This window comes from Pseudonocardia humida, from assembly GCF_023898865.1.
Lineage (GTDB): Bacteria > Actinomycetota > Actinomycetes > Mycobacteriales > Pseudonocardiaceae > Pseudonocardia > Pseudonocardia humida.
Genome location: NZ_JAGSOV010000033.1, coordinates 1 through 98,349, shown reverse-complemented (window position 1 = coordinate 98,349; position 98,349 = coordinate 1). Strand labels below are relative to the sequence as shown.

The 98,349-nt window shown below is 76.5% G+C and carries 82 protein-coding genes and 3 pseudogenes; 45 read left to right on the top strand and 40 right to left on the bottom strand.

Going from position 1 to position 98,349, the window contains the following annotated elements; all coding sequences use genetic code 11:
- Both KDL28_RS14530 and KDL28_RS14525 read right to left on the bottom strand, forming a co-directional pair.
- On the bottom strand, window positions 1-350 hold a 350-nt coding region (locus KDL28_RS14530), incomplete at its 3' end, for an NADH-quinone oxidoreductase subunit H (RefSeq protein ID WP_252438779.1).
- Window positions 347-946 carry a TetR/AcrR family transcriptional regulator gene (locus tag KDL28_RS14525; RefSeq protein WP_252438777.1) on the bottom strand — a complete coding sequence of 200 codons (600 nt, stop codon included), beginning with the start codon at window positions 944-946 and terminating at the stop codon, window positions 347-349. The genes KDL28_RS14525 and KDL28_RS14530, both read right to left, overlap by 4 nt.
- An 81-nt stretch (window positions 947-1,027) precedes the next feature.
- On the opposite strand from KDL28_RS14525, the gene KDL28_RS14520 reads away from it, so the two are divergent.
- Complete coding sequence (locus KDL28_RS14520; RefSeq protein WP_252438775.1) at window positions 1,028-2,053, top strand: TIGR03617 family F420-dependent LLM class oxidoreductase; 1,026 nt, start codon at window positions 1,028-1,030, stop codon at window positions 2,051-2,053.
- Window positions 2,054-2,080: 27 nt separating this feature from the next.
- On the opposite strand, the gene KDL28_RS14515 is transcribed toward KDL28_RS14520, so the two are convergent.
- The 3 genes from KDL28_RS14515 to KDL28_RS14505 all read right to left on the bottom strand — a co-directional run bounded on the left by KDL28_RS14515 (window position 2,081) and on the right by KDL28_RS14505 (window position 4,395).
- A complete protein-coding gene (locus tag KDL28_RS14515) occupies window positions 2,081-2,881 on the bottom strand; it encodes an enoyl-CoA hydratase/isomerase family protein (protein WP_252438773.1) in 801 nt (266 codons plus the stop codon).
- 25 nt (window positions 2,882-2,906) lie between these two features.
- Window positions 2,907-3,647, bottom strand: a complete 741-nt coding sequence (locus tag KDL28_RS14510; RefSeq protein WP_308216004.1) for an SDR family NAD(P)-dependent oxidoreductase — start codon at window positions 3,645-3,647, stop codon at window positions 2,907-2,909.
- An 85-nt stretch (window positions 3,648-3,732) separates the two neighbouring features.
- Window positions 3,733-4,395, bottom strand: a complete 663-nt coding sequence (locus KDL28_RS14505; protein ID WP_252438771.1) for an SDR family NAD(P)-dependent oxidoreductase — start codon at window positions 4,393-4,395, stop codon at window positions 3,733-3,735.
- A 191-nt stretch (window positions 4,396-4,586) separates the two neighbouring features.
- Between KDL28_RS14505 and KDL28_RS14500 the strand changes: the two genes are divergently transcribed.
- The gene (locus tag KDL28_RS14500) at window positions 4,587-5,504 is read left to right on the top strand and encodes a toll/interleukin-1 receptor domain-containing protein (protein WP_252438769.1); all 918 of its coding nucleotides are present in this window, start codon (window positions 4,587-4,589) and stop codon (window positions 5,502-5,504) included.
- 670 nt (window positions 5,505-6,174) lie between these two features.
- Here the strand turns inward: KDL28_RS14500 and KDL28_RS14495 are convergent.
- Together KDL28_RS14495 and KDL28_RS14490 are read right to left on the bottom strand one after the other, a co-directional pair.
- On the bottom strand, window positions 6,175-6,453 hold the full coding sequence (locus tag KDL28_RS14495; protein WP_252438767.1) for a hypothetical protein: 279 nt from the start codon (window positions 6,451-6,453) through the stop codon (window positions 6,175-6,177).
- Window positions 6,454-6,657: 204 nt separating this feature from the next.
- Window positions 6,658-7,308 carry a TetR/AcrR family transcriptional regulator gene (locus KDL28_RS14490; protein WP_252438765.1) on the bottom strand — a complete coding sequence of 217 codons (651 nt, stop codon included), beginning with the start codon at window positions 7,306-7,308 and terminating at the stop codon, window positions 6,658-6,660.
- A gap of 56 nt (window positions 7,309-7,364) precedes the next feature.
- Here KDL28_RS14490 and KDL28_RS14485 point away from each other — a divergent pair, with 56 nt between their 5' ends.
- Window positions 7,365-8,075, top strand: a complete 711-nt coding sequence (locus KDL28_RS14485) for an SGNH/GDSL hydrolase family protein (protein WP_252438763.1) — start codon at window positions 7,365-7,367, stop codon at window positions 8,073-8,075.
- Between the two features lie 5 nt (window positions 8,076-8,080).
- Here the strand turns inward: KDL28_RS14485 and KDL28_RS14480 are convergent, their stop codons facing one another.
- From KDL28_RS14480 to KDL28_RS41495, 3 genes are all read right to left on the bottom strand, one after another.
- On the bottom strand, window positions 8,081-9,115 hold the full coding sequence (locus KDL28_RS14480) for a hypothetical protein (protein WP_252438761.1): 1,035 nt from the start codon (window positions 9,113-9,115) through the stop codon (window positions 8,081-8,083).
- A gap of 96 nt (window positions 9,116-9,211) precedes the next feature.
- Entirely contained in the window at window positions 9,212-10,036 is an 825-nt protein-coding gene (locus tag KDL28_RS14475) for an arylamine N-acetyltransferase family protein (protein ID WP_252438783.1), read from the bottom strand.
- A gap of 46 nt (window positions 10,037-10,082) precedes the next feature.
- Entirely contained in the window at window positions 10,083-11,270 is a 1,188-nt protein-coding gene (locus KDL28_RS41495; protein WP_252438759.1) for a cytochrome P450, read from the bottom strand.
- 111 nt (window positions 11,271-11,381) lie between these two features.
- Between KDL28_RS41495 and KDL28_RS14465 the strand changes: the two genes are divergently transcribed.
- The 4 genes from KDL28_RS14465 to KDL28_RS14450 are packed head-to-tail and all read left to right on the top strand — an operon-like array spanning window position 11,382 to window position 15,468.
- Window positions 11,382-12,488, top strand: a complete 1,107-nt coding sequence (locus KDL28_RS14465; RefSeq protein ID WP_252438757.1) for an Rv3169 family protein — start codon at window positions 11,382-11,384, stop codon at window positions 12,486-12,488.
- Window positions 12,485-13,543: a phosphotransferase family protein gene (locus KDL28_RS14460; protein WP_252438755.1), complete on the top strand. Its 1,059-nt coding sequence runs from the start codon at window positions 12,485-12,487 to the stop codon at window positions 13,541-13,543. The genes KDL28_RS14465 and KDL28_RS14460 overlap by 4 nt, the downstream gene beginning before the upstream one ends.
- 43 nt (window positions 13,544-13,586) lie before the next feature.
- Window positions 13,587-14,519 carry a hypothetical protein gene (locus KDL28_RS14455; RefSeq protein WP_252438753.1) on the top strand — a complete coding sequence of 311 codons (933 nt, stop codon included), beginning with the start codon at window positions 13,587-13,589 and terminating at the stop codon, window positions 14,517-14,519.
- 25 nt (window positions 14,520-14,544) lie between these two features.
- Complete coding sequence (locus KDL28_RS14450) at window positions 14,545-15,468, top strand: aminoglycoside phosphotransferase/kinase family protein (RefSeq protein ID WP_252438751.1); 924 nt, start codon at window positions 14,545-14,547, stop codon at window positions 15,466-15,468.
- A gap of 28 nt (window positions 15,469-15,496) precedes the next feature.
- Here KDL28_RS14450 and KDL28_RS14445 read toward each other — a convergent pair whose 3' ends face one another.
- On the bottom strand, window positions 15,497-17,170 hold the full coding sequence (locus KDL28_RS14445) for a thiamine pyrophosphate-binding protein (protein ID WP_252438749.1): 1,674 nt from the start codon (window positions 17,168-17,170) through the stop codon (window positions 15,497-15,499).
- Between the two features lie 182 nt (window positions 17,171-17,352).
- Between KDL28_RS14445 and KDL28_RS14440 the strand changes: the two genes are divergently transcribed.
- Both KDL28_RS14440 and KDL28_RS14435 read left to right on the top strand, forming a co-directional pair.
- The gene (locus tag KDL28_RS14440) at window positions 17,353-18,387 is read left to right on the top strand and encodes a zinc-dependent alcohol dehydrogenase (RefSeq protein WP_252438747.1); all 1,035 of its coding nucleotides are present in this window, start codon (window positions 17,353-17,355) and stop codon (window positions 18,385-18,387) included.
- A gap of 53 nt (window positions 18,388-18,440) precedes the next feature.
- Window positions 18,441-19,220 carry an SDR family oxidoreductase gene (locus tag KDL28_RS14435; RefSeq protein ID WP_252438745.1) on the top strand — a complete coding sequence of 260 codons (780 nt, stop codon included), beginning with the start codon at window positions 18,441-18,443 and terminating at the stop codon, window positions 19,218-19,220.
- Between the two features lie 57 nt (window positions 19,221-19,277).
- Here the strand turns inward: KDL28_RS14435 and KDL28_RS14430 are convergent, their stop codons facing one another.
- Window positions 19,278-19,469, bottom strand: a complete 192-nt coding sequence (locus tag KDL28_RS14430; protein WP_252438743.1) for a hypothetical protein — start codon at window positions 19,467-19,469, stop codon at window positions 19,278-19,280.
- A gap of 140 nt (window positions 19,470-19,609) precedes the next feature.
- Window positions 19,610-22,453 carry an ATP-binding protein gene (locus KDL28_RS14425; RefSeq protein ID WP_252438741.1) on the bottom strand — a complete coding sequence of 948 codons (2,844 nt, stop codon included), beginning with the start codon at window positions 22,451-22,453 and terminating at the stop codon, window positions 19,610-19,612.
- A gap of 53 nt (window positions 22,454-22,506) precedes the next feature.
- Between KDL28_RS14425 and KDL28_RS14420 the strand changes: the two genes are divergently transcribed.
- Window positions 22,507-23,631, top strand: a complete 1,125-nt coding sequence (locus KDL28_RS14420) for a winged helix DNA-binding domain-containing protein (protein ID WP_252438739.1) — start codon at window positions 22,507-22,509, stop codon at window positions 23,629-23,631.
- 4 nt (window positions 23,632-23,635) lie between these two features.
- Here KDL28_RS14420 and KDL28_RS14415 read toward each other — a convergent pair whose 3' ends face one another.
- The gene (locus KDL28_RS14415) at window positions 23,636-24,565 is read right to left on the bottom strand and encodes a VOC family protein (RefSeq protein ID WP_252438737.1); all 930 of its coding nucleotides are present in this window, start codon (window positions 24,563-24,565) and stop codon (window positions 23,636-23,638) included.
- Window positions 24,566-24,632: 67 nt separating this feature from the next.
- Between KDL28_RS14415 and KDL28_RS14410 the strand changes: the two genes are divergently transcribed.
- From KDL28_RS14410 to KDL28_RS14380, 7 genes are all read left to right on the top strand, one after another.
- Entirely contained in the window at window positions 24,633-25,229 is a 597-nt protein-coding gene (locus KDL28_RS14410) for a TetR/AcrR family transcriptional regulator (protein ID WP_252438735.1), read from the top strand.
- A gap of 79 nt (window positions 25,230-25,308) precedes the next feature.
- The gene (locus tag KDL28_RS14405) at window positions 25,309-26,352 is read left to right on the top strand and encodes an alcohol dehydrogenase catalytic domain-containing protein (protein ID WP_252438733.1); all 1,044 of its coding nucleotides are present in this window, start codon (window positions 25,309-25,311) and stop codon (window positions 26,350-26,352) included.
- A 52-nt stretch (window positions 26,353-26,404) separates the two neighbouring features.
- A complete protein-coding gene (locus tag KDL28_RS14400; protein ID WP_252438731.1) occupies window positions 26,405-27,190 on the top strand; it encodes a hypothetical protein in 786 nt (261 codons plus the stop codon).
- A gap of 43 nt (window positions 27,191-27,233) precedes the next feature.
- Entirely contained in the window at window positions 27,234-28,301 is a 1,068-nt protein-coding gene (locus KDL28_RS14395) for an amidoligase family protein (protein ID WP_252438729.1), read from the top strand.
- Window positions 28,298-28,840 (top strand): RNA polymerase sigma factor, encoded by a 543-nt coding sequence (locus KDL28_RS41490; protein WP_252438727.1) that lies wholly within the window; start codon window positions 28,298-28,300, stop codon window positions 28,838-28,840. The genes KDL28_RS14395 and KDL28_RS41490 overlap by 4 nt, the downstream gene beginning before the upstream one ends.
- Window positions 28,837-29,442 carry a hypothetical protein gene (locus KDL28_RS14385; protein WP_252438725.1) on the top strand — a complete coding sequence of 202 codons (606 nt, stop codon included), beginning with the start codon at window positions 28,837-28,839 and terminating at the stop codon, window positions 29,440-29,442. The genes KDL28_RS41490 and KDL28_RS14385 overlap by 4 nt, the downstream gene beginning before the upstream one ends.
- A 46-nt stretch (window positions 29,443-29,488) precedes the next feature.
- Window positions 29,489-30,226 carry a hypothetical protein gene (locus KDL28_RS14380; RefSeq protein ID WP_252438723.1) on the top strand — a complete coding sequence of 246 codons (738 nt, stop codon included), beginning with the start codon at window positions 29,489-29,491 and terminating at the stop codon, window positions 30,224-30,226.
- Here the strand turns inward: KDL28_RS14380 and KDL28_RS14375 are convergent.
- Window positions 30,210-30,860 carry a CGNR zinc finger domain-containing protein gene (locus KDL28_RS14375; protein ID WP_252438721.1) on the bottom strand — a complete coding sequence of 217 codons (651 nt, stop codon included), beginning with the start codon at window positions 30,858-30,860 and terminating at the stop codon, window positions 30,210-30,212. The genes KDL28_RS14380 and KDL28_RS14375 overlap by 17 nt on opposite strands.
- Before the next feature lie 90 nt (window positions 30,861-30,950).
- On the opposite strand from KDL28_RS14375, the gene KDL28_RS14370 reads away from it, so the two are divergent.
- Both KDL28_RS14370 and KDL28_RS14365 read left to right on the top strand, forming a co-directional pair.
- Window positions 30,951-31,613, top strand: coding sequence for an AzlC family ABC transporter permease (locus KDL28_RS14370; protein ID WP_252438719.1), 663 nt, complete (start codon window positions 30,951-30,953; stop codon window positions 31,611-31,613).
- A complete protein-coding gene (locus tag KDL28_RS14365) occupies window positions 31,610-31,912 on the top strand; it encodes an AzlD domain-containing protein (RefSeq protein ID WP_252438717.1) in 303 nt (100 codons plus the stop codon). Before KDL28_RS14370 ends, KDL28_RS14365 begins: the two co-directional genes overlap by 4 nt.
- A gap of 14 nt (window positions 31,913-31,926) precedes the next feature.
- Here the strand turns inward: KDL28_RS14365 and KDL28_RS14360 are convergent, their stop codons facing one another.
- The gene (locus tag KDL28_RS14360) at window positions 31,927-32,346 is read right to left on the bottom strand and encodes a VOC family protein (protein ID WP_252438715.1); all 420 of its coding nucleotides are present in this window, start codon (window positions 32,344-32,346) and stop codon (window positions 31,927-31,929) included.
- 230 nt (window positions 32,347-32,576) lie between these two features.
- Between KDL28_RS14360 and KDL28_RS14355 the strand changes: the two genes are divergently transcribed.
- From KDL28_RS14355 to KDL28_RS14345, 3 genes and pseudogenes are all read left to right on the top strand, one after another.
- Entirely contained in the window at window positions 32,577-32,813 is a 237-nt protein-coding gene (locus KDL28_RS14355) for a TetR-type transcription factor C-terminal domain-containing protein (RefSeq protein WP_252438713.1), read from the top strand.
- Window positions 32,814-33,016: 203 nt separating this feature from the next.
- Window positions 33,017-33,535, top strand: coding sequence for a hypothetical protein (locus KDL28_RS14350; RefSeq protein WP_252438711.1), 519 nt, complete (start codon window positions 33,017-33,019; stop codon window positions 33,533-33,535).
- A 461-nt stretch (window positions 33,536-33,996) separates the two neighbouring features.
- Window positions 33,997-34,470: pseudogene (locus KDL28_RS14345) on the top strand (cytochrome P450); the annotation flags it as partial.
- Window positions 34,471-34,478: 8 nt separating this feature from the next.
- On the opposite strand, the gene KDL28_RS14340 reads toward KDL28_RS14345, so the two are convergent.
- On the bottom strand, window positions 34,479-36,806 hold the full coding sequence (locus tag KDL28_RS14340) for a thiamine pyrophosphate-binding protein (protein ID WP_252438709.1): 2,328 nt from the start codon (window positions 36,804-36,806) through the stop codon (window positions 34,479-34,481).
- A 203-nt stretch (window positions 36,807-37,009) separates the two neighbouring features.
- On the opposite strand from KDL28_RS14340, the gene KDL28_RS14335 reads away from it, so the two are divergent.
- From KDL28_RS14335 to KDL28_RS14315, 5 genes are all read left to right on the top strand, one after another.
- On the top strand, window positions 37,010-38,590 hold the full coding sequence (locus KDL28_RS14335; protein WP_252438707.1) for an LLM class flavin-dependent oxidoreductase: 1,581 nt from the start codon (window positions 37,010-37,012) through the stop codon (window positions 38,588-38,590).
- Between the two features lie 79 nt (window positions 38,591-38,669).
- Window positions 38,670-39,176, top strand: a complete 507-nt coding sequence (locus KDL28_RS14330; RefSeq protein WP_252438705.1) for a nuclear transport factor 2 family protein — start codon at window positions 38,670-38,672, stop codon at window positions 39,174-39,176.
- 64 nt (window positions 39,177-39,240) lie between these two features.
- Complete coding sequence (locus KDL28_RS14325) at window positions 39,241-40,512, top strand: aminotransferase family protein (protein WP_252438703.1); 1,272 nt, start codon at window positions 39,241-39,243, stop codon at window positions 40,510-40,512.
- A gap of 169 nt (window positions 40,513-40,681) precedes the next feature.
- Window positions 40,682-41,713, top strand: a complete 1,032-nt coding sequence (locus tag KDL28_RS14320) for a type IV toxin-antitoxin system AbiEi family antitoxin domain-containing protein (protein WP_252438701.1) — start codon at window positions 40,682-40,684, stop codon at window positions 41,711-41,713.
- 97 nt (window positions 41,714-41,810) lie between these two features.
- Complete coding sequence (locus tag KDL28_RS14315; protein WP_252438699.1) at window positions 41,811-43,418, top strand: ATP-binding protein; 1,608 nt, start codon at window positions 41,811-41,813, stop codon at window positions 43,416-43,418.
- 96 nt (window positions 43,419-43,514) lie between these two features.
- On the opposite strand, the gene KDL28_RS14310 is transcribed toward KDL28_RS14315, so the two are convergent.
- From KDL28_RS14310 to KDL28_RS14295, 4 genes are all read right to left on the bottom strand, one after another.
- Window positions 43,515-47,969, bottom strand: coding sequence for a hypothetical protein (locus KDL28_RS14310; RefSeq protein ID WP_252438697.1), 4,455 nt, complete (start codon window positions 47,967-47,969; stop codon window positions 43,515-43,517).
- On the bottom strand, window positions 47,962-48,780 hold the full coding sequence (locus KDL28_RS14305) for a hypothetical protein (protein ID WP_252438695.1): 819 nt from the start codon (window positions 48,778-48,780) through the stop codon (window positions 47,962-47,964). The genes KDL28_RS14310 and KDL28_RS14305 overlap by 8 nt, the downstream gene beginning before the upstream one ends.
- The gene (locus KDL28_RS14300; protein ID WP_252438693.1) at window positions 48,777-50,273 is read right to left on the bottom strand and encodes an NACHT domain-containing protein; all 1,497 of its coding nucleotides are present in this window, start codon (window positions 50,271-50,273) and stop codon (window positions 48,777-48,779) included. The genes KDL28_RS14305 and KDL28_RS14300 overlap by 4 nt, the downstream gene beginning before the upstream one ends.
- Window positions 50,274-50,348: 75 nt before the next feature.
- Window positions 50,349-52,016 (bottom strand): MFS transporter, encoded by a 1,668-nt coding sequence (locus tag KDL28_RS14295; protein WP_252438691.1) that lies wholly within the window; start codon window positions 52,014-52,016, stop codon window positions 50,349-50,351.
- A gap of 231 nt (window positions 52,017-52,247) precedes the next feature.
- Between KDL28_RS14295 and KDL28_RS14290 the strand changes: the two genes are divergently transcribed.
- Complete coding sequence (locus tag KDL28_RS14290) at window positions 52,248-52,937, top strand: TetR/AcrR family transcriptional regulator (protein WP_252438689.1); 690 nt, start codon at window positions 52,248-52,250, stop codon at window positions 52,935-52,937.
- 4 nt (window positions 52,938-52,941) lie between these two features.
- On the opposite strand, the gene KDL28_RS14285 is transcribed toward KDL28_RS14290, so the two are convergent.
- Window positions 52,942-54,699, bottom strand: coding sequence for a class I adenylate-forming enzyme family protein (locus KDL28_RS14285; protein ID WP_252438687.1), 1,758 nt, complete (start codon window positions 54,697-54,699; stop codon window positions 52,942-52,944).
- A gap of 118 nt (window positions 54,700-54,817) precedes the next feature.
- On the opposite strand from KDL28_RS14285, the gene KDL28_RS14280 reads away from it, so the two are divergent.
- Window positions 54,818-55,663 (top strand): class II aldolase/adducin family protein, encoded by an 846-nt coding sequence (locus KDL28_RS14280; protein WP_252438685.1) that lies wholly within the window; start codon window positions 54,818-54,820, stop codon window positions 55,661-55,663.
- On the opposite strand, the gene KDL28_RS14275 is transcribed toward KDL28_RS14280, so the two are convergent.
- Window positions 55,664-56,284, bottom strand: a complete 621-nt coding sequence (locus KDL28_RS14275) for a helix-turn-helix domain-containing protein (RefSeq protein WP_252438683.1) — start codon at window positions 56,282-56,284, stop codon at window positions 55,664-55,666. It abuts the gene before it with no gap.
- Between the two features lie 126 nt (window positions 56,285-56,410).
- On the opposite strand from KDL28_RS14275, the gene KDL28_RS14270 reads away from it, so the two are divergent.
- A complete protein-coding gene (locus tag KDL28_RS14270) occupies window positions 56,411-57,250 on the top strand; it encodes an HpcH/HpaI aldolase family protein (RefSeq protein WP_252438681.1) in 840 nt (279 codons plus the stop codon).
- A 15-nt stretch (window positions 57,251-57,265) separates the two neighbouring features.
- Here KDL28_RS14270 and KDL28_RS14265 read toward each other — a convergent pair whose 3' ends face one another.
- The 5 genes from KDL28_RS14265 to KDL28_RS14245 form a co-directional block, all read right to left on the bottom strand.
- Complete coding sequence (locus tag KDL28_RS14265) at window positions 57,266-59,683, bottom strand: HlyD family efflux transporter periplasmic adaptor subunit (protein ID WP_252438679.1); 2,418 nt, start codon at window positions 59,681-59,683, stop codon at window positions 57,266-57,268.
- Between the two features lie 46 nt (window positions 59,684-59,729).
- Complete coding sequence (locus tag KDL28_RS14260) at window positions 59,730-60,959, bottom strand: ABC transporter permease (RefSeq protein WP_252438677.1); 1,230 nt, start codon at window positions 60,957-60,959, stop codon at window positions 59,730-59,732.
- On the bottom strand, window positions 60,956-61,726 hold the full coding sequence (locus KDL28_RS14255) for an ABC transporter ATP-binding protein (protein WP_252438675.1): 771 nt from the start codon (window positions 61,724-61,726) through the stop codon (window positions 60,956-60,958). Before KDL28_RS14255 ends, KDL28_RS14260 begins: the two co-directional genes overlap by 4 nt.
- Window positions 61,723-63,039 (bottom strand): efflux RND transporter periplasmic adaptor subunit, encoded by a 1,317-nt coding sequence (locus tag KDL28_RS14250; protein ID WP_252438673.1) that lies wholly within the window; start codon window positions 63,037-63,039, stop codon window positions 61,723-61,725. Before KDL28_RS14250 ends, KDL28_RS14255 begins: the two co-directional genes overlap by 4 nt.
- Window positions 63,040-63,181: 142 nt before the next feature.
- Window positions 63,182-64,270, bottom strand: a complete 1,089-nt coding sequence (locus KDL28_RS14245; protein ID WP_252438671.1) for a glycosyltransferase family 9 protein — start codon at window positions 64,268-64,270, stop codon at window positions 63,182-63,184.
- A gap of 92 nt (window positions 64,271-64,362) precedes the next feature.
- Between KDL28_RS14245 and KDL28_RS14240 the strand changes: the two genes are divergently transcribed.
- From KDL28_RS14240 to KDL28_RS14215, 6 genes are all read left to right on the top strand, one after another.
- Window positions 64,363-65,487, top strand: coding sequence for a glycosyltransferase (locus KDL28_RS14240; RefSeq protein ID WP_252438669.1), 1,125 nt, complete (start codon window positions 64,363-64,365; stop codon window positions 65,485-65,487).
- Window positions 65,480-66,463, top strand: a complete 984-nt coding sequence (locus KDL28_RS14235; RefSeq protein WP_252438668.1) for a glycosyltransferase family 9 protein — start codon at window positions 65,480-65,482, stop codon at window positions 66,461-66,463. The genes KDL28_RS14240 and KDL28_RS14235 overlap by 8 nt, the downstream gene beginning before the upstream one ends.
- A gap of 28 nt (window positions 66,464-66,491) precedes the next feature.
- On the top strand, window positions 66,492-67,292 hold the full coding sequence (locus KDL28_RS14230; protein WP_252438666.1) for a glycosyltransferase family A protein: 801 nt from the start codon (window positions 66,492-66,494) through the stop codon (window positions 67,290-67,292).
- A gap of 17 nt (window positions 67,293-67,309) precedes the next feature.
- Window positions 67,310-67,651, top strand: coding sequence for an MmcQ/YjbR family DNA-binding protein (locus KDL28_RS14225; protein WP_252438664.1), 342 nt, complete (start codon window positions 67,310-67,312; stop codon window positions 67,649-67,651).
- A 23-nt stretch (window positions 67,652-67,674) separates the two neighbouring features.
- A complete protein-coding gene (locus tag KDL28_RS14220) occupies window positions 67,675-68,778 on the top strand; it encodes a class I SAM-dependent methyltransferase (protein WP_252438662.1) in 1,104 nt (367 codons plus the stop codon).
- Window positions 68,779-69,005: 227 nt separating this feature from the next.
- The gene (locus KDL28_RS14215) at window positions 69,006-70,349 is read left to right on the top strand and encodes an HNH endonuclease signature motif containing protein (RefSeq protein WP_252438660.1); all 1,344 of its coding nucleotides are present in this window, start codon (window positions 69,006-69,008) and stop codon (window positions 70,347-70,349) included.
- A gap of 152 nt (window positions 70,350-70,501) precedes the next feature.
- On the opposite strand, the gene KDL28_RS14210 is transcribed toward KDL28_RS14215, so the two are convergent.
- Window positions 70,502-71,683 carry a serine hydrolase domain-containing protein gene (locus KDL28_RS14210; RefSeq protein ID WP_252438658.1) on the bottom strand — a complete coding sequence of 394 codons (1,182 nt, stop codon included), beginning with the start codon at window positions 71,681-71,683 and terminating at the stop codon, window positions 70,502-70,504.
- Between the two features lie 4 nt (window positions 71,684-71,687).
- On the bottom strand, window positions 71,688-73,151 hold the full coding sequence (locus tag KDL28_RS14205; protein ID WP_252438656.1) for an amidase: 1,464 nt from the start codon (window positions 73,149-73,151) through the stop codon (window positions 71,688-71,690).
- Window positions 73,152-73,338: 187 nt separating this feature from the next.
- Between KDL28_RS14205 and KDL28_RS14200 the strand changes: the two genes are divergently transcribed.
- Both KDL28_RS14200 and KDL28_RS14195 read left to right on the top strand, forming a co-directional pair.
- Complete coding sequence (locus tag KDL28_RS14200) at window positions 73,339-75,252, top strand: hypothetical protein (RefSeq protein ID WP_252438654.1); 1,914 nt, start codon at window positions 73,339-73,341, stop codon at window positions 75,250-75,252.
- Window positions 75,249-76,478, top strand: a complete 1,230-nt coding sequence (locus tag KDL28_RS14195) for an acyltransferase family protein (protein ID WP_252438652.1) — start codon at window positions 75,249-75,251, stop codon at window positions 76,476-76,478. The genes KDL28_RS14200 and KDL28_RS14195 overlap by 4 nt, the downstream gene beginning before the upstream one ends.
- Before the next feature lie 866 nt (window positions 76,479-77,344).
- Here KDL28_RS14195 and KDL28_RS42405 read toward each other — a convergent pair.
- The 3 genes and pseudogenes from KDL28_RS42405 to KDL28_RS14180 form a co-directional block, all read right to left on the bottom strand.
- Window positions 77,345-80,497: pseudogene (locus KDL28_RS42405) on the bottom strand (alpha-(1->3)-arabinofuranosyltransferase domain-containing protein); the annotation flags it as partial.
- Between the two features lie 124 nt (window positions 80,498-80,621).
- A complete protein-coding gene (pgfA, locus tag KDL28_RS14185; protein WP_252438650.1) occupies window positions 80,622-81,584 on the bottom strand; it encodes a cell envelope lipid trafficking protein PgfA in 963 nt (320 codons plus the stop codon).
- Between the two features lie 78 nt (window positions 81,585-81,662).
- The gene (locus KDL28_RS14180; protein WP_252438781.1) at window positions 81,663-82,406 is read right to left on the bottom strand and encodes a class I SAM-dependent methyltransferase; all 744 of its coding nucleotides are present in this window, start codon (window positions 82,404-82,406) and stop codon (window positions 81,663-81,665) included.
- Between the two features lie 105 nt (window positions 82,407-82,511).
- Here KDL28_RS14180 and KDL28_RS14175 point away from each other — a divergent pair.
- Window positions 82,512-83,570, top strand: a pseudogene (locus KDL28_RS14175) (glycosyltransferase family 4 protein); the annotation flags it as partial.
- Between the two features lie 224 nt (window positions 83,571-83,794).
- Here the strand turns inward: KDL28_RS14175 and KDL28_RS42455 are convergent.
- Window positions 83,795-85,573 carry an MmpA family trehalose lipid delivery protein gene (locus KDL28_RS42455; RefSeq protein ID WP_504967681.1) on the bottom strand — a complete coding sequence of 593 codons (1,779 nt, stop codon included), beginning with the start codon at window positions 85,571-85,573 and terminating at the stop codon, window positions 83,795-83,797.
- Between the two features lie 101 nt (window positions 85,574-85,674).
- On the opposite strand from KDL28_RS42455, the gene KDL28_RS14170 reads away from it, so the two are divergent.
- The 5 genes from KDL28_RS14170 to KDL28_RS14150 all read left to right on the top strand — a co-directional run bounded on the left by KDL28_RS14170 (window position 85,675) and on the right by KDL28_RS14150 (window position 91,672).
- Window positions 85,675-86,910, top strand: a complete 1,236-nt coding sequence (locus KDL28_RS14170) for a polysaccharide biosynthesis protein (RefSeq protein WP_252438646.1) — start codon at window positions 85,675-85,677, stop codon at window positions 86,908-86,910.
- A gap of 95 nt (window positions 86,911-87,005) precedes the next feature.
- Window positions 87,006-87,680 carry an LppX_LprAFG lipoprotein gene (locus KDL28_RS14165; RefSeq protein WP_252438644.1) on the top strand — a complete coding sequence of 225 codons (675 nt, stop codon included), beginning with the start codon at window positions 87,006-87,008 and terminating at the stop codon, window positions 87,678-87,680.
- 2 nt (window positions 87,681-87,682) lie between these two features.
- Complete coding sequence (locus KDL28_RS14160) at window positions 87,683-89,206, top strand: MFS transporter (RefSeq protein ID WP_252438642.1); 1,524 nt, start codon at window positions 87,683-87,685, stop codon at window positions 89,204-89,206.
- Window positions 89,207-89,256: 50 nt separating this feature from the next.
- Window positions 89,257-90,048 carry a hypothetical protein gene (locus KDL28_RS14155; protein WP_252438640.1) on the top strand — a complete coding sequence of 264 codons (792 nt, stop codon included), beginning with the start codon at window positions 89,257-89,259 and terminating at the stop codon, window positions 90,046-90,048.
- A 193-nt stretch (window positions 90,049-90,241) separates the two neighbouring features.
- Window positions 90,242-91,672 (top strand): FAD-binding oxidoreductase, encoded by a 1,431-nt coding sequence (locus KDL28_RS14150; protein WP_252438638.1) that lies wholly within the window; start codon window positions 90,242-90,244, stop codon window positions 91,670-91,672.
- Window positions 91,673-91,680: 8 nt separating this feature from the next.
- Here KDL28_RS14150 and KDL28_RS14145 read toward each other — a convergent pair whose 3' ends face one another.
- From KDL28_RS14145 to KDL28_RS14120, 6 genes are all read right to left on the bottom strand, one after another.
- Complete coding sequence (locus KDL28_RS14145; protein ID WP_252438636.1) at window positions 91,681-93,651, bottom strand: putative bifunctional diguanylate cyclase/phosphodiesterase; 1,971 nt, start codon at window positions 93,649-93,651, stop codon at window positions 91,681-91,683.
- A 180-nt stretch (window positions 93,652-93,831) separates the two neighbouring features.
- Window positions 93,832-95,079, bottom strand: coding sequence for an MFS transporter (locus tag KDL28_RS14140; RefSeq protein ID WP_252438634.1), 1,248 nt, complete (start codon window positions 95,077-95,079; stop codon window positions 93,832-93,834).
- 22 nt (window positions 95,080-95,101) lie between these two features.
- Complete coding sequence (locus KDL28_RS14135; protein WP_252438632.1) at window positions 95,102-96,400, bottom strand: RNA polymerase sigma factor; 1,299 nt, start codon at window positions 96,398-96,400, stop codon at window positions 95,102-95,104.
- Window positions 96,401-96,405: 5 nt separating this feature from the next.
- Entirely contained in the window at window positions 96,406-96,741 is a 336-nt protein-coding gene (locus KDL28_RS14130) for a YciI family protein (RefSeq protein ID WP_252438630.1), read from the bottom strand.
- Window positions 96,742-96,766: 25 nt separating this feature from the next.
- The gene (locus tag KDL28_RS14125) at window positions 96,767-97,393 is read right to left on the bottom strand and encodes a dihydrofolate reductase family protein (protein WP_252438628.1); all 627 of its coding nucleotides are present in this window, start codon (window positions 97,391-97,393) and stop codon (window positions 96,767-96,769) included.
- Window positions 97,394-97,508: 115 nt separating this feature from the next.
- Window positions 97,509-97,742, bottom strand: coding sequence for a hypothetical protein (locus KDL28_RS14120; RefSeq protein ID WP_252438626.1), 234 nt, complete (start codon window positions 97,740-97,742; stop codon window positions 97,509-97,511).
- 285 nt (window positions 97,743-98,027) lie between these two features.
- On the opposite strand from KDL28_RS14120, the gene KDL28_RS14115 reads away from it, so the two are divergent.
- Window positions 98,028-98,288: a DUF397 domain-containing protein gene (locus KDL28_RS14115; RefSeq protein ID WP_252438624.1), complete on the top strand. Its 261-nt coding sequence runs from the start codon at window positions 98,028-98,030 to the stop codon at window positions 98,286-98,288.
- The last annotated feature ends 61 nt before the right edge of the window (window positions 98,289-98,349 follow it).

Here is a 98,349-nt window from a genome sequence, read left to right as displayed (position 1 = left end):
ACGGTCGGCTCACCGAAGATCGTGACCTCGCCACCGAACGGGATCACCGAGAACGCCACGAACGCCGGGATCGTGGAGATCACCGGGGCGATGAAGTACACCCGCTTGTCGGCCGCGGCCGGCATGACGTCCTCCTTGAACGCCAGCTTCAGCGCGTCGGCCAGCGACTGCAGCCAACCGCCTGGGCCGGTGCGGTCGGGGCCGGGGCGCTGCTGCATCCGCCCGACGACCTTCCGCTCACCGACGATCATGAACATGGTCAGCAGCAGGCCGAGCCCGAACAGCGCCACGACCTTGGCCAGGACCAGCCAGATCGGGTCGTCGGCCAGCAGCTGCCCGGTGGCCGTCACGGCAGGCTCCGGGTCGCGCCCTCGAACAGGGCGACCAGCTCGCGGGTGCAGGCGTCGAGGTCCAGCTCCGGGTCGGTCGACAGCAGCCCGGCCACCCCGTTGAAGGTGTGGCGCAGGCTGGTGTGCAGGATCCGCGGGTCGAACCGGCGGAACTCCCCGCTCGCCCACCCCGCCCGGGCGATCTCGGACAGCATCACGAGCTCCAGCTCGAAGGCGTCCATCCCGTAGTGCAGCCGGCCGTCGGCGCGGCGGTGGTTGTGCCAGATCTCGTGCGCGGCGAGCACGTGCGCGCGGTGCTCGGCGTAGAAGCGCATGTTGCCCTCGATCACCCCGCGCAGCTGCCGCGCCGGGCTCGTCGCGCCCAGCACGAACGGCTCGATGAACCCCCCGGCCACCGAGTAGATCTCCGTGAACACCGCCGTCACCAGGTCGTCGCGGCCGGCGAAGTGGTAGGAGATCATCCGCGTGCTGGACAGCCCGGCGCGCTCGGCGATCCGGGCGAACGTCGCCCCGCCCAGCCCCAGCTCCGCGATCGTCTCGATCGCCGCCGCCACGATCTGCGCCCGGCGCGCCGCGCCGGTGACCGTCCGTCCCACCGGCTCGTTTACTCGCACGAGTAAATCTTACCTCGGTTGAGTAAACCTGTCATCGGCCGCTCGCGCCGTAGGGTCGGCGGGGTGAAGTTCGATCTCATGAAAGGTCCGTCGGCGTGGACGGACACCGCGGCCACCGCGAGGGCCGCCGCCGCAGCCGGGCTGTCCGGGATGCTGTTCACCGAGACCTCGACGACGCCCTGGATGTCGCTGGCCGTCGCGGCAGGCGCCGCGCCGGGGCTGGAGCTGTCCACCGGGATCGCGGTCGCGTTCCCGCGCAGCCCGATGGTCACCGCGGGCACCGCGTGGGAGCTGGCCGACAACACCGGGGGCCGGTTCCGCCTCGGCCTGGGCACCCAGGTCCGCGCGCACGTGCAGCGCCGCTACGGCGTGGAGTTCGACCCGCCCGGCCCCCGGCTGCGCGACTACGTGCTGGCCGTGCGGGCCTGCTTCGCCGCGTTCGCCGGCGGCGAGCTGAACCACGAGGGCGAGTTCTACCGGCTCACCCTGCTGCCGCACGGCTGGCGGCCCCGCCCCCACGAGCACGCCGACATCAAGATCGACGTCTCGGCGGTCGGGCCGTGGATGTGCCGGATGGCGGGCGAGGTCGCCGACGGCGTGCACGTCCACCCGCTGCACTCGGTGGAGTACCTGCACAGCCGACTGCTGCCCGCGGTCGCCGAAGGCGCCGCCCGGGCCGGGCGCCCGCCGGCGGCGGTCGACCTGATCGTGCCGGTCTTCGTCGTCGCGGGCGACACCCCCGAGGAGCGCGCACCGCTGCTGCGCCGCGCGCGCGAGCAGATCGCCTTCTACGGCTCCACCCGCAACTACGCCTTCCAGTTCGACGACCTCGGCTTCACCGGCACCTCCGCCCGGCTCAACCAACTGCTCAAGGCGGGCGACCTGGACGGCATGCGCGACACGATCACCGACGAGATGGTCGAGAAGTTCGCCGTGGTCGGGCGCTGGGACGAGGTCGCCGACATCCTGCGCGCCCGCTACGCCGGCATCGCCGCCCGCCTGGTCACCTACCTGGCCGAGGAGTCGGTCCGGGCCGACCCGAGGGCGATGGGCCGGTGGGGCGAGATCGCGAAGGCGCTGGCCGAATAGCTGGTCGAATAGCTCTGCCGCCGGGGCTCAGCCGATGCCGTCGCGGAAGACCGGGGCCCGCTTCTCCAGCACGGCGGTGCGGCCCTCCACGACGTCGTCGCCGAAGAAGGTCAGCATCTCCGCGTGCAGCGAGGACTCGAAGATCGGGCCGGCCTGCACCAGCCACTGGTTCAGCGAGCGCTTGGTCAGCCGCAGGGCGACCTGCGGGCCGGCGGCCAGCCGCCCGGCCACGCCCAGCGCGGTGTCGAGCAGCTCCGCCCCCGGCACCGCCCGGCTGACCAGGCCGATCCGCTCGGCCTCGCGACCGTCGATGAACTCGGCGGTGAGCAGGTAGTACTTGGCCTTGGCCATCCCGCACAGCAGCGGCCAGATGATCGCCGCGTGGTCGCCGGCGCCGACGCCCAGGCGCAGGTGGCCGTCGGTGAGCCGGGCCTCCTCGGCGATGATGCTGATGTCGGCCATGATCGCGATGGCCAGCCCGGCGCCGACCGCCACCCCGTTGATCGCCGAGATGATCGGCTTCTCGCAGCGGATCATGTTGTAGACGACGTCGCCCGCCTCGCGCAGCAGCTTGGTGATGACCGCGTAGTCCTTGGTCTGCCGCTCGATCATCGCCATGTCGCCGCCCGCGCTGAACGCCCGCCCGGCCCCGGTGACCACCGCGACGCGCGTCTCGGGGTCGGCGTCGACGTCGAGCCACACCCGGGCGAACTCGGCGTGCATCACCTCGTCGGCGGCGTTGAGCTTCTCGGGCCGGTCGAGCGTGATCAGCAGCACGCCCTCGGCCGGCCGCTCGAAGCGCAGGCCCTGGTAGCTGTCGAAGTCCACGTGTCTCCTACCGGTGCGGTCGGGGTCAGCCGTGCATGGTGAGCCCGCCGCTCACCGAGAGCACCTGACCGGTGATGAACGACGCCTCCTCGGAGGCGAAGAACGCGATCGCCGCGGCGACCTCCTCGGGGCGGGCCAGCCGGCGCAGCGGGATGCCCCGCTCCAGCGCGAGGCGGGTGCGTTCGGGCAGCGAGGCGAACAGCGGGGTGTCGGTCGGGCCGGGGCAGACGCAGTTGACCAGGATCGCGTGCCGGGCCATCTCCCTGGCCAGCGACTTGCTGAACGCGATGATCCCGCCCTTCGCCCCGGCGTAGACGGTCTCCCCCGTGCTGCCGACGCGCCCGGCGTCGCTGGCGACGGTCACGACCCGGCCGCCGTCACCGCGCTCGATCATGGCGTCCAGGAACGCCCGGACCACCGCGATCGTGCCCACCAGGTTGAGCCCGACCAGCTTCTCCCACAGCGCGCGGTCGCCGTCCAGGAAGGGCCCGACGCTGTCCCACCCGGCCGCGTTGACGACGATCCGCGGCGCCCCGAGGTCGCGCAGCACGGCGTCGCGAGCCTCGTCGATCGTGCCCTGCTCGGTGACGTCGAGGAAGTAGGGCCGGACCCCGTCGGCTCCGCGGGCGGTCTCGGCGGCCGAGTCGAGGTCGAGGTCGGCGGCGGCGACCACCGCTCCGAGCGCGGCCAGCCGCAGCGCCGTGGCCCTACCGATGCCCGACCCGGCCCCGACGACCACCGCGACCCGACCGGTCAGATCGATCACCGCGCGCCACCCCCAGCCCCGTCGCCGTGGATCTTCCGACCGCCCGACCGTACGGGGACCCGGCGGTGGCGTCGAGCGGGCGGGCTCAGCGGGCCATCGTGAGCCCGCCGCTGACCGAGAGCACCTGGCCGGTGACGAACGAGGCCCGGTCGGAGGCGAAGAACGCGACCGCCGCGGCGATCTCGTCGGGGTGGGCCAGCCGGCGCAGCGGGATCTCGCGCTCCAGCCGCTGGCGCACCCACCGGGGCTGCGCGGCCAGCAACGGGGTGTCGGTAGGGCCGGCGCACACGCAGTTGACCAGGATCCCGTCACCGGCCAGCTCGCCGGCCAGCGAAGTGGTGAGCCCGACCGCGGCGTCCCGGTCGCCGTGACCGGCTCCGACCCCGCGGACCAGCACGATCCGCCCGCCCCGGCCGCGGCGGACCATCCCGTCCAGGAACGCGCGCACGGCCGGTCCCGTCACGGCGTCGGCGGCCCCGGTGACCTCCACGACGATGTGCGGCACCCCGATCTCGATCTCGATCTCGCGCCGGACGACGTCGAACCCGGCGGCGTCGGCGACGTCGGCCTCGTAGTCGCGCACGTCGCCGGGCGGCTCGACCAGCAGCGCGGTGCGGGCCACGGCCAGCGGGTCGCGGTCGACCGCGGCCACGCTCGCCCCGAGCTGGGCGACGGTCAGCGCGATGGCCCGTCCGATCACCGACCCGGCGCCGAGGACAACGGCGGACCGCCCGGTCAGATCGATCATCCCGGCCCCCTCGCAGGTGGATCCCCCGATCCGGACGACCGTACGGCGGGGGTGGCCACTGGGCCATCCGGCTCACCCGGCCGGGGATGGCGGTCCCTCCGCGATGATCGGCGGCCGGGCCGGCGGTCGGGCGGCCGCCGTGGCGTCGGGGTCGCGGTAACGCCCGCCACCCGGCACCCGAACCCGTCGCCGTGGGCACGCCCCCGTCGGTCTTCCTCTGCTACCGCCGCGCCGATGAGCCGTTCGCGGCCGCGCTGCTCGGCGTCACGCTCCAGGAGCTCCTCGGCGCCGGCAACGTCTTCCTCGACACCCTCTCCCTGCGCAGCCGCGTGCGCTTCGAGGCGGAGCTGCTCGGCCGGGCGGGCGAGACCGCCGTGCTGCTGGTGCTGGCCGGGAAGAGCTGGGACCGCGGGGAGAACCGCGCCCGCCTCACCGAGGACGACGACTGGGTGCGCCGCGAGATCCGCACGGCACGGGCGGCCGGGGCCAGGATCGTCGTGGTGCGGGTGGAGCGGGAGGCCGCGCTCGACCCGCCGCCGGACCTGGGGTTCCTCCGCGACTGCGAGGCGGTGCCGCTCGCCCGGCCGCACCTCGCCGAGCACGTCAGGGCGGTCGCCGAGCGCGTCGCCCCGGGCCTACCGGTGACCGTCGCCCTCGACCGGGACACCGTGCAGCGCGCGGCGCTGGCGATGGTGCGCCACGTCCTGCCCGGCCCGCAGCAATCGCTGGAGAACGACCGCACGATCGCCCGGGCCGTGGCCGGGGAGCTCGGACCGGGAGAGTGGCTGCGCTTCGCCGGAGCGGGCCGGTCGCGCACCCGGCGCCCGCGCGGCTCCGGGATCGTCCTGCTGACCGACGGCGAGGTGCGCCTGGTCGAGCTCGGGGAGGCGGCCGGGCCGTTCGACACGGGCATCCGCACGATCGACGTCACGCACTGCCCGCTGCGACCCGGCACGACGGTCGAGCTCACCCCGGCCCGGCTGCTGTGGAGCGCCCGGGCCGACGTGCACGTGCGGACCCCGGGCCACCCGCCGCTGTCGGTGCTCGGGATGTTCCCGGACCCGGCCCGGCTGCTGCGGGCGCTCGCGACACCCGACGGACGGGCGTGATCCGCTCCAGAAACCGATCACCGCGCCTTTCCCGCGGCCCGCGGGAACGCCCGGCGAGCCCGCCACGACGGCTTCCGGGAATCCTCCCGAGCTAAACGTGATCCCGATCACTCGGCCGCCCGGTGGTCGCGCCGCTCCTGGTCCGGACCGGCGGGCTCGCCGGGCGGGCCCGTCGATCACCGCACCCGGCGCTCGACCCCACTACTCCGCTGTTTTCCCGAGAATTGTCCCACCGGGGTGGCGCGCACATTCTCCGAGCAATTCTCGACCTGCCGACTGCAACATCGACGCCCTCGCCGAAATACGCGCTATATCGCGCTGTCATCCGCGGGCGGGGCGTCACGGCCCAGCAGCCGATTCACGGCATCGGCACCGCGAACGCCCAGCAGGGCGCCTCCGGTCCCGGCCAGGACCGCAGCGATCAGCATCATCATGTCGGCCAGCACGTTGCGTCGAGGCCTTTCTGTGATTCCAGGGAGCTTATCTCGTTCCGCAGCGTATACGAGCCCGTTATCGGCGAACAAGACCAGGGCGGCACCCTCGACGACCACTGGGAATGCCTGGGCGACGAGCGGTCCCGCCGATCCCGCTAAGCGCTCGCGGGCTCGCGCATCGCACCGCGACCGCCCGATGACCCCGGGGAGCGGTGCCGCGAGGGCGACGAGCGGCCTCAGCGACCACCCTCGAGCTCGGCCAGGCGGGCGGCGTCGGCGGAGTGCCGCTCGCGCAGCCGGCGCAGGTCGGCGTCGAGCTGGTCGACCAGGGCGGTGTCGCGGTCGGCCTCCGCGCGCAGCGACGCGATCAGCACGCCGAACGACCGGCTGCGGGCCTCCTGGTCGACGACCGCCAGGCGCAACCGGCGGACGGCGTCGGCGGTCGGCCCGGCGGCGGGCTCGTCGGGGTCGGGCCAGGCCGGGTCCCAGGGCTCGCGGCCCGTCGAGACGAGCAACGACACCCCACCCCGACGAACGGGGGCACCGCCGACCCGACGGGCGGCAGGGTCGCGATGACGCGCCCGGCCGGGACGGCGGCGTCCGAGCGGCGATGCGGTGGCCAACCGGACCATGGCCTGCTGGCCCGACAGACCGGCGACGGACGGAACGATGACACGGGAGGGCTCCCCTCTGTCGACGTCCGCGAGCGGCACGCCACGCTACCGGGCGGCTCCGGCCGCGGGCGCGGACAGCAGGGCGTCGAGCACGCGGCGGACCTTGTCGACGACCTGGTCGTCGCCCAGGCGCAGGGCGGTGTTCGCCGCGCACAGCACGGCGTCGATCTGGAAGGCCACCAGCTCGGCGTCCAGGTCGGCGGCGGTCTCCCCCGCGGCGGCCGCCCGGCGCAGCTCGGCGGCGAGCGTGGCCTGCCAGTCGCGGGTGTCGCGGGCGAGCGCGTCGCGGACGGGGCCCGGACGGCTGTCGAACTCCGACAGGTTGGCCACCCGGAAGCAGCCGCCGGGGTAGAGCGGGGACTCGACGTAGGCGATCCAGCGCTCGACCAGCGCGCGCAGCCGGGCCACCCCCGGCGCCGCGGCCCGCGCGGGGCGCAGCACCTCGGCCAGGAAGGTCTCCCTGGCCGCCTCGACCGCCGCGAGCTGCAGGTTCTCCTTGCTGCCGAACAGCGCCTGCACCCCGCTCTTGCTGATCCCGAGGTCGCCGGCCAGCCGGCCGATGCTCAGCGCGGTGAGCCCCTCGACCGAGGCCACGTCGACCGCGTGGCGGGCGATGGCGCGCCGGCTGCGGGCGCCGCGCAGCAGCCGCCCGTCGACCGCCCCGGCGTCCGCCGGAGCCACCCGCTGCTCACTCACGAGGCCATCCTCCCACGCCATTGCCTAAACAATACGTCCGATCGTACAGTTAGTTCATGACCGTCACCACCGCGGCCCTCACCGAGGAGACCGACCCCTTCTGCCTGCCACCCGCCGACGCCGCGCGACTGCTCGCCGCAGCGCCGTGGCGGCGGTTCGCCGTGCTCGGCGACAGCCTCGCCGCCGGCACCGGCGACCCCTCCCCCGGCTACGCATCCCAGCCGTGGGGCGACCGGGTCGCCGACGCCCTGCGCCGCGTCCACCCCGACCTGGCCTACCTCAACACCGGCACCGTCGGCGCCACCAGCAGCCGGATCCTGGCCGAGCAGCAGGAGCGGGTGCGCGCGTTCGCCCCCGACCTCGCCCACGTCGCCTGCGGCGCCAACGACCTGTGGCGCGACGAGCCCGACTTCGGCCGGATCGAGGCGCGGATGCGCCAGGTCTACGCGCTGGCCGCCGAGAGCGGCGCCCTGCTGACCACGTTCACCCTCGGGCGGGCGTTCGCCACCGCCGCCTTCCCCGACCTGCCCGAGCGGGTCCACACGCTCAACGACGTCATCCGCGGCATCGCCGCCGACCACGACGCGGTGCTGGTGGACATGTCCGACCACCCCGTCAACGACCGCGCGACGCTGCTCAGCGCCGACCGGATCCACTTCTCCACCGCGGGCCAGGCCGTGCTGGCCGCCGAGGTGGTGCGCGGCCTGGCCGCCCGGCTGGCCGGCGCCGCGGCGGCGCAGGACCGCGCAGCGCCGCACGCCGGCTGACCGGGTCAGGCTCCGATCTCGATGCCCAACCCGCCCGACCCCGCGTCGGCGTCGATGACGGCGCCGAGGCCGAGCCGGTCGAAGGCGGCCCGGTCGGTCTCGACGCGCAGCAGCGCGGTGCCGTCGCCGGTGTACCCGGTCAGCCGGACCAGGCCCAGCCCGGGATCGACGCCGAACAGCTCGCGCAGCTGCAGCAGGGTGATCTGGGTGAGCACCGACCGGTACAGCACACCGACCTGCTCCGCGGTCCGGGGCACCGCGGCGGGCTCGTCGAGCTCGGCGGAGGCGGTGTAGCCCACGACCGCCGGCACCACCTCGGCGGTGGGCAGCTCCACCCGGACCGCGGCTTCCCGGGCGTCGGGCGAGCAGCCGACCTCGGCCGCCCGCGGGAACCCGACCGGCAGCGGCAGCTCCCGCAGCACGAAGCCGAGCAGGCGCGCCACGCAGCCGGGGTCGCGGGCGAGCACCCCCGCGCGCAGCTCCCGCCAGTCGCGGTTGTGCTTCTCGACCGCCCGGTGGTGCTCGGCCACCGACGCGCGGTGCGCGACCTCGCGCTCGCGGACCCGCCTCCTGCGGTCGATCTCGGCGCGCTCGTGCTCGAAGCGGGCCTGCTCGAAGCGCTGCCGGGCGATCGAGGTGCGCCGCCTGCGCATCCGGTCGGTGCCGGGCACCGTGGTCAGCAGCGCGTCGAGCGCGCCGGACCCGGCGGGCGCGTACGCCTCCCACACCGGCCCCGGCTGCGGCACGGCGTCGGGACCGAGGTCGAGTGCCTCCGGCTCGTCGTGGCGCCGGTAGCGGTCCCAGTCGAAGACCGGGCTGCGGCGCAGGCCGCGCAGCAGCAGCAGGTCCAGCTCGGCCACCTCGCGCTCGACGCGCAGCGTGCGCGCCTGGGCGTCGACCCGGCGCAACGCCGAGCGCAGGTCCGCGACCTCCCGCTCGGTGCGCCTGGCCGCGGCCTCCATGGTCCGGCTGCGCTGCCGCTCCTGGGCGAGCCGGCGCCGCGCCCGGTCGTCGGCGCCGCCGCCCTGCTCCCGCGCCACCGCCACCTCCGCGACCCGACCGCCCCTCGACGGTAGGTCGGCGCCCGGCCCGCGGCCCACACGCCGAACGAGTGACGGCGCTCGCGGTGGGCGCGCTCAGACCGAGACGGCCAGCGGGTGGAACGTGGTGCCGGCGGCGAAGCGGAGGCCGAAGTGCTCGTCGAGGGCCGCCAGCAGCTCCTGCGGCGAGCCGATCGGGCTGCTCTCGGCGCGGCCGTCGCCGTCGCGGACCTTGAGCTCGGTGTCGGTGAGGGTCAGCCTGGTCCCGTCGGCGCCCGCCCTGGCCACCATCAGCCGGTGCCGGAAGTGCGAGCGCGGGTGGGTGCTGGTGAACCAGTTGCCGACCTCCCGGTCGACCAGCGGCATCTCCTCGCCGGTGAACTCGTAGGCGTCGACCCACTGCTCGCCGAAGCGCACCTGGTGGAACCACCGGCCGTCCTCGCGGACGATGCGGCGCGGCTCGTGCGGGGTGGGCTGCTCGGGAGTCTGATCGGCGCCGTCGGGCTCCCAGCGGATGGCCGAGGTCAGCGACACACCGCCGATCCCGACGTCGGTGAGCCAGGTCGCGCCGTCGAGCTCGACCCGCAGGAACAGGTGGGTGCGCGGGGGCACGACGTCGCGCGGGCGGCCGAGGCGGACCCGCGCCGACAGCGGCGCCGCGGCGAACCCGAACGCGGTGAGCACGGCCAGGAACAGGCCGTTCTGCTCGAAGCAGTAGCCGCCGCGGCGCCGGCGGACCAGCTTGTCGACCAGCGCGTCGACGGTCAGCTCGATCGGCTCGCCGAGCAGCACGTCGAGGTTCTCGAACGGCACGGAGCGGGCGTGGGCGGAGGTCAGCGCGTGCAGCACCGGCAGGGTCGGCTCGCGCGGGCCGGTGTAGCCCACGCGGGCGCAGTACTCGTCGAGCTCGGCAGGCGTCATCGATCGCACGGGTCCACGCTAACCCCGCTGCCCGACGGTCTCGCGCTCAGAAGCGCACCGGCATCGACCGCGGCCCGGAGATGAACACCGAGCTCTGCCAGCGCACCGGCCCGGCCGGGGCGAGGTCGGGCAGCCGGATGAGGATCTCGCGCAGCAGCGCGGCGATCTCGATGCGCCCGACGTGCGCGCCGAGGCAGAAGTGCGGCCCGCCGCCGAAGGCGAGGTGGTCGTTGGGGCTGCGGGTGATGTCGAAGCGCTCGGCGTCGGGGAAGTGCGCGGGGTCGCGGTTGGCCGCGCCGTAGTACATGACCACCTTGTCGCCCGCGGCGACGTCGACGCCGCCGATCGTCGTGTCGCGCGTGGCCCGCCTGCGCATGTAGACCACCGGGCTCACCCAGCGCAGCATCTCCTCGATGGCGGCGGGCAGCAGGGCGTCGGGGTCGGCGCGCAGCGCGGCGAGCGCCTCGGGGTGCTCGAACAGCGCCTGGACGCCGCCGGCGACCAGGTTGCGGGTGGTGTCGCCGCCGGCGTCGATGAGCAGCATGAAGTAGAGCGCGAAGTCGACCTCGTCCAGGTCGCGGCCGTCGGCGCAGGCGTGCACGATCCGGCTGGCCAGGTCGTCACCGGGGTGGGCGCGCTTGCGTTCCCAGAGCCGGTGGGCGTAGCCGAACATCCGCATCACCGCCTCCTGCCCGGCCGTCGAGCCCTCCTCCGGCGCGGCGTGCACGGCCTCGGTGAGCTCGTAGAGCGCGACGCCGTCGGCCTGCGGGATGTCGAGCAGCTCGGCGATCACGTACGACGGCATCAGCCCGGCCACGTCGGTGACCAGGTCGCACTCCCGGCGGTCGAGCACGCCGTCGACGATCTCGCGGGCGATCTGCTCGATGCGCGGGCGCAGCAGCCGGGCCGCCCGCGGCCCGAAGTCCCGCGAGATGATCTTGCGCAGGTCGGTGTGCGTCGTCCCGTCGGCCATCAGCATCATCTTGTGCACGCCGTCGGTGGCGACCGTGCCGTCCGGGATCATGATCGTCGGCTCGGAGGAGAACGTGGCGGCGTCGCGCCCGACGGCGCGCACATCGGCGTAGCGGGTGAGCGCCCAGAACCCCGGTCCGTCGGGCTCGTCGTGGCGGTGCACCGGGTCGTGCTCGCGCAGCCACCGGAACTGCTCGTGCGGCTGGCCGTCGGCGAACGAGCGCGGGTCGAGCAGGGCGATGGGGGGCGACGTCGTCGTCACCAGGCGACGGTAGCCGGGACGAGGGGGCGATGCAGGTGTTGGATCCGAGCCCGGCGGCCTCGTAGCGTCGGGGACCGGTGCCGCACCGTCGCGGCGCGGACGGGAGCAGCGGTGATCACGAGCTTCGACGACTACCCGGTGCACCAGACGGCCGAGCCGGTCGCGGTCCCCGCCACCGGCGACCGCAACGCCTACGACCGGTACTTCTTCAACGGCTACGACCCCGACCGCGGCTGGTTCTTCGGCGTCGCGCTCGGCGTCTACCCCAACCGCCAGGTCATCGACGCCTCGTTCAGCGTGCTGCACGACGGCGTCCAGCGCTCGGTGCACGCCTCCGGCCGGGCGCCGACGGACCGCGCGCTCACCCGGGTCGGACCGATCTCGGTCGAGGTCGTCGAGCCGCTGCGGGTGCTGCGGGTCCGCGTCGACGCGCCCGAGCAGGGGCTGTCGGCCGAACTGGTCTTCACCGCCCGCACGCCCGCGGTCGAGGAGCCGCGGTTCACCCGGCACAACGGACCGACCGTGGTCATGGACTACACCCGGCTCACGCAGTGGGGCACCTGGCAGGGCCGGTTCGGCACCGGCGCCGACACCGTCGAGTGCGCCGGCGCCCGCGGCACCCGCGACCGCTCGTGGGGCGTGCGCACCGTCGGCGAGCCGCCCGGCGGGGCGCCGCCGCGGGCCCTGCCGCAGTTCTTCTGGCTGTGGGCGCCGCTGCACTTCGACGACCACTGCACCCACCTGGCCGTCGTCGACGACGCCGCCGGCCGGCACGTCTACGAGAGCGCCTGCCGGGTGCCGCTGCTGCCCGGCGCCGACGAGGCCACCCCGCTCGAGCACGCCCGCACCGCCGACGTCGACATCGACCTGCTGCCGGGGGTGCGCCGTAGCGCGTCGGCGACGCTGCGGCTCGCCTGCTGGGACGGCAAGGAGCGGATCACCCGGCTCACCCCGCTGCTCACCTTCCAGATGCGCGGCATCGGCTACTTCCACCCGCGGTGGGCGCACGGGGTGTGGCACGGCGAGTCCGCCGTCGGCGGCTCGCAGTGGCGGGTGGCCGAGCTCGACCCGGCCGCCCCGGAGAACGTGCACGTCCAGCAGCTGGTGCGGGCCGAGGGCGACGGGCAGGTCGGGATCGGGGTGTTCGAGTCGCTGATGATCGGGCCGCACGCCCCGCTCGGGCTCACCGGGCTCTTCGACGTCCCGACCCGGCCGTGAGCGCCGGGCTGGTCACCGACCCGGCCGAGGTGGATGCGCGCTGGCTCACCGCGGCGCTGTCGGAGGTCTCCGGTGGGGCCGAGGTGACCGGGTTCGGGCGCCAACGCATCGGGACCGGCCTGGTGGGCCAGTGCATCCGGTTCACCCTCGACTGGGACCGCCCCGCGGCGGGCCCGGCGAGCGTCGTCGGCAAGTTCCCCTCGCCGGACCCCCGCAGCCGCGAGCGGGGCCGCACCGGCGGGGAGTACCTGCGCGAGGTGCGCTTCTACCAGCACCTGGCCGGGCGGGCCGGGCTGCGGCTGCCGCGCTGCCACGTGGCCGTGCTGGACGAGCCCACCTGCGACTTCACCCTCCTGCTCGACGACCTCGCGCCCGCCGTGCAGGGCGACCAGCTGGCCGGCTGCACCCCCGAGCAGGCCGACGACGCCCTGGCCCAGGCCGCGCTGCTGCACGCCGCCTACTGGGCCCACCCCGTCCTCGACGAGGAGCCCTGCCTGCAGCGCGCGCCCGGCTACGCGGAGGTGCTCGGGCAGTTCCTGACCGCCGTGTGGCCGGGGTTCCTCGCCGAGTACGGCGACGCGCTGCCGCCGGGCGGGGCCGGGCTGGGCGAGCGGTTCGTGCGCGCCCTGCCGGCATGGGCGGCCCGCGACCGCGCGCCGCGCAGCCTGGTGCACGGCGACTTCCGGGTGGACAACATGATGTTCGGCCCCACCGGGGTGACCGTCGTGGACTGGCAGACCGTCCAGCGGGGCGCCGCGGCCGTCGACGTCGCCTACCTGCTGGGGGCCAGCCTGACCGCCGCCGACCGGCGCGCCCACGAGGACGCGCTGGTGGCCGGCTACCACGCCCGGCTGCGCGCCGCAGGCGTCGTCGACCGGACGGCCGCGCAGCTGCGCGAGGACTACCGGCGCTGCGCGCTGTCCGGCGTGGTCATGACCGTGGGCGCGTCGATGCTGGTCACCACCGACGAGCGGGGGCGGCGGATGTTCGCGACCATGGCCGAGCGGCACTTCACCCACGCCCTCGACGTCGGGGCGGAGGAGTTCCTGGACTGAAAACCCGCTGCGCGCGGCGGCGCACCGGACCAGACTCGACGGCGTGGAGCGGGTGTGGCGGGCACTGGACGACGGCTCGCGCACGGCGCTGACCAGCGGCCTCGCCCCGACCGACCTGCAGACCCTGCTGCTGGACGTGGCCCGTTCCCGGGCCGGGCGGGTCGTCCCGGCGCGGGTCGTGCGGCGCTGGCGGGAGGACCGCTTCGTCCGGCCGTCCGCGCACGACCCGCGGGCCCTGTCCCGGCTCGAGGCCCGGTTGTGGGAGCTGCTGCCGGGGCGGTTCGCCGGCGTCGAGCTCTCGCCCGTCGCCCCGCTGGGCACCTGCTCGGCGGTGGCCACCGTCGACCAGAACCAGGTCGTGAGCACCGTGCGGGGCAGCGAGGTCGTCAGCGACCCCACCAACGCGCTGGCCGTCGAGGCCGCGGTGCGCCGCTCGTCCGGCCCGCGGACCGGCCGCGTCGACCTGGCCTGCGTGCACCGGGTGCTGCGCGCGCAGCGGTTCGACGGGCCGGGCCGGTCGGCGCACTTCCGGCTCTTCGCCCTGGTCTCCAGCGCGCGCGACCGCGGCTCCGGCACCGCGCAGGCCGAGATGCTCGCCGACCACCTGCGCTTCTGGGCCCGGGTGCTCGACGAGTTCGTCCCCCACCTCGGCCCGTGGCTGACCTTCACCGGGTTCGGCCCGTCGGCCCTCGCCGAGCGATTCGCCGACACCGTCCACCCCGCCGTCGCCGGGAGCGCCCGGGTGGTCGAGCTGCGGGCCGACCCGGCGCGCACCCAGGGCGCCGGCTACTACGACGACGCCGCGATCGGCCTGCGGGCCCGCGACGGCGAGGAGATCGATCTCGGCGACGGCGGCACCACCGACTGGACGGCGAAGCTGCTCGGCGACGCCAAGGAGCGCTGCGTGACCTCGTGCGTCTCCACCGAGCGCCTGCTGTCCCTCAGCGAGCCGCGAGATCCGGTCGGACGGCCCTGACCGGCTTCGTGGCACAGTTCTCCAGGTGCCGATGGACGACCTGCCGGACTGGGTGGCGCCCTGGTGCCGGGAGCACCTCGGCGGCGATCCGGTCGACGTGCTGTTCGCGGTGCGGCAGATGTCGGCGGTGTTCGGCCTCCGGTTGGCCGACGGCGCGCAGGTCGTGGTCAAGGCGCGCGCCGATGACGGCCGGGCCGCCTCGTGCGTGGCCGCGCAGGCGCGGCTGGCCGGGCGCGGGTTCCCGTGCGCCCGCCCGCTCACGCCCGCGGTCGGTGTCGGTGCGCTGGCCGTGCACGCCGAGGAGTTCCGGCCCGGCGGCGACGTGCTGCGCGGGGACTCGCCGGACGTGGCGGTGCGCTACGCGGAGGTGTTCGCGGCGCTGATGGCCGGGCTGGCCGACGTGCGCGTGACGCCGCCGCTGCCCAACCCGCGCTGGGCGCGCTGGGACCACGACGGTCCCGGGCTGTGGCCGGGCATCGGGTTCCTCGACGAGCGGGACCAGAGCGCCGTGCCCGCCCACGTGGTCGACACCGCGGGCCGGGCCCGCAGGCGGCTGCTGGCCGCCGACCTGCCGCGCGTGCTGGGCCACGCCGACTTCGAGGCGCAGAACCTGCGCTGGCGCGGGCGGCGGGTGTGGGTGGTGCACGACTGGGACAGCCTGGCCTGGCAGCCGGAGGCGGCGCTCGTGGGCGCGGCCGGCGGGTCGTTCGCCGGCGCCGGGCCGCCGACGCTGGCGCCGATCGAGAGCTCCGAGGCGTTCCTGGCGGCCTACCAGGAACTGCGCCGGCGCGCGTTCACGGCCCAGGAGCGGGAGGTGGCGTGGGCGGCGAGCCTGTGGCCCGCCGCGCACAACGCCCGGTGGGAGGCGCTGCACGGCGACTCCCCCGTGTCCGGCCGCGCGCTGCGGGCGCAGGCCGCCGAGCGCCTGCGCCGGGCGGGCGCCCGGTAGCGGACACCCCGGGCCGGGCGCACCATCCCTAGGCCATCCGCAGCGGGTGCAGCGCGGTCATGTCGACGTCGAGCAGCGTCGGGCCGGGGCGGCGCACCGCGGCGGCGAACTCCTCGCGGAACCGCGCCGCCGAGTCGACGGCCGCGGCCGGGATGCCGACCGCGGCGGCCATCATCGTGAAGTCCGGGGTGGTCAGGTCGACGTCGGTGCGGTGGCCGAACTGCGCGTCCTGGATGCCGCGCAGCACGCCGTAGCCGCGGTCGTTGAACACGCACACCACCACCGGCAGGCCGTGCTGGGCGAGCGTGGCCAGCTCGCCCACGCTGAGCATCAGCCCGCCGTCACCCTGGATCAGCACGGTCGGCTCCCCGCTCGCGACCGCGGCCCCGATGGCCAGCGGCAGGCCGGGGCCGATGCCGGCCCAGGTGGGGTGCATCGAGGTGTGCGGGCGGCGGACCGGGAGCAGCCGGTTGCCCCAGACGTAGGCGGGCACGGTCGCGTCGCGGACGATGTTGCCGCTGACCGGGAGCAGCTCGCCGATCGCCTCCATGATCGCCACGTGGTCGGGGCCCATCCGCTCGCGCAGCCGGGCGTGCACCTCGGCCCGCGCCGCCGCGGCCCGCGCGGCCCAGCCCGGGTCGCGGCCCTCGCCCGCGCCGAGCCGGTCGAGCAGGGCGGCGACGCCGCGGCCCGCGTCGCCGACGAGCGCCACCTCGGGCTCGTAGTTGCGCCCGATCACCGCCGGGTCGACGTCGAGGTGCAGCAGGCGCCTGGGGACGCGGGTGGCCCAGCGGCGGGTGGGGCCGGCCTGGAAGCGGGTGCCCACGGCCAGCACCACGTCGGCGTCGGCGACGAGGTCGGGCACCGGCGGTTGGTCGGTGAGCGCACCGACGCACAGCGGGTGGTCCTCGCCGATCGCGCCGCGCCCGCCACCGGAGGTGAGCACCGGCGCGCCGAGCCGTTCGGCCAGCGCGGTCACCTCCGCGCCGGAGCCGACCGCGCCGGAGCCCGCCCAGATGAGCGGGCGGGTCGCGGCGGCGAGCAGCTCAGCCGCCCGGTCGAGCACGTCGTCGGGCGGGGCGAACCGGCGCGGCGCGCTGGGCGGCGGTTCGACGGTCGCGGTGCGGGCGTACTGCAGGTCGATCGGCACCTCCACCGCCCCCGGCTGCGGTCGACCGGTGAGCACGTCCAGCGCGACGTCGAGCACCGTGCGCTCCACGTCCTGCACGCGGCGCACCGTCTCGGCCCTGCGCACGACCGTGCGCAGCATGGCCAGCTGGCCGTCGGCCTCGTGCAGCGCGCCGCGGCCCCGGCCCAGGTCGCGGGTCTCCACCTGCCCGGTGATCATGAGCACCGGCGAGGACGCGAACGCCGCCTCGGCCAGCCCGGGGACCGCGTTGGCCGCGCCGGGGCCGGTGCTGGTCAGGCAGACGCCCAGGTGCCCGGTGGCGCGGGCGTACCCGTCGGCGGCGTGCGCGGCCGCCTGCTCGTGGCGCACGCCGACCGCGCTGATGTCGCGGTGGGCGCTGAGCGCCGCGAAGACGGGCAGGTTGTGCACGCTCGGGATGCCGAAGACGTGCCGCACCCCCAGCGCCACCAGCGCGTCGACCACGGCCTCCCCGCCGGTGCGGGTGCCGGTGGCCCCCGCGTCCGCCCCGGCCGCCCCCGCCGTCCCGATCCGCTCCACGCCCGCCCGCCCCACGTCGTCCTCCGCCCGTCGCGCCGCTGATCTCCCCCAGCGGACGCCGTCGAGGGCGTCGGAGTCAACCCGCCGGTGTCGCATCCCTCCCCGATCCCGCGACGCGATCGTTCCCGCGGGCCGCTCGCCCCTGCTCCGCGGCGCCTCCAGCGGTTACTGTCGGACGGCGTGGAGGTCCGCACGCCGTGAGCACCCCGAGCCAGTCCCCCGTCGACGACACCGCCGCGAGGCCCGCCCCGCGGCCCCCGGCCACGATGCGGGCCGGGCTGCTGACCGGCCCGACGACCCTGACGATGGTCGACGCGCCCGCCCCGCGTCCCGACGACCTCGCCGACGGCGAGGTCCTGCTGCGCGTGCTGGCCGGCGGCATCTGCGGCAGCGACCTGCCGGCCTTCCGCGGCACCGGACCGGTCACCGGCCACCCCGCCCCGGTGCCCGGCGGCTCGCTGCACGAGGTCGTCGGCGAGGTGCTGGCCTCCCGCGACGCGCGGGTGCGCCCGGGCAGCCGGGTGGTCGGCTGGGCCTCCCGCTTCGACGGGCTCGCCGAGCGGGTGGTCACCCGCGGTCTCGACGTGCACGAGTACGACCCCGCCCTGCCGCCGACCACGGCGGTGATGCTGCAGCCGCTGGCCTGCGTGCTCGACGCGCTCGAACGCGTGCCGCGCGTCGCCGGGGCCAGGGTGGCGGTGATCGGGCAGGGCTCGACCGGGCTGCTGTTCAGCCACGTCATGAAGGCCCGCGGCGCCGCCCACGTGACCGGCGTCGACCTGGTCGACCGCGCCGACCTCGCCGGACGCTACGGCGTCGACGAGCCGGTGCACGCCGGGGCGCTGGACTGGGCCGCCCAGGTGGCGGCCGGCCGCGACCAGCCCACGGTGGTCGTGGAGGCGGTGGGCCACCAGATCTCGACGTTCACCGCGGCCGTGCACGCGGTGGGCATCGGCGGGCAGGTCTACTGCTTCGGGATCCCCGACGACCCGGTCTACCCGTTCCCGCTGGCCGAGTTCCTGCGCAAGTCGGCCACCCTCACCGCGGGCGCCACCAGCGCGCGCCGGGTGGCGCTGGAGATGGCCGACGCCTACCTCGCCGAGCACCCCGCGCTGGCCGAGCACTACGTGACCCACACCTTCGCCTTCGACGAGGCCCAGCGGGCCTACGAGAGGGCCATGGTGCCCGCGCCGGGGCGGGTCAAGGTCGTGATCGACGCGCCCGGCGGTTGAGCCGCCCGACCCGCACCCTCGACACGGCGCCCGCGGCGAACTAGGAAGGGCGGGTGGATCTCGGACTGACCGGCCGCACGGCCGTGGTGTGCGCCTCGACCCGCGGCCTGGGGCGCGCCTGCGCCACCGAGCTGGCCCGGGCCGGCTGCACGGTCGTGGTGAACGGGCGCACCGCGGCGACCGTCGACGAGGTCGCCGCGGAGATCGCGGCCGCGACGGGGGCGCGGACCGTGCCGGTGGCGGCCGACCTGGACACCCCCGAGGGCCAGGACCGCCTGCTGGGGGCGGTCGAGCAGGTCGACATCCTGGTCAACAACAACGGCGGCCCGCCGCTGCGCGACTTCCGCGAGATCGACCACGACGCCCTGATGGCCGGCGTCACGGCCAACATGGCCACGCCGATCCGGCTCGTGCAGGGCGTGGTGGACGGCATGGTCGAGCGCCGCTTCGGCCGGATCGTCAACATCACCTCGGGCTCGGTGAAGAGCCCCATCGCGGGCCTGGACCTGTCCAGCGGCGCCCGGGCCGGGCTGACCGGCTTCCTGGCCGGCGTGGCCCGCTCGGTCGCGCACGCCAACGTCACGATCAACTTCCTGCTGCCGGGCGCCTTCGACACCGACCGGCTGCGCTCGGCCCAGGCCCGCGGGGCCCGCGAGCAGGGCGTGTCGATCGAGGAGGCCGCCGAGCGCGCCCGGGCCCGCATCCCCGCCCGCCGCTTCGGCGAGCCCGCCGAGTTCGGTGCGGCGTGCGCGTTCCTCTGCTCCGCGCAGGCGGGGTTCATCACCGGGCAGAGCCTGCTCATCGACGGCGGCTCCTTCCCCGGGGTCCTCTGACACCGCCCGGCCTGCCACCCCGCCCCGGTGCACCCTCCGCGCACCGGGGCCGGGTGGTCAGGCCGGGCGGACGTCGGGGCGGCCCCACGGCCTGGTCCAGCGCCGCGGGTGCTCGGTGCCCTCAGCGGCACCCGCTGCGGCGCGTCCCCGCAGGGCCGCCCGGGCCAGGCGGTGGGCGTCGGCCTCGGCGCGCAGGGTCCGGGTGCGCTCGGCGGCCAGGTCGGCGGTCACGAAGCTGTGGATCATCATCGTCGGCACGTCCTCGGTGTCGGGTGGGTCCGTCGGGTTCCACCCTCGTCCTCGGGGGGCCGCGCGACATCGGTGCCGACCACGGATCCGGGCACGGATCTTCCTCCGTGCCCGTCTGCGTGGTGGCACGGACGCGCAGGTCAGGGCATGCGGACGCGGAGCTCGGCCAGGGCCGCGGCGCCGCGGTCGCGGTGCGGCCCGCCGGCCAGCACCAGGCTGCGCGCGGACTGCAGCCGGTCGCCAGCGGCGCCCAGCGCCGCCGCGGCGGCGAGCACCCCGGCGGTGTCGCCGTCGAGCAGGGCGGCGGCCCGCTCGACCAGTGCGGTGGCGATGGGGTTCCCGGAGACCGAGGCGCGGGCCGCCGCGACGCGCTCGGCGGCGTCGTGCAGCCCGGCCAGCACGCCCGCCTCCGCCCACATCGCCGCGTACCAGGGCCGCCAGATGGCGTCGTACCAGCGCACCAGATCGCCGGGCGGGAACAGCATCCGGCGCACGGCCTCGTCGGGCCGCCCGCGGTGCAGCAGCAGCAGCGCGTCGAAGCAGGCGCTGGGGTGCCGGTCGTGCTCGGGCCACTGGGCCGAGACCAGCGCGTCGAACACCGCCAGCCACTCGGCGCGCTCGGCCTCCTCGCCGCGCAGGCCGTGCAGGGTGGCCACGGAGTGCGCGGTGCGCCGCAGCGTCGGCACCCGGGGCCGGCCCGCGCGCACCCAGCTCTCCCGGAAGCGCTCGGCCTCCACGAGGGTGCGGTCCCAGTCGCCCTGCAGGAACGACACGATGATCAGCCGGGCCGGCGCCACGTGCCCGGTCTCGCGGAACTGCGGCAGCGCCGCGACGGCGTCGGCGTAGCGGCGGGCCTGCTCCAGCCGACCGGCCGCGATCGCCGACTCGGTGGCCATGACGTGCGCGTCGGCCACCTCGAAGCCCGGATCGGCGTCCACCGGGAGCCCGCGCAGCAGCGCGATGCGCCGCTCGGCGGTGGCCAGCGCGCCCCGGGGGCTGCCCCGGGAGAGCTCGATGGTGATGGCGCGGTCGAGCGCGGCGCTCTCGGCCACCAGGTCGCCCGCCTCGCGGGCCAGCCGCAGCGCCCGCTCGCTGGCCGCGACGCCCTCGGGCGAGATCTCGGACAGCTCGAAGGCCTGCGCCGTGGCGATCCGGGCCAGCGCCGCCGGGTCGGTGCCCGCGAGGCGCCCGGCCCGCTCGATCAGGCGGGCGGCGGTGTCCGGGTCGGGCGGGCGGGCGATGATGCCCGGGCCGCGGTTGACCAGCTCGGCGAGCACCGCCAGCTGGTAGGCGGCCGTGGTGGGCCGGCAGGCCAGCAGCGACGCCTCGGCCGCGGCCGCCAGCAGCCGCAGGGCGTCGTCGCCGGCGAGCCGGGCCGAGGCCACCGCCGCGGCCCGGCCCAGCGCGGCGGCGACCCCCGCGTCGTCCTCGGCGAGCTCGGCCGCGAGCTCGAAGCGCCGCTGCGCCTCGGCCTGCCGGCCCCGGCGCAGGCACAGCGCGCCGAGCAGCACCGCCGTGTCGTGCGCGGCGCCGCGGTGGGCGGGCACGGTCGCGGCCCAGCCCACGGCCGCGCGCAGCTCGTCGGCCAGGTGGTCGAAGCCGACCCGCCGGCCACCCCCGCCGGGCCCGGCGTCCGCGTCGGCCCCGGCCAGCAGCGCCCGGCCCGTCGCGGCGACCCGGTCCAGGTGGCGCAGCCGGGTGTCGTCGGTCTCGCCCGCGTCGTCGAGCAGCTCGGCGCCGTACTGGCGCACGGTCTCCAGCGTGCGGTAGCGGGTGCCGTCCGGTCCCGGGACGGGCACCAGCAGGCTGTGCTCGGCCAGCACCGCCAGCTGCGCGCCGACCTCCCGGGGGCGCACCGGCGCCCAGCCGGCCACGGCCGCGGCGTCGGCCGCGGGGAACGGCCCGGCGAAGACCGACACCCGGCGCAGCACCGCCCGGGCCGACCCGGGCAGCAGCGCGCAGCTCCAGTCGAGCGTGGCGCGCAGCGACCGGTGCCGCTCGTCGGCGCGGCGGGCGCCGGCCAGCAGGTCGAGCCGGTCGGCCAGGCCCGCCTCCAGCCCGTCGAGCCCCAGGGCGGGCAGCCGGGCGGCGGCCAGCTCGATGGCCAGCGGCACCCCGTCCAGGCCGGCGCAGATCCGCCGGACGCGGGCGCGGTCGGCGGCGTCGGGGCGGGATCCCGCGGCCGCGGCGCGCTGCTCGAACAGCGCGACGGCGTCGCCACCGTCGCCGCCACCGTCGGGCACCGCCAGCCCGGCCACCGGGAAGACCCGTTCGAACGGCAGCATCAGCCGGGCCCGGCTGGTGGTCAGCACGACGAGCTCGGGCCCGGCCGCGAGCAGCCGCTCGACCAGCAGCGCGACCGGGTCGAGCAGGTGCTCGCAGTTGTCGAGCACGAGCACGGCGCGCCGGTCGGCGACCCACTCCAGCAGGGTGTCGTCGGCGGTGCGGCCGGGCTGCTCGCCCAGGCCCAGCGCCGCGGCCACCGTGGGCGCGAGCATGGCCGGGTCGGTGACGGGGACCAGGTCGACGTACCAGACGCCGTCGACGACCCGGTCGGACAGGTCGGCGGCCACGGCCAGGGCGAGGCGGGTCTTGCCGACCCCGCCCGGACCGACCGCGGACACCAGCCGCTGCCCGTCGAGCGCGCCGACCAGGAGCCCGGCCAGCTCGGCCCGCTCCGCGGCGCGGCCGACGAACGGCGTCAGCGCCGAGGGCAGCGGTGCGGCGGGCCGGGTGGGCGGGGCGGGCGCGGCCGCGCCGGCCGCGGCCCGCTCGGCCGCGAGCTCGGACAGGGCGCGGCGGTCGGCCACGGCCAGCTTGCGCAGCAGCGCCGAGACGTGGCTCTCCACGGTGCGCACGGAGATGACCAGCCGGGCGGCGATCTCGGCGTTGGTGAGGTGCTCGCCCACCGCCGCCAGCACCTCGGCCTCGCGCTGGGTCACCCCGGTGTCGGCCGTGCCGCTGCGCCCTCCGCCGTACCCCACACCGTGATTCTGCACGTCCGCACCGACACGGCCGCGCGGTAGCGTGCGCGGCCATGACGGTGATCGGCACCCGCGAGCTGAACCGCGCGCTGCTGGCGCGCCAGCTGCTGCTCGACCGCCACGACATGAGTGCCGTCGACGCCGTCCGGCACCTGGTCGGGGTGCAGGCCCAGGAGCCGCTGGAGCCCTACGCCGGGCTGTGGTCGCGGCTGCGCGGGTTCGTCCCCGCCGAGCTGGTGGAGCTGCTGGAGGGCAGGCGCGCGGTGCGCACCCTGCTGATGCGCCGCACGCTGCACCTGGTCACCGCCGAGGACGCCGTCGGGCTGCGGGCGCTGCACCAGCCGATGCTGGAGCAGCGGGTCATGGCCGTGCTGCGCGCCCGGCTGCCCGGGGTCGACCTGGCCGAGCTGCGCGCCGCGGGCACCCCGCTGTTCGCCGAGCGGCCCCGGACCCTGACCGACGTCGCCCGGGCCGTCGCCGGGCGCTGGCCCGGGGTCGCCCCGCGCGACCTGGGCGACGCGCTGAGCTCGGTCGTGCCCCTGGTGCAGGTGCCGCCGCGGGGCGTGTGGGGTGCGAGCGGGCCGGCCGCGAACACGACGATCGAGGCGTGGCTGGGGCGTCCGGTCGCGGCGGCCGGGAACCCCGGCGCCGGTCGCGCCGAGGACCTGGTGCTGCGCTACCTGGCCGCGTTCGGCCCCGCCGCCTCCGCCGACGTGCGGGCATGGTCGGGGCTGACCGGGCTGCCCGCGGCGATCGCGCGGCTGCGCCCCGAGCTGGAGGTCCTGCGCGACGGGCGCGGGCGCGAGCTGCTCGACCTGCCCGGCGCCCCGCGCCCCGACCCCGACGTCCCGGCCCCGCCGCGCTTCCTGCCCGCCTTCGACAACGCGGTGCTCGGCTACGACGACCGCACCCGCGTCATCGACGACCGCCACCGCGGCCTCAGCGTCGGCGGCGCCCGCTTCCTGCTGGTCGACGGCCGGGTCGCGGCCACCTGGACCACTGAGCCCGCGCAGCCCACCCGCGCCGCGGACGACCCGCCCGTCCTGCGGATCAGCGCGCTGGTCCCGATCACCGGCGCCGACCGCGACGCCGTGGTCGAGGAGGGCGCCGGGCTGCTCGCGTTCCTGACCGACGGCCGCACCGACGGCCGCGTCGAGATCGACGGGCCCGCCGGGTAGGCGCCTAGTGGCCCCGGTCGGTGAACACCACCGCGCACCCGCCGGCCTCCGCCGCGGGCACGAGGATCGCGCCGTCCGGCGTGTCGCGCACCCCGAAGCCCGCGCCGACGAGCAACGCCCGGGTGGAGGCGAGGTCGCGCACCCGCACCGCGAACGCGGCGAAGGCCGGCAGCGCCGGGGCGCGCTCGCCGGGGAGCACCGCCCCGAGCGCCGAGTCGCCGACGAGCACGACGCGACCGGCGTCGAGGTCGAGCACGCGGGTCGGCCCGACCTCGCGCACCGGCCGGGCGAGCAGGCGCCGGTAGCGCCCGGCGTGGGCGTCGAGCTCGGCGTCGGGCACGCAGAGGACGGGTCCCAGCAGGTCGAGCGCGCCGTTGGGGTGCTCCGGGCCGGTCTCGTCGAGCTCCTCGGCGAACGCGAGCCTGCCCTCCGGGCTCGCCGCGGCGTCGACCTCCAGCAGGGCCACCGGCACCGGAGCGCCGCCGTCGGGCGAGGGGCGGGTGAGCCGGACGACACCGCCGTGCCCGATCCCGGCGCCGGTCAGCCGCGCGGCCGCGGCGTCGGCGTCGGAGGTCGCCAGCACCAGGATGTGCAGACCGGCGAAGCGGTCCAGGGCGGCGCGCACCCTGGCGGTGGTGGCCGCGATGCTCGCCGCGACCCGCTCCCGGGCCGCCGCCGGCACGTCCAGCGCCACCAGTTGCCCGGCGGGGGCGTCGGCGCCGTCGAGCACGGTGACCAGCTCGACGAAGTTCCGCCGGAACGCCAGGTGGGTGTTGCCCGCGCCGACCGCGCGCGCCGGCCCGCCCGCCGCGGGCAGCACCGGGAAGCTCGGCGGCGGCACCCGGAACCCCATCCGCCGGTACCGGTCGGCGGCGGCCCCGATGTCGGGCACGACGTGCCCGACGTGGTGCACCCGGTCGATCGTGTCGGTCATCGCGCCACCCCAAATCTGATAGTAGACTCCCAAACAGTAGCGTTGTAGCAAAAGGAAGTGAGCTGTCATGACTTCGGGCGGCGGTCTGCGGGAGCGCAAGAAGGCGCGTACCCGGGCGGCGATCCAGCAGCACGCGCTGCGCCTGTTCCGCGAGCGGGGCTACGCCGCCACGACCGTCGAGCAGGTGGCCGAGGCCGCGGAGGTCTCCCCCAGCACCGTGTTCCGCTACTTCGCCGGTAAGGACGACCTCGCCGTCCTCGACGACCACCACTCGCTGGCCGCCGTCATCCCCCGCCTGGTCGCCGAGCAGCCCGCCGAACTGGGGCCGCTGGCGGCGCTGCGGGCCGCCCTGCGCACCGCCTTCGCCGGGCTCGACCCGCACGACCGCGCCGCCCGCACTGCCCGCGACCTGGCCCTGCTGCAGGTCCCCGAGCTGTGGGCGGCCAACGCCGCGATGGTCGGACGCGCACTGGACGCGCTCGGCGAGCTGGTCGCCCGCCGCACCGGCCGCGACCCGGCCGACCCCGCCGTCCGGGCGCTCATCGGCGCGGTGGCCGGGGTGAGCGTGCGGGCGCTGCTCGACGCCGCGAACACCCCCGGTACCGACCCGGTGGAGGCGGTCGACCGGGCGCTCGGCCTGCTGGAGTCCGGCCTGGCCCTGTGAGGGCGCGTCGCAATCTGCGACATCCCGCGGTGTGCGCCGTCCCTAGCGTGGGCCGCCGGACCCAACGGACGGAGGCGGGATGAAGGCGCTGGTGTACCACGGACCCGGCAGCAAGGCCTGGGAGGACGTCCCGGACGCCGCCGTCCAGGAGCCCACCGACGTGGTCGTCCGGGTGGACACGACCACGATCTGCGGCACCGACCTGCACATCCTGCACGGCGACGTGCCCGCCGTGACCGACGGGCGCATCCTGGGCCACGAGGCCGTCGGGACGGTCACCGCCGTCGGCGCGGCCGTCACCGGGTTCGCCGAGGGCGACCGGGTGCTGGTGCCGGCGATCACCCGCTGCGGGCGGTGCGCCTACTGCCAGCGCGGGATGCCCTCGCACTGCGCCACGGTCGGCGGCATCGGCTGGATCTTCGGCCACCTCATCGACGGCACCCAGGCCGAGCTCGTCCGCGTGCCCTACGCCGACACCTCCCTCTACGCGGTGCCCCCGGACGTCACCGACGAGCAGGCCATCTTCCTGGCCGACTCGCTGCCCACCGGCTACGAGGTGGGCGTGCTCGCCGGTGGGGTGCGCCCGGGCCACACCGTGGCCGTCGTGGGCGCCGGCGCGGTCGGGCTGGCGGCCGTGCTGACCACCGGCCTGTGGGGGGCCTCGCGGGTCATCGCCGTGGACACCAACAAGTTCCGGCTGGCCAAGGCGCTCGAGTTCGGCGCCACCGACGCCGTCGAGGCCGGGGAGGGCGCGGTCGGCGACGTGCTGGCGATGACCGACGGGCTCGGGGTGGACGTGGCCATCGAGGCGGTCGGCTACCCGGAGACGCTGCGGACCGCGGCGGCGCTGGTGCGCCCGGGCGGGACCGTGGCCAACGTCGGCGTGCACGGCGTCCCGGTCGAGCTGCCGATGCAGGACCTGTGGATCCGCAACATCACGCTGACCATGGGCCTGGTCGACACGGTCTCGGTGCCGACCCTGCTCACGATGGTCGCGAGCGGGCGCATCCCGGCCGAGCGGATGGGCACCCACCGGTTCACCTTCGCCGAGATGGACCACGCCTACGACGTCTTCGCGAACGCCGCGGCCAACGAGGCGCTCAAGGTGGTCATCACGCCCTGACCCGATGTGACGCACGCCACTCAGGGGTTCGGGGCCCGGTGGGCTTCTCGGGGTGTCGCACCGCACCGCGGTGCCCGCGCTCCCCGAGGAGACCACCATGGACCCCGCTCCGCAGACCGCCCCGGACCCCGAGCCCGCCCGCCGCAGGCGCCGCCGGGCCGCGGCCCTCGGCCTGATCGCGTTGCCGGTGGTCGGTTCGGCGTTCGTGCTGCCGGCCATCGCCAACGCCCAGGCGGGCGTCGCGCCCGCGGCCTTCGTCAGCCCGGGCACGGACCGGCCCGCCGGCACCGACCCCGACCAGGCCGCCGTGCTCGCCTACCTCGACGCCGGCTACACCTACCAGGACTCGCTCGACCTGGCCGCGATCTGGGGCCTCGACCTCGACCCGTTCGGCGTCAAGGTCGAGGCGGGCTCCTTCCTGGAGCGGGGGGTCGCGCTCAAGGCGTCGCCGCTGGCCGACCCGACCCTCGACGACGGCGCCTCCGACGAGCAGCTGGTCGACCTGTTCTTCGCGCTGGGCTACACCGGCGAGGACGCCGCGGTGCTGGCCGAGCAGTGGGAGCTGCCGCTGGGCGAGGCCAAGGTCGCGGCGGGGCGCGAGCTGAAGGTCGTCGGCGTGCTGCCGTTCGTCGACGTGCCGCCCGTGGACGAGTACGTGCCCGCCGCCGGCGACGACGCCGCACTGGCCGCGTTCTTCGACACGGGCCACGACTACGACGACGCCGTCGCCCTCGCCGCGCACTGGGGGCTCGGCGAACCGTTCGAGGCCAAGCTGAAGGCCGGTGGGCTACTGCGGTCGGGTGAGGCGCTGCCGTCCGTGCCCGGTGTCGGAGACTGATCGCGACCGACCGACGGCCGACGGGAACGGGGGGACCGTCCGCGTGCCGAGCGAGCTGCAGTCCCGCGTCGGGTTCGAGATCGAGCTGCTGACCCCGCGCGGGAGCAGCCGCGCCGACCTGGCCGCGGCGATCGCGGCCGGGTCGGGGGGCCGGGTCGAGCGCGCGTTCCACCGCGACAGCGAGCCGTCGGCCGTACCGGGCATGGGCAGCTTCCGCCACCTCACACCGGCCTTCGACGTCGTCGACGCCGAGGGCGCCCCGGTGTGCTCGGTGGTCGACGACGTCACCATCGTGGCCGGTCTGGACGTGCGGGCGGTCCCCGCGCCGGGCTGGTACCGGATGCTCACCGACGACGCCCGGCTGCTGAACCTGCTGGCCGGGGTCTGCGACCCGCAGGCCGAGCAGGGCGAGGTCCTCAAGCCGGTGGCGGCGCTGTTCGGCACCGAGGTGCTGGCGGCCGGGCCGTCGATCTTCCGCGTCGTCGACCGCGACGGCGCCAGCGTGGCGATGGCCGCCCCGCTGCCCGGCGAGCGCGAGCGGCCCGCCGAGATCATCACACCGCCGCTGGAGCGCGACCACGCCGCGGCGCTGGACCGGCTGCTCGGCCCGGCCAGGGCGCTGGGGTGCGCGGTGCCGGTGGAGGCGGCCGTGCACCTGCACCTGGACGCGGCGCCGTTCCGCGCGCCACGGGCCTTCGCCAACGTCGTCGCGCTGTTCGGGCGCTGGCGCCCGGCGCTGTGGCGGCTGCTGGGCACCAACCCGGCGTGCCGGCGGCTGGCCGCGCCGCCGCAGGCGCTGCTCGACCGGGTCGACGCCCTGCGCGGGCTCGGGACGTGGGCGGAGGTGCCCGCGGCGCTGGCGGACGTCGAGCTGACCAAGTACAGCGACGTGAACCTGCTGCACGTGCTGCGCGCGCCGCGGGTCAAGGACACCCTCGAGGTGCGCATCCTGCCCGGCGCCGACGCCGCCGAGGCGATCGTGGAGCGGGCCGCGCTGGTCGAGGGGCTGCTGCGGCTGTGCGTCGAGGAGCCCGACCTCCCGCACCCGCCCACCGGGCGCGTCGAGGAGGACACCGCGACGCTGGAGCGCTGGGGGCGGGGCCGCCGGTGAGCACCGACGTCGACGTGACCGTGGCCGCCCTCGACTTCGCCCGCTGGTACGGGGCGACCGTCGAGGGGCTCACCCACCGCGTCGCCGCCGCGGTCGGCGACCCGATGCTGGGCCGGGAGGCCACCGCGGAGGCCTTCGCGCGCGCCTACGAGCGCTGGCCGCGGATCGCGGCGATGGACTCGCCGGAGGGCTGGGTCTACCGGGTCGCGGTCAACATCGGCCGGCGCAGCTGGCGCCAGCGCGCGCTGGAGAGCCGGGCGCTGGCCCGGATGGTGCCCGAGATGATCGGCGGCGGGGTGGTCGGTGGGGGCGCCGACCACCCCGCCCACCACCCCGACGACGTCTACCGCGCGGTCCGCAAGCTGCCCCGCCGGATGCGCGTGGCGATCCGCCTGCGCTACTGGGACGACCTGACCGAGCAGCAGATCGCCGAGCGGCTGCAGGTGCCGGTCGGCACGGCCTCGTCGCTGCTGACCACGGCCCGCGCGCGACTGCGGCGGGCGCTGGGCGCCGAGCCGACCACCGGAGGTGGACGATGAACGAGCGGAACCGCCCGCTGCCGCTGCACGACGTGTTCGACATCGTCGAGCGCCGCAGGCGGCAGCGGGCCAGGGTGCGCGCGGTCGCCGGGCCGGCCGCGGCGGTGGGGGCGGCGGGCATGGCCGGGGTGATCGTGCTGGCGCTGCAGACCGCGCCCGACCAGGTCGACCCGGCCGCGACGCCGCCCGGCCCGTCCGCGGCGCTGATCAGCTCGACGCCACCGGCCGTGCAGCCCGCGCAGCCCGCCTCGCCCCCGCCCTTCGACCCCGACGACCTGCGCCCGGGCTACCTCTCCGAGGTGGCCTCCGGGGTCAGTGGCCTGGCCGAGGACGCCGACCGCGCCCGCATCGGCGAGCAGGCCACGGCGATCGAGCGGGCCTGGGGGTTGGAGTTCTACCCGGAGGCCAAGGCCGTGGCGATGAAGGCGCTCACCACCGGCACGCCGCTCGTGGTGGACGACCCGAGCGGCGCCGATGCGCTGGTCAACGGGTTCGAGCGGGCCGGCTACACCGAGCAGGACGCGGCCGAGCTCGCCGCGGCGTGGGGCACCGACGAGCGCACTGCGAAGATCGTCGGAGTACTGCTGGCCCAGGCGGACTGAGCGGCCAGGACGTGGCGGCCGCCGGCCGCCGGATCGGGGGACGACGATGGCGGGAACGCGACTGCGCCGGTGGGCGCCGGTGGCCGTGCTCGCGGTGGGCCTGGTCGTGGGGGGTTGCGGCACCGCCGCGCCGCCGCGGCCCGCACCCACCACCGCACCCACCACCGCACCCACCACCGCACCCACCGCGGGCGACCCGGCGTCGACCGGCACCGGGCCGACCCGGCGCGCGACGCCGGGCGAGCCGGGCGGCGAGGTCGCGCCCGACGTCGCGTTGCCGGACGAGGGCGAGCGCAGCCCGTCGGCGGAGACCACCGACTGGGTCACCGAGACCGGCACCCACCGCTCCTGGCTGCTCGACCCGTGCTCGCCGACGGCCTACCCCACCGACGCCCGGCGCACCGGCTTCAAGACCGTCTCCCAGACCGGCCCGGAGTACCAGGGGGCCCGCCAGCTCGCGACCTACCCCAGCGCGCAGGACGCCGCCGAGGTGATGGACGGCTTCCGCCGCGCGCTGGCCGCGTGCCGCACCGGGAGCACCGAGCAGGGCAGCCGGTGGGAGTGGGTCACCCGCGACGAGCCGACGCTCGGCGACGACGGCCTGCTGGCCGCCAGCACCGTCGGCGGCCCCGGGTTCGCCCCGGCCGGCGACCGCGTCGCGGTGACGCGCATCGGTTCGAGCGTCTTCCTGGCCTTCAGCAGCGGGGAGTCCGGCACCGCCGAGATCGACGGCGCCGCCGAGCAGGCGCGCGAGGTCGCGCAGCGCTTCATCGACTCCCGCTGAGCCGACCCGGCGCCGCGCCGGGTACGTCCCCCTCCGGCGGGTGGGTGCGGGCGTAGTGCCGGCGCACGCGGTGCCGGTTGCCGCAGTCGGCCGAGCTGCACCAGCGCCGCGCTCCGCGCCGGCCGGCGTCGTGGAAGACCCAGCCGCAGTCGCCGTCGGCGCACCGGCCCACCCGCGCCCCCGGGAGCCCGAGCAGGTCGTGGACGTCGAGCAGGATCCGGCGGGTGGGCGTGCGGGGGTCGAGGGCGGCGACCTGCCAGCGGTGGCCGTCGGGGCCGGGGCGCAGCGCGGCGTGCGCGATCGCGTCGCGGACGCCGTCCTGCAGCGCCGCCGGCGCGGGGTGCTCCCGCAGCGCGCCACCGGCGTCCACGGCGGCGTCGACGTAGGCCGCGAGCTCCTCGCGCACCCCCACCAGGCTCGACAGCACGCGCCCGCCGTCGGGGCGCAGGCGTGCCGACTCCGCCGCGGTGACCACTCCGACGCGGACGAGCCAGGTCAGCGCGTCGGCACCGGTGGCCAGGTGGTCCTCGCGGCGGGCGGGGTCGCCCCGCCAGGAGACCGTGTTGACCAGGTCGAGGCAGGCTCGACCGCCGACCAGGCGCACCGACCCGGCGCGCGACGGCGGGGTGGGCATCGGTCCTCCTGCGGGGTTGCCGCATCGCGACGACGAGCATACGGTCCCGACCTAATGGGCGAAACTCCGACGAGTCATTAGGGAGGCGGGGTGGCTCGATCCGCGGGGTGGCGGCGCGGCCTGCGGGACTCCGCGCCGCTCGTCCTGCCGACGGTCGCCGTGGGCGTCACCTTCGGGCTGCTCGCCGCGCCGGTGATCGGCGCGACGGCCGCCGTGGTGATGTCGGCGGTGGTCTGGTCGGGCACGGCCCAGTTCGCCGCGGTCGGCGTGCTGGGCGCGGGCGGCGGCGCGGTGCTGGCCGGCGCGTCCGGGCTGCTGGCCAACACCCGGTTCGTGCCGATGGGCTTCGCCATCGCGGCGTCGCTGTCGGGTCCGGCACCGCGGCGCGCCGCGGTGGGCGCGACGGTGGTCGACGCGTCGTTCGCCATCGCGCACCGCGGCGGCGGCCGGTTCGACGCCGCCGCACTGGTCGGCGCGATGCCCCTGCAGTACGTGGCGTGGCTGCTCGGCACGGCCGCGGGGGCCCTGGGCGCCGACGTCCTGGGCGACCCGCAGCGCTGGGGCCTGGACGTGCTCTTCCCCGCCTTCTACCTCAGCCTGCTGATCGGCGAGCTGCGCGAGGACCGCCGGGCGCGGCTGGTGGCGGGCTGCGCCGCCGTCATCGCGCTGGCCCTCGTGCCGTTCACGCCGGCGGGCGTGCCGGTCGTGGCGGCCGCCGCGGCCGCGCTGATCGGGCTGCGGGAGCGCCGGTGATCTGGGTGCTGATCGGCGTGCTGGCGGTCGGCACGCTGGTGGCCAAGGCGATCGGCCCCGTGCTGGCCGGTGGCCGCCCCCTGCCCGCGCGGCTGGCCGGGGTGATCGCCCTGGTGGCCCCGGCGCTGCTGGCCGCGCTGGTCGTCATCGGCGCGTTCAGCACCCAGCGCGGGATCGTCGTCGACGCGCGGGCGCTCGGGCTGGGCGCCGCGCTGGCGGCGCTGCTGCTGCGGGCCCCGCTGGTGGTCGCGCTCGTCGCCGCCGCCGTGGTCACCGCGCTGGCCCGCCTCATCGTCTGAGGACGGGCCCGCGCTCAGGAGGCGAACAGCTGGGACAGGTCGCGGAAGGCCTTGAACTCCAGCGCGTTGCCCGCCGGATCGAGCAGGAACATCGTCCACTGCTCGCCCGGCTCGCCGGCGAACCGCAGGTAGGGCTCGATCACGAAGGTCGTCCCGGCCGCCTTCAGCCGCCCGGCCAGGTCGTGGAAGCGCTCGACGTCCACGACCAGCCCGAAGTGCGGCACCGGGACGCGGTGGCCGTCGACGTCGCTGTGGCCGACCGGGCCCGACCCCGCCGACCGGTGCGTGACCAGCTGGTGGCCGTCGAGGTCCCAGTCGACCCAGTGCTCGGCGGAGCGGCCCTCGGCCAGCCCGAGCACCCCGCCGTAGAACTCACGGGCGCGGGCGATGTCGTCGACCGGGACGGCGAGGTGGAACGGTGGTCTGTCGCTCACCGCCGCCAGCGTACCGCCGCCGAGCCGCGCTTCCCGCGACCTGGCCGCCGCGCTCAGCGGCCCGGGAGCTCCGGGCGGCGCCGCTCGACACCGCGGCCGGCGCCGGATCGGCCGTCGTCACCGCGGGTGGCGCTGCACCTACGATCGAGCGATGACCAGCGGCTCCCCCACGTCCACCGACCGGGACGGGATCTCCGGGGAGGGCGGGGTGGACGGCCTGGCCGAGCCGGGTGGCGAGGAGAGGGCGGGCTCCAAGTCGGCGCGCACCCGGCGGCGACTGCTGGACGCGGGTCGCCGACCTGGCCGCGGCCGGCCAGCTGCGCGAGGACATCGACCCGTCGGCCGCGCGCATGCTCGTGCTCGGGGCGCTGAACTGGGCCGCCGAGTGGTGGGACCCGGACAGGGGGTCGATCGAGGACGTCATCCGCACCGCCCAGTCGATGGTGCTGCACGCCCTGCGACCCTGAGCCCTCCCGATTTGAACCCGGAGTAGATCGCCGTCCATGACGTCCGACGATCCCCCGGCGGCACCGTGGCCTGCGTGGAGACCGCGAAGCTCGTCGTCGACCGGATCATCGCCGACCGCCCGGTGCCGGCGCGGGTCTGATCCGCCCGGCTCCGGGGCGTGACCGGCGTTCCGGTGATCGTCGCGGTGCGCGATGCTGGCGCCATGACGAAACACCGGGGGAACGGCGAGGTCGACCGCGGCGCCGACGGCGCCGACAGCGTCGGCACGACCAGCGGCGTCGCGGTCGCCGGCAGCGTGGGCACCACCAGCGGCGTCGCCGTGGCCGGCAGCGTCGGCACCACAAGCGGCGTCGCCGTGGCCGGCAGCGTCGGCACCACAAGCGGGGTCGCCGTGGCCGGCAGCGTCGGCACCACCGGCAGCGTGGCCGTCGCCGGCAGCGCGGGCACCGCGGCCAGCGTCGCGGTGGCCGGTAGCGCGGGGACCGTCGGCAGCGTCGCCGTGGCCGGCAGCGCCGGGACGGCGGGCAGCGTTGCGGTGGCCGGCAGCCTGCTGACCCTGCTCAGCATCGCGCTCAGCGCCTGCATCGCCTGCCTGGCCTGCGTCGGCTGCCGGCGGTGCGTGGCCTGCATCGGGTGCGTCGACTGCGTCGACTGCGTGGGCTGCGTCGGGTGCGTCGGCCTGCGCGGTGCGGTGGGCCAGCGGGGCGTGCGCGCGGCATGAGGCCTGCCGCCGACCCGCGCCCGCGCCGTCGCCCCGGTGGTCGACCCAGTCGAGCTCGCCGAGCTGCAGGTTCGCCGGCACCATCCACCGGCCGGCCCCGGCGATCTCGGCGGCCGCGCCGAGGCGCTCGAACAGCACCAGCGCCTCGCCGATGTGGTGGCGGGCGCGCTCGCCCTGCTCGGCCTGCAGCGCCGGCTCGCTGATCCGGGCGTGCGCGCCCGCGCCCAACCACAGCACCGGGGACCTGCGGTGGGCCGCGAGCATCGCCTCGGCGGCGGCCAGCGCCCGGTCGGTGCGGCCCTCGCCGTCCCACAGGTAGCAGGCCACGGGCCCAGGGTAGGGCCGGCGCCGCCGCGCCCGGCCGTCGATCCGGCGGCCCGCGCCCGGTGGCCACGGGAGGTAAGCGTGTGCTCAACTCTTCGGGTCCCGCCCCCGCCCGCCGAGCCGAGGGAGATCCCCGTGACGAGACCACCCGCAACGCGATCTCCCACGGCATGGCCGCCTTCCTCGACAACCCCGAGCAGTGGGAGCTCTACCGGGCCGAGCGCCCCGCCACCACGGCCGACGAGGTCGTGCGCTGGGCGACGCCGGTGGTGGCCTTCCAGCGCACCGCGACAGCCGACACCGAGCTCGGCGGCCAGGCGATCCGCAAGGGCGACCGGGTCGGCATGTTCTACAGCTCGGCCAACTTCGACGAGGCGGTCTTCACCGACCCGCACCGCTTCGACATCACCCGCTCCCCCAACCCGCACCTCGGGTTCGGCGGGCACGGGGCGCACTACTGCGTGGGCGCGAACCTCGCCCGGCTGGAGATCGAGCTGATGTTCGAGGCCATCGCCGACCACATGCCGGGCATCGCCGCGGCGGGCGCGCCCGTGCGCCAGCGCTCCGGGCGGCTCAACGGCATCAAGTCGTTCCCGGTCACCTACGGCTGAGCGACTGCTCACCCCACGACGTCGAGCGCGGCGCGCACCACCGAGTCGGCGTCGATGCCGTGGTGGCGGTGCACGGCGTCGAGGTCGCCGGACTGCCCGAACCGGGACACCCCCAGGTGCGCGGCCCGCACGCCGTTGATCCCGGCCAGGAAGGCCAGCGTGTGCGGGTGCCCGTCGAGCAGGGTGACCATCGGCGCGGCGCGGCGGGCCGGGAACGCCGCGTCCAGGATCCAGCCGGGGCCTTCGCCCCGGCCCGCGCGCGCCTGCACCGCGTCGAAGACCAGCCCCGGGCTCGTCACGCACACGACGTCGGCGGGCACGCCCTGCGTGTCCAGGCGCCGGGCCGCGACCAGCGCCTCGGGCACCATCGCGCCCATCGCGGCGATCGTCACCGCCGGCGCGGGCGACGCCGACCGCAGCGGGTAGGCGCCGGCCACGACCTGCCGGCGGCGCCGCTCGCGCGCGGCCGGGTCCGCCGGCACCGCCGCCAGCGTCTGGTCGACCGGGCGCGTGGACAGGCGCAGGTACGCCGACGTGCCGTCGGGGCGACCGAGCCGGGCCAGGCTCGCCAGCAGCGTCCACTCGACGTCCAGCGCGAACGCGGGCTCGTAGGCCACGCAGCCCGGCTGCTCCAGCCCGACCGACGGCGTGGTGACCGACTGGTGGGCCCCGCCCTCCGGGGCCAGCGTCACCCCCGACGGCGTGCCGACCAGGATCGACTGCCCGCCGGCGTAGATCCCGAACGACCACGGCTCCAGCGCCCGCTCCACGAACGGGTCGTAGAGCACCCCGATCGGCAGCAGCGGCTCGCCCCACCGGCTCCAGGTGGCGCCCAGCTCGCCGAGCAGGCCGACCAGGTTGGTCTCGGCGATGCCCAGCTCCAGGTGCTGGCCGTCGGGCTGCTCGCGCCAGTGCAGGATCGTCTCCGGGTCGTCGGCGAACCAGTCCACGCGCTCCCGCGCCGACCAGACGCCCACCTTGTTCACCCAGCCGCCCAGGTTCGTCGACGAGCTGACGTCCGGGGCCAGCGTGACCACCCGGCGGGCGGCCTCCGGCGCCGAGCGGGTCAGGTCGAGCAGGGTCCGGCCGAGCGCGGCCTGGGTGGTCGCGGTACCGCCCGGCGTGCGGCCGAAGTCGGCGGGGACGGCCGGCGCCGCGGGCGCCGGCACCGGTGGACGGCGCAATCGGGCCGCCGTCGCCGCGCAGAGGGCGTCCTCGGACGTGCCGGCCGCGAAGCGGGCCCACGGCCGGTCCACCGACGCGCCGACCGCGGCGGCCAGCTCGGCGAGCTGGGCGTCGGTCAGCAGGGAGGAGTGGTTCTGCGGGTGACCCTCGCTGGCCAGCCCGTAGCCCTTGACCGTGTAGGCCAGGATGACCGTGGGGCGCGTGTCGTCGATGGCGTCCAGGGCCGCGCCGAGGGTCTCCAGGTCGTGCCCGCCGAGGTTGCGCACGGCGGCGTGCAGGGTGGCGTCGTCCAGGTCGGCGACCAGGTCGGCCACCTCCGCGTCGGCGCCGGGCAGCCGCTCGCGCAGCTGCTCCGGCGAGCAGCGCAGCAGCCGCTGGTACTCCGGGTTGGGCATCTCGTCGATGCGCCTGCGCAGCGCGGCGCCGCCGGGGCGGGTGAACAGGTCCTCCAGCAGGCGCCCGTACTTGACGGTGAGCACCTGCCAGCCCGCGGCGGCGAACATGCCCTGCAGCCGGGTGGCACCGAAGTTCGGCACGACCCGGTCGAGGCTCTGCCGGTTCAGGTCGACGATCCACACGATCTCGCCGAGCTCGGCGACCATCGGGTCGAGCACGGCCTCCCAGCAGGCGCCCTCGTCCAGCTCGGCGTCGCCGACCAGCGAGTACTGCCGCCCGGTGCCGACCGCGCCGTCGAACTTCGCGACGTAGCGGCGGGCCAGCGCGCCCCAGATCGGGGCGGTGGCGCCGATGCCGACCGAGCCGGTGGAGTAGTCGACCGGGTCGGGGTCCTTGGCCCGCGACGGGTAGCTCTGCAGGCCGCCGAACTCGCGCAGGGTGCCCAGGTAGCGCTCGTCCAGCTCGCCGAGCAGGAAGTTGATGGCGTGCAGCACCGGCGAGGCGTGCGGCTTGACCGACACCCGGTCCTCGGCGCGCAGGTGCCGGAACCACAGCGCGGTCATGATCGTGGCCATCGAGGCGCTGGAGGCCTGGTGGCCGCCGACCTTGAGCCCGCCGGGGTTGGGCCGCACGCGGTTGGCGTGGTGCACGATCGCGGTCGAGAGCCACAGCACGCGCTGCTCGACCGCCCGCAGCACCTCCGCGCTCGACGCGGGGGTCGCCGGGGTCCCGGTGGGCTCGCGCAGGCCCGTCATGGCCGCTCCTTCCGACGATCGGAGCACCACTGGACCACCGCGGCGGCGTGGGCACAACCGAGCGCCGCCGCGGCGGGCAGGATGCCCACCCGGGTCGCGGTGCGCGCCCTGGCCGAACGGCGGGGCCTCCCGCGCGAGGCGGTGGCGACCCGGCTCGCCGGGCGCGCGACAGCCAGGCCGTCTATCGCAGAGAACATCTAAATATGTACAATCTGAACGACAGCACGTTTTCTGGAGGGACACCCGCGATGCCCGACCTCGGCCACGACCTCGCGTTCGGCACGTTCATCACCCCGGCCGCCGACCGCGCCGAGCAGGCGCTCGCGCTCGCCGAGCTGACCGAGCAGGTCGGGCTCGACCTGGTCAGCGTGCAGGACCACCCGTACCAGCCCGCCCACCTCGACGCGTGGACGCTGCTGTCGGTGATCGCCGCCCGCACGCGCTCGGTGGCGGTGCTGCCCAACGTCGCGAACCTGCCGCTGCGACCGCCCGCCGTGCTGGCCCGCAGCGCCGCCAGCCTCGACATCCTCAGCGGTGGGCGCGTCGAGCTCGGCCTGGGCGCCGGTGCGTTCTGGGACGCCATCGCCGCCCAGGGCGGCCCCCGCCGCACCCCCGGCGAGTCGCTCACCGCGCTGGCCGAGGCGATCGGGGTGATCCGGGCGCTGTGGACGCCCGGGCGCGGGGCGCGCACCGCAGGTGAGCACTACCGCCTCGCGGGGGCCAAGCCCGGCCCGTTCCCCGTCCACGACATCGGCATCTGGCTCGGCGTCTACAAGCCGCGCGGCCTGCGCCTGACCGGGCGCGCCGCCGACGGCTGGCTGCCCAGCTCGCCCTACCTGCCCCCCGAGCAGCTGGCCGCGGCCGGCGCCGTCATCGACGAGGCCGCGCGGGCGGCCGGGCGCGAGCCGTCGGCGGTGCGCAGGCTCTACAACGTCGTGGGCACCTTCGAGGGCACCGGCCGCGAGTTCCTGCAGGGCCCACCCGAGGTGTGGGTGGAGCAGCTGGCCGAGCTGGCGCTGACCGAGGGCGTGTCCGGGTTCATCCTGATGGCCGACTCCCCCGACCTCATCCGCCGCTACGCCGCCGAGGTCGCCCCGGCCGTGCGGGAGCTGGTGGCGGCCGAGCGGGCCGGCGCGGCGGGTCCCGCCGCGCCCCTCCACGTGCCCGAACCGGTCACCGCGCGCGGATCCCTGGCCGGCGTCCCCACCCCCGACGACGGCACCCGGCTCAGCACCGAGCACGTGTGGGACGAGTCGACCCGCCCGACCGGCCCGGCGTCCGACCCCCGCCGCGACTACACCCCGCACGAGGTGGCCGCCGGCCGGCACCTGGTGGACGTGCACGACGGGCTGCGCGCCGAGCTGCGGCAGCTGCGCGACATCGCCGACCAGGTCGCCGCCGGGGCGCTGGACCCCGGGACCGCCCGCTCCCACCTGCAGACCATGACGCTGCGCCAGAACAACTGGACCCTGGGCGTCTACTGCGAGACCTACTGCCGGATCGTCACCACCCACCACACCATCGAGGACCGCACCCTGTTCCCGCACCTGCGCCGGGCCGAGCCCGCGCTGGCCCCGGTCGTCGACCGGCTGGCCGAGGAGCACATCGCGATCCACGGCGTGATCGAGCGGGTCGACCAGGCGCTGGTGGCGCTGGTGACCACGCCCGACGGCATGAAGGACCTGCGCGCCGCGATCGACCTGCTCACCGACACCCTGCTGTCGCACCTGTCCTACGAGGAGCGCGAGCTGGTCGAGCCGCTGGCCCGCCTCGGGTTCGGCTAGCCGGCGGGCGCCCCGACCCGTTGATCCGCCCGTCGGGCCCCTGCGAGCATTGCGGGCGCCGTGAACCGTGGGGGCCCGCATGACCATGCAGATCCGGCAGCTCGTGCACAGCCTCGAGGTGCTGGCGGACTCGTTCGGTCGAGCCGTCTACGCCGGTGGCGACACCGCAGCGGCGCTCGCGTGCGTCACCGACTCGGTCGAGGTGGCGAACCTGCCCCACGGCGTCACCGCGCGCGGCGCGGCCGAGCTGCGCCGCCGACTCGACGAGGACCTCGCCCCGCACCTGCCGCCCGACCTGACCTTCCGCCGCGTGTCGCGCACGGCCGACCAGCGCCGGCTCGTCGACGAGTCGGTGGTGGCCTTCACCCACGACCGGGCCCTGCCCTGGCTGCTGCCGGGCGTGCCCGCGACCGGGCGGCCGGTCGAGGTGCTGGCGATCACCGTCGTGTCCGCCGAGCACCGCAGCCGCCTCGGGCTGACCACGACGCTCATCGACCGCCACCGCACCCTGTGGGACTACGCCGGGCTGCTGGCCCAGCTGCGGCTCGACCCGGCCGACGCGGCGGCGCTGCTGGCCCGGGGCTGAGCCCGGCTTGACCGCTTGCCGCGCCCCGCACAGGATCGGGTGATCCCAGCGTGAGGAGCAGGGCATGGCCACGTCGAGCTTCTGGCACTCGTTCGCCGACATGCAGGCGATCACCCGCGACGGTCCGCTCGTGCTCGAGCGCGGGGAGGGCGTGCACGTCTGGGACACCACCGGGCGCCGCTACGTCGACGCCGCCGCCGGGCTGTGGAACTGCAACGTCGGGCACGGCCGCACCGAGATCGGCGAGGCGGTCGCCCGCCAGGTCGGGCGGCTGGCCTCGTTCTCGACCTTCGGCGACTACTCCAACCCGCCCGCGGAGGAGCTGGCCGAGCGGCTGGCCGCGCTGGCCCCGTTCCCGGCCGCCAGGGCCTTCCTCACCAGTGGCGGGTCCGACTCCGTCGACACCGCGGTCAAGCTGGTCCGGCGCTACTGGTCGGCGTTGGGCCAGCCGGAGCGGCGCACCGTCGTCTCGCGCGAGTCGGCCTACCACGGCATGCACCTGGGCGGCACCGGGCTGGCCGGCATCGAGCCCAACCGGGCCGGCTACGGCGAGCTCGTGCCCGACACCACCCGCGTGCCGTGGGACTCGGCCGAGGCGCTGGCCAAGACCATCGAGAGCCTCGGTGAGCAGCACGTCGCCGCGTTCATCTGCGAGCCGGTGATCGGCGCGGGCGGCATCCTGATCCCCCCGCCGGACTACCTGGCCGAGGTCGCCCGCATCTGCCGGGAGACCGGCGTGCTGCTGGTCCTCGACGAGGTGATCACCGGGTTCGGCCGGGTCGGCGAGTGGTTCGCCGCGCACCGCTTCGGCGTCGAGCCCGACCTCGTGCTCTGCGCGAAGGGCATCACCTCGGGCTACCTGCCGATGGGCGCCGTGCTCGCGGGGGAGCGGGTGTCCGAGCCGTTCTACGACGGCACGGTGGGCCTGTGGCGCCACGGCTACACGTCCTCCGGGCACGTCGCCGGGTCGGCCGCGGCCCTGGCCAACCTCGACATCATCGAGCGGGAGCGGCTCATCCCCCGCGTCCGCGATGCAGAGGTGGTGCTGGCCGAGGCGTTCACCCCGCTGGCGGCCCACCCGCTGGTCGGCGAGGTCCGCACCGGCACCGGGCTGCTCACCGCGGTCCAGCTGTCCACCGACGCCCTCGCCCGCGACCCCGCCCTCCCCGCCGCCGTCGTCGCCGCGCTGCGCGCCGAAGGCGTCCTCACCCGGGCGATCGGCCAGGGCGCCGTCCAGGTCTCCCCGGCGTTCGTGATCACCGACGAGCAGATCCGCGACCTCGCCGCCGCGTTCGCCACCGCCCTCGACACCGCCCTCACCGCCGCGCCCGCCTGACCACGCACACCTCCCGGCGCCGCGCACACCTGCTGGTCACCACGCACATGCTGGGACGTGCGCGCGGTGACCAGGGGGTGTGCGTCGTGGACAAGCCGGTGCGGCGGGTTGTCCACAGCGCCGGCGGAGGGGGTGCTCACCGAAGTCGGCGGGCGGCACCCTCGACGGCATGACGGGCGACGTGGAGTGGCGCGGGCGGCTGCTCGCGAGCGGCTACACCGACGGCGAGCTGCGGCGGATGCGGCGCGACGGGGTGCTGGTCCCGCTGCGGCGGGGCGCTTACGCGGTCGGCACCCCACCCGCCGGCGCCGATGCCCACCACCTCCTCGCGATCAGGGCGGCGTGCGGAGTCCTGTCGCCCGATGCGGTCGTCAGCCACGCGTCGGCCGCGGTGGTGCACGGCCTGCCGGTGTGGGGGGTGCCGTTGGAGCGCGTGCACGTCACCCGGGGCCGGTCCCGCGGCGGTCGCTCCGGTGTCCGGGTGCACGTCCACGCGGCCCCGCTGGCCCCCGAGGACGTCGTCGTGATCGGCGGCCTGCGCGTCACCACGGTCGCCCGCACCCTGCTCGACCTCGCCCGGACGCAGCCCTTCGAGCAGGCCGTGGTCCTGGCCGACGCCGCCCTGGCCCGCCACGCGGTCGACCCGGCCGGCCTCGCCATGGTGCTGCTCCGGGCGGCGAGGTGGCCGGGCCTGCCCGCGGCCCGCCGGGCGCTCGCGTTCGCCGACGGCCGTGCCGAGAGCGTCGGCGAGTCGCGGAGCCGGATCGCGATCGCCCGCTGCGGGCTGCCGCGGCCCGTGCCCCAACTCGCCGTGCACGACGAACACGGTGCGCTGATCGGCCGGGCCGACTTCGGCTGGCCCGGGCTCGCCACCATCGGCGAGTTCGACGGCCGGGCCAAGTACGGACGGCTCCTGCGCCCCGGCCAAGCACCGGCCGACGCCGTACGCCGAGAAGCTCCGCGAAGACCGGCTTCGCGCTCAGGGCCTCGCCGTCGTCCGCTGGTCGTGGCCGGACCTGGACGATTTCACCCCGGTCGCCCGCCGACTCCGGGCAGCCTTCCGTCCCACCTGAGTTCGACCACGCACACCCCCGGCCACCGCGCGCACCTCGTCGCCACCACGCACATGGCGGGAGGTGTGCGCGACGACCACCAGGTGTGCGTGGTGGCGGGGTCGTGGGAGGGGCTAAAGCGGGGGTGAAGCGCGGGGGCCGGTAATGGGGCGGTCCGCGTCCCGCGAGGGACGTCCCGCGAAGGCCGGGGGCCCGATGAGCACCGTTCCACCACCGTCGCACCCCGTGCGGTCCGACGGGCCGACCGTCGACCACACCGACATCGTCCCGACGTCCGCGGAGCGGCCGGCGCGGTCGGTGGGGGCGGCGGTGCTGTTCAACCTCAGCGGGCTCGGGGTGGGGTTCGCCTACCTGGGGCGGTGGGGGGCGGCGGCCGGGGGTCTGGCGATCACCGGGGGGTTGGTCGCGTTCGCGTTCGGCACCGACGCCGCCGACCGGCCGCTGCTGTGGGTCGTGCCGGCCGGGCTGTGGCTGGGGGCGGCGGCGGTCGCCGCCGGGCTGCTGGCCCGGCGGCACCCGCGGCCGGTGGGTGCGCGGGCGCGCGCCGTGCCGGTCGTGGGGGCGGCGCTGCTGGTGGTGGGGCTGGTCGGGGGGTTCGTCGGCTACCGGGTCGCGGGGTCCTCGGTCTACGAGCAGGGGCTGGCCGCGCAGGCCCGGGCCGACTGCGCGACGGCGGTGGAGCGGTTCGACACCGTCGACGGGCCGTTCGAGCTCACGATGAGCGCGGACGTCCCGGCCGCGCGCCTGGGCCGCGCGCAGTGCCTGGCCTACCTCGTCGCGGTCGAGGCCGGGCGCCGCGGCGACCACGCCGCGGCGGTGCGCGGCTACCAGGACTTCCGCCGCGCGCACCCGGGGACGGTGCTGGTCGGGTTCGCCGCGCGGAACCTGGAGGCCACCTACGACGCGTGGGCGCAGCAGCTGCGGGCGGCGGGCGACCAGCCCGGCGCGATCCGCGTCTACCGCGACCTGCTCGTCGAGTTCGACACCCCGCGGGCCCGCGCCGACCTGGCCGCCACCTACCTGGAACAGGCCGAGCAGCTGCGCGCCGCCGCGGCCACCGGCGACGGGAACTCCCGAGCCGGGCTGGCCCGGGCCGCCGTCGACGCGCTGCTCGTGGTGGCCGACGAGTTCGCCGCGACCCCGAGCGCGGCGCGCGTGCCTCAGGCGCTGGCCGACACCTACGCCGCCGCGACGGGGCTGACCGCCCAGGGGCAGTACTGCGCGGGCCTGCCGGTGCTGGACTCGTTCGCGTCCCTGCCGGCGACCGGGCCCACCGCCGACGTCGTGCGCGTCGCCCACGCCGACCGGGCCCCGGCGATGTTCGAGTGCGGCCTGGCCGACTACCGGGGGTCGAGCTACTCCGGGGCGATCGACCGGCTCACCGCCTTCCTGGGCGCCTACCCGGACGACCCGCGGGCCGCGCAGGCCCGCTCGGCGATCATCGCGGCGACGGTGCTGGCCGAGTCGGGCGGGGCACCGCTGCCGCTGCCGGCCCCGCTGACGAACAACGTGACCGGCCCCAACCCGGTGACCGTCTTCAACAACACCCCCTACGAGCAGCACGTCTACCTGGTCGGCCCGACCGCGCACGAGTTCGTGCTGCCGCCCTGCCCGGACTGCACGGAGCAGTACGTCGGACCGCTGATCGACAGCCTCGGCCCGGCCGACCCGTGCGGCGACCCGACCGGGCGCCCCTCGCTGACCCTGATGCTCGGGTCGGGCACCTTCACCTGGTTCTCGCGGACCACCGACGAGTCGACCCCGGTGCGCTCCGACGTGATCGAGTCCGGCTACTCGTACTCGACCTGCGTCTACGTCGAGAGGTACCTCTGATCGCGCAGGACAGCTCGGCCAGCGGCGCCCGCCGCGCGCGGTTCGCCGCCACCTCCTCGCCCAGCAGCCGGGCCAGGGCGGAGAGCGGCGGGCCGGTCACGGGGCGGCGGGCTCCGGGCGCCGGTAGATCCGCGCGGCGGAGATCCGGCCGGTGCCGTCGGGGGCGTCGAGCTCGTCGAGGTGGTGGCGCACGTGCTCGTCGACGGAGAGGTACTTGCGGCCCGCGCGCAGGTCGGCGTCGTTGCGCAGCCGGATGATCAGCGGAAACGCGCCGAGCGCCCCGGCGTCGAACAGCCCGGTCGTGTAGACCAGCTGCACGCCCAGCGCCCGGGCCACGCCGAACTGCAGCTCCAGCAGGTAGCCGGCCGAGGCCCGGCCGATCGGGTTGTCCAGGAACAGCACGCCGGCGTGCCGGCGGCGGCCCTGGCCGCGCTGGTTGGCCCGCAGCGCGGCCATCGTGCAGTACAGCACGATCGCCGCGGTGAGCTGCTGGCCGCCGGAGAACACGTCGCGGATCTCGGAGACCCGCAGCCGCTCGGTGCGCAGCACGGCGTCGGGCTTGAGCATCTCCACCCGCACACCCTTGGGCATCGCCGCGCGCACCCCGCGCAGCAGCAGGCCCATGCCGTCGCGGCGGTCGCGGGCCGGGCCCGCCTTGCCTGCGTGCTCGGCGGCGGTGCGGTCGACGACGTCGCCGAGGCGGGCGGTCAGCTCGGTGTCGTCGATGTCGTCGAAGCGGATGCGCAGGAACTGCTGGCCCGACCAGTCCGACAGGCCCTCCGGCAGCTGGGAGAGCCGCCCGGCCAGCCGCAGGGTGCGCAGCGCCTCGCCGACCATGCCCTGCAGCCGGGTGACGATCCCGGAGCGGTAGCGCCCGATGTTGGCCAGGTCGTCGTCGAGCGAGCGCAGCCGCGGGCGCAGGGCCGACTCCCACTCGGCGGCCATGGCCGGGGTCTCCGAGCGGTCGATCTTGAGGATGTGCCTGCGGACCGGGCTGGTGACGCTGTCGAAGCGCGGGTCCTGGGCCAGGCGCGCGACGGCGTCGGCGGCCTTGCGGGTCGCGGTCTCGGCCTGGGCCCTGGCCTGCGCGGCCGCCCGCACGCCCGCCTGCGCGGCGGCCCAGCGCTGCGATCCGGTGTCGGCGTCGCCGGCGAACGGCTCGGCCGGAGCCGCCCCGGGGTCGCCCGCGGCGTCCTCGCCGAGGGCGCGCACGAGCATCGCGAAGCCCTCGGCGGCCGCCTCGGCGGCGCGGAGCTCGGCCTGGGCCGCCGCGCGGTGGGCCTCGGCCCGCTCGGCGGCGGCCTCGGCGGCGCGCAGGTCGTGGCCGACCCGGTCGAGCAGCTCGCGACCGTGCTCGGCGTCGGTCGGCTCGCCGCCGGGCTGCACCGACCCGCCGTGACCGGGCAGCTCGGCCAGCGCGCGCTCGGCCACGACGACCTCGGTGACGGCGCTCTGCAGCCGGGTGGTCAGCGCGACCAGCGCTCGCTGGGCCTGCGCGGTGGCGGCGTGGCGGGCGGAGTCGTCGGCGCCGTCCGGGGAGCGCAGCAGCGCGTCGGCGCGCTCGCGGACGGCGGCGCCCAGCTCGCCCACGGTCTCGCGGGCCGCCTCGGCGGTGCGCTCGGCGGCCATCAGCGCCGAGCGCAGGTCGGCGTCGATCTCGGCGGCGGCGTAGGCGGCCGCGGCCCGGCGGAACTCGGTGCGCAGCACCTCCAGCGGCTGGTCGGGCGCGGTGTCCCGGTCGCCAGCGGCGCCGTCGACGGGTAGCTCGGCGATCTCGTCGTACCGGCTGCGCGCAGCGGCGGTCTGCCGGTCCTCGGTGCGCTGCGCCTCGCTCGCCCGGCCGCGGGCCAGCTCGGCGGCGGCCCGGGCCCGCGCGGCCCGATCGTCAGCCTCGCCTGCCGCCACCGCGGCGGCGCGCTCCCGCTCGCGCAGGTCGGCCTGCTCGGCGCCGACCCCGCGCAGCGCGGCCAGCCGGGCGGCCCGCTCGCGGGCCGCGGTGGCGGCGGCGTCGAGCCCGGCGCGGGCGGCCTCCAGCCCTTCGGCGCGGTCGTCGATGGCGGTGATCTCGGCGCTCGCGGCGTCCACCGCGGACCGCGCGGCGGCGACGGCCCCGGCCGCGTCCGAGCGGGCCTCCGCCAGATGGTCGAGGGCGCCCGGCGGGTAGCGGGCGACCCACTCACGCAGCCGGGCGGCCAGCTCCCGGTCGGCGCCCAGGCGCTCCTGCAGGCCGGCCAACCGCTCCCCGCGCTCGGCGGTCTCGGCGCTGAGCTGGTCGCGCACGGCGGCCGCGGCGTCCTCGTCGACCATGGCCGGGTTGGGCGGCACGACGAACTCGACGCCGGGCGCGCCGGGGCCGGAGTCCTCGATCGCCCGGGTCGAGCCGACGGCGACCGCCGCGCAGGGCAGCCCGCGCGCGGCGGCCAGCGCCTCCCGGGCCCGGTCGGCGTCGGCCGGGTCGTTCAGCAGCAGGCCGCCGACCAGGTGCGGGAAGCGCAGCAGCGTCGCCTCGCGGGTCTGGGCCGGCATCATCGCCAGGTAGCGCCAGCCCGACCAGGCCCGCACGCCCGCGCCCTCCAGCACGGCCAGCGCCTGCTCGACGTCCGCTGGCGGGGGTAGCAGCCCGCCCTCCCCGAGCGCGCGCAGCGCGCGGGTGTCGCGGTCCTGCTCGGAGAGCAGGGCGGTGCGTTCGCGCTCGCCCTCGGCCAGCGCCGCCGCGACCAGCTCGACCGCGCCGCCGGCGTCGGTGCCGGGTTCGACGGTGTCCACGCCGAGCAGCTCGGCCAACCGGTCCTGGGCGACCAGCGCGCGGCGGCGCTCGTCGGCGCGGGCCCACGCGTCCTCGGCGGCGGCCGCGGCCCCGCTCGCCGCGGCGGCGGCCTCGCGGGCGGCGCCCAGGCGGGCGTCGGCGGCGCGCCGGTCACGGCGCAGGCGCTCCAGCGTCGCGTGCAGCTCAGCCAGCTCGGCGTCGGCGGCCCGGGCGGCGGACTCCGCGCGGTCGGCGGCGTCGGCGGCGTCCTCGTCGGCGCGCAGCAGTCCGGCGCCGACGGCCTCGCCGACCCGCTCGCGGATGCGGTCGAGCCCGACCCGGGCCTGCTCGACGGCGGCCCGGTGGCCGGCGGCCTCGCCGGTGCGGCGCAGCTCCTCGTCGCGGGCGGCCTCGGCCCGCGCGGTCGCCGCCCGCACCGCCTCGGCGGCGTCGCGGGCGGCCCGCTCGGCGGCGGCCGCCCCGGCGCGCAGGCCGGCGGCCAGCGCCGTCGCGGCGTCCTGGCGGGCGCGCAGCGCGGGGCGCGCCTTGTCCTGCTCGGCGTCCACGACGGCGCGCAGGCGGCGGGCCTCGGCCGCGGCGACGCGGTCGCGCAGCACGGGCTCGACCGCCCGCCACGCCTCCAGCAGCTCCTCGGCCCCGTCCTTCTCCCCCTGCAGGGCGTCGCGCGCCGCGGTCGCGTCGCGCAGGCGCAGGGCCGAGACCATGCGGCGCAGCTCGGCGGCGACCTCGCGCAGCCTGCGGACCTCACCGCCCGCGAGCCGGGCGGCCTCCTCGGCGCCGGCCAGCGCCCGCGCGACGGTCTCCAGGCGCGCGGTCTCGACGTCGCGGCGGGCGAGGACCGCCGCGGCCAGCCCGCGAGCCTCGCGGCGCGCGGTCGCCTCGCCCGCCCTGGCCAGCCGCGCCGCCCGCTCGGCCGCGGCCAGCGGGCCCAGCAGGTCCAGCACCCCCGCCACGAACTCGCGCTCGAGCTCCAGGTCGCTGCGCTCGGCGATCCGCTTGGCGTAGCCGGCCACCAGCTCGGCCAGCGTGCCCGGCTCGGCCGGGTCGAGCACGGCGCGCAGCAGGAAGTCGACGAACGCATCGTCGGTGGGGAAGGTGAACGCGTCGGCGGCCTCGCCCTCACCGGCGTTCATCGCCCGCTGGTAGCGGAACAGCTCCGGGTCGAGCCCCACGTCGACGAGGTGGCGGGTCCAGTCGGCGTGCCCGGTCTCCCACACCAGCGCGCGGGTCGGGTCGGCCTGGTCGGCCTCGGCGAGCCGGTCGCGGAACGCGGCCAGGGTGAGCCTGCGACGCTCGCGGGTGAAGGGCAGGTCGTCGAGGCCGAAGCCGTCGCCGGGGGTGAACGAGTACCAGGCGTCGGTGAGCTTGTCCGGGTCGCTGGAGGCGGTGTGCCCGCGCCACTCCGAGACCTTGCCGGTGACCAGCAGCGCCCCGGTGCCGGTGTGCATCCACTCGCAGGCCACGTGCGCGACGTCGTCGCCGAGCACGAACTTCTCCAGCACGGTGGTGCTGGTCGTGCCGACCACCTGGCGCCGACCCGGCAGCACGACCGAGAAGACCAGCTTGAGCAGCACCGACTTGCCGCCGCCGTTCTCCAGGAACAGCACCGACGCCGGCGAGGGCCGCCGCGGCACCCGCTCGACGTCGTCGGCGGCGAAGAAGTCCAGCTGGGCGGGCGCGCCGCGGACCGGGGCGCCGAGCCCGCGCAGGTCGAGGCAGACGTCCTGGTAGCGGGCCCCGGGCGGGCCGACCGAGAACAGCCGGACCCGGGACAGCTCATACACCGCCTGCCTCCAGGGCACCGTCGGCCGTGGGTCGCAGCGTGCCCAGCGCGGACGTCACCGGCAGCACGCCCAGCTCCAGCAGCTCGTCGAACGCGCGGCGGGACGCCAGCTCCCGCACCTGCACCTGGTAGCGGGCCGTCGTGCGGAACGTGGCGGTGCCCGCCTGCCCGTCGGCCCCGACGGGCACCAGGAAGCCCTGGTCGGCCAGGAACCGCAGGGCCTTGCCGACGATGCCGCGGGTCGTGGCGTCGCCTGCCCGGCCGTCCTTGGTGGCCGCGGCAGGCGGGCGGCGCGACCACGCCCGCCACGCCGCCTCCAGCTCGGGGGCCTCGGAGAGCGGGTCGCTGTTCTCCCCGGTGCCCTCCACCCGCTCCTGCAGCGCCCGACAGGCCTCCCGGACGGCGGCGTCGACCTGGTCGACGGAGACCCGCCCGACGTAGCTGTCGTTGCCCAGGTCGTCGGGGCGGGGGAAGGCCAGCGCGGCCACCGCCAAGTGCGCGAGTCCATGCAGCACCTTGTCGGCCTGCCGGTTGGCCAGCGCGGTCCGCCGGGCGTACTCGTCCATCCGGATCTCGAAGATCGACTCCTCGGTGGCCGCGACGACCGCCCCGGACTGCGGGCCGACGGCCAGCACCACCAGCCCCAGCCCGGACGCCACCCGCTGCACGACGTCCTTGAACGCGTCGTCCTCGCCGTAGCGGCGCACCAGCTCGGCGTAGCCGGGGTCGCGCGCGGGCACCAGCTTCGGGCGCATCCCCAGCGCCACCAACCGCGAGGCCGACTCCACGTCCTGGGACCGGATGCCGCTCATGCCGCGTCCTCATCCCGCCCGGTCGGCTCGTCCGGCTCGGCTGGCTCGTCGAGCGCCACGTCGACCATCCCGACCAGCAGGTCGGCCCCGCCGAACTCGGCGTCGCGCAGCACCGCGCCGTCGTCGACGGCCAGGCACACGCGCTCGTCGCCCTGGCTGCGCGCGGTGGCCACCGACGTGCCCAGCGCGTGCAGGGATCGCAGCACGACCAGCTCGGCCAGCCGCGGGTCGAGCGCGCGGGCCCGCTCCAGCGCCGCCGACAGCCGCCGCGGCGGGCCGGGCTCGGCCAGCAGCGCGGAGACCTGGCGCCACTGCTCGTCGCTGTAGCGGTCGGTGTCCAGCGCGACCAGCTCGGGCTCGGACAGCTCCTCGCCGAGCGGGTCGCGGTCGGCGGGCGGTTCGAGCAGCACCTCCACCAGCCCGGTCAGGCTGAGCACGCTGGGCACGCGCAGCCCGGTGCCGGCGCTGAAGAAGGTGCCGGTGGGCCCGGCCGCGGTGGCCGCGTCCAGCTCCAGGCACGGGGTGAGCAGCTGCCCGAACACGTCCACCGCGGCCCGCTGCGGGCGCCCGGCGAACTGCTGGCGGTCCTGCTCGGCGCGGAACGTGGCCCCGGCCTCCTGCAGCCGGGTCTGCAGCTGGGTGTGGCGCTGGATGCAGTCGCCGACGACGTCGACCAGCTCGGCGGCCTGCCTGCGGCGCCCGGGCTCGGTGGCGGTGTCGCGGGCGTCGGCGATGTTGGCCAGGATCGCCGACTCGGCCCGGTAGCGGGACTCGATGTGGCGCAGCGCCTCGTCGATCAGCTCGGGCACGGCCGAGAGCCAGTCGACCGAGCGCACGTCGCGACGGGTGGAGTCGAGCCGCCCGCGCAGCGCCTCGGCGTACTGCACGGTGCGGTAGCGGGCCTGCTCGGCGGCAAGCCGGGCATCGCCGAGGCGGCCGCGGCTGATCAGGTTCTCCAGCTTGACCTCGGCCGCGACCTGGGCCGACTCGACGTCGGTGTCCAGCGCCCCGACCAGCACGTTGATCGCCTCGTCGGAGGCGCGCAGGTAGATCTCGCCGTCCGGGCCGGCCAGCTCGACGAGCAGCTTGAAGTCGAACCGGCGCCGGACGTAGCCGCCGTCGGGGCCGGTGGTGCCGTAGTCGGCCTGGAAGCCGCGGTCGACGCTGCCGACGTTGATCAGGTTCTCGACGACCCAGTGGCCGATGCGCTCGTGCTCGGCGGCGGGCGCGCCGGGCGCCTGCGCGGCGATGAACGGCGCCAGCCTGCGCACCACCCGGCCCTGGTCGGCGCCGGTGTCGAAGTCCATGGCCAGGGTGACCTGGTCGATGGCCTGCAGGGCGATCTCGGCCATCTGGTAGCGGCCGGCGTCGACCCACTCCAGGCGGTGCTTGCGCTGGTCGAGCTCGTGCAGCGGGGCGGTGCACGCGAGCGCCTTCAACCGGCGGGCGACGCCGTCGTCGACGACGACCGACGCCGTCCCGTCCACCACCACAGCCGAGCACTCTACGAACCCCGCCCGACCCCTCCGCGACGGAGGGGCCGGGCGGGCCCGGACGCCGGGGCGTGCTCAGCCCTGTCGCGGCTGCTCGGGACGCCCCGCGCGGAGCGCCTCCAGCTCGGCCCGCACCCTGCGCTCGTGCTCCTCGGCGTCCTGGCGGGCCCGGCGCGGGCTCCACCGCCCGGCCATCAGGAACACGAACGGGATGAAGAGCGCCTCGCAGACGACCGAGACCCACCACCAGGCCTTCCACTCGTCCGCGCTGCGGGCCGCGGCGGCCTGCACCTCGGGCCCGTGCTCGGTCAGGAAGGACAGGTCCGCCGGCGGCACCGCGCCGACGGCCCGCAGCTGCGCGATCGCCTCGGCGGCGCTCACCCCCAGCGCCGCGGAGATCTGCCCGACGGCGTCCGCCGCAGCGGCGCCGTCGCCCGGGTCGGCGGTGATCTCGGCCAGGGTGCCCGGTTCGACGGCACCGATCGTCCGCAGCTCGGCAGCGTACTTCGCGGACAGCTCCCCGACCCCGCCGCCGTACTGCACGAGCGGGGTCATCGAGGTGACCACGAAGGGCAGCAGGAAGATCGACACCGCCACGACGATCCGGACGATCCAGCCCCACACGGCCAGTCCGGTGGCGGTCAGCGCGGGGTTGTGCCTCTCCACCGTCTCGGTGAAGCTCGCCATCCACGGCGCGTAGGCGACGCCCAGGCTGATCGCCAGCAGGCTGAGGATGACCGCGAACTGCGTGTAGGTCGTGCCCGGCCCGGCCTCCAGGAAGACGATCGTCATGACGATCGCCCCGACCGCACCGACGACCATGAACGGCTTGCGCACCCGCAGCCGGTCGGACGCGATCCCGATGAGGACCAGCGCGACGGCGTCGAACGCCCAGAACCAGTTGCCGACCCCGTTGGCGTCGGCCAGCGAGAAGCCGTGGATCGTGGTCAGGTAGATGGTGAGGAAGCCGATGATCGTGTAGTAGACGACCAGGAAGATCGCGACCGCGAAGGCCGACCCGATGACGTCGGCCTTCATCATCTGGCGGAACGGCCGCCGGATCGCCGCCTCCGGATCGACGCCGGCCGCCCGCACCTCCAGCAGCTCGCGGTCCTTGAGGCTGACCATCAGCTGGTCGCGCAGCCGCGGCGACAGCTCGCGCAGCCCGAACAGGGCGATCACGAACACCACCAGCCCGACCACGCCGCAGATGTAGAACTGGGCGCGCCAGTCCGGCAGGACCGCGAGCGTGCTGCTGGACACCGCGGCCACCACCAGGCTGCCGATCACCGGGCCCAGGGTCCAGAAGCCCATCGCCGAGGCCCGGCCCAGCTGCGGGGAGAAGTCGCGCACCAGGGCCGGGGTGGCCACCAGTACGACCCCCTCCACGAACCCCACCAGCGTGGACGCCGCGGCGAACCACCACTTGTCCGGCATGTGCGGCACCACGAACGTCACCAGCACGCCGGTCACGCCCAGCCCGTAGGCGACCAGGTTGGCCCGGCCCCAGCGGTCGGCCAGCCCGGCCAGCAGCGAGGCGAAGGCGCCCAGCGCGTTGGCCACGACCGTCATGTAGACGTAGAAGGGGAAGCTCATGCCGAAGTGCGCGATGATCGCCGGCGAGACCGCGCCCCCCACGTACGCCTGGTAGTAGAGGATGATCGTGGCCACCACGACCAGGGCCAGCTGGATCATCCGGGGCCGGGTGTCGGGGTAGTGGTCGAGGCGCCGGTCCCAGATCATCCTGGTCAGCGCACCGCCCCGGCTCTCGCTGGGGGCGTCAGGAAGAACAGCAGCCATGGTGTCTCCCGCGGGTCGCGCATTCGGTCGTCACCGCGGGGACCCGGGCGGGCGGCCACGGCGGGTCGGCACCACTTGTCTGGATTGACGGGTTCGACGACGATGCGGTGGTCCGACCGGTCCAGATGTACGTGCTCGTACTTCAGGCTTCACGACGGTAGATCGCGAGGTGCCATGCGGCAAGGGGGCTCCCTGTCCTCGCCCCGCGACGAGCGCGGCGGGCGGGCGCTGCCGCGCGGGCGCTCCAGCCTGCCCGCCTCCGACGTCGCCGCCGACCAGCGCAAGCGGCTGCTCGGCGCGGCCGTGGCCACGGTGGCCGAGAAGGGCGTGCACGGGGTGACCGTCGCCGACATCGTCCGCCGGGCCCGGGTGTCGCGCGCGACGTTCTACGCGCACTTCAGCGACAAGGACGCCTGCGTGCTCGCGGCCGGCGCGCACGGCTGGGCGCAGCTGTCCGACGCGGTCACCGCGGGCAGCCGCGCCGTGCCCGAGGACGCCGACCCGGAGCTGCACTGGCGCGCGGCCTGCCGGGCCTTCCTGCGCTTCCTGGCCGACGAGCCCGCCTTCGCCCGGCTGTTCTACGTCGACCTGCCCGCCGTGGGCGGCGAGGGCGTCGCCCGCCACGACGCGGCCACCCACCAGTTCGCCCGGTTCAACCAGGCGTGGCACGAGCGGGCCCGCCGCCGCCACCCGGACTGGCCGCGGGTCCCGTTCGACGCCTACGTCGCGCTGGTCGGCGCGACCACCGAGCTGGTCAGCACGCGCGTGCACCACGACCGCATCGGCGAGCTGCCCGACCTGGAGGACACGCTGACCGCGCTGCACCTGGCGGTGCTGGCCGGGCGGCCGTGGCCGGCGGGCTGAGGGCTCAGCGGGTCCTCAGCTCGGCGGCCACGTCGCCGCGCAGGTCGCGCTTGAGCACCTTGCCGCTGGGCGTGCGCGGCAGCGGCCCGTCGCGGAACACCACGTACGCCGGCACCTTGAACGCGGCCAGCCGCTCGCGCACGTGCGCCTGCAGGTCGGCGGTCGAGGCGACGGCCCCGGGGCGCAGCTGCACCACCGCCACCGCCTCCTCGCCCAGCGACTCGTGCGGCACCCCGACGATCGCCACGTCGCCGACGGCCGGGTGCTCGAACAGCGCGGCCTCGACCTCGGCGCAGTAGATGTTCTCCCCGCCGCGGATCACCACGTCCTTGAGCCGGTCGACCACGTACACCCAGCCGTCGCGCACGGCGCCGAGGTCGCCGGTGTGGAACCAGCCGTCGGTGAAGGCGGCCGCGGTGGCCTCCGGGTCGTTCCAGTAGCCGCGCACGACGTTGGGGCCGCGGAACCACAGCTCGCCCACCGCGCCGTCGGCGACGTCGTCACCGGTGGCCGGGTCGACCACCCGCACGTCGGCGCCGGGCACGCAGCGGCCCACGCTGTCCGGACGGGCGACGTAGTCGGCGCCGCTGTTGGACACCACCGCCGAGGTCGTCTCGGTGAGGCCGTAGCCGTTGGCCGGGGCGACCAGCGAGGCGAACCCGGAGTCGATGTGGCCGATCAGGTCGGGCGGCACGGGCGTGCCGCCCATGCTGAGCCCGGCCAGCGAGGCGATGCGCGACGGGTCGCCGGTGGCCGCTTCGACGAGCTGGCGCACCACGGTCGGCACCCCGGACACCCCGGTCAGCTGCTCGCGGGCGACCAGCTCGATGGCCTGCTCGGCGTCCCACCGGTACTGCGAGGCGTGCTTCGCCCCGGCGGCCAGCGTGTACAGCAGCCCGGTCAGCCCGGCGATGTGGAACAGCGGGAACGTGTTCAGCGCGCCGGGCTGCGGGGCGTCCGGGTCGGGGGTGGGCGGCACGCCGCCGTTGGCGATCGTGGCCGAGACGAACCCGCCGAGCAGGGTGTTCATCAGGTTGGTGCAGTGGTTGCGGTGGCTGCCCACCGCGCCCTTGGGCCGGCCGGTGGTGCCGGAGGTGTAGAGGATCGTGGCGTCGTCGTCCGGGTGGATGTCGACCTCGGGCGCAGTGGCGTCCGGGTCGAGCCCGGCCAGCACGTCGTCCCAGGACCGCACGCCCGGCGCCGGGTCGCCGCCGCGCACCTCGATCATCGGGATGCCCAGCTCCGCGCGCTGCCCGGCCAGCACCGCGATGCGCTCGGCGTCGGCGACCAGCAGCTTCGCCCCGGAGTCGTCGAGCGCGTAGCGCAGCTCGGGCGCGGTCCACCAGGCGTTCAGCGGCACCACGACCAGCCCGGCGACCGCGGCGGCGAACAGGACCGGCGACCACTCGGGGTAGTTGCGCATGCTGACCGCGACCCGCTCGCCCTTGGCCAGGCCGTACTCCTCGCGCAGGCACCGGGCCAGGCCGAGCACCAGGCGCAGGTGCTCGGCGAAGGTCCACCGCCGGTCCTCGTAGACCAGGAAGGTGCGCTGGCCGTACCCGGCGGTGGAGAGCACGACGTCGCGCAGGGTCTGCGGGCCCTCGGCGTACACCCGCATCGGGATGCCCCTGACCTCCTCCTCGGCCAGCGCGAACGGGCCGCCGGGCGCGGTGAGGCGGGCGGTGAGCAGTGCTTTCTCGGTGCTGTCCGCGCTGGTGCGCGCGGTGGCGGGGTCGGCGCTGACCATGTTCCAGCCCTTCATCGGACGGGACGAGCGGTGTCGGCTGAACGATCGTTCAGACGCTAGGAGCGCCGCCGGGCCGCTGTCAACGACCACCGTGGCCCTTGACCCGGCACCGCGGCGGGCGCACCGTCGGGGGATGGCCGCGCCGACGACGTCCCCGTCCACCGCCTCCACCGCCCCTGCCGCCTCCGCCTCCATGTCGGCCTACGTGCCGACCCAGGAGGGACTGTCGCTGCCCGAGCCGCCGGTCTTCGCCACCGTCGAGGAGGAGCGCCGGTACCGCAAGGAGCAGCTGGCCGGGGCGCTGCGGCTGTTCGGCCGCTTCGGCTTCGGCGAGGGCGTGGCCGGGCACATCACCGTGCGCGACCCCGAGCACCCGGACATGTTCTGGGTCAACCCGTTCGGCATGTCCTTCCGCCACATCCGGGTCAGCGACCTGATCCTGGTCGACCACGAGGGCACCGTGCGGCACGGGAACAAGCCGGTCAACCGGGCCGGGTTCGTCATCCACGCGGCCGTGCACGCCGCCCGCCCGGACGTCGTCGCGGCCTGCCACGCGCATTCCACGCACGGCAAGGCGTGGTCGTCGCTGGGCCGGGTGCTCGACCCGATCACCCAGGACGCCTGCGCCCTCTACGAGAACCACGTCGTCGTCACCGAGGGCCGCGGCGCGGTCGTCGTCGACGAGGAGTCGGCCCGGCTGCTCGCCGAGGGCCTGGGCCCGCACAGCATGTGCTTCCACCAGAACCACGGCATCTTCACCGTCGGGCAGACGGTGGCCGAGGCGGCGTGGTGGTTCGTCAGCACCGAGCGCAACTGCCAGGCCCAGCTGCTGGCCGAGGCGGCGGGCACCCCGACGATCATCGACCCGGAGAACGCCCGGTTCACCCGCGACCAGATCGGCGGGGCCTACGCGGGCTGGTTCGCGTTCCAGCCGCTGTGGGACGAGATCGTGCGCAGCGACCCCGACCTGTTCGACTGATCAGCCCGGCCGTCGCGGGTCGTGGGTGGGGCCGGGGCGGCCCTGCTGGACGAACAGCGCCCGCACGTGCTCGTCGCCGAGCCCGCGCCAGCGGTGGGCCAGCGTGCCCGGGTAGTAGAGGGTGTCGCCCGTCCGGACGGTGTGCAGGCCCTCGCCGACGATCTCGACCTCGATCGTGCCCGACAGCACGTGGATGAACTCGTCGCCGTCGTGGGCGTAGGCCGGCCCGAACTCCTGCGGCGCGCCCTCGAACAGCATCGGGTACAGCCCCCGGGTGCCGGCGACCAGCGAGCGCGCCGAGCCGCCCGGGTTGTCCACGGGCATGCCCTCACCGGCCGGGACCAGCCCGACGCGGGTGTCGCCGGGGTCGAGGGTCTGCGACATCAGCGCGGGCTGGCTGGTGCCCAGCGCCTGGGCGATCCGGTGCAGCGAGGACATGCTCGGGCGCACCAGGCCGCGTTCGAGCTGGCTGAGGAACGGGTGCGAGAGCTCGGCCCGCCCGGCCAGCTGCACCAGCGTGAGGCCCATCGCCTTGCGCCTGCGGCGGATCACCGCCCCCAGGCGGCGGCGCAGCTCGGGCTCGCCGTCGGTCGTGCCGCCTGCCGCGCCCGACACCGCCACGCACGCTCCTCCCGGTCGCCGGACCCCACCGTCCCATCCGCGCGCACCCGACGCTCGGGGACGCACCGGCCGGTCGGCCTCGATCACCCGGTGGGTGAGCTCGCCGCGGCGTAATGTCCGGAAGTCGTGACCAGTAGCACCGACGGCGTCATCGCCCGCAGCAAGGCCCACCTCGTCCGGCTGTGGGAGCAGGACCGGGCCGCGTTCGGGGTGTGGAGCTCCACGCGCGACGCGGCGGTCGCCGAGCTGATGGCGGCCAGCCCCTTCGACTACGTCTGCGTCGACCTGCAGCACGGCCACGCCACCTACGCCGACCTGCCGGGGATGCTGCAGGCCATGCGGGCCGCCGACCGGGCCCCACTGGTCAGGGTGCCGTGGAACGACCCGGCGTCGATCATGCGGGCGCTCGACGTCGGCGCCTTCGGGGTGATCGTGCCGATGGTCAACAGCGCCGTCGAGGCGGCGGCCGCCGCCGCGGCCTGCCGGTACCCGCCGGCCGGGGCGCGCAGCTGGGGGCCGATGTGGGCCGGTGTGCGCGACGACGGGGCGCCCGCCCCGGGCGAGCAGGACGCGGCGGTGCTGTGCCTGGTCATGGTGGAGACGCGGGCCGCGGTCGACGCGCTCGCCGAGATCGTCCGCGTGCCCGGCGTCGACGGCGTCTACATCGGACCCAACGACCTGGCGCTCGGCTGCGGGTTCGACCGCGCGACCTACCGCGACTCCCCCGCCGTCGACGACCTCATCGAGGGGATCGTCACGACCTGCCGGGACGCCGGGGTCGTCGTCGGCCTGCACTGCTCGGACGCGGAGATGGGCGCGCACTGGGCGGGGCGCGGGGTGCGGCTGCTCACCGTCGGGCAGGACCTCGCCCTGCTGGGCGGGGCGATCTCCCGGCGGTGGGCCGCGCTCGACCCGGCGACCAGCGCCGGGCGGGACGGCGACCCGTCGTCGCGGCCCGGCTACTGAGCCGGGCCGCGACCGTCAGCCGCCGCCCTGGCTGCGGCTCCCGCTGCGCAGTCCGCCCAGGTTCGACAGGCCCGGGGTGGGCAGCGGGCGCGACGGGTCGGCGATGACCACCTCGTCGCCCGCGGCGAGCCCGGACAGGATCTCGGTCCGCAGCGGGCCCACCGCGCCGACCCGCACCGGCACCGGGTCGACCGCCTCGCCGCGCAGCACGTCGACGGTGCTCGTCGCGCCGTCGGTGTGCACGGCCGAGGTCGGCACGGTCAGCACCCCGGCCACGTCGGCGAGCTCGATCGCCACCGACGCTCCCTGGCCCGCGGGGTAGGGCCCGGGGGCGCCGGGCAGGGCGATCGTGACCTCGTAGGTGACGGCGCTGCCGGTGGAGCCGTCGGGCAGCAGCCCCACGGCGGCCACGCTGCCCTCGATCGCGGCACCGGTGCCGTCCGGGGTGACGGTGGCGGGGTTGCCCACGGCCACCCGGGCGATGTCGCCCTCGTCGACCGAGACCTGCAGCTGGTAACCCCGGGTCGCGGCGACGACCACCACCTGCGGCGACGTCGAGCCGCCCGGCACGGTGTCGCCGACCTGGAGGTCGAGGGCGCCGACCGTGCCGTCGATCGGGCTGACCAGCACGGCCTGCTCGCGGTTCTGCCGGGCCTCGGTGAGCGCGGCGTCGGCGGCGTCGATCGCGGCGCGGTCGGCGTCGAGCTGCTCGGCCGAGGCGGGCCCGCCGCCGGCCAGGGCCTGCGCGGCGGCCGCCGACGGGAGCGACGCCGCCGCGGCGGCCGCGGCCGCCTGGGAGGCGGCTGGGCCCGGGGCGGTACCCGGGACCGCCCCGGCGGGCACCTCGACACCGGCAGGCAATTCGACGCCGGCCGGCAGCTCGGTCCCGGCGGGAAGCTCGACCCCGGCCGGCAGCTCGGTCCCAGCCGACAGTTCGGTCCCGGCGGGAAGCTCGACCCCGGCCGGCAGCTCCACACCCGCCGGAAGCTCGGCCCCGGCGGGCAACTCGACACCGGCAGGCGGTTGGCTGCCCGCCGGGAGCTCGACCCCGGCGGGCAGCGCATCGGGACTCGGCAGAGCGGGGGTGCTCCCCGTCGCGACGGTCAGCAGCGCGCTCAGCGCCTCGTCGAAGGCGGCGTCGCCGTCGGCGATCCGGTCCTGCCGCTCCGCGACGTCGGTCTGCGCGGTGAGGGCCTCCTGCAGGGCCTGGATGCAGTCCTCGGAGGCCGCGCCGGGATCACTGTCGGAGTCGGAGTCGGGGTCGGAGTCGGGGTCGGAGTCGGGGTCGGTGGCGGCCGGGTGCCGGAACGCGACCGGGACCGCGACGTCGGAGTCCTCCTGTCCGGAGTCCTCCCAGCCGTCCGAGCCGTCCGTGCCGTCCGAGCCTTCTGATTCGTCCTCGTGCTCGGATCCCGAAGTGGTCGGCGGGGCGGTGGTCGTGGGCTCGTCCGTCGCGGTGGTCGTGGGCTCGTCCCTCGCGGTCGTCGTGGGCTCGTCCGTCGCGGAGGGCTCGGCGGACGGCGGGGCCGCGGGGCTCGCCCGGTCCTCCGCGGGCTCTCCCCCTGCGGGCTCGTGGGTCGGTGCGGTCTCCGTCGCCGACGGGTCCTCGGTCGGCTCCGCCGCGTCGTGCTCCTGGGTCGACGCGTCGTGCGTCGGCTCGGGGGCCTGCTCCTTCCGGTGCTCGGTCGGCTCGCCCGTCACGGGGACGCAGGCGGCCTTCGCCGCGTCGAGCTTGTCGCGAGCGGTGGCCAGCGCGGAGCCGGCCTCCTCGCGCTGCTCGGCCCGCGCCTGGCGGTACGCGGCGGCGACCTCGACCGCCTCGCGCACCGCGTCCTGGGCCGGGACCGCCGCGGGCGCCGGGGCGACCGCCAGTGGGACGGCCGCCGGTGGGACGGCCGCCGGTGGGACGGCGGGCGGAGCAGCCGGTGGAGCGGCCGCGGCGGGCGGAACGGCCGCGGGGGGAACCGCGGCGGCGGGCGGGATCGCCGCGCCCGCGGGCAGGCTCGGGATCCGCGCGTTGCGCCCCGCAGCCGACCCGCCGGCCGGATCGGCCGACCCGGTGCCGTCCTCGTCGGCGGCCAGCCGGGCCCTGGCCGTGGCCAACTGCGACTGCGCCGCGGCCACCTGGGCGTCGAGCGCGGTGGTGTCCAGGCGGGCCAGGACCGTGCCCGCGGCCACCTGCTGGCCGACGGCGACCTCGACGGAGGCGATCGTGCCGCCGACCGGGAAGGCCAGGTCCGACCGGTCGACCGGCTGGATGGAACCGTTGGCGTCCAGGGTGACGGTCACGTCGCCGGGGCCGGCGGCGGCGGTGCGGTAGCGCGGGGTGGCCGAGCCCGCGGTGGCGGCGAGCGCGGCCAGCACCGCCAGCAGCACCACGACCACCAGCAGGACGATCCAGAAGCGCCGGCTGCGGCGCAGCGCGCTCGTCATGTCCGACTCCCTGCGTTCTCTGGCGCTCTCACGGGCCTGTCTCCACTCACTCGCTGCGCAGCGCGTCGATGGGGGCCAACCGCGCGGCGCGGCTGGCCGGGTAGACCCCGAACAGCAGGCCGATGCCGATCGAGACCGCCAGCGCCATCAGCGTGGCCGACGGTGAGACGACGATCGGCTGGCCGATGGCGTTGGACAGCGCGGCCGACCCGGCGACCCCGACGACCACCCCGGCGATCCCGCCGGCCAGGCCGAGGACCGCGGCCTCGACCAGGAACTGGCGGCGGATGACCTTCGGCGTGGCGCCGAGCGCCTTGCGCAGCCCGATCTCGCGGATCCGCTCGGTCACCGAGACCAGCATGATGTTCATGACGCCGATCCCGCCGACCAGCAGCGAGATCCCGGCGATGCCGCTGAGCACCGCGGTGAGCGCGCCGGTGATCGAGTTGGCGATGTCGAGGATCGACTGCTGGGTGGTGATGGTGAAGTCCGGGGCGGTCGGGTCGGTGATCCGGTGCATGGCCAGCAGCAGCGAGCTGACCTCCTGGTGCGCCGCCGAGAGCGCCTCGGTGCTCTCCGCCTGCACGAAGATCGTCTGCACGGTGCCGCGGGCGGTGCCGCCGAAGATCCGCTCGGCGGCCACACTGATCGGCACGACCGCCTGGTCGTCCTGGTCGCCCAGCGGGGAGCTGCCGCCCGGGTCGAGGATGCCGACCACGGTCATCGGCACCCCGGACACGGTGACGGTGCGCCCGACGGCGTTCTCCTCGCCGAACAGCTCGGCGGCCGTCGTCGAGCCGAGCACGACGACCGCGGCCTTGCCGCTGACGTCGTCCGCGGAGAGGAACCGGCCGTTGGTGACGGTGCGGGCCCGCACCTGCGACCAGTCCTCGGTGGTGCCGACGACGCTGGTCGTCCAGTTGGTGCCGGCGACGGCGAGCGAGCCCGGGCGCTGCACGGTCGGGGCGACGCCCGCCACGTCCGGCGCGACCTGCTCGTCGGTCAGCGCGGTGGCGTCGGCCATGGTGAGGGTGGCCGCGCTGCCCTGCCCGCCGCGCACCCCGTTGGTGGTCGTGCTGCCCGGGGTGACGACGAGCAGGTTGCTACCCAGGGAGTTGATCTGCGCGCCGATGGTGGCCTGGGCGCCCAGGCCCAGGCCCACGGTGAGCATCACCGCGGCGATGCCGATCAGGATGCCGAGCATGGTCAGCGCGGAGCGCAGCCGGTGCGCCCGGACGGCGTCGTAGCCGGTGCGGACGGTCTCCCACCAGTTCACGACGGGACCTTCCCGGCCCGGTGCAGGCCCGCGCGGGGCGCGTTCGACCGGTCGGAGACGACGGTGCCGTCGTGCAGCCGAACGATGCGGTCGGCCGCGGCGGCGACGTCGTCCTCGTGGGTGATCAGCACGATGGTGCGCCCGGCGTCGTGCAGCTCGGCGAGCAGACCCAGCACGTCGGCGGTCGAGGTCGAGTCGAGGTTGCCGGTGGGCTCGTCGGCCAGCAGCAGCGCGGGTTCGGTGACCAGCGCACGGGCCACGGCCACCCGCTGCTGCTGGCCGCCGGACAGCTCGCCGGGGCGGTGGTCGCTGCGATCGGCCAGGCCCACCCGCTCCAGCGCGGCCAGCGCCCGCTCCCGGCGCTCGGTCCGCGACACCCCGGCGTAGCACAGCGGCAGCTCCACGTTGCGCCACGCCGGCATCGAGGCGAGCAGGTTGAACTGCTGGAACACGAAGCCGATCCGCCGGTTGCGGATCTCGGCCAGCTCCTCCTCCGACAGCGACCCGACGTCCGAGCCTGCCAGCCGGTAGGTGCCCGAGCTGGCGACGTCGAGGCAGCCCAGCACGTTCATCAGCGTCGACTTGCCGGAGCCGGACGGTCCCATGATCGCCAGGAACTCGCCGGCGTCGACGCGCAGCGTGGTGGGCTGCAGCGCGGTGACCTGCAGCTCGCCGCTGCGGTAGGTCTTGCTGGTGCCCTCGAGCTGGATGAGCGGCTCCCCGACGGCCGGGGTCGTGCTGATCGGCGCGGTCGGATCGCTGCTCACGAACCGCCCCCGGGCTCGCCGTCCGGAGCGGGGCTCTGCGCGGGCGGCGTGCCCCCGCCGCCGGGGTCGCCGCCCTGCCCGCCCTGGTCGCCGCCCTGACCGCCGCCGGGCCGGTTGCCGAACCCGAAGCCGGACTGCGGGGGCGCCTCGCCGGTCTCGGGCAGCACGACCTGCTCGCCGGAGGCCAGACCGCGCAGGATCTGCGTGCGCCCGCCGGACGTCGCGCCGGGCGTCACCGGGCGGGTGACGTCCTCGTCGCCCTCGCGGACGACGACGGTGGTCTCGCCGCCGCCGCCGCGCACGGCGGCGCTGGGCACCAGCACGGCGTCGGTGATCCGCTCGGTCACGATCTCCACCTGGGCCGTCGAGCCGATGTGCAGGCCGGGCGGGCTGCCGGTGACGCTGATCGTGACGGGGTAGCCGGCCACCCCGGAGCTGGAGGTGGCCACGAGCGCGACGGACTCGACCGTGCCGGGGACGGCCTCGACGGCGCCGTTCGGGGTGATGTTCGCGGCCAGGCCCGGGCGCAGCTCGCCGACCTGGGTGTCGTCCACGGTGGCGTCGACGATGTAGGAGCCGGTGCTGACGACCACCACGTGGGCCGTGCCCGGGGCGGCGGTGGCGGAGGTCGACCCGGAGGACACCGCCGCCCCACCGCTCGCGCTGATGCCCCCGCCCGGACCGCCCGCACCGCCCTGGCCGCCGAGGCCCCCCGACGCGGCGGACGCGGCGGACGCGGCGGCGGACGCGGCCGACGAGCCGCCCCCGCCCGCCGTCACCTGCTCGCCGAGGGTCACGTTGACCGCGGCGACCGTGCCGGCGAAGGGCGCGGTCAGGGTGGCGTTGGCCTCGTTGCGCCGGGCGACGTCGAGCTGGGCCCGCGCGGAGTCGACGGCGGCGCGGTCGGCGGCGATCTGCTCGGCGGAGGCGTCGGCCGAGCGGTCGGCGGCCAGTCGCGCCTCGGCCGAGGCCAGCGCCGAACGCGCCTGCGCGACCTGGCCGGACAGCGCGGCCGAGTCGACGGCGGCCAGCGCCTGCCCGGCGGCGACCTGCTGGCCCACCGCGGCGGTGACCGAGACGACCTCCCCACCGGCCGGGAAGTCGAGGTCGGCGCGCTGGGTCGGCTCGATGGTCCCGGTGACGACCACGGTGCGGTCGAGCTGACCCGTGCGCGCGGTGGCCAGCTGCGGCTCCGCGGCCGCGGTCGACCGGGTGACCAGCCAGATCGTGGCCGCCACCACCAGCACGAGCACGACCAGCACGGCCGTGTAGCGCCGGGGGTGCCGGCGGAACGATCGGACGATGACGGTCATCGGGACAACCTGCCTGTCGGACGTGCGAGTACCGCCACCGGGGTCCTCACCAGGACGGGTGGCGCCCTTGACACGCTAGGGGCAGCCACTGCGGCGCCGTCACCGCATGCTGAGCGATCGCTGAGATCGACCCGGAGCGTGGTCAAGCGCGGGCCGGCACCAGCCGCAGCGCCGCGGCGGCCACCTCGGCCGGCGGGACGTCGAGGCACTCCAGGTGGAACGGGCAGCGGAACTGCCGGCACGGCGTGCACGCCGTCGGGCGGCCCAGCACCGCGGCGGGCACCGAGCGGGGGCGGTACTGCGCGGCCAGCTCGGTGCCGGCGAACAGCACCACCACCGGCGTGCCGACGGCGTCGGCGAGGTGGGTGCCGCCGCTGTTGTTGGCCACCACGACCTCGGCCCCGGCCAGCAGCGCGGCCAGGCCCGGCACGTCCAGCCCGCCGGCCGCGGCCACCGCCCCGGGCAGCCCGTCGGCCACCTCGGCGACCAGCTCGGCCTCGGCGGCCGGACCGGACACCACGACCGGCAGCCCCTCCTGCCCCAGCAGCCGCACGACCTCCCGGAACCGCGCGGCCGGGTAGCGCCGCGACGGGCAGGACGCGCCGGGCAGCAGCACCGCGTAGGGACCTGCGATCCCGGAGGCGTCGAGCAGGTCCTGCGCGGCCGCGGGCTCGACCCGCGCGTGCAGGTCGGTCCCCCGCCCCGGCACGCCGAGCCGCTCCAGCAGGTGCAGGGCGCGGTCGACCTGGTGCAGCTCGTCGTCGGGCGAGGGCACCCAGTGGGTCAGCCCGGCGCCGCCGAACTCCTTGCTCAGCCCGGCCCGGATCCCGATGCCGGCCAGCTGGCAGACGTAGGCCGCGGGCCACGGCGACTGGGAGAACGAGGTCAGCAGGACGGCGGCGTCGTAGCCGCGGGCGGCGAGCTCCTCGACCAGACCGGGGTCGGGAGGACCGGGTTCGGCGGGCCCGGTCTCGATCCGCTGCCAGGACACCCGGGCCACCACGACGTCGTCGACCTCGGGCAGCAGGGCGGCCGCCGCGGCCCCGCCGGGCGAGGCGAGCAGCTCGATCCGCGCCCCCGGGGCGGCGGCGCGCAGCGCGGCGAGCGCCGGTCCGGTGAGCAGCACGTCGCCGAGGTTGTCCGGGCGCACGACGAGGATCCGCCGCAGCCGCGACCACGGGATCGGCGGACCGGCCAGGGCGGCGGGATGGGCGAACCGGTCGACGGGCACGTCTCGCGGTACCCGCCCCGGCGAGGCCCAACCGCCCGGACGGCCCGTTTCCCGGCCCCGCGGGCGGGAACCAGGCCTGCGTGGTGATCGCGATGCTGCAGGGACGGGCCGACCCGGCCCGCGACGGGGTGGCCGACTACACCCGGCTGCTGGGCGCCGCGCTGGTCGACGCCGGCGTGGACGTCGAGGCCGTCACCGTGCCCGGCTCGCTGCCCTCGGTGCTGCGCGCGGCGCGGCGGCTGCGCCGGATGCGCCCCGAGCTCGTGCACGTGCAGTTCGCGCCGTCGGCGTTCGGGTTCGCGCCCTGGGTCGGCCTGCTGCCCGACCTGGTGGACGCCCCGGTGGTGACCACCCTGCACGAGTACGGCTGGTGGGCCGCCCCGAAGCGGGTGCCGCCCGGCGCGTGGCGGGCGCTGGAGCGCCGCGGCCGGTTCGACCGGGAGAGCTGGCGGCTGGCCCCGCGCGGGGCCGCCCGAGTCACCACCAACGCCGGGCACGCCGCCGCGCTGCACGCCCGTCTCGGCCGCGACGCGGTGACGATCCCGCTCGCGCCCAACGTCCCCGACGCCGGGCCGGCCGACCGCCACCGCACGCGCGAGCGGCTGGGCGTGCCCGCCGACGCCGAGGTGGTGGCGTTCTTCGGGTTCGTGCACCCGGTCAAGGGCGTGCGCTACCTGATCGAGGCGCTGGCGGCGCTGCGCGCGAGCGGCCGCGACCGGCTGCACCTGCTGGTGCTCGGCGGGTTCACCTCACTGGCTCTGCCCCGCGACGAGGCCGACGCCTTCCGCGCGGAGCTGGAGGGGCGCGTCGCGGCGGCCGGCGTCACCGGGCACGTGACGATCACCGGGCACCTCCCGCCCGGGGAGGTGTCGGCCGCGCTGCACGCGTCCGACATCGCCGCCTTCCCGTTCACCGCGGGCGCCACGACCAAGAGCGGCGCGCTGCTCTCGGCCTTCGCGCACGCCCTGCCGACCGTCGTCACGCGCGCCGAGCCGCCCGACGCCGACCTGGTCGACGGGCGCACCGCGGTCGTCGCACCGTGCGTCCGCGACGCCGACGCCCTGGTCGGGGCGCTCACCCGACTGCTGGACGACCCCGGGCTGCGGGCCCGGGTCGCCGGCGGCGGCGCGGCACTGGTCGCCGACCGCACCTGGCCGGCTATCGCCCGGGCCCACCGCGAGCTCTACGAGGACGTGCTCGGGCGGGTCCGTGCCTGAGCGGTACCGGCGGATCCTGGTCGTCGACCTGCTCGGCGGCCTGGGCGACCTCGTCATGGCGCTGCCGGTCGTGCACGCACTGGCCCGCCGCAACCCCGGGGCCGCCCTGCGCGTGCTGACCCACGCGCCCGGCGACGCCCTGCTGCGCCACGACCCTGCCGTGACCGGGGTCCGCACCGCGGAGAAGGGCCGAGAGCGCGCGGCCGTCGCCGCCGAGCTCGACCGCCACCCCTACGACCTGGTCGTGAGCACGACGCGGTACGACGACATCCCCGCCGAGATCGAGGGCCGTGGGATGCGCTGCGTGACCGACCTGTGGCGCGGCCCGCCGCCCGACGAGCCGGTCAGCCGCCGCTACCTGCGCATCCTCCGGGACGAAGGGCTGGTCGACGGGTACCTGCCGCCGCAGGTCCAGCTGACCCCCGACGAGCGCGCGCGGGGCGCGGCGGCGCTGGCCGAGCACGCGCCCCGCGGGCGGCCGGTCGTGCTGGTGCCCGGGGCGGGGATGGCGGTCAAGCACTGGCCGCACTGGCCGGCGCTGGCCCGGGCGGTCGCGGCCCGCGGCGAGCCGGCGCTGGTGGTCGCCGGGGACCCCGCACCCGGGCCGTGGGCCGACGCGCACGCCCACCGGCTGCCCTCGACCGACCTGCGCGGGCTGGCCGCCTCGTTCGCCGCGGTCGCCGAGCGCGGCGGCGTCGTCGTCGGGCCCGACACCGGGCCGGTGCGGGTCGCGGCCGCCGTCGGCGCGCGCACCGTCGGGATCTTCGGGCCCACGGCCGCGACCCGCTACGGGCTCGCCGAGCCGGGCACGCGCGCGGTCGACCTGCAAGGCCTGCCCGGCTGCCCGCACCGGCGTCCCACCGCGATCACCGAGCAGGTCTGCTGGTGGGAGGCCCGCTGCCCGCTGTCCCCGGACGGGCCCGCCTGCATGGCCGACGTCGGGGTCGCCGCGGTGCTGGAGGCCGTGGGGGTTTAGCCCCCTGCTCCCGGGCCACCCCGCCGCCATGACGATCGAGGTGCTCGTGCCCACCGTCGAGCGACCCGTCGAGCTGGCCACCACGCTCGCCGGGCTCGCCGCCCAGGACCACCCGTTCGACGTCCTGATCAGCGACCAGTCCGACGGGCCCGCCTCCTATGACACCCCACCGGCGCAGGCGATGCTGCAGGTGCTGCGGATGCGGGGCAGCCGGGTCCGCACCGTGCGCCACCTCCCCCGCCGCGGGGTGATCGAGCACCGCGCGGCCCTGCTCGCCGCCTCCGACGCCGAGCACGTGCTGTTCCTCGACGACGACGTCTGGCTCATGCCCGGCACCGTCGCCCGGCTGCACGCCGCGATCGTCGAGCTCGGGTGCGGGCTGGTCGGCTGCGCGATGCAGGGGCTGTCGCACCTCGACGACGAGCGCCCCCACGAGCTGACGACCTTCGAGCGCTGGGAGGGCCGCCCGCAGCCCGAGCGGCTGGAGCCGGGCAGCCCGCAGTGGGAGCGCTGGCGCCTGCACAACGCGGCCAACCCCGCCCACCTGGCTCGCCGGCACGTGCGGGAGGGCGAGGCGTGGGTCGCGTACAAGGTGGCCTGGATCGCCGGCTGCGTGCTCTACGACCGCGCCGCGCTGGAGTCGGTGGGCGGGTTCGACTTCTGGCGGGAGGTCCCGGAGGACGCCGTGGGCGAGGACGTCGTGGCCGAGCAGCGGGTGATGGAGCGCTTCGGCGGCGCGGGCATCCTGCCCTCCGGGGCGGTGCACCTGGAGTCGGGCACGACGATCCCGCACCGGCCGGTCACGGCCGACGCCCTGCTGCGGACCTGACGTCGTACGGTGGTCCGGTGGTCACCGTCGACGACGTGCGCCGGGTCGCCCGTCCGCTGCCCCGCACCACCGAGCACCTGATCCGCGACCAGGTCAGGTTCCGCGTGGGCCAGATCGTCTACGTCGGGTTCTCCCGCGACGAGACCGTCATGGGGTTCGCGTTCCCGAAGGAGGAGCGCGACGCCCTGGTCGCCGCCGAGCCGACCGTCTTCCACCTGCCGCGCGAGTCCGACCTGCGGTTCAACTGGGTGCACGCGTGGCTGTCCGAGCTCGACGAGGAGCGCATGCGCGAGCTGGTGGTCGACGCGTGGCGGATGGTCGTGCCGAAGAAGGTCGCCGCGGCCCACCTCGGCGACTGAGCGACGGGCCACAATCGGCGGCGATGAACGAGACGACCGACACCCGCCCCGGCCCCGCCTCCGCTGCCTCCGCTGCCTCCGCCGACACGAACACCGACACCGCCGCGGCCCGGCTCGCGGAACTGGCCCTGGGTCACGTGCTGGTGACCATGATCGGGCTGGGGCACCGCATCGGGCTGCTCGACGCCCTCGCCGCCGGGCCCGCCACCGCCGACGAGCTCGCGGCCAGCGCCGGGGCGGATCCGCGCTACGTGCGGGAGTGGCTGGGCGCGCTGGTCGGCGGCCGCATCGTGGAGTGGACCGCCGGGACCGGGCGGTACCGCTTCGCCCCCGGCTACGCCGGCGTCCTCAGCGGCGCCACCGCGGCCAACGCCGCGCCCGGCGCCGAGATGCTCACCCGGCTCACCGCGATGGTCCCGGAGGTCGCCGACCGCTTCCGCGACGGCGACGGCATCCCCGCCGCCGCCTACGCCCAGCGCGCCGGCAGCTCGCTGGGTGGGTCCCGGCGCTACCTCTACGACGAGCAGCTGGTGCCCGGCTTCCTCGGCGCCGTCCCCGGCCTGCACGACCGGCTGCGCGCCGGCGCCGCCGTGCTGGACGTGGGCTGCGGCCCCGGCCAGGTCGCCCGCCTGATCGCCGACGCCTTCCCGGCCTCCCGGGTGACCGGCCTCGACGTCGTCCCCGAGGCGATCGAGCAGGCCGAGGCCGCCCGCGGCGACCGACCCAACCTCGACTACCGGGTCGGCGACGCCGCGGCGCTCGGCGAGGACGGCCGCTACGACGTGGTCCTCGCCCTCGACGTCGTGCACGACCTCGGCCGCCCCCAGGAGGCGCTGCGCGGGATGCGCCGGGCCCTGGCGCCGGGCGGGGTACTGGTCATGGTCGACATCGCCTTCTCCGCCGACCTGGACGAGGTCGCCGGGAGCGCGGGCGCGACGCAGGCGTTCGGGGTGAGCGTGCTGCACTGCCTACCGATCTCGCTGCACGGCGGCGGGGCGGGGTTGGGCGCGATGTGGGGACGGGAGGCGGCCGAACGGATGCTCGCGGAGACGGGGTTCACGGACGTCCGCGTCTACCCGAGCCCGCGGCCGCAGAACGCGGTGTACGTGGCAGCTTCTGACGCGTAGTCGTTCGCTGCGTCGGCGGTTCCGCTGCGCATGCGGTTGCTGCCGAGGCGGTTCGGTTGCCGAGGCGGTCCGGTTGCGATTACAACGAATAGTGTGGTTGCGCTAGCGCCCGTCCCCGGCTCGAGGTGCCGGTTGCGATTGTGAGCGTTCCACCTGCGAGCGCGGCGACTATCCAGTGGGCCCGATTCCTCCTCGACTCCGCACAAATGTTCGAGTAGAATCGAGGCATGATTCCGACCGAACTCGCCGCCACGGCAGACCGCATTCTTGCGGTCACTGTCGGACTGCGCGAGAACGGTTCCGATCAAGACGCGTTGGACGCACTCGCGGCCACCCGGGAATTGACTCGGGCGGTGTCGCAACTGCAGGTCGAGGCCGTGGCCGTGTTGCAGCGCAGCGGCGCGTTCGCCGCCGCCGGACACCGGCGACCCGACTCCGCGGTGGCCTCGGTGCTGACGGTGGATCGGGGGCGGGCGCGGGAGATCGTGCGCGCGGCCGAGCACGTCGCCGCGCGGGTGGATCTGCAGGGGCAGGTGTTGCCGCCGGTGCTGCCCGCGATGGCTGCGGCGTTCAGCAGCGGTGCGGCCAGCTTGCAGCACGTCGACCTGATCGCCCGACTCCTCGACTCGCCCGCGGCGCGGCGGGTTCCGCCGTATGCCTGGGCCGGGATCGAAGAACAGATCGCCGCCGTCGCCGACACCTGCACCCCGACCGAACTGGCCAGGTTCGGAGCCGAACTGGTGCGCGCCTACGACCACGACGGCGCTGAACCCGACGAGCGGGAACCCGTGCAGGTCAACGAACTACGCCTGACCCCGCTACCCGGCGGCGGCGGGAAGATCAGCGGGGTGTTCACCGACCCGGTCCGCTACACGATGATCGCCACGGTCATCGACGCCAAAGCCACCCCGTTGACCGCGCAGGACCCGCGCAGCGCCGCCGAACGCAACGCCGACGCGTTGGCCGAGGTGTGCGGGTTCGTCGCCACCCACGGCGACACCATCCTCCCCGACAAGGCAGGAGAACGCCCCCACATCGCCGTCACGGTCAGGCTGGCCGACCTGGAGAACCGCGCCCGCGCCGCCTGCCTCGACCTCGGCGGCACCCCCACCCCCGCCGCACTCCGAGCACTCTGCTGCGACGCCAAGGTCATCCCCAACGTCCTCGACGGCGACAGCCAACCCCTCGACATCGGGCGAGAAGCCCGCACCATCCCCCTCCCCATCCGCCGCGCGATCGTCGCCCGCGACCACGGATGCGCCCACCCCGGCTGCGACCGCCCACCCAGCTGGTGCGAAATCCACCACATCCGCGAATGGGCGAGAGGCGGCCACACCAAAACCGACAACCTCGTCATGCTGTGCTGGACACACCACCAAGAGATCCACTCCACGGAATGGGCCGTGCGCATCGCCCGCGACGGCCTACCCGAATTCATCCCGCCCGCGTGGCTCGACAAAGATCGCAAACCCCGACGGCACCCCAGAACCGGACCACCCGGACGCTCTGACTCGACTCGACCAACACAGAACACCAACCCCGGCCGGAGTGTGTCCCGTGTTCCGCGATGACCCCGTGGGCACCGGTGCCCACCCCGGTCCCGAGCCCCTGCTCGATCCGAGGTCGCCCGCCGCGCAGGCGCCGCCGGAGGCAAGACGAGAGGCACCGAGCCGCAGGCGGCAGTAGCGCAGAAGCCGCCGGACAGACCCGCGGGAACCGGGCCTCACCCGGCGACGGCGGCATAGGCCCCCGTCAGGAAGTCCCGCGCGAGCACCGGCGGCCGCGGCGACGTCCACGCCACGTTGGTGAGCAGCACCGTGATCATGTCCTCGGCCGGGTCGTTGCGCCACACGGTGCCCAGCCCGCCGTCCCAGCCGTACTGCCCCACCGGCGCGGCCGGGGTGTCGTGGCGGGTCACGACCGAGACCCCGAAGCCCCAGCCGCGCCCGTCGAAGTCGTCGGCGAACAACCCGCCCGGTGCCTTCTGCTCGGGCGTCAGCTGGTCGGTGGTCATGGCCCGCACCGACGGTCGCGACAGCACCGGGGCGCCGCCGCGGTGCAGCATCCGGGCGAAGGCCAGGTAGTCGGCCGCGGTGCTGACCAGGCCGCCGACACCGGACGGGAAGGCCGGGGCGGTCAGCCACTGCGCGGCGGCCGGGTACGGGTGCAACGCGCCGGTGGCGGGGTCGGGGGTGTAGGCGCCGACCAGGCGGTCGGCGGCCGCGGGCGGCACCGCGAAGCCCGTGTCGACCATGCCGAGCGGCTCGAAGATCCGCTCGCGCAGGACGTCGGGCAGGGCGCTTCCCGACGCCCTGGCGATCAGCACGCCGAGCACGTCGGAGCCGGTGTTGTAGAGCCAGCGCTCGCCGGGCTGGGCCATCAGCGGCAGCGTGGCGAAGCGGCGCATCCACTCGTCCGGCTCCGGGGGCAGGGCGGGCCGGGGCGGGCCGACGAACAGCTCCAGCGGGGCCGCCGCGTCCGCGACCGGGCACGGGCCGAGGTGCACGCCGGTGCCCATGCGGAAGGTCAGCAGGTCGCGCAGGGTGATCGGGCGGCGGGCCGGGACGGTGTCCTCGACCGGGCCGTCGATGCGCCGCACCACCCGGCGGTCGGCCAGCTCGGGCAGGAACCGGTCCACCGGGTCGTCGAGGCGCAGCACGCACTCCTCGACCAGGAGCAGCGCCGCGACGGCGACCACCGGCTTGGTCATCGAGGAGATCCGGAAGATCGCGTCCTCGGGCATCGACGGGCCGTCGACTGCCATCGCGCCGATGGCGTCCACCCGGGTCTCCCCGCCGCGGGCGACCACGCTGACCAGCCCGGGTGCCGCGCCGCGCTCGACGTGGCGGGCCAGGACGTCGTGCAGGCGGGAGAGGCGGTCGGGGGCGAGTGCCGGAGTCGTCACGCGGCTAGGACCGGGGCGCGGGCTCCGACTCATCGGTCGGGAGCGCGGCGGGCGGGCGGACGCGGTCGACCCACCCCGTCGCCCGCTCGTAGGCCAGGCCGATCTCCAGCACGCGCCGATCGCCGCCGGGCGGCCCGATGAGCTGCACGCCGGTGGGCAGACCGCGCGCGTCGAAGCCGGCCGGCATGCCCAGCACCGGGATGCCGGCCATCGACCACGGGGCGACCGTCTCCATCCAGCGGTGGTAGGTGTCCATCGGGCGGCCGTCGATCTCGGCGGGCCAGTGCACGTCGGCGGGGAACGGGAAGACCTGGGCGCTGGGCGCGAGCAGCGCGTCGAAGGAGCCCGCCGGGCCGACCATCCGCACGACCGCCGCGTACCACTCGTCGCGCACGGCCATGGCGTCGGCGATGGCGGCCGGGGTCAGCGCCAGGCCGCGCTCGATCTCCCAGCGCGCCTCCGGCTTGACCAGCTCCCGGACGCCCTCGGCGAGCAGCGGGGCCTTGCCCACCATCCCCCACCACCGCCAGACCAGGAACGCCGACCACAGGCGGTCGAGGTCGAACGGCGGCACGAACTCGACGACGTCGGCGCCCAGCCCGGCCAGCGCGTCGGCGGCGCCGCGGCCCAGCTCCAGCACGCCGGGCTCGGTGGCGAGCCTGCCGCCGAGGTCGCCGAGCCAGGCCACCCGCCGCCCGCGCAGCTCGGCCGGACGCAGGTCGGTCAGGTCGAGCCGGTCGGTGAGCGCCAGCGGGGCCGCGGGGTCGGGCCCGGCCAGCACCGAGAGCAGCAGCGCCACGTCGGCGACGGAGCGGCCCATCGGGCCGACCTCGGAGAGCTGGGCGACGAACCCGGGTTGGGGCACCCGCCCCCGGCTGGGGCGCAGCCCGAGCACGTTGCAGAACGCCGCGGGGTTGCGCAGCGAACCCATGTAGTCGCTGCCGTCGGCCACCGGCAGCATCCGCAGGGCCAGCGCGGCGGCCGCTCCCCCGCTGCTGCCACCGGCCGTGCGGGAGGCGTCGTACGGGTTGGTGGTGGTGCCCCACACCGGGTTGTAGCTCTGCGAGCCCAGCCCCAGCTCCGGCACGTTCGTCCGCCCGACGAGCACCGCGCCGGCGGCCCGGACGCGGGCCACGAAGGGGTCGTCGACGGCGCCGACGCGGTCGCGGAAGGCGGGCGAGCCCGCCGTCCACGGCTGGCCGGCCACCTCGGCCAGGTCCTTGATCGCCATCGGGATGCCGTGCAGCGGGCCGGCCGGTCCGCTCCGGTCGAGCGCGCGGTCGCGCTCGGCGGCCTCGGCCAGCACCTCGTCGCGATCGCGGCGCGCCACGATCGCGTTGACCTGCGGGTTGAGGGCGTCGATGCGGTCCAGGTGGGCGGCGACGACCTCGACGCAGGAGACCTCACGGGCCGCGATCCGCTCGGCCAGCCCGGCCGCCCCCAGCTCCACCAGCGCGCTGTCCGCCACGACCACCCTCCCCGACCAGCCGTGCGCGGGAGCCGATCCCCCGCGGCCGCGCCCGCGCGACCCCGGACCCAGCATCACACGTCGATCGTGGTGCGCAAGCCGGGCCGGACTGCCGCCGAACGGACCTACCAGCCGGTAACTTCCTTTCGTAGGCTCCACCGGTCGCCCCGCCCGGAACGGAGCACCGATGACCGCTGTCGCCACCGCCGACGCAGCCGGACCGGCCCCGCCGCGCGCGCTGCGGGGCCTGCGCGATCGGCTGCGCTCCGACCCGGGATCGGTCGTGGTCCCGATCGCCGCCGTCCTGGTGCTGGGTCAGCTGGTGCTGCGCGGATGGGCCGCGGCGGGCGGGTTCTACCTGCTCGACGACTTCGTCTTCATCGACCGCGCCGTCTCGCTCCCGTTCGACCTGCGGATCTTCGAGGCCTACAACGGCCACGTCATGCCCGGCTCCTTCGCGCTGGTCGAGGCGCTCACCGCGCTCGCCCCGCTGAGTTGGCCCGCGGTGGTCGCGCTGGGGCTGGCCCAGCAGCTGGCGATCGACGCGGCGCTGCTCGCGCTGCTGGTGCTGCTGTTCGGGCGGCGACCGGCGGTGCTGGTGCCCTTCGCCCTCTACGTCACCAGCTCCATCACGCTGCCGGCGTTCCTGTGGTGGGCCGCGGCGCTCAACCAGCTGCCGATGCAGCTGGCCGTGCTGCTGGCGCTGCTCTACCACGTCCGCTACCTGCGCTCGGGCGAGCTGCGCGACGCGCTGCGCTCGGCCGCCGCCGTGGCGGCCGGGCTGCTGTTCTCCGAGAAGACCCTGCTGGCACTGCCGCTGCTGGTGGCGCTGACCCTGTTCTGGTTCACCGAGGGCGGGCCGCTCGCACGGTTGCGCCGGACGCTGGGGCGCCACCGCACCGCATGGCTCGTGCACGGCGCGCTGGGCGGGGCGTACTCGGCGTACTACGTGCTGAACGTCGACTCGCCGATCGTCGGCACTCCCACCCTCGGCGAGGTGGGCGACCTCTTCGGGCCCGCGCTGCTGCGCTCGGTGCTGCCGGGGCTGCTGGGCGGGCCGTGGGTGTGGGAGGACTTCCCGCCCACCCTGGCCATCGCCGACCCGCCCGCGGTGCTGCAGTGGCTGTCGGTCGGGGTCGCTGCCGTCGTCGTGGCGGTGTCGGTGCTGCGCAGGCGGGGCGCCGGGCGGGCGTGGGTGCTGCTCGCGCTCTACGTGGTGGGCACGTGCGTGCTGCTCTCGGCCAGCCGGGCCCAGCTGATCGGGCCGTTCGCGCTGGCCCGCGAGTACCGCTACTTCACCGACGTGGCCATGGTCGGCGCGCTGTGCCTGGCGCTGGCCTTCCTGCCGGTCCGCGAGGCGCCGACGGTGCTGCGAAAGCGGGCGCTGCGGCTGCCGCGCGCGGTGCTGGGCGCCGGTGCCGCGCTGCGCCGGGTGCCGCTGCTGCCCGCCGCGGCAGGCGCGCTGGCCGTGCTGGTGCTGGCGACCGGGTCGGTGGTGTCCACCGTGAACTACGCCCAGCGCTGGCACGAGAACCCGGCCCGGCCCTTCGTCGACAACGCCCGCACCGACCTCGCCACCCGCCCCGGCACCGTGCTGATCGACGGCATCGTCCCCGACCCGGTGCAGTGGCACGTGCTGGGCAACTACGCGCTGGCCTCCAGCCTGCTGGCCGGGGCCCCGGAGGCGCGGTTCCTGCACGACGGCGAGTCCGCGCCCGCCCCGGCGATGCTCGACGAGCAGGGCCACGTGCAGCCGGCCTGGGTCCCGCCGCTGACCAGCGCGGTCCCCGGGCCGACGCCCGATTGCGGCTGGCTGGTCTTCGACCGGCCGGTCCCCATCCCGCTGCAGTTCGGCGGCGTGGGACCGTGGAGCTGGGTGGTCCGGGTGGTCTGGCTGTCCTCGACGGACAACACCGGCTGGATCGCCGCCGGCGACCAGCGGGTGCCGGTGGCGCTGCCCGCCGGCCTGCACGAGGTGTTCGTGCAGGTCTCGGGCGCGGTGTCGACCGTGACGGTCGAGCTGGCCGCGCCGACCGCCCCGGTCTGCGTCCCGCAGATCGAGATCGGCAGCGCCCAGCCCGTGCCACCGGGGCTGCGGTGACCGCCGTCGCGGCCGGCGGGGGCGCGCCCGCCGCCCTGCGCTACCCCTGCCTGGACGGCCTGCGCGCGGTCGCGGCGGCGGCCGTGGTCCTCACCCACGCCGCGTTCATGACCGGCAACTACGCCGAGACCGGGGCGGGGCGGTTCTTCGCCCGGCTCGACATCGGGGTGGCGCTGTTCTTCGCGCTGTCGGGGTTCCTGCTGGCGCTGCCGATGCTGCGCGCGGCCGCCGCGGGCGTGCCGCGCCCGCGCACGGCCGCCTACCTGTGGCGGCGGGCGCTGCGGGTGCTGCCCGTGTACTGGCTGACCGTGGCCGCGGCCCTGCTGCTGTTCCCCGGGGAGAACGGGGCGAGCCTCGGCGACTGGCTGCGCCACCTGGTGCTCGGCCAGATCTACGGCTACGGCTGGCTGCGCGAGGGCCTGACGCACACCTGGAGCCTGTCCACCGAGGTGTCGTTCTACCTGCTGCTGCCGTTCCTGGTGGGGGGACTGGTGCGGCTGTCGGGTGATCGCTGGCGCCCGGGCAGGGTGCTGGGCGGGCTCGGCGCGCTGATGCTGCTCGGGCTGGTCTGGCTGTACTGGACCGAGGCCGACGAGCGGGTGACCGGGCCGCTGAACCTGTGGCTGCCCGCCTTCGCCTGCTGGTTCGGCGTCGGGGTGGGCATGGCCGTGCTGGTGGCCACCGGAGCGTCGTGGCGGCCGGTGCGGATGGCCCACGAGCTGGGCCGCAGCCCGTGGACCTGCTGGGCGATCGCCGGGGCGCTGTTCTGGATCACCTGCACGCCGGTGGCCGGGGCGATCGGGCTGGTGCAGCAGTCCGGCGCGGAGGCGGTGACCCGCAACCTGCTCTACACCGGGGTCGCCACCTTCGCGCTCTGGCCGCTGGTGTTCGGCCCGCAGCGGGCCGGGCGGCTGCGCGCCGCGCTGTCCAGCCGGCCGATGGCGTACCTGGGCGAGATCTCCTACGGCGTCTTCCTGTTCCACCTCATCGTGCTGACCGGCTTCTACGTCGTGCTCGACCGGCCGACCTTCACCGGCGACGTCTGGTCGACCGCCCTCGTGGGCTGGGTGGGCGGGGCGCTGGTCGCGGCGGTGAGCTACCGGCTGCTGGAGCGCCCGCTGATGACCCGCTGGCGCGGACTGGTGCCCGAGCGGCGCCGCGCCCCGGCCGGCACCGGCAGCAGCGCCGCGGCCACCGCGCCCACCGCCACCGCACCCAGCACCTGACGGGCGGGCTCGCCGAGCCACACCGGCATCTCCACCCCGAACGGCAGCATCCCGGTCGCGGCCAGCAGCAGCCCGCAGCCCAGCACGCCGGCCGCGGCCACGGCGCCCAGCAGCGGGCGGCGGCGCCGGTCGCCGACCAGTCCGCCCAGGTAGGCCAGCACGGCCAGGGCGGCGAGCGCGGGCACGCCGCCGGCGACGCCCGTCGCGACCACCGCGACCAGCACGACGCCGGTGCGGCGGCGTCCGGGGCGCGCGGGCGGGGGCTGGGCCCGGCGCACCGGCACGACCAGCAGGACCAGGACGGCGAGCACGCCGAACGCCCCGGCCAGCAGCGCGGCGCGGTAGGCCGTCCCCGGTGTGAAGTCCAGCGCCACGGTGCCGGCCGGACCCGCGGGCAGCACGTAGCCCTGCTGCCAGCCGTCGACGGTGGTCGGGGCCAGCTCGACGCCGTCGAGGGTGGCCACCCAGCCCGGGTTCGCGTTCTCCGGCACCGAGAGCAGGGCAGGGGCCTCGCGCGCAGGCACCCGCACCTCGCGGTGCTCGACGTCCCAGGTCGGCGTGGGCGGCCGCTGCGGGTTCGCCGAGGTCGGCGCCGCGCCCCTCGCGGTGAGGGTGGCCGAGACCGCGGTGAACGCCGCGGACCCGGTCGGCGGACCCGTCGCGGTGAAGGAGTGCTCACCGGCCGCCAGCGGCCCGGTGCCGGTCGGCCCGCACGGCGTCACCCGCACGGGCCGCAGCGCGCGCAGGTCGCCCACCGTGGTGCGCACCGCGGTCGGGGTGGACCTGCCGTCGACGCGCACGGTCGGCCCGCCGCCGCAGGGCACCTCGACGGGGTCGGCGGGATCGGGCGCGCCCAGTCCGGGGACCTCCACCTCGGCCACGCCGACGCCCAGCGCCTCCAGGCCGCGGGTGTAGGGGTCGAAGGAGGTCAGCGCGGCGGTGAGGGGGAACCGCAGGCTGAGCCGGTCGGTGGTGATGGGGGCGAACCGGGCGGTGCCGTCGGGTTCCAGCCCGACGGTCCACTGCTGGCCGCCGCCGCTGACCGTGACGGCGGTGGGCGCGGCGGCCGGGGTGCCCGGGGGCAGCACGACGCGCAGGTGGTCGACGGTCAGCGGCCGGTCCCAGCTCAGCGTGAGCGTCGGGTCGGGGTCGTCGGGAGCCGCCGTCCAGGTCGTGGCCGGGTCGGCGTCCACCGCGGCCACGGGGCCGCCGCGCGGGTCGGGCACCGCGCTCGAGGACGCGGTGGCGCCGGGCCGGGGCCACTCGCGCGGCCCGGCGGGCGGCGGGGCGAGCAGCGCGTCGAGCGCGGGGCCGGGGCGCGGGACGGCGGTCACCGCGACGTCGTACTCGGCGGGGACGGCGACGGTGAAGGCGCGATCGAGCCCGAGCGGCTCCTCGGCCCCGCGCACCAGCGCAGGTGCGCAGCGCACCGGCCCCGCCGCGCTCACCACGCAGCCGGCCCGCGCGGGGGTCGTGTCGAAGGCGTAGGTCGAGACCGCGCGGTCGGGCGTCGGGGTGACCAGCGTGCGCCGGACCAGCACGCCCGGCAGCGCCACCTCGGCCAGCCCGATCCGCGGGCCGCCGATGGTCCCCGGCGACGGGTCGGCGGTGATCCGCAGGGTGCGGGTCGGTCCCGGGGGCAGGGCCAGCCGCTGCGGGTCGGCCGTGCGCTCCAGGGGCACCACCCGCTCCCCCGCGTCGGTGCGCACCCGCACCCGGCTCGGGGTGCTCGGCACGGTCCGCGGGTCGAGGGTCACGGTCACCGCGGCCGCGCTGACCGGGGCGTCGAGCGCGACCTCCCACCACTGCGACTCGCGCCCGAGAAGCACCGCGGGCCGCCAGGCCGTGGTCGGATCGCCGTCGAGGGCGGCGTAGGGCTGGTGCTCCACGCGGGCGCCGCCGATGCTGTCCGGGTCCGACGCCGAGCTCGACGCCCCCGGCGTACCGCCGGAGTAGCGCACCGACGACTCCTGCGCCTCCTGCCCGGCCAGCAGGTAGTCGCGGGCCGGGGCGTCCAACCGCAGCGGGTCGCCCGGGGCCAGCGCGGCCCCGGCCGCGTCGGCGATCCGGCCGAACGTGCGCTCCCGGCGGACGAGGGCGTCGGACACCACGACGGGCGCACCGGTCGACACCGCCGGATCGTCCGCGGCGACGGTCGGCGCGGTGCCCCACGGCTCGCGCTCGGCCAGCGCGCCCACCGCGTCCGGCCCGCCCAGCACCGAGCGCACCTGCGACAGGGGCGTCAGCGACGCCCGCGGTGCCGGACCGGCCACCGCGAACACCTCCACCGCAGGGGCCGGCGTGTCGGTGCCGGAGTCGAGCACCAGCCCCGGCAGCGCGGTGCCGGTGTTGACCGGCGGGCCGAAGGCGGCGATCCGGTTCAGCCCCGGCGAGTCGGCCAACGCCCGGTGCACCAGCGCGGAGCGGGTCGCCCCGGCCGTGCCCGCGTCGAGGTCGTTGCGCACGACGAGGTGGCTGATCCCGGCACGGGCGAGGTAGGCGGTCAGCCCGGCGCCGCCGTCGCCGCGGGCCAGCCGGTCCTCGACCACGTCGAGCATCCGGATGTAGCCGGCCGGGGTGAGCGGCACCGCGTTGCGGACCGTCCACGGCGACTCGGCCAGCGGCTGCAGCGGCTCGTCGGCGGGGCTGCCCCACAGGTAGACGCCGAACGAGGAACCCGGCAGCAGCAGCGCCCGCCCGTCGGGGTCGAGCGCGGCCAGCGCGGCGGCGGTGTCGCGCCAGTAGCCGGGCACCTCCAGGTAGGAACCGCTCGCGGCGAGCCTGCCGTCCAGCGCCGGGGTGGCCACGCCGAGCACGGCCAGCACGGCCACGACCGGCACCGCCGCGGCGGCCCGCGCCCTCGCCCCGCGACCCCGGCGCGCCGCGCGCAGCGCCACGCCCAGCACGTGCGCCAGCCCGACGGCCAGCGGCAGGCGCAGCACCGGGTCGAACTTGTGCACGTTGCGCAGCGGGGCCAGCGCGCCGTCCAGCGCGGCCCGCAGCGGGCCCGCGGCCAGGCCGTCGAACGCGGGGCCGGCGGCGGCCAGGTGCCCCGCGGTGAGGAGCACGAGGCCGGTGAGCGCGCCGAGCACCAGCCAGCGCCGGTGCGGCAGGTCGGCGCGCGTGAGCGCGGCCAGGCCGAGCGCGGCCAGCACGACGCTGGCCAGCACCGGCAGCGTCTCGTGCAGCAGCGCGGACCCCGCGGGCCACGTCGGGCCGGCCGGGGTGCCCAGCCAGGCCACCCACTGGGTCATCCCGCGCAGCGCCTGGGCCAGCTCGCCGGGCGCGGTGGTGGTGGCCGCGGTCTCGATGTGGTCGAGGAAGGGCGGGCTGTAGCGGCCGAGCAGCAGCAGCGGGACGACCCACCACGCCGTGGCCAGCCCGGTGCACACCGTCCACCAGAGCATCAGCCGGCGCCGGCGCGGGCCGGGCGCGCGGGTCAGTAGCCACAGCGCGCCCAGCGGCAGGACCGCCGCCGTGGCCGCGGCGTTGACCCCGCCCACGCAGAACACCACGAGCCCGGCGGCCGCGCCCGCCCGCCGCGGCGACCCGCCGCGCGTGCCCGCCACCAGGGGCACCAGCACCCACGGGGCCAGGGCCATCGGCAGGACCTCGATGGACACCGCGCCCAGCGACGACACCATCCGCGGGGCCAGCGCGTAGGCGAGCCCGGCGACGATGCGGGTGGCCGGCGTGCCGACCCGCAGCTGCCCGGTCAGCGCGACGACGCCCAGGAAGGCCGCCGACAGCAGCGCCGCCCACCACAGCCGCTGCACCACCCACACCGGCATGCCGAGCAGGTCGCCCATGGCGAAGAACGGGCCCATCGGGAACAGGTAGCCGTAGGCCTGGTTCTGGACCTGCCCGGAGAAGCCCTCCGGCTCCCACAGCCGAAGGGCCCGGCCCAGGAACGCCAGCGGGTCGACGAACAGGTCGAGCTTGGTGTCCGGGACGATCCGACCCGGCTGCTGCCACAGCGCCAGGCCGACGAAGCCCAGGCACACCGCGACCAGCCGCATGCGGTGCACGACCCGCGACGGCGACGGCCCGGCGACGGGGCGGACGGGCGGGGCGGCCGGCGCGGGCGCGACCTGAGGGGGTTCGAGCAGCAGGGCCACGGCTCGCGCGGTCTCCGTCGGCCGGTCAGCTACCGGCCTGCGCGCGCAGCGGCGCGGTGGCGTGCCTGCCGCGCGCCGGGGCGGGGCGGGTCTGCCCGCCGCGCACCAGCAGCGCCCCGCCGACCAGGGCGAGCAGCCCGACGACGCCCAGGGTGATCGGCAGCGTCGTGGTGACCAGGGTGATCCGGGCGCTGGCGTCCAGGGCCCTGGCCAGGCCGGCGGCCACGGTGGCGTCGTCGAAGCGCAGCGTGCCCTCGATCAGCGTGACGCCCTCGGTGCCGTCGGGGGTGCGGAAGAACTGGCGCTGCTGCTCCTGGCCGTTGACGATCACGCCGCTGGTCGGCTCCACCCACACCGTGCGCACGTTGGTGTAGATGCGCTCCACGGGCACGTCGCCGGTGACCTCGACCCCGCCCGCGAGCTGGGCGGGCACCTCGCGGCGCTCGGTCACGGTCTCGGGCACGACCTGCTCGAACCGGTAGACCGTGGTGCCCTCGATCTGCTCCTCGCCGACGAAGCGGGCCGGGAACGGGCGCTGCGCGGTGGTGTCGAACAGCTCGTAGTCGCGCTGCTCGACCCCGAACGGGAACGTGTAGGACAGCCCGGAGTGGCGCACCCGGTTGTCGCCGTTGAGCCGCTCCGCGGCGCAGGGCTGGACCGCCTGCGCGGTGTGCCGGTCGAGGCAGACGCGGTCCTCGGTGACGCCGATCAGCGCGCCCTCGGAGTCGGTGATCAGCAGCGAGGCCGTCCACACCGCCACGTCCGGGCCGGCGTCGGGGGCGCGGGGGTCGCCGATGACGTCCCGGCCCGCCCGCACCTCGACGCCGCTGCGCTGCTCGAGGTCGCCGGGGTAGAACACCGTGACCCCGGTGCCCGTCGCCACGCTGGAGCCGTCCTGGTCGAGCGGGAGGACCACCAGCTGCGGGACCAGGAACAGCCGGACGGCGACCGCCGCGACGGCGCAGAATGCCCCGATTCCGAGCAGCACGAGACCGAGCGTGCGACGTTGCATCGAATGCGCCCTTCACCGTTGAGAGGGGGGCCACCGCAGTGACCTCGGGGCAGGTTACTCACCGGTAGCGCCGTTGCCAACACCCAATCCAGGGCCCTCGCCTGCGCGCTTGCGCAGCACGATGACCAGATTCCAGGAAACGACCTCGCGCAGCAGCGGCACGGCGACCACCCAGTGCGCCCACCACGGGTGGTAGCGCGGCAGCGCGGCCACGAGCTCGACGTCGGGGCGGCTGCGCGCCCAGTGCAGCGCGGCCCCGACCGACACCGCGAAGAGCGACTCGCCGAAGCGGTTCTTGGGCTCGCGGCCGGTCCGGGCGCGGTAGCGGGCGCGGGCGCGGTGCCCGCCGAGGTAGTGCCACGGGGCGGTCTCGTGGCCGCCCCACGGCGAGAACCACGGCGTGAACGACAGGAAGACGACGCCGCCCGGCCGGGTGACCCGGACCATCTCCGCGGCCATCAGCCACGGTGAGGGCACGTGCTCGAGCACATTGGACGAGTAGCAGACGTCCACCGAGCCGGTGCGCACCGGCAGCTGCTGCCCGCTGGCGCGGATCATGCCCGCGGCGGGGGCCCCGCGCGCCGAGAGCTCGCCCACGTCCGGGTCGAGCCCGAAGTAGCCCGCGCCCGCCGCGCGGAAGGCGTCGGCGAAGTAGCCCGGCCCGCCGCCGACGTCCAGCAGCCGGCGCCCGCGCAGCGGCACGTGCTCGGCGAGCTGGCCCACCGAGTCGGCGGCCAGCACCGAGTAGAAGTGATCGGGATCGGTCTGCTCGCGCAGGAATGCGCGGAACAAGCGCACGGCGCGACCCAGCGTGGCCCGGTGGGCAATGTGCGACATTCAGCCTCCGGCGTAGACCCAAATGTACTACTGGCGGGTAACCTACTGAACGGTAGCGTGCTCGGCATGCCAACGGCGGCAAACACCGACGTGCTGTTCCTGAATTGGCGCGACGCCACCCACCCCGAGGGCGGCGGGTCCGAACGCTACGTGCACCGGATCGCCGAGGGCCTGGCGGCGGCGGGGCTGCGGGTGACGCTCCTGTGCGCCGCGCACGACGAGGCACCGCGCGAGGAGTGGGTCGGCGGGGTGCGCGTGCTGCGCCGCGGCGGGCGGTTCAGCGTGTACCCGCACGGCCTGCTGCAGCTGGTCCGGCTGCGCCCACGGGTCGTCGTCGACGTGCAGAACGGCGTGCCCTTCGGCTGCCCGCTCGTCGCCCGGTCCGGGGTGGTCGTGCTGGTCCACCACGTGCACCGGGAGCAGTGGCGGATCCTGTTCGGGCGGGTCGTCGGCGCGCTGGGCTGGGTGCTGGAGTCGCGCGTGGCGCCCCGGCTCTACCGCCGCTGCCGCTACGTGACCGTCTCCCCCAGCACCACCGACGAGCTCGTCGGGCTGGGGGTGTCGCGGCGCCGCATCACCGTCGTCCCCAACGGCCGCGAGCCCACCCCCGCGGTCACCGCGGGCACCGACCCGCACCCGCGGCTGGTCGTGCTGGGCAGGCTGGTCCCGCACAAGCGGGTCGAGCACGCGATCGAGGTGGTCGCCCGGCTGCGCGAGCGCTGGCCGCACCTGCGCCTGGACGTCGTGGGCGACGGCTGGTGGGCACCGCGGCTGCGCGAGCGCGCCGCCGAGCTGGGCGTGGCCGACCGGGTGCGCTTCCACGGCTACGTCGACGAGCAGACCAAGCACGAGCTGCTGGCGGCGGCGTGGCTGCACCTGTGCCCCTCGGTGAAGGAGGGCTGGGGGATCGTGGTCACCGAGGCCGCCGGGCACGGGGTGCCCACGGTGGCCTACCGCTCGGCGGGCGGGGTGCGCGACTCGGTGGTCGACGGCCGGACCGGTCTACTGGTCGACGACGTCGACGGGCTGGTCTCGGCGGTGGAGCGGCTGCTGGGCGACCCGTCGGCGCGGGGCGCGCTGGGCACGGCGGCGGCCCGCGAGGCCGCGCGCTACACCTGGGCGGAGAGCGTGCGCGGCTTCGCCGCGGTGCTGGCCGCCGTCACCGGCGCGACGCCCCCGTGGGACGCCGCGACCGGCGACGGTTCAGCGCTCGCCGTAGTTGACCGTGGCGACCGTCTCGCTCTGCGCCGCGGCCTGGTCGGGGTTCAGCGCCGCGCCCGCGGCGAACACCGCAGCGACCCCGAGCACCGCCCCGAGAGCCACCGCGACGACTACTCCAGCGATCGACTTCATCCTCTGCCCCGCCTTCCCCGGTTCCGACGGGCGCAGACCGTAACCCGGCGCGGCGCTCTTGACAACGCCGTCGATCGCCACCCCGACCCGCCGGTAACCACCGCGGCGGCCACGACGGCGGCGAGTGCGGCCCCGTGCGCACCCAGCACGGCGACGACGGCGGCAGGCGAGGGCGGGGCCGGTTCGACCGCCCCCGGGACCCGCAGCAGGACCAGCCAGTGACCGGCCACGACCTGCGGCAACGCGGCCACCGCCGGCACGGGCGGGGCGCCGGGCGTGCCCCGCTCGACGAGCACGAAGCCGATCCCGAGCGCGGCCAGCGCGACCGGGTCGGCGGCCGCCGCGGCCACCGCCCGGGCCCGCGGGTCCTCCCCCGCGACCGCGATCGCGCCACCGTCGGAGCCGCCGACCACGAGGGTGTCGTCGACGACGACCGGGCGCGGCAGGTAGCGCGGCGCCGGGTCGAGCTGGGGGCGCCCGGCGTTCCACCCGAACGACCGCACGGCCCCCGAGGGCAGCGCCAGCACCGCGCCGGGGTGCGGGTCGTCGGCCAGCACGGCGCGGACGCGCTCCCAGTCGGCGGGGTAGGCCACCGGGCTGAGCCGGCCGCCGACGCCCCAGGCCAGGTCGGGCACCGCGAGCAGCGGCAGCGCCAGCGCCACGGCGCTCACCGCCGCGGCGCCGGTGGCCGTCGTGGCGGCCGCGGCCAGCCGGGCCGCGCCCGCCCCCGCGCCCACGGCCAGCGCCAGCACCCACCACGCCGCCCACTTCTGGCCGTCGCGCAGCAGGCCGGCGCCGGGCAGCACCGGCTGCGCCGCCGCCAGCGCGTCGCGCACGCCGGGCACGGTCCCGGCCAAGGCGAGCGCCAGCCCGGCCAGCCCCAGCCCACCGAGCGCGACGGCGGGGCCACGCCCCCACCCGGCCGCGACGCGCGGCCAGCCGGCCGCCGCCAGCGCCACGACCAGCGCGGTGACCAGCGGGGCCAGCACCGAGGCGCGGCTGCCCGGCACGGCGGCGGCGTTCCAGATCCCGCCCCCGCCGAGCACGGCCGCGCCCGACCCGGCCCAGTTCTCCGCCCGCGCGGCGAACGCGGCCACGCCGTCGGGGTCGGCGCCCGCCGCGCCCGGGTGCAGCGCCGCGGCGACCAGCCACGGCAGGGCCAGCACGGCCGCCGAGCCCGCCGCGCGCCCGAGCCCGCGGCGCCCGCCGAGCGCGACCGCCACCCCGGCGGCGAGCAGCCCGCCGGTGGGCACCAGCGCCGCGGGCGCCATGGCCAGCACCAGCCGGGCCGTCGCGCCCGCCCGTCCGGCCCGCATGTCGAGCGCCGCGCGGGCGACCCAGGGCAGGGCGGCGTAGCCGACCAGCAGGGCCCAGTGCCCCATCAGCAGGCGCTCGGCCAGGTACGGCGACCAGCCGTAGACCAGCCCGGCCACGGCCGTCACCGCGGTGCGCCCGCCGACCAGCGGGCGGACCAGCGCGGCCGCCCCGGTGACCGCGGCGACCACGGTGGCCAGCAGCACGGCCTTCTGCACGAGGTCGCCCGGCACGACGGCGGTGACCGCGGCCAGCACGGCGTCGGCGGGCACCGCGCGCGGCAGCGCCGAGCCGAGCCCGAACGCGTCGGCTGTGGGGTACTGGCGCGGCACGAAGACCATGTCGTTGGCCAGCACGAACCCCGGTCCGAGGCCGGGGCCCACGACGAGCAGCCCGGTCGCCGCGGCGAGCAACCGGACGGACCATCCCGGCCGGTCCGATCGGCCGCCGTCGTCGCGCACGTCTTCCTCCGCCCCGCCGGGGGCGGCTACCGTATCGCGGGTTACCGCCGGGTAACCAGGCTGTCCCACCGTCGGGAGGTGCCGTGGGCGACGCCGTTCCCGTGACCGCCGCGACCGCCGTCCCGCCCGCCACCCGCACCGGCGCCGTCGCCACGCTGGCCGTCTCGCTCGCCCTCATCGGCGCCAACGCGCTGGCCTACGGGTTCACCGTCCTCGCCGCCCGCACCCTCACCCCCGCCTCCTACGGCGAGCTCGCCGCGCTGCTGGGGGTGCTGCTGGTGGCCGTGGTGCCGGCGAACGGCCTGCAGACCGCGGGCGCGCTGGCCATGGCCGGGTCCCGCGCCGGGGTCGGACCGCGGGAGCTGCACTCGGCAGGCCTGGTCACCGCGGCCGCCGTCGCCGCGCTCGCCGCGCTGGCCGCGCCGCTGGTCGGGGTCCTGCTGCACCTTCCCGACCCGCGCACCGCGCTCTGGCTGGCGGTCCTGCTGGTGCCGCACCTGGTGGTCGGCGCGCACCTGGGCATCCTGCAGGGCACCGAGCGCTTCGCCCGCCTCGCCGCGGTGACCGTGGCCTTCACCGGCGCCAAGACCGCCGGCGCGGTGATCGGGCTGCTGGTGGCGGGCACCCCGGCAGGCGCGCTGGCCGGGATGACCGCGGGCGCGCTCGCCGGAGCGCTGGTCGGGTGGCTCGGCTGCGGGGCACCGCGCCCCGGCCCCGGGTGGCGCCCGCCGGCCGTCGCCGGGCTGTCGGCGGCCGCGGCGCTGCTCGGGTTCGTCCTGCTGAGCGGCCTGGACGTGCTGCTGGCCCGGCACTGGCTCAGCGCCGGGGCCGCGGGCGAGTACGCCGTCGGCGCCATCATCGTCAAGGTCGTGTTCTGGCTCCCCCAGGGCGTCGGCGTGGTCCTGCTGCCCCGGCTGGCCGACCCCGCCGACCGGCGGCGGGCGCTGCTCGCGGCGCTCGGCGTCGTCGGCGGGCTGGGCGCGGTGCTGACCCTGGGCACGGCCGCGGTCGGCGCGCGGGCGCTGCCGCTGATCGGCGGCGCCGCGTACGGGTCCGGTATCGGCGGCGCCGCGTGGGTGTTCGCCGCGCTCGGCACGCTGCTGGCGCTGGCCCAGCTGCTGCTCTACTCCGGCATCGCCGCGGCCGACCGGGTGCCCGGCGGCGCCGTCTGGCTGGCCGTCGGCGCCGAGACCGCGGCGGTGGCCGGGCTGGCCGCGGCCGGGTGGCTGTCGCCGACGACGGTCGCGGTGGCCGCCGCGGCGGTGGTCGCCGCCCTGGTCGTGACCGGTCTCCTGCGGCACGCGCGGGGCACCCGGCGACCGGGCGCGGGCCGATGAACCCCCTCCTCGACCGCCGCTACCATCCGCGCATGTCACCAGCCGTGCCGTCGTCCGCCCGAAGAGTGTCACCCCATCGGTGGGTCCGCCGGGCCGTGGCGCTGGCCCTCGCGGCCGCGGCGGTGCTGCCCACGGCCTGCTCGGGCGGGCCGGCGGAGCCCGAGCTGCCCAACGCCACCGAGCTGCTCTCGCGCAGCGCCGACGCGATGCGCACGGTCACCAGCGCCGCGGTCGACATCGCCGTGGACCCGGCGGTGACCTCCGTCCCGATCCGCAGCGCGGTCGGCACCATCACCGCCGACGGCCAGGCCGAGGGCACCGCCGTGCTCACGCTGGCCGGCGGCGCGCCGCTGGAGTACCAGCTGGTGGTCACCGGCGACGTGCTCTACCTCAAGGGTCCGACCGGCGGGTACAGCCCGCTGCCGCTGGCCTCGGCGGCGGCCATCTACGACCCCACCGCCATCCTCGACCCCGACCGCGGCACCGCGGCCCTGCTGGCCGGCGCCGACCAGGGCACCACGCAGGCGCGCGAGGTCAGCGACGGCGTCGACGCCTACCGGGTGGCCGCGACGTTCCCCGCCGAGCGGGTCGCCACCCTGGTGCCCGGCGTGACGCAGTCCGTGCCCGGCGTCGTCTGGCTGGACGCGGCCACCTCGCGGCTGGTGCGCGCCGAGCTCGACCTGCCCGACGGTCCCGCGGGTGCGGGCGGCCCGGTGACCGTGCGCATGTCGGAGTTCGACGCGCCCGTCTCGATCGCCCCGCCGGCCTAGCCGTGGCCGTCCCCACCGCGCGCCCGCGCGTCGCCGTCGGAGTCGGCGCGGCCGCGGTGCTGCTGGCCGCGCTGGACGCCTACGTCGTCGTCACGCTGCTCGTCGACATCATCACCGACCTGTCGCTGCCGCTGAACCGGCTGGAACGGGCGACGCCGCTGGTCACCGGCTACCTCCTGGGCTACGTGGCGGCGATGCCGCTGCTCGGGCAGCTGTCGGACCGCATCGGGCGGCGCACGGTGGTGCAGGCGTGCCTGCTGGGCTTCGCGGCCGGTTCGGTGATCACCGCGCTGGGGACGAGCCTGTGGCTGGTCGTGGCCGGCCGCGCGCTGCAGGGCATCGCGGGCGGCGCGCTGCTGCCGGTCACCATGGCCATGGTCGCCGACCTGGTCGCCGAGCGCGGGCGCACCTTCGCGCTCGGCCTCGTCGGGGCCGCCCAGGAGCTGGGCAGCGTGCTCGGCCCGCTCTACGGCGCAGCGCTCGCCGCGCTGCTGGGCTGGCGCGGGGTGTTCTGGGTGAACCTGCCGCTGGCCGTGGCGGCGATGGTGGCCGTGCACGTCGCGCTGCCCCGCCGCACGCCCGCGACCCCCGGTGCGCGCGGCGGCGTGGACGTCATCGGCGGGCTGCTGCTCGCGGTGGCGCTGGCGCTGCTGGTGGTCGGGCTCTACAACCCCGAGCCGCAGCAGTCGGTGCTGCCGCCGTGGGGCTGGCCCGCCGTCGGGGCCGCCGTGGTGGCGCTGGTGGCCTTCGCCCTCTGGGAGTCCCGGGCCCGGGTCACGCTGCTCGACCCCACCGGGATCGCCGGGCGGCCGTTCGCGGCCGGGCTGGTGGTGAGCTTCCTGGCCGGTACGGCACTGCTGGTCACCCTGGTCGACGTGGAGCTGTTCGCGCAGACCCTGCTGGGCCGCGACGCCACCGGCGCGGCCCTGCTGCTGACCCGGTTCCTGGTCGCGCTGCCGATCGGCGCCGTGCTGGGCGGGGTGCTCGCCCCGCGGCTGGGCGACGCCGTCACCGCCGCGGTCGGCATGGCCGTGGCCGCGGTGGCCTACGCCCTGATGGCCACCTGGCCCGCCGACCCGCTCGGCGCCACCCGCCTCCCCGGGCTGTCGATGCTCGACACCGACCTGGTGCTGGCCGGGCTCGGGCTGGGACTGGTGATCGCGCCGGTGTCGGCCGCGGTCCTGCGGGCCGTCCCGCAGGACCGGCACGGCGTCGCCTCGGCCACCGTCGTCGTCGCCCGGACGGCGGGCATGCTCGTCGGGGTGGCCGCGCTGACCGCGTGGGGCCTGCACCGCTTCGCCGAGCTGACCGCCGGGCTGACCACCCCGCTGCCGATCGACCCCACCGGGGGGATCGTCGACCCCGTCGTCTACCAGCAGCAGCTGGGCACCTACACCGCCGCGGTGAACGGCGCGCTGCTCGTGCAGTACCGGGAGATCTTCGCGCTGACCGCCGTCTGCGCGGTCGCCGGCGCGCTCGTCTCGCTGGCGCTGGGCCGGGCCCGCAGCGTCGTCACCAAGGCCTGAAACCCTTCCCTCCCGCGCCCGACCGGCGGGACTTCGGGCAGGATGGGCGCGTGCTCGACGCCGCGGACCGGGACCTACCACCGGCGCTGCTGCTGCCCAGCGCCGGACCGGAGCCCCTGCCGTTCGACACGGCGCTGGCCGCGGTGCTCGGCTACGCCCGGGGCCGCCGGCCGATGCGCGTCCGCACCCCCGACGCCCCCCGCGGCCGGTGGGTGCCGATGCCGGCGTTCGGCTGGACCCGGTTCGACACCTGGCCCGTCGACCAGCCCGGCGACAAGGACGTGCTGATCGGCGAGGGTCTGCACGGCAGGCTCGACCGGGCGTCGTGGACGACCGTCCGCGACGTCCTGGAGCAGGTCCGGCCGCTGGCCGAGGCGGCCGACGCGCGCGCGGCCGGCCGCGCGTTCTGGGAGCTGCCCGACGACGAGCTGTCGGTGCTCGGCGAGCCGGGCACCGTCGGGGCGGCGCTGCGCGAGATCGGCCGGGCCGCCGGGGAGCACCTCGGGCACGTCTTCGCCGCCCTGCACCACCGCCGCCCCGACCTCGTCCCGCACCTCACCCGCACCACCCGCCGGGCACTGTGGCCGCACACCGAGGAGGGCGACAGCGACGTGCAGGCGGTCGTCCTGCGCGAGCTGCGCGCCAACGCGACCGGCATGGCCGCCCTGGAGACCACCGTCGCCTCGCTGACCGGCGACGCCGCCCCCACCCGGCTGCGCCTGCACGACATCCTGCTGTGGCTGGCCACCACCCTGCGCCTGACCCACGCCGTCGAGCTGGGGCGCGGCACCGACGAGTGGGCGGCCCGGGCCCGGTACCGGACGGTGGCCCGCCCCGGCTAGGCGGCCGCCGCGCCGGGCTGCTCCTTCGTGCGGCGCAGCAGCCAGTCGCGGCCGGTGCGGATCAGCGCCCACGCCACCTGGGGACACGCCGGTTCATCCGCCCGGGTGCGGATTTCACCGTTCGGTAAGGGAGCACCGGGCTGCGCGGCGCCCCGGGCTTCGGGCACGATCGCGGGGTCGGGGGGAGCGATCGATGGCCGTCAGCCGGCGCGCGGTGCTGGGCGCCGCCGCGCTCGCGGTCGCGGGGATCACCGGCTGCGCGCCCGCGGTCGCCTCGTCCGGGGCGGTCGGCGTCCCCGACCGGCCGCCACCCGACTGGGAGCCGTTGCGCGCCCGGCTGGCCGGGGCGCTCGTGCTGCCGGGCGATCCCCGGTACGACACCGCCCGCCTCTCCCACAACACCCTGTTCGACGGGCGGCGCCCGGCCGCGGTCGCGGCCTGCGCGAACCCCGCCGACGTGCAGGCCTGCCTGGAGTTCGCCCGGACGGCCGGGGTGCCGGTCGCGGCCCGCAGCGGCGGGCACAGCTACGCGGGCTACAGCGTGCCCGACGGCGGCCTGGTGATCGACGTGGCCGCCCTGGCCGGGGTGGCGGTCGGCGCCGACGGCACGGCCACGATCGGCGCGGGCGCCCGGCTGGGCGACGTCTACGCCGCGGTGGGCGGCGCCGGGCGGGCCCTGCCTGCCGGGTCGTGCCCGAGCGTGGGCGTCGCCGGGCTCACCCTGGGCGGGGGCATCGGCGTGCTCACCCGCGCCTACGGCCTGACCTGCGACCGGCTCGTCTCCGCGCAGGTCGTCACCCCCGACTCGACGCTGCGCACGGTCTCCGGGCGCGACGACCCCGACCTGTTCTGGGCGCTGCGCGGCGGGGGCGGCGGCAACGCGGCCGTGGTGACGTCGTTCGAGTTCGCCACCGAGGCCGCGCCGACGGTCACCGTGTTCTCCCTGCGCTTCGCGGCCGGTGCCGCCGCCGACGTGCTGCCCGCCTGGCAGGCCTGGGCCGCCGCGGCGCCCGACGAGCTGTGGTCGACCTGCGCGCTGAGCTCCGGGTCGCCGCCGGGCGCGCGGATCGCGGGGTCGTTCCTCGGCGGGGAGAGCGCCTGCCGCGACCAGCTCGCCGGGCTGCTGGCCGGCGCACCGGCGCCGTCGTCGGCGGTGGTGTCGACCAAGGACTACCTCGCGGCGATGCGGTGGTTCGCCGGCGGCAGCGACCGGGAGACCTTCGTCGCCTCCTCCCGCGTGCTGCCCGCTCCCCTGCCCGAGCCGGCGAAGCTGGTCGCCCTGCTGGACCGGGCCTCGGGCATCGCCGTGCTGCTCGACGCCCTGGGCGGGGCCGCGGGACGGGTCGACCCCGCCGAGACGGCCTTCCCGCACCGCACCGCGTTCGCGAGCGCGCAGGTCTACGCCTCCGTCAGCGGCGACCCGGGCCCGGCCACCACCGCCGTGGCCGAGGTCCGGGACGGGCTGGGCGCGCTCACCGGCGCCACCGGCTACGTCAACTACATCGACCCCGCCATGCCCGACTGGGCCAGCGCCTACTACGGCGCCAACCTGGCCCGGCTGCGCGCGACCGTCGAGCGCTACGACCCCGACCGCGTACTCGCGTTCGCGCAGTCCCCCGCCTGAGCAGCCCGTCAGTCGAACAGCTCTGCGATGGGCCGCGGTCGACCCAGGTGGTAGCCCTGCCCGTCGTCCACCCCGAGCTCGCGCAGCACCGTGACCAGCTCGGGGCGGTCGACCTGCTCGGCCACGGTGCGCATCCCCAGCTGCTGCGCGACCCCGACCACCGCGCTCACCAGTGCCCGGTCGACCGGGTCGGTGTCCAGCTGCCGGACGAACTCCCCGGCGATCTTCACCGCGGTGAAGGGCAGGTGCTTGAGGTGCGAGAACGACCCGAACCCCGCACCGAAGTCGTCCAACGAGAAGCCGCACCCCGCCGCGGTCAGCCGCCCGACCAGGCGCTTGGCCGCGTCCAGGTTGGTGATCGCGGTCGTCTCGGTGATCTCCAGCCCGAGCCGGCCGGGCTCGACCGAGCACGCCCGCAGCTCGGCGAGCACCCAGTCGCCCAGCTCGTCGTCCTCCAACGACCGCGCCGAGATGTTGACCTCCAGCCGCAGCTCGCGGGCGCGTGCCATGGGACCGGCCAGGATCCGCACGGCGTGCCCGAGCACCCAGCGGTCGAGGCGCAGCACCAGGTCGGTGCGCTCGGCGGCGGGCAGGAACTCGGCCGGACCCAGCTGCGGGTCCAACCCGTCGCGCAGCCTGATCAGCAGCTCGCGACGGCTCGCCCGACCGGTGGCCAGGTCGACGATCGGCTGCGCGTCCAGCTGCATCGCCGCGCCGTCCAGCGCGTCGCCGACCCGCTGCAGCACGCCCACCCGGGCCACGGCCTGCGTGTACTGGTCGGGGGCGAACAGCCGGGCCCGGTTGCGCCCGGCGTTCTTGGCCGCGTAGAGCGCCAGGTCGGCGCGGGCCAGGCCGGCCTCCACGCCGTCCCCGCGCGGCACGGCGGCCACCCCGACGCTGACGGTCGTGCGTACCGCCGCCTGGCCCTGCACCAGGACGCGATCGCCGGCCACGGCGTCGCACAGCCGCTCGCCCAGCGCGATCCCCGCCGCCGGGTCGCAGCGCGGCAGCACCGCCGCGAACTCGTCCCCGCCCAGCCGCCCGAGCAGCGCACCGGCTTCCAGCTGCGCGGACACCGTCTCGGCGACGCGTCGGATCACCCGGTCGCCCACCGCGTGCCCGCGCAGGTCGTTGACGTCCTTGAAGTGGTCGACGTCGATCAGCAGCAAGGTGGCGCCCGCCGGGCCCGCCGCGCACTGCGCCAACCGCGCGGTGATGCCGCGCCGGTTCGCGATGCCGGTCAGCGGGTCGTGCTCGGCGAGGTAGGCCAGCTCGGTGCGGGCCCGGTGCTCCTCGGTGACGTCGCGCGCGGTGCCCAGCACCCGCGACGGGACACCGTCGGGGTCCCGGAAGACCTCGCCGTGGCACTCGAAGATCCGCTCGACGGAGCCGCCGACGACCATCCGGTGGGTGTAGGTGAACGGCAACCCGGTCGCCATGCCCTCGGCGATCGCGGCGTCGATCATGGGCAGGTCGTCGGGGTGCACCAGCGCCCTGAACCCGTCGTACTCCAGCACCTCTCCCGGCGGGAGGCCGAACATCGCCAGCAGCGCCTCGGACCACTCCACGCGGCCGTCGGCCACGTGCCACACCCAGGAACCCATCCGGGCCAGTGCCTCGAGGCGGTCCAGCCGCCAGTGCGGGTCGGCCATGCCGAGCGGCCGCTCGCCGGTCGGGGGCGCGGTGTGGTCGGCGATCTCGTAGAGCAGGCGACCCGGCGAGCCCAGCGCGGTGCAGGAGACCTGCCAGAGCCGCACACCCCCGCCCGGCGGCGACCAGCGGACCAACGCCCGCACCGCGCCCGGCGCCACCTCGACCACCCGGCGGACCGCCGCGTCGTCCGCGGTCCACGAGCCGCCGTGCCGCGCCACGAGGTCCCGCGCGGCCGCGTTGCACCACTCGGTCGCGCCGTCGCGCACGACGACGAGACCCACGGTCGCGCGCTGCGCGATCTCCTCCGCGGTCACCGCACCCGTCACGCGCACCCCCATGGTCGTTCCCGGGGATTGTCCCGCCCCCGGCGCGCCCGCGCCGGTGCACGCCTACCACGACCGGGGGGTTCGAGCGGGTCGCGCTGCGCCCCGTCGTGGGCGCACCTGGTCGAGGAGACCTCCCGCACGCCGGGCCCGCCGACATCCTGCGCGAGCTGGTCGACGGCGTCACGGCGAGCTGACCGGGCCGGGGTCGGCCCCGGTGAAGCGGCGCAGCTCGGCGGCGGTCGCGGCGAGCCCGACCGCCACCAGCAGGGCCGCCCCGACGAGCACGAGCGCCGGGCCCGCGCCGAACCCGGCGGCCAGCGCCCCGCCCAGCACGGGCCCCACCGGCGCCGTGTCCCTGGCCACCGGGGTGAGCACGGCGTCGACCCGCCCGAGCACGTCCTCGGGCACCAGCCGCGCGGTGACCTCGTTCATCACCACGTTGACCACCGGGCTGGCCGGCGTGACCACCGCCAGCGGCACCACGGGCCACCACGGGCCGAACGGCAGGGCCATCGCCGCCACGACGGTCCCGAACACCGCCACCACGACCAGCATCAGCGGGCCGACCGGCAGCAGGCCGCCGACGCGCCCGGCCAGCAGCGAGCCGACCAGGCCGCCGATCCCGGCGCCGGCCAGCACCGCGCCGGTGGCCGCCGCTCCGCCGCCCCGCTCGGAGACCAGCGCGATCAGCGGGATCATGAACGCCCCGCCGAGCAGGTTCAGCGCGGCCAGCACCCCGTAGACCGCCCGCAGCCCCGGACGGCGCCACAGCCGGCGCAGCACGTCCGCCGCCTCCCGGCGCATGCTCCGCCCACCCGTGCCGCGCTCGACGACGACCACCGCAGGTTTGCGCGGCACCGGGGCCGCCGCCGCGCAGACCAGCGCGACCGCGAAGGTGACGGCGTCGACCGCGAACGGCAGCACCGGGGCGACCGCGTACAGCAGCCCGCCGATCGGCGGCCCCGCGAGCCAGGCCGCGTGGGTGCGGGCCTCCTCCTGGACGTAGGCGGTGCGCAGCTGGGTGGGCGGCACGAGCCCGCGGATCGAGGCGGAGCGCACGAGGTCGGTGAACGTCGCCCCGACCCCGTCCAGGCTGCCGAGCAGCGCCGGCGCCCACACCGGCGGCGCGCCGGTGGCCACCAGCCCCAGCAGGACGACCGCGCAGACCACCCGGGCGGCCTGGGCGGCGACGAGCGTGCGCCGCCGGTCCCACCGGTCGACCCACACCCCCGCCGGCACCAGCGCCACCATCCGCCCGGCCACCGCCGCCCCCGCCACCAGCCCCGCCGCGGCGGGCGAGCCGGTGAGCCCGAGTACCAGCAGGGGCATCGCGAGCCTGGTCATCTCGGTGCCCAGCTGGGACACCGCGCCGCCGATCCACAGCAGCTGGAACCGCGTGTTGCGGCGCAGCGGCACCTCGTCGATCACCGCCGTCGATCACCGCCGTCGATCACCGCCGGTCCCCGTGCTGCAGCGGCCCGGGCCGACTCGCGGACGGGCCGAGCTCCGAGCGCCGGTCCCGCAGGAACTGGCGCTCGGCCTCGTTGTCGGCCATCGCCGCGGCCCGCTCGTACTCCGCCGCGGCCTCCGCGGCGCGCCCCAACCGGCGCAGCAGGTCGGCCCGCACGGCCGGGAGGTAGCGGTACCCGGCCAGGCCGCCCTCCCGGTCCAGCTCCTCCACCCGGGCCAGCCCGGCCGCGGGCCCGTCGACCATCGCGACCGCGACCGCCCGGTTGAGCGCCACTACCGGGGTGGGCCACACCCGGGCGAGCTCGTCGTAGAGCTGAAGGATCTGCGCCCAGTCGGTGGCCCCGTAGCTCGGCGCCGACGCGTGCAGGGTGGCGATGGCGGCCTGCAGCGCGAAGCGCCCGGGGCGCCCGCCGCGCAGCGCGCCGACCACGAGCGCATCGGCCTCGGCGATGAGCTCGTGGTCCCAGGCCGAGCGGTCCTGCTCGGCGAGCAGCAGCAACCGGCCGTCGGGCGCGGTGCGGGTACCGCGGCGGGCGTGGTTGGCCAGCAGCAGCGCCAGCAGGCCGCGGACCTCCCGCTCGTCGGGCATCAGGGCGTGCAGCAGGCGGGCCAGGTCGACGGCGCGCCCGGCGACGTCGTCGCGGGTGAGCACGGGGCCGGCCGGGGCGGTGTGGCCGGTGGTGAACTGCAGGTGCACCGCGGACAGGGCGGCGTCGAGCCGGTCGGGGAGCTCGGCGGCCGGGGGCATCCGGAACGGGATCCGGGCCGCGACGATCTTCTTCTTCGCCCGGGTGAGGCGGGCGGCCATGGTCGCCACCGGGACCAGGAACGCCGCGGCCACGTCCGGGGTGGGCACGCCGCAGGCCAGCCGCATGGTCAGGGCCACCTGGGCCTCGGGGGCCAGCGCGGGGTGGCAGCACAGGAAGACCAGCCGGAGCCGGTCGTCGTGCACCACGGGATCGCCCGGCAGGTCGGGCTCCCCCGTCCCGGCTGGCGGCTCGACCAGCAGGTGCAGCTTGGTCCGCAGGGTCCCGGCCCGGCGCAGGGCGTCCAGGGCGTTGTGCCGGGCGGCGGTGGTCAGCCAGGCCGCCGGGCGGGCCGGGACCCCGGTGCGCGGCCACGAGTCGAGCGCGGCCGCGTAGGCGTCCTGGACGCACTCCTCGGCGAGGTCGAGATCGCGGGTGACGCGCACCGTCGCGGCGAGCACGGCGGCCCACTCGTGACGGTGCGCGTCGGCCACGGCCCGCCGGGCGGCAGCGCCCGCCCCGGTGGCGGGCACCGCGGTCACATCGCCAGCAGGGGCCGCACCTCGACCGCCCCGTCCATGATCGGCAACAGCCTGCCGATGGCCACGGCCTGCTCGAGGTCGGCCGCCTCGACCACGAAGAACCCGGCGATGACCTCCTTGGTCTCCAGGAACGGCCCGTCGGTGACCAGGCCATCGCGGTGGATCGTGCGGGCGGTCGAGGCGGGCTGGAGCGCGGGCTCGTACACCACCCGCGCGCCCATCGCGGCGATCTCGCCCTCGACCGCCATGTTGGCCTCCATGACCTCGGGCGGGATGTCGGCCACCCCGCCGGGGAGCTCGGTCTCGTAGATCAGAATCGCGTACTGCGGCATCGCTCGTCCTGTCCGGTCGGGTCGCTCACCAGTTCCCGGTCTCCGGGCCCATGGCACCGTATTCGACCCCGCCGCCGCGGGCGTACGCCGCGATGACGACGCCGGTCGCGGTCGTCGTGGCGGAGACGAGCCGCAGCCCGACGGGCACCGTCCCGCCGCCGAACAGGCGCTTGCCGGTGCCCAGCAGCACCGGGAACACCAGCAGGTGCAGCTCGTCGACGAGGTCGTGGGTGAGCAGCGCCTGCACCAGTGCGCCGCTGCCGTGCACCTGGATCTCACCGCCCGGCTCGCCCTTGAGCTCCGCCACCGCCTCGGCGACCCCACCGTCGAGCTGGGTCGCGTTGGTCCAGGTCAGGACGCGGGGCGTCCGGGAGACCACGTGCTTGGGCAGCTCGTTCATCCGGGCGCCGAGCGGGTCGTCGGCCCCGGCCAGCGGCCAGGTGGCCGCGAAGATGTCGTAGGTCCGCCGCCCGAGCAGCAGCGCACCCGCCCTCCCGGTCAGCTCCCCCATCACGGCGAGCACCTGCTCGTCGATCCCGGGCACGGCCCACCCGCCGTGCGCGAACCCGCCGTCGCGGTCCTCGTCGGGGCCGCCGGGCGACTGCACGACCCCGTCCAGCGTCGCGAACGCCGTCACCACCAGCTTGCGCATGCCGTTCCTCCTCGTCGCGGGGCACCTCGGCGGTGCCCTCATCGACACGGCGAACGACGACCGCCGGATTCGACAGCGGGATCGGGCTGATCCGGCGGGCGCGGCCGGAGCCGGATCAGCCCCGGCGGGTCGGGTGCAGCCGCCGCAGCTCGTCGGCGATCGCCCAGAGCCGGCACGGCCACACCGGCGAGGCCGTGGTCGGGAAGCGGCACCCGCGGCAGTGCCCGGTGGAGTCCGGGGCGTGCTCGTCGAGGATGCGGTCCACGGCGGCGTCCGGCAGCGATCCCGCCAACGCCTCGGCGATGCCGCGGATGGTCGTGGTCGGTTCGCCCGATGCCGGATTCTGCACGGAACGCAGTGTGCCGGTTACGGACTGCTCATGCAAGCCGCAGATGCACATTTTACGTGCACGCGACGGATGCACGTGCATATGTACTGACGCAGTACATCAGAGCGCTCTGACCAGCACACGACGTATCAGGTGTTCCCGCCCGGGCGCCAGATCGACCACTCCATGTGCTGATCCCGCTGCCGTTCGCGCGCACAGAATCCGTGCACGTGCATCTGGGCTGTGCATCCGCGCTGTGCTAGCGTCGGTTCCGCACAAGGGCACCACGGCCTTACGGGAGGCCACATGACGAGCGACGACCGGAACGGTTCCTCGGCTTCATCGTTCCCCGACGCGGACTGGCGCCGCAGCAGCGCCAGCGGCCAGCTGGGCAATTGCGTGGAGGTGGCAATGCTCGGCAGCGGCGAGGTCGCGGTGCGCAACTCGCGCCATCCGGCCGGTCCCGCGCTCGTCTTCACGCCGGCCGAGTGGGCGGCGTTCGTGGTCGGCATGCAGCGCGACGAGTTCGCGCTGCCCACCGGCCGGCCGGTCGTCCAGCTGGGCTGAGCACCGGTCCGGGGGCCCCGCGGCGGGGGCCCCGCCCGGGCGGCCGGCGGCGGGGAGGCCG

Coding starts and splice junctions, on each gene's coding strand:
- KDL28_RS14505 (WP_252438771.1), bottom strand. CDS start 4,395: ATGATCGATCTGACCGGGCGGTCCGCCGTTGTCCTCGGCGCCGGGTCG.
- KDL28_RS14485 (WP_252438763.1), top strand. CDS start 7,365: ATGACCGTCACCACCGCGGCCCTCACCGAGGAGACCGACCCCTTCTGC.
- KDL28_RS14475 (WP_252438783.1), bottom strand. CDS start 10,036: ATGACGCCTGCCGAGCTCGACGAGTACTGCGCCCGCGTGGGCTACACC.
- KDL28_RS14430 (WP_252438743.1), bottom strand. CDS start 19,469: ATGATGATCCACAGCTTCGTGACCGCCGACCTGGCCGCCGAGCGCACC.
- KDL28_RS14420 (WP_252438739.1), top strand. CDS start 22,507: ATGACGGTGATCGGCACCCGCGAGCTGAACCGCGCGCTGCTGGCGCGC.
- KDL28_RS14415 (WP_252438737.1), bottom strand. CDS start 24,565: ATGACCGACACGATCGACCGGGTGCACCACGTCGGGCACGTCGTGCCC.
- KDL28_RS14410 (WP_252438735.1), top strand. CDS start 24,633: ATGACTTCGGGCGGCGGTCTGCGGGAGCGCAAGAAGGCGCGTACCCGG.
- KDL28_RS14405 (WP_252438733.1), top strand. CDS start 25,309: ATGAAGGCGCTGGTGTACCACGGACCCGGCAGCAAGGCCTGGGAGGAC.
- KDL28_RS14385 (WP_252438725.1), top strand. CDS start 28,837: ATGAACGAGCGGAACCGCCCGCTGCCGCTGCACGACGTGTTCGACATC.
- KDL28_RS14380 (WP_252438723.1), top strand. CDS start 29,489: ATGGCGGGAACGCGACTGCGCCGGTGGGCGCCGGTGGCCGTGCTCGCG.
- KDL28_RS14375 (WP_252438721.1), bottom strand. CDS start 30,860: ATGCCCACCCCGCCGTCGCGCGCCGGGTCGGTGCGCCTGGTCGGCGGT.
- KDL28_RS14350 (WP_252438711.1), top strand. CDS start 33,017: ATGACGAAACACCGGGGGAACGGCGAGGTCGACCGCGGCGCCGACGGC.
- KDL28_RS14340 (WP_252438709.1), bottom strand. CDS start 36,806: ATGACGGGCCTGCGCGAGCCCACCGGGACCCCGGCGACCCCCGCGTCG.
- KDL28_RS14335 (WP_252438707.1), top strand. CDS start 37,010: ATGTACAATCTGAACGACAGCACGTTTTCTGGAGGGACACCCGCGATG.
- KDL28_RS14330 (WP_252438705.1), top strand. CDS start 38,670: ATGACCATGCAGATCCGGCAGCTCGTGCACAGCCTCGAGGTGCTGGCG.
- KDL28_RS14325 (WP_252438703.1), top strand. CDS start 39,241: ATGGCCACGTCGAGCTTCTGGCACTCGTTCGCCGACATGCAGGCGATC.
- KDL28_RS14320 (WP_252438701.1), top strand. CDS start 40,682: ATGACGGGCGACGTGGAGTGGCGCGGGCGGCTGCTCGCGAGCGGCTAC.
- KDL28_RS14305 (WP_252438695.1), bottom strand. CDS start 48,780: ATGAGCGGCATCCGGTCCCAGGACGTGGAGTCGGCCTCGCGGTTGGTG.
- KDL28_RS14295 (WP_252438691.1), bottom strand. CDS start 52,016: ATGATCTGGGACCGGCGCCTCGACCACTACCCCGACACCCGGCCCCGG.
- KDL28_RS14290 (WP_252438689.1), top strand. CDS start 52,248: ATGCGGCAAGGGGGCTCCCTGTCCTCGCCCCGCGACGAGCGCGGCGGG.
- KDL28_RS14285 (WP_252438687.1), bottom strand. CDS start 54,699: ATGAAGGGCTGGAACATGGTCAGCGCCGACCCCGCCACCGCGCGCACC.
- KDL28_RS14280 (WP_252438685.1), top strand. CDS start 54,818: ATGGCCGCGCCGACGACGTCCCCGTCCACCGCCTCCACCGCCCCTGCC.
- KDL28_RS14265 (WP_252438679.1), bottom strand. CDS start 59,683: ATGACGAGCGCGCTGCGCCGCAGCCGGCGCTTCTGGATCGTCCTGCTG.
- KDL28_RS14250 (WP_252438673.1), bottom strand. CDS start 63,039: ATGACCGTCATCGTCCGATCGTTCCGCCGGCACCCCCGGCGCTACACG.
- KDL28_RS14240 (WP_252438669.1), top strand. CDS start 64,363: ATGCTGCAGGGACGGGCCGACCCGGCCCGCGACGGGGTGGCCGACTAC.
- KDL28_RS14230 (WP_252438666.1), top strand. CDS start 66,492: ATGACGATCGAGGTGCTCGTGCCCACCGTCGAGCGACCCGTCGAGCTG.
- KDL28_RS14220 (WP_252438662.1), top strand. CDS start 67,675: ATGAACGAGACGACCGACACCCGCCCCGGCCCCGCCTCCGCTGCCTCC.
- KDL28_RS14215 (WP_252438660.1), top strand. CDS start 69,006: ATGATTCCGACCGAACTCGCCGCCACGGCAGACCGCATTCTTGCGGTC.
- KDL28_RS14200 (WP_252438654.1), top strand. CDS start 73,339: ATGACCGCTGTCGCCACCGCCGACGCAGCCGGACCGGCCCCGCCGCGC.
- KDL28_RS14150 (WP_252438638.1), top strand. CDS start 90,242: ATGGCCGTCAGCCGGCGCGCGGTGCTGGGCGCCGCCGCGCTCGCGGTC.
- KDL28_RS14130 (WP_252438630.1), bottom strand. CDS start 96,741: ATGCCGCAGTACGCGATTCTGATCTACGAGACCGAGCTCCCCGGCGGG.
- KDL28_RS14125 (WP_252438628.1), bottom strand. CDS start 97,393: ATGCGCAAGCTGGTGGTGACGGCGTTCGCGACGCTGGACGGGGTCGTG.
- KDL28_RS14115 (WP_252438624.1), top strand. CDS start 98,028: ATGACGAGCGACGACCGGAACGGTTCCTCGGCTTCATCGTTCCCCGAC.